Here is a 115,053-nt window from a genome sequence, read left to right as displayed (position 1 = left end):
CACCGCATCAAGAAGTCCGCCGACTCCGTCAAGGAAGTCGCGGCCGAAGCCAAAGAAGATGCGCCTGCCGTCGCCTGACCCCGTCCATGTCGGGCGCCTGCCCCACGGGCGTCCGACACTTTGACAAAACACAACAATTTTCAAGTACCATTGCCCACGCATAACCCACAATGAAGGAGAACATCATGAGCAAGCCCATGACCGCATTCACCACTGATTTCCAGCATTCCGGCATGGTCGCCAAGGATTTGGACGAGACCATCGCCTTCTACACCGAGAAGCTCGGCTTTGAGGTCGCTGGCATCTTCCACAACGGCGAGAACCGCTGCGCCTTCCTGCGTTACGGCCACCTGACCATCGAGACCTGGGAGGGCGAGCCGGCCCCGATGACCGCCGGTGCCATCAACCACTGGGCTTTCGACACCCCGGACATCGAAGCGGCCTTCGAAAACGCCAAGGAACTCGGCCTGAAGTTCAAGGACACCGAGATCCAGCACATCGACAGCTTCTGGGAGCACGGCATCCGCTTCTTCAACGTGTACGGTCCGAACGGCGAGACCATCGAGTTCTGCCAGATCGTCTGATTGTTCGGCTGATAAAGACGAGGGGCGTTCCCATCCACAGCAACGGGATGGGAACGCCCCTCGTCTTTGTGTATGTGTTTGCATACGCGTTTTTCGCGCGTATGCAAACACATATTGCGCGTGTGCCGTCACGCTTCCGTGTTGCAGACGTCCGTGACGTAGGACTGCACGAATCGCAGCGCGGCGCCGATGATGTTCTGGTCTTCCACGCACAGGCTCTTGCGCAGCGTGAAGCGGGTGTCGTGGAACGCGCTTTTCTCATCGATTAAGGACTTGAGCCTGTCCATATCGTCCGAATCGAGATACCGTGCCGCTTCGCCGCCGATGATGATGTCGCCGGCAAGCAGCGCGCGGATGTTGCTTACGGCCTGTGCCACGTTGGCAAGCCAATGGTCGAAGCGCTTGCGATGATCGTGCTCGCCCTGCCTCAGCACGCTGAAGAATCCCGACAGGCTTTCGCCGTCCTCCAGCAGGGTCTCCGGCGAGCAGTACGTGTCCATGCAGCCGTATTGGCCGCAGTAGCATTTGTTGCCGCCGGGCACAAGCGTCATATGTTCGATGACGCCGTTGCGCAGGTTCGGCCCCTGATAGAGCTGTCCGTCGATGATCACCGCGCCGCCGGGGCGCATTTCCAGATATACGCAGACCGCGTCGCTGAGTGCATGGTCGAGCCATAGCTCCGCCATGGCCGAGGCGTCGGAATCGTGGATCATGATGCTGGGATAATGCACGTTCTGCGCGATGGTGTCCAACTTGACGCCGGTATTGCCCATGATGCTGCCGAAGCTGATGGTCGTTCCGTCCGCGGAGACGATGCCCTGGATGGCGAAGGCGACTCCTAAGACGTCGGTGCCGCCACGTTCGATCTTCTCCGCGAAATCGTTGATGATGCCGCCGATCTTCTGATAGTAAGCATCGGTGTTGCGGTAGGGGAGCGCGGTATGGTGCCGTGCGATGACGCCGCCGTGCAGATCGATGGCGCATAGATTCAGGCTATTGGAGCGCATGGAGACGCCGATGGCTGCTTTGAACCGGGACTTGAACACGAAGGTCTGCGCCTTCCTGCCGCCCGTGGATCCCAGTTGCTCGCCTTTGCCTACAAGACCTTCCTGTTCTAGCGCGCGCAGATTCTGGGTGATGGTGGGCAGACTCAGTCCGAGTTCCCGTTCCAGAACCTGTTTGGTCGCGGGGCCGTTCGCGTACAGATATCTGGTCAGGGCTCGCTTGTTGAGCTCCTTCACTGCCATGGTCGGCGCGGCTTTCATGTCTGCTCCTTTGCGGATGATGTATTACTTCGTCCGATTATACCTTTACAAAAGTATTTTTAGGAAGTTCGCGCCGTTTTGCAACAAAAATAAAAGACTTTAAAAAAAGTCGTTTAGAAAATAGCGAAATTGACGTTTGCGAAGTTGACTTTAAATGAACAAAACGTATCAAAACGGTGTTGAAAATAGGTTAAATGTTCGGAAAATAAGGCAAAAGAACAAAAAAAGATAGTAACTGAACATAAAACACACGACACGACGAAGAATATACAACGCGATTTTTCTCAGGTATATTGTGACTCAGGTCACAACATGATCAGCAACGCAGCTTCCGCCGCGAGGTTGAAGCGAATAACTGAAAACACCTTTGCTATTCCCCAAAGAATCGAGGAGGACTTCAAGTGGCAGACGCAAAGAAGAAGGAAGAGCCGACCAAGCCGACTCCGGAAGAGAAGCTCGCCGCAGCCGAGGCTGAGGTCGACGCTCTGGTCAAGAAGGGCCTGAAGGCTCTTGACGAATTCGAAAAGCTCGATCAGAAGCAGGTCGACCACATCGTGGCCAAGGCATCCGTCGCAGCCCTGAACAAGCACTTGGTGCTCGCCAAGATGGCCGTCGATGAGACCCACCGTGGTCTGGTCGAAGACAAGGCCACCAAGAACATCTTCGCCTGCGAGCATGTCACCAACTACCTGGCCGGTCAGAAGACCGTCGGCATCATCCGCGAGGACGACGTGCTGGGCATCGACGAGATCGCCGAACCTGTCGGCGTCGTCGCTGGCGTGACCCCGGTCACCAACCCGACCTCCACCGCCATCTTCAAGTCGCTGATCGCACTGAAGACCCGCTGCCCGATCATCTTCGGCTTCCACCCGGGCGCACAGAACTGCTCCGTCGCGGCCGCCAAGATCGTTCGCGATGCCGCTATCGCAGCAGGCGCTCCTGAGAACTGTATTCAGTGGATCGAGCATCCGTCCATCGAGGCCACTGGCGCCCTGATGAAACATGATGGTGTCGCCACCATCCTTGCCACCGGTGGTCCGGGCATGGTCAAGGCCGCATACTCCTCCGGCAAGCCGGCCCTGGGCGTCGGCGCGGGCAACGCTCCGGCATACGTTGACAAGAACGTCGACGTCGTGCGTGCAGCCAACGATCTGATTCTTTCCAAGCACTTCGATTACGGCATGATCTGCGCTACCGAGCAGGCCATCATCGCCGACAAGGACATCTACGATCCGCTGGTCAAGGAACTCAAGCGTCGCAAGGCCTATTTCGTGAACGCCGAGGAGAAGGCCAAGCTCGAGCAGTACATGTTCGGCTGCACCGCATACTCCGGCCAGACCCCGAAGCTCAACTCCGTGGTGCCGGGCAAGTCCCCGCAGTACATCGCCAAGGCCGCCGGCTTCGAGATTCCGGAAGACGCCACCATCCTCGCCGCTGAGTGCAAGGAAGTCGGCGAGAACGAGCCGCTGACCATGGAGAAGCTTGCTCCGGTCCAGGCCGTGCTGAAGTCCGACAACAAGGAACAGGCCTTCGAGATGTGCGAAGCCATGCTGAAGCATGGCGCCGGCCACACCGCCGCCATCCACACCAACGACCGTGACCTGGTCCGCGAGTACGGCCAGCGCATGCACGCCTGCCGTATCATCTGGAACTCCCCGAGCTCCCTCGGCGGCGTGGGCGACATCTACAACGCCATCGCCCCGTCCCTGACCCTGGGCTGCGGCTCCTACGGCGGCAACTCCGTGTCCGGCAACGTCCAGGCAGTCAACCTCATCAACATCAAGCGCATCGCTCGGAGGAACAACAACATGCAGTGGTTCAAGATTCCGGCCAAGACCTACTTCGAGCCGAACGCCATCAAGTACCTGCGTGACATGTACGGCATCGAAAAGGCCGTCATCGTGTGCGATAAGGTCATGGAGCAGCTCGGCATCGTCGACAAGATCATCGATCAGCTGCGTGCACGTTCCAACCGCGTGACCTTCCGTATCATCGATTATGTCGAGCCGGAGCCGAGCGTCGAAACCGTCGAACGTGGCGCCGCCATGATGCGCGAGGAGTTCGAGCCGGATACCATCATCGCCGTCGGCGGTGGTTCCCCGATGGATGCGTCCAAGATCATGTGGCTGCTGTACGAGCACCCGGAAATCTCCTTCTCCGATGTGCGTGAGAAGTTCTTCGATATCCGTAAGCGCGCGTTCAAGATTCCGCCGCTGGGCAAGAAGGCCAAGCTGGTGTGCATCCCGACTTCTTCCGGCACCGGTTCCGAAGTCACGCCGTTCGCTGTGATCACCGACCACAAGACCGGCTACAAGTACCCGATCACCGATTACGCGCTGACCCCGTCCGTCGCCATCGTCGATCCGGTGCTGGCCCGCACCCAGCCGCGCAAGCTCGCTTCCGACGCCGGCTTCGACGCCCTGACCCACGCATTTGAGGCTTACGTCTCCGTCTACGCCAACGACTTCACCGATGGCATGGCTCTGCACGCGGCCAAGCTGGTGTGGGACAACCTCGCCGAGTCCGTCAATGGCGAGCCGGGTGAGGAAAAGACCCGCGCCCAGGAGAAGATGCACAACGCCGCCACCATGGCCGGCATGGCATTCGGCTCCGCCTTCCTCGGCATGTGTCACGGCATGGCCCACACCATCGGCGCTCTGTGCCACGTGGCCCACGGCCGCACCAACTCCATCCTCCTGCCGTACGTGATCCGTTACAACGGTTCCGTCCCGGAGGAGCCGACCAGCTGGCCGAAGTACAACAAGTACATCGCTCCGGAACGCTACCAGGAGATCGCCAAGAACCTTGGCGTGAACCCGGGCAAGACCCCGGAAGAGGGCGTCGAGAACCTGGCCAAGGCCGTTGAGGACTACCGTGACAACAAGCTCGGCATGAACAAGAGCTTCAAGGAGTGCGGTGTGGATGAGGACTACTACTGGTCCATCATCGACCAGATCGGTATGCGCGCCTACGAAGACCAGTGCGCACCGGCGAACCCGCGTATCCCGCAGATCGAGGATATGAAGGACATCGCCATCGCGGCCTACTACGGCGTCAGCCAGGAGGAAGGCCACAAGCTGCGCATCGAGCGTCAGGGCGAAGCCGCTACGGAGGAAGCTTCCGAGCGCGCCTGATCGCAATATCGCAACGTGACTCCTTATATAAAAGATGTGAAGTGAAGCGTATATAAGGAGTCGTGCAAAAGGAGCCTGATGGGAAACCATCAGGCTCTTTTTTTATAGTGAGGAGGAAGTGGACCGTCGCCGTTACCTTCCGCGTTCTTCATCGAAAGAAGACGCGTGATTGTGTTGGCGCGACACCGCGAAAAACGTTGGAAAAACCGCGACACGCGCGAATTCCATATGTTCACCCCTGATGCTTAGATAAAGAAGTTGCCTGATTTTAGGGCTCGCAAATTGTAATTCAAAAAGCGAGCGTGGCACAGCGGCTCACTCCGGTGAGAAGCTGCATGGCTGCGCACTGATGTGGTATGGCCACGGGACTTCCACGGTTCCGGGGGTCTTCTGCGCCGGTGCCCTTGGAAGCAGGCTGGTAAACAGTAAATAACGAATCGCTAGAAAGGGCGGAAGGCAATGGCGGGACAGAAAATCCGCATCAGGCTTAAGTCCTATGACCATGAGGTCATCGACCAATCGGCGAAGAAGATCGTCGAAACGGTGACGAACGCGGGCGCAACTGTGGTTGGCCCGGTTCCGCTCCCGACCGAGAAGAACGTGTTCGTCGTTATCCGTTCTCCTCACAAGTACAAGGATTCTCGCGAGCACTTCGAGATGCGCACTCATAAGCGTCTCATCGACATTGTGGACCCGACCCCGAAGGCCGTGGACTCCCTTATGCACATTGATCTGCCCGCAGATGTGAACATCGAGATCAAGCTGTAAGGGAGGAGGGAACCATTATGTCTAATCGCACTGCACTGCTGGGTAAGAAGCTCGGTATGTCTCAGGTCTGGGACGAGAACGGTTTCTTCGTTCCTGTGACCCTCGTTGACGTGTCCACCAACGTGGTGACCGCTGTCAAGTCCGAAGAGTCCGACGGCTACAAGGCTGTTCAGCTTGGCTACGGCCAGGTTGACCCGACCAAGGTGACCAAGCCGCTTGCCGGCCACTTCGCCAAGGCTGGCGTCACCCCGCGTCGTCACCTCGCTGAGGTCCGCACCGATAACGCCGAAGAGTTCGAGCCGGGTCAGGAGCTGACCGCTGAGCTGTTCCCGGAAGGCACCCTGGTCGACGTGACCGGTACCACCAAGGGCAAGGGCTTCGCAGGCACCATCAAGCGTTGGGGCTTCAAGTCCTATCGTCGTACCCACGGCTCTCACAAGAACGAGCGTCGTCCTGGCTCTGTTGGCGCATGCGCCACCCCGAGCCGCATCCTCAAGGGCAAGCGCATGGCTGGCCGCATGGGTCATGTGACCAACACCGCGCTGAACCTCACCATCGTTTCGTCGGATGTTGAGAACGGCGTGCTGGCTATCAAGGGCGCCATTCCGGGCCCGAAGGGCAGCATCGTTCTCGTCCGTTCGGCAGTGAAGGGAGCCTGATAAATCATGGCAAACGTTACTCTGAACGTCACCGATAACCAGGGCAAGGCCACCGGCACCGTCGATGCCCCGGCTGAGATCTTCGGCTTCTCCGCTGAAGAAGTTCAGTCCCGCATCCCGCTGATCCACCAGGTCGTCATCGCCCAGCTCGCCGCTGCTCGCCAGGGCACCCACGCCACCAAGACTCGTGGCATGGTTTCCGGCGGTGGCCGCAAGCCGTGGAAGCAGAAGGGCACCGGTCGTGCTCGTCAGGGCTCCATCCGTGCACCGCAGTGGTACCACGGCGGCACCGTGTTCGGTCCGCAGCCGCGTGACTACTCCCAGCGCACCCCGAAGAAGATGAAGGCCGCTGCTCTCAAGTACGTGCTTTCCGATCGTGCCAATGCCGGTCACGTGGCCGTTGTCGACTTCGGTGTTTCCGAAGCCCCGTCCACCAAGGCCGCCGTTGCCGCTCTTACCCCGGTGACCGAGAACAAGTTCACCACCGTGGTGCTCTCTCGCGAGAATGTGAACGAATGGCTTTCCGTTCGTAACATCCCGACCGTTCACCCGATCTTCGCCGATCAGCTCAACACGTACGATGTGGTCACCGCTCAGTACGTGGTCTTCTCCAAGGAAGGCTTTGATGCTTTCCTCGCTGCGAAGGCTGAGCCGGCTGCAAAGGAGGCCTGATTTTCATGGTCGCTATTCACAAGCCCGCACACGACATCATCCTCAAGCCTGTCGTTTCTGAGAAGAGCTACGCTCTGTCCGATCGCGGTCAGTACACCTTCGTGGTGGCCCCGAACGCGAACAAGGTTCAGATCAAGCAGGCAATCGAAGAGATCTTCAATGTCAAGGTGACGAACGTCAACACCCTCAACCGCGCCGGCAAGCGCCAGCGCACCCGCAACGGTTTCGGCCAGCGCGTCAATCAGAAGCGCGCCATCGTGACCGTCGCCGAGGGCCAGACGATCGACATCTTCGGTAACTGAAGGCTAGCCGAGAAAAGTTAAAGGAAGAACTAGATTATGGCTATCCGCGTTTATAAGCCGACGACTGCAGGCCGCCGTAACGCGTCCGTCTCGGACTTCTCCGAGCTTACGCGCTCCACGCCTGAGAAGTCGCTGGTTCGCAAGCTCAGCAAGACTGGCGGTCGTAACTCCTACGGCCGTATGACCTCCCGCCATCGCGGCGGCGGTCACAAGCGCCAGTACCGTCTCATCGACTTCAAGCGTTGGGACAAGGACGGCGTGCCGGCCAAGGTCGCTCACATCGAGTACGACCCGAACCGTTCCGCCCGCATCGCACTGCTGCACTACGCAGACGGTGAGAAGCGTTACATCATCGCTCCGGAAGGCATCAAGCAGGGCGACGTCATCGAGACCGGCGCTCAGGCTGATATCAAGCCGGGCAACAACCTGCCGCTGCGCAACATCCCGACCGGTACCGTGGTGCACGCGATTGAGCTCCGCCCGCTGGGTGGCGCCAAGATCGCCCGCTCCGCCGGTGCTGCCGTGCAGCTCGTCGCCAAGGATGGCGCCTACGCTCAGCTGCGTATGCCGTCCGGCGAAATCCGCAACGTGGACGCTCGCTGCCGCGCGACCGTTGGTGAGGTCGGTAATTCCGACCACGCCAACATCCAGCTTGGCAAGGCAGGCCGCGCTCGTTGGATGGGCAAGCGCCCGATCACCCGTGGTGAGTCCATGAACCCTGTCGATCACCCGCACGGCGGTCGTACCCGCGGTGGCAAGCCGCCGGTTTCTCCGTGGGGCAAGGGCGAGGTTCGTACCCGCCGTCCGAAGAAGGCTTCGAACAAGATGATTGTTCGTCGTCGCCCGAATGGTAAGAACCGTAAGTAAGGGAGTGTCGAGTAGATGACTCGTAGCATCAAGAAGGGCCCCTTCGTCGACGCCCACCTGCAGAAGAAAGTCGACGAGCAGAACGAGAAGGGTACGCACAACGTCATCAAGACGTGGTCCCGTCGTTCGATGATCACCCCTGATTTCATCGGACACACCTTCGCCGTTCATGATGGCCGCAAGCATGTTCCGGTGTTCGTCACCGAATCCATGGTTGGCCACAAGCTCGGTGAGTTCGCCCCGACCAAGACCTTCAAGGGTCATGTGAAGGACGACAAGAAGGCACGCCGCTAAAGGAGAGTAAGGACACATGGAAGCTAAAGCAATCGCTCGTCACGTCCGCGTGACGCCGCGCAAGGCTCGCCGTATGGTCGACCTCATCCGAGGCAAGAAGGCGACCGAAGCCATCACCATTCTGAAGTTCGCTCCGCAGGACGCATCCCTCCCGGTGCGTAAGGTCCTGGAGAGCGCCATCGCGAACGCTCGTGTGAAGGCCGACAAGGCCGGCGAGCCGTTCCGCGAGAACGACCTGGTCGTGAAGGAGACCTATGTGGACGAAGGCGTGACGCTCAAGCGTTTCCGCGCTCGTGCACAGGGCCGTGCCGCTCGTATCAACAAGCGCACCAGCCACATCACGGTCGTCGTCGCTAACAAGGAAGGAAACCGCTAAAGATGGGTCAGAAGATCAATCCGTTTGGCTACCGCCTGGGAATCACTGAGAACCATCGTTCCAAGTGGTTCTCCGATTCCAACAAGGTTGGCGAACGCTACCGCGACTTCGTTCTCGAAGATGACGCCATCCGCAAGGCCATGAGCAAGGATCTCGAGCGTGCGGGCGTGTCCCGTATCGTCATCGAGCGTACCCGCGACCGCGTGCGTGTGGACATCCACACCGCTCGTCCGGGCATCGTCATCGGCCGTCGTGGCGCTGAGGCTGAGCGCGTTCGCGCCAAGCTCGAGAAGCTCACCGGCAAGCAGGTCCAGCTCAACATCTTCGAAGTGAAGAACGCCGCACTGGACGCCCAGCTCGTCGCACAGGGCATCGCTGAGCAGCTCACCAACCGCGTGACCTTCCGTCGCGCGATGCGTAAGGCCCAGCAGGATGCCATGCGTGCAGGCGCCAAGGGTATCCGTATCAAGCTCTCCGGCCGCCTTGGTGGCGCCGAAATGAGCCGTTCCGAGTTCTATCGCGAGGGTCGCGTTCCGCTGCAGACCCTGCGTGCCCTCATCGATTACGGCTTCTTCGAGGCCAAGACCACTTACGGCCGCATCGGCGTGAAGGTCTGGATCTACAAGGGCGATATGACCGAGCGTGAGTTCGAAGAGCAGCAGGCACAGCAGAGCAACAACCGCCAGGGTCGTCGCGGCGATCGTCGTCCGCGTCGCGGCCAGCGCAACGCTGCTCCGCAGCAGAACGCAGCAGCAGAGGCTCCGGCCGCTGCTGAGGCACCTGCCGCAACGGAAACGAAGGAGTGAGCTGAGAATGCTTATCCCAAAGAGAACCAAGTATCGTAAGCAACACCGTCCGGTCCGCCGTGGCATGTCCAAGGGCGGCAACGAGATCGCTTTCGGCGATTTCGGTATCCAGGCTCTGGCTCCGGCTTATGTGACCAACCGCCAGATCGAGGCTGCTCGTATCGCCATGACCCGCTACATCAAGCGTGGTGGCCGCGTGTGGATCACGATCTTCCCGGATCGTCCGCTGACCAAGAAGCCGCTCGGCACCCGAATGGGTTCCGGTAAGGGTACTCCGGAATTCTGGATCGCCAACGTCCACCCGGGTCGCGTTATGTTCGAGATCGGTGGCGTGTCCGAGGATGTCGCTCGTGAGGCTCTGCGCCGCGCAATCGACAAACTCCCCATGAAGTGCCGTGTTATTGCTCGTGAAGGCGGTGACATCTGATGGCAGTCGGAACTGCAGACTACACCATGAAGAATCTCAACGAGAAGACCAACGAGGAGATCGAGGGCTTCCTCAAGAAGTCCAAGGAAGAGCTGTTCAACCTGCGCTTCCAGTCCGCGACCGGTCAGCTCGAAAACACCGCCCGCCTCAAGGCGGTCAAGCACGACATCGCCAGGATGTACACCGTCCTGCGCGAGCGTGAGCTCGGCATCAGCCAGGCCCCCGAGGCGACCGAAACGAAAGCTGAGGAGAAGTAATGGCTGAAGAGCGTAACTTCCGCAAGGTTCGTCGCGGTTACGTCGTGTCCGATAAGATGGACAAGACGATTTCCGTCGAGCTCGAGCAGCGTTCGACCCACCCGCTTTACGGCAAGGTTGTGCGCTCCACTCGTACGGTCAAGGTCCATGATGAACACAACGAGGCTCACATTGGCGACCTCGTGAGTATTATGGAGACTCGGCCCCTGAGCAAGACCAAGCGTTGGCGTCTCGATAGCATTATCGAGCGCGCTAAGTAAATAAGTTCGGCAAGGCTCCGTGAGTCACCCCGCCTGCTTCAAGCAGGCAGGCGGGGTGCTTGGGGAGAACCAGCTCGGCTAAGGAGAATCAATGATTCAGCAGGAAACGCGGCTTCATGTCGCCGACAACACGGGTGCGAAGGAACTCCTCGCCATCCGAGTGCTCGGCGGATCGAAGCGACGCTATGCCGGCATCGGCGACGTGATCGTCGCCTCCGTCAAGGACGCCATCCCTGGCGGGTCGGTCAAGAAGGGCGACGTCGTCAAGGCTGTCGTCGTCCGCACTGTCAAGGAGCACCGTCGTGTGGACGGCTCCTACATCAAGTTCGACGAGAACGCCGCCGTCATTCTCGGCTCCGGCCGTGAACCGAAGGGCACTCGTATCTTCGGACCGGTCGGTCGTGAACTGCGCGACAAGCGCTTCATGAAGATCGTGTCCCTCGCCCCGGAGGTGATCTGACATGGCAGCCAAGATTAAGAGCGGCGACCTGGTCAAGGTCATCCGCGGCAAGGACCGCGGCAAGGAAGGCACCGTCAAGCAGGTGCTCAAGGACGATCGTCTGATCGTCGAGGGCGTGCAGATCGTCAAGAAGCACGTCCGCGCCACGCAGCAGGGCCAGCAGGCCGGCATCGTGGCTGTCGAGGCTCCGATTCATCGCTCCAACGTGATGGTCATCGATCCGGAGACCAAGCAGCCCACCCGCGTGCGCATCGTCGAAAAGGAAGAGGCTCGTGACGGCAAGGTGAAGACCGTGCGCGTGCGTGTCGCCAAGAAGTCCGGAAAGGAGCTGGCATGACCGATACCACTGTCGAAGCGCCGGCAACTCCGCGCTTGAAGCAGAAGTACAACGAGCAGATCGTGCCGGAGCTGGAGAAGGAATTCCACTACTCCAACCCGATGCAGGTCGCTCGCGTCCAGAAGGTCGTCGTCTCCATGGGCGTTGGCGCCGCAGCTCGCGACTCCAAGCTCATCGAAGGCGCTGTCAAGGACCTCACTCTGATCACCGGCCAGAAGCCGAAGATCACCAAGGCCAAGAAGTCTGTCGCGCAGTTCCATCTGCGTGAGGGCCAGGCCATCGGCGCCTACGTCACCCTGCGTGGCGAGCGCATGTGGGAGTTCCTGGATCGCCTTCTGACCATGGCTCTGCCGCGTATCCGTGATTTCCGCGGCATCAACGGCGACCAGTTCGATGGTCAGGGCAACTACAACTTTGGCCTTACCGAGCAGTCCATGTTCCACGAGATCGATCCGGATTCGATCGATCACCAGCGTGGTATGGACATCACCGTGGTGACCAGCACCAAGGACGACAAGGAAGCTCGCGTGCTCCTGAAGCACCTCGGCTTCCCCTTCAAGGAGAACTGATATGGCAAAAACCGCTCTTAAGAACAAGGCGGCCGGCAAGCCGAAGTTCAAGGTGCGCGCTTACACGCGCTGCCAGGTCTGCGGTCGTCCCCACTCCGTCTACCGCAAGTTCGGCCTGTGCCGCATCTGCCTTCGTGAGAAGGCCCACCGCGGCGAGCTGCCCGGCGTTACGAAGTCCAGTTGGTAAATAACGACGCTGAAGGTCCGCGGCCCAATCGCTCAATGGAGCGTGCGGGCGGCGGAAACCACGGCGAGAAAGGGCAATAAGCCCAAATGACAATGACAGATCCGATCGCAGACATGCTTACGCGTCTGCGTAATGCGAGCGCGGCAAAGCACGAGACCGTGGATATGCCGTACTCCAAGTTCAAGGCGAACATCGCCGAGATCCTGAAGCGTGAAGGCTACATCAAGGACTTCACCGCCAAGGAAGCCAAGGTCGGCCAGACTCTCGAGGTCACCCTCAAGTACGGTCCGAACGGCGAGCGTTCCATCCAGGGCATCAAGCGCATCTCCAAGCCGGGCCTGCGTCGTTACGCAAAGTCCGATGCTCTGCCGATGCCGCTCGGTGGCCTTGGCATCGCAATCATCTCGACTAGCTCGGGACTGCTGACCCAGAAGGAATGCCTCGACCGAGGCATCGGCGGCGAGATCGTCGCTTTCGTTTGGTGAGAAAGGAGAGCTGAAACATGGCATCGCATATTGGTAAGCTCCCCGTCACCATTCCGGCTGGCGTGGAAGTCAAGATCGACGGTCAGTCCTTTACCGCCAAGGGCGCTAAGGGCACTGACTCCTACGAGATTCCTGAAGGCATCACCGCAGTGGTCGAAGGCAACGAAGTTGTCCTCACCCCGGCTGATGACCTGCGTCCGACCCGTGCAAAGCACGGCCTGGCTCGCTCCATCGTGGCGGGCATGGTCAAGGGCGTGCACGAGGGTTATGCCAAGACTCTGGAGATCGTCGGTACCGGTTACCGCGCCCAGATGAAGGGCAAGGGCATTGAGTTCTCCCTCGGCTATTCCCACACCATCACCGTCGAGCCGCCGGCAGGTATCGAATTCGAACTGCCGAACCCGAACCAGGTGATCGTCAAGGGCATCGACAAGCAGGCTGTTGGCCAGTGCGCCGCTAACATTCGTAAGCTTCGTGCTCCGGAACCCTACAAGGGCAAGGGCATCAAGTACGCGGATGAGCACATTCTGCGCAAGGCTGGAAAGGCTGGTAAGTAATGAGCGTCCAGATTCTCGGTAAGGGCAAGAAGGTCGCGCTTAAGCGCCGTCACGCTCGTCTGCGCAAGCACATCAGCGGTACCCCGGAGCTTCCGCGTCTGGTGGTTACCCGTTCCAACCGTCACATGGTTGCCCAGATCATCGATGACACCAAGGGTGTCACCCTGGTGAGCGAATCCACTCTGACCAGCGATTTCGCCGGTTTCGAGGGCACCAAGACCGAAGCCGCCAAGAAGGTCGGCGAACTGATCGCCAAGAAGGCTCAGGACGCTGGCATTACCGCGGTCGTGTTCGATCGTGGCGGCAACAAGTATCATGGCCGCGTCGCAGCTGTCGCTGAAGGCGCCCGCGAGGGAGGTCTGGCACTGTGAGCGACAACGAAAAGGAAACCCAAGTGGCTGAAGAAACTCAGAACACTCAGGCTACCGCTGAGTCCAACAACGAGGACCGCAAGTCCCGTCGTGGCCAGCGCGGTGAGGGTCGTCGTGGCGAGCGTCGCAACCGTCGTGAGGAATCTCACGAGAACGAGATGCTCGATCGCGTGGTGACCATCAACCGTGTGTCCAAGACCCACAAGGGTGGTCGTACGTTCAGCTTCGCCGCCCTCGTGGTGGTTGGCGACGGCAAGGGCACCGTCGGTGTTGGCTACGGCAAGTCCCGTGAGGTCCCGGCTGCAATCGCCAAGGGCCAGCTGGATGCCAAGAAGCACATGTTCACCGTGCCGCGCATCAAGGGCACCGTCACCCACCCGGTGATCGGCCACGATGCCGCTGGCACCGTGCTGCTGCGCCCGGCTGCTCCGGGTACCGGCGTTATCGCCGGCGGTGCAGTCCGCGCCGTCATGGAATGCGCTGGCATCACCGACGTCCTGACCAAGTCGATGGGCTCCGCCACCGCCGTCAACGTGGTGCGCGCAACCGTCGACGCCCTCAAGAAGCTCGAAGAGCCGGAAGAGATTGCCGCACGTCGTGGCATGTCTCTCGAAGAGGTGGCTCCGGACGCGCTGCTGCGTGCTCGCGCCGAAGGCATCGCCGAGGCCCGCAAGGCTCGTGAAGAGGCTCAGGCCAAGGCTGCTCAGAAGGACGGTGAGTGATGACTAACCTGAACATCAAGCTGCACCACGGTCTGGTGAATTCCACTCCGAAGCAGCGTGCTGCGGCTCAGACTCTGGGCCTGAACAAGATCGGCAAGACCGTGACTCGTGAGGACACTCCGGCCCTTCGTGGCCAGCTGCAGGTCCTCCGTCACCTGATCACCGTCGAGGAGGCTGACTGATTATGGCAGACATTCTGCAGATGCATGACCTGAAGCCGGCTCCGGGTGCCAACAAGGATCGTATCCGCGTTGGCCGTGGTGAAGGCTCCAAGGGTAAGACCTCGGGCCGTGGCGACAAGGGCACCAAGAAGCGCTATCAGGTTCGTCCGGGCTTCGAAGGTGGCCAGCTGCCGCTGTACATGCGCCTTCCGAAGCTGCGTGGCTTCAAGAACCCGTTCAAGAAGGAATACCAGGTCGTCAACGTGGCTGTTCTTGCGGAACTGTTCCCGCAGGGCGGCGAGATCACCGTGGCTGATCTGGTTGCCAAGGGTGCCGTCCGCAACGGCTTCCCGGTCAAGGTCCTGGGCGACGGCGAGGTTTCGGCTGCCTACACTCTCAAGGGTGTCAAGGCTTCCGCTTCCGCCAAGTCCAAGATCGAGGCTGCTGGCGGCTCCATTTCCGAGGACTGATTCCAACGGAATGTAGCTGACTGAAGCTCAGACATGAGGCTTCCCTCGCTTTAGGGCGGGGGAAGCCTCATTCGTTTGCAGTCAAAATGCAATCATGCATGGAAAAACAAAAAACAGACGAATAATGACGAAAACGCCATATCGGTAGACGCCGTACGCTAGACTCGAGCGTTAGAGTCTGTTTTTGCACGTGTGCGCAGGTGCGCACGACGATGGAAGGAACCCCAGGTGAGGACGTTAATCCAGGCCTTGAAGACCAAGGAATTGAGGAATAAAATCCTCTTCACCCTTGGTATCATCATCATTTATCGTATCGGTTCATTCATCCCGACCCCTGGCGTCGATTTCACCGTCGTCCAGCAGTGCGTCGGCAAGATGAACAACGCTTCTGAGAACTTTATCGGTCTGGTGAACCTCTTCTCCGGCGGCGCCATGCTGCAGCTGTCGATTTTCGCATTGGGCGTCATGCCGTACATCACCGCATCGATCGTCATCCAGCTGCTGCGTGTGGTCATCCCTCGTTTCGAGGCACTGCACAAGGAAGGCCAGTCCGGCGAAGCCAAGCTGACCCAGTACACCCGTTACCTGACCATCGGCCTTGCCGTGCTGCAGTCCACCACCATCCTGGTGACCGCACGTTCCGGCGCGCTGTTCAACTACCAGTGCTCTCAGGTTGTTCCGGACGGTTCCGTGTGGAACCTTGTGGTCATGGTGCTCATCATGACCGGCGGCACCGGCCTCATCATGTGGATGGCCGAATTGGTCACCGATAAGGGCCTCGGCCAGGGTATGTCCATCCTTATCTTCATGTCCATCTGCTCCGGCTTCCTGCCGCAACTGTGGGAGATCGGCTGGGGCACCAACGGCACCGATGGCAATTGGGGCAAGTTCGCCGCGGTCGTCGGCACCCTGCTGGTCATCATGATTCTTGTCATCTACGTCGAGCTTGCCCAGCGTCGTATTCCGGTGCAGTACACCCGCCGTATGATCGGCCGCAAGATGTACGGTGGCTCCTCCACCTACCTGCCGCTGAAGATCAACATGAGCGGCGTCATCCCGCCGATTTTCGCATCCTCCATCCTGGCCGTGCCGACGCTGATCGCGCAGTTCGGCAATTCCGACCAGTCCTGGGTCAAGTGGATCAACTCCAACCTGGCCAACACCACATCCGTGTGGTACATCGCACTGTACACGCTGATGATCGTGTTCTTCTGCTTCTTCTACACGGAGATCACCTTCAACCCGGACGAGACCGCCGACAACATGAAGCAGTACGGCGGCTTCATTCCGGGCATCCGCGCGGGAAGCGCCACCAGCAACTACCTGAGCTACGTGATGAACCGTCTGAACACGGTCGGCGCCGTCTACCTGCTGTTCGTGGCGCTTATCCCGACGGTGCTCATCATGGCGCTGAACCTGAACACCAAGCTGCCGTTCGGCGGCACCACCATCCTGATCATCGCAGGCGTCGGCCTCGACACCCTGCGCCAGGCCAAGGCCCAGACCGAACAGTTCCAGTACGCTGGCTTCCTGTTCGAGGACACCGATCACAAGGAAGGTAAGTAACCACTTGAATCGTGATGTCGTTTCCGTTGATCGGGAGCGGTATCACGATTTTTATGTTAAGTAATCCATCATCCGAAAATCCCCGTTGAGGGGAATGAACGAAACGGAGAACAACACATGCGACTGCTGATCATGGGCCCGCAGGGCGTAGGCAAGGGCACCCAGGCCGCTCTGCTGAGCGAGCACTACGGAATCCCGGCGATCTCCACCGGCGATATCTTCCGCTACAACATCAAGAACAAGACCGAGCTCGGCGTCGAAGCGCTCAAGTACATCGACAAGGGCGAGCTTGTGCCGGACGAGCTGACCAACAAGATCGTCAAGGACCGTCTGGCCATGGACGACGCCAAGAACGGCTGGATTCTCGATGGCTATCCGCGCAACGCCTCCCAGGTCGAGGCTCTCGACGCCATCCTGGGCGAACTGGACACCCCGCTTGACGCGGTCGTCGCACTGGATGCAGATCACGACGTGCTCATGGAGCGTATGAAGAAGCGCGCCGAAATCGAAGGCCGCTCCGACGACACCCCTGAAGCCATCGCCAAGCGTCTTGACGTGTACGCCAAGGAGACCGCGCCGCTGCTGGACATCTACCAGAAGCGCGGCCTGCTCAAGACGTTCAATGGCGTCGGCGCCGTCGACGAGATCCAGGCCACCATCGTGGCGGAGCTTGGCTGAAGGAAAAACCAAGCAGAATAACATATTTCCAACGAAAGCGGGAATCGCGACACGCCGAACGTGTCTTGATTCCCGCTTTCGTGTATTCTTGCAAGTTGGTGTGTCTTCGGGCACGCATAGTAATCGCCAAGGAACGGAACGAGGCTCATGGCTAAAGACGGTGTGATTGAAGTCGAAGGACAGGTAGTGGAAGCACTGCCGAACGCGATGTTTCGTGTTGAACTCGAAAACAAGCATATCGTGCTCGCAACCATTTCGGGCAAGATGAGGAAGAACTACATCCGCATCCTGCCGCAGGATCGTGTTGTGCTGGAGATGAGCCCCTACGATCTGAACCGCGGCCGTATTACGTACCGTTACAAGTAAAGGTACACAAGCAAAGGAAAACCATGAAGGTCAGCCCTAGTGTGAAGAGGATCTGCGAGAACTGCCGCGTGATCCGTCGTCACGGCCGCGTCATGGTGATCTGCGTCAACCCGCGCCACAAGCAGCGTCAGGGCTGAGAGCAGATCCAGCGGCATAATAAGTACAGGCGCTGAGTCACAGATCGCGCAAGCGGTATGAACCCCGGGTACGCAGGCCCGGGCCGGGAAACCGGACGACTCGGTGCAAGACCTGCGGAAAACAGAAGGAATCGCAATGGCACGTCTTGCCGGAGTCGACATCCCCAATGAGAAGCGCATCGAGATCGCCCTCACCTACATCTTTGGTGTGGGTCGCACTCGTGCCAAGGAAACGCTTGCCGCGACCGGTATCAACCCGGACATTCGCGTCAAGGATCTGACGGATGAGCAGCTGATTACGCTGCGTGACTACCTCGAGGGTAACTACAAGATCGAGGGCGATCTGCGTCGTGAAATCGATGCGGATATCCGTCGTAAGATTCAGATCAACTGCTACCAAGGCCAGCGTCACCGTAAGGGACTTCCTGTGCGCGGTCAGCGCACCAAGACCAATGCTCGTACCCGCAAGGGCCCGAAGCGCACGGTCGCCGGAAAGAAGAAGGCCACCAAGTAATAGGTGGCTGTCAGTTCAGACCACGAGACGTAAGTTTCATCGCCTGAACAACAAAGCAAATTCGTTATTAGGAAACGAGGGTCAATGGCAGCTCAAAAGCAAGCCGCGCGCAAGCCGCGTCGCCGCGACCGCAAGTCGGTCCCGGTTGGGCAGGCGCACATCAAGTCCACTTTCAACAACACCATCATTTCGATCACCGACCCGTCCGGCGCAGTTGTGTCCTGGGCGTCCGGTGGCGATGTCGGCTTCAAGGGCTCCCGTAAGTCCACGCCGTACGCCGCTGGCATGGCCGCCGAATCCGCAGCCCGCAAGGCTATGGAGCACGGCCTCAAGAAGGTCGACGTGTTCGTGAAGGGCCCGGGTTCCGGTCGTGAAACCGCCATCCGTTCCCTGCAGTCCGCCGGACTCGAAGTCGGTTCCATCACCGACGTCACCCCGCAGGCACACAACGGCGTTCGTCCTCCGAAGCGCCGTCGCGTCTGAGCACTAGAAGAAATCATCAATCCAACGCCGCTTATGGCCGGTGAGTGCACCACCGGCCTGAAGCTGAAAGGATAACCACAGTGCTTATCGCACAGCGTCCGACACTTACCGAGGAATCTCTCAACCCTCAGCGTTCCCGCTTCACCATCGAGCCTCTTGAGCCTGGTTTCGGCTACACGCTTGGCAACTCGCTGCGCCGTACCCTCCTGAGCTCCATTCCTGGAGCGGCTGTGACTTCGGTGCGTATCTCCGGCGTCCCGCATGAGTTCACCACTCTGCCGGGTGTTGAAGAGGACGTTACCGAGATCCTGCTGAACATCAAGGGCATCGTGCTCACCAGCGAATACGATGAGCCGGTTGTCATGTATCTGCGCAAGAGCGGCAAGGGCGAGGCCACCGCGGGCGACATCACCCCGCCGGCCGGCGTCACCATCGCCAACCCGGACATGCATATCGCTACCCTCGCCGAGGATGGCGAACTCGAGATCGAGTTCACCGTCGAGCGTGGCCGCGGCTATGTGCCCGCCCAGATGAACAAGCAGGATAACGCCGAGATCGGCCGCATTCCGGTCGACTCGATCTACTCCCCGGTGCTCAAGGTGAGCTATCGTGTGGAAGCCACCCGCGTTGAACAGCGCACTGACTTCGACAAGCTCATCCTGGACGTGGAGACCAAGCCGGCAATCTCCCCGCGTGATGCTGTCGCATCCGCAGGCTCCACCTTGGTGGAACTCTTCGGCCTGTGCCGCGAGCTCAACACCCAGGCTGAGGGCGTCGAGGTTGGACCTGCCCCGGTGGCAGAGGAAACCAACCCGGAGATGGCCGTTCCGATCGAGGATCTCAACCTCACCCAGCGCAGCTACAACTGCCTGAAGCGCGAGGGCATCCACACGATCGGCGAGCTGGTCGCCCACACCGAGCAGGATCTGCTCGATATCCGCAATTTCGGTATGAAGTCCATCGATGAAGTCAAGGAGAAGCTCCAGTCTCTGGGACTCGCCCTCAAGGCTTCCCCGCTGGGTAACTTCGATACCAATAATCTCGAAGGTGGCACCTTCTTCTCGCCGGAAGACGAGTGATCCGCCACTTTTGACCTAACCGCTTCGTTGGATTCGGACGTTCGGGCAACTGCCCACCTGAATCCAACGGGGCTTTCAAGGAGAAACAATGCCTACACCAAAGAAGGGTCCGCGTCTGGCCTCCAGCCCGGCTCATGAGCGTCTTATGCTCGCGAACATGGCCACCAGCCTGTTCCAGAACGGCCGCATCACCACCACCCTGCCGAAGGCCAAGCGTCTTCGTCCGCTGGCCGAGCGTCTGATCACGCTCGCCAAGCGTGGTGATCTGCACAACCGTCGTCGCGTGATGCGCGTCATCCGCAACAAGTCCGTCGTGCACAAGCTGTTCACCGAGATCGCCGAGCAGATGGAGCAGCGCGAAGGCGGCTACACCCGCATCGTCAAGATCGCTCCGCGTCGCGGCGATGCCGCTCCGGCAGCCATCATCGAGCTCGTCACCGAGCCGGTGAGCCCGAAGCAGGCCGTGGTGAAGGAAGCCGAAGCCGCAACCAAGGTTGCCGCTGCCGAGGCTCCGGAAGCCGCCGCTGAAGAGGCTACCGCTGAGAACGCCGAGTGAATCGCTCTTAGCTGATTGAAGGCCGGGAATCGCAAGGTTCCCGGCCTTTGTCATATCTGCTGCCAAGACTGTCGTGCCACATGCCTCACTATGCCAGCCATTTGCTATGCTCGATGCCGTGAGACTACGCATCGATTTGGCATATGACGGTACCGGCTTCTACGGATGGGCGAAACAGCCCGAAATACGTACGGTACAGGGCGAAATCGAACGCGTGCTGCATACCATTCTTCGCGTACCGGAAGGAGACCCGACCGAACCGCTGCGCCTTACCGTGGCCGGACGAACCGACACCGGCGTGCACGCCTCGCATCAGGTATGCCATCTGGACGTCAACGAGGACGTGCTCAAACGCTGCGTCGGCCACATGGACGTGCCGCCCGTCATCGCGCTTACCCGCAGACTTCAGCGCATGCTGCCGGCCGATATCGCAATCCGCGGCATCGCACCCGCTCCGAACGGTTTCGACGCGCGTTTCTCCGCGTTGGAACGTACCTACGTGTACCGAATCGCCGATAGGTCAAGCGAGGTGGACCCCCGTACCAGAAACTTCGTATTGCATATCGACGATGAACTTGACCTCAAATCCATGAACGAAGCCGCTGCGATGACGATCGGCCTGCACGATTTCGGCTCGTTCGCCACCCCAAATCCGGGCGGCACCACCATACGCGAGGTGAAGACCGCGTATTGGCGTCGCGTGCCGCAGCGGACGCTTATCGACGACGGCATGACGATGGGGGAGCGGTACCGTACGCCGACCGTGGAATCGGGCCTCGTCTGCTTCGTGATCGTCGCCGACGCGTTTGCACGCAATATGGTGCGCTCCCTCGTCAACGGCTGCGTGCAGGTCGGTATCGGCAAACGTTCCCTCGACTGGTTTGCAGGAAAAATGGCGGCTCCGCTGCGCGAAGGCTCCACAGGACCGATCGCGCCGCAAGGACTGACGCTGGAGCATATCGAATATCCGGCCGACGACCAGCTGGCGGTCCGCGCCGAAGCCATTCGCGCCAAGCGCACACTGTAGCTTTATTGCGATTGTCACAGCCAGGTTACGGGCGCTTGTCATGTCCATTGCCGAGACATTGTCGTAACAGACCGTTTCGTTTCCCGGAAACGCTGGTTCGTTAGGTTTTTCTTCCATCAAGGCGCGATGCCTCAGATTGGCATGCGTTCGCATGGGGTGGAAGGGAGCGTGGAACGATGATTGAATCCGCCGCACGAAGGTTGGCTTCGGAACTGGTCGATCGTCGGGAGTCGATCAACCGGGAGCTGAGCCGTAATGGCGTACGGTTCGGCATCTACAAGAACGGCGAGTACCATGACCGGCTGTTTCCGTACGATCCGATTCCGCGCATCATCGAATCGGACGAATTCGACAGAATGGAAGCCGGACTGAAACAGCGCGTCAACGCGTTGAACGCCTACCTGCGCGACATCTACTCCGACAAGCAGGCCATCAAGGACGGCATCGTGCCGGAAGAATACGTGTACACGTCCGCGGGATACTTTCCGCAAGTCAACGGCGTGACACCTCCGGGCGGCGTGTTCGCGCACATCGCCGGCGAGGACCTGGTGCAGGGGCAGGACGGGCAATGGTGGGTGCTGGAAGACAATCTGCGCATTCCATCCGGTGCCAGCTATCCGCTGTTCGCCCGCGATATCGAACGCAGAATCACGCCCAGCCTGTTCCGCAACGTACGTGTGCGCGACAATCGCGATTATCCACGACTGCTGCGCCAATCCATGGATTTCGTCTCCACCGACGGCATAGCAGTGGTGCTCACCCCCGGCAGGTACAATTCCGCGTTCTTCGAACATGCATACCTGGCCGAGAAAACCGGCGCGGCGCTCGCGTTCCCCGAAGACCTCGAAGTCGTGGACAACAAAGTGTACTTCCTCGACTATGCCGGCAGGAAACACCGCGTCGGCGTGGTCTACCGCCGTCTGTCCGACGAATATCTCGACCCGTTCGCATTCAACCCGGATTCCGTGATCGGCGTGCCGGGAATCCTATCCGCCTACAGGTCGGGCAATGTGGCGATCGTCAACGCTCCGGGCAACGGCGCGGCCGACGACAAGGCCATCTACTATTTCGTGCCGAACATGATCCGCTATTATCTCGGCGAAGAGCCGATTCTGCACAATGCGCCGACCTACATGCCGATGTTCGACAAGGACCGCAAGGAAGTACTCGACCGGCTCGGCGAACTGGTCATCAAGGATGTGGCGGAAGCGGGCGGCTACGGCGTCGTGTTCGGCTCGTCGCTCGACCGGTCGCGGCGAGAGGAACTGGCCGAACGCATCAAGGCCGAACCGCGCCGGTTCATCGCGCAGGAGGTCATCCAATTCAAGGACATCGACGTGGTGGACCCCGAAACCGGACAGATGAGCCCACGTAAATGCGACCTGCGCGCCTTCGTGGTGACCGGCAAGAACACGCACGTATGGTATTCGGGACTGACACGCTACTCGTCCATACCGGGCCAGATGATCGTCAACTCATCACAGGGCGGCGGTTTCAAGGACACCTGGGTACTGGCCAAAGAGACCGGCGTGGAGCATGATTACGCACCCGGCTCGGAGGTCGTGCGCGTGCTGGAACAGTCCCGCAAGCACTCGCTGGCACTCGTCACCGCGTCGAAGGCCGACAACCTGTTCTGGCTCGGCCGCTACACGGAACGCGTATTCACCACGCTGAGCCAATTCTTCCCCTTCTACGACCGTGTGATGGACACGGATGTGGACGCGTTCCGACCGTTCGCCCGCGCGCTCGACCTGCCGGAGGATTTCGAGGATTTCGACGCGTTCATCCACAGCTTCCTGTACGACGAGAAGAATCCGGATTCCGTACGCAGCGCCATCGTCTACGCGTTCAACAACGCGGTGATTCTGCGCCCCGAACTTGGTTCTCGCTCGTTGCAGCAGGTGGAGTTGGCCATGAGCTCCATAGTGGAGGCATCCGAATACGGCGGCACGGACGCGGACATCTTCAAACACCGCGACATCGCGGACAACATGCTCGCTTTCTGGGGAGGTGTGGAGAATTCCCCCGTCGAACCGACTCTGAAATCGTTCATTTTCGTGGGCAAATATCTGGAACGTCTGGATCTGTACACACGATTCGGATATTCCGTGGAAGAGCTCAAGGCGCCGCTCGCCAAACTGGGCAGCTACATCCTGCCGTTGAACGGTCTGCCGGTACCGCAATGCTTCGCCGAAGGATTGCGCTGGCTGGTCGGCCAGCTGCCGCAGCGGGGATATGCGGAGCTTGCGGAAAAACTGGGGATGCTGCTGAAAGATTTCGATGGGCGCATCTCCACGAAGGATCTGAAGGATCTGGGCATGCTCAACACGATGGACATGGACGCCGCGCGACTGTGAAGAATACGTGCCACAGCCATCGCACGGTGCGTGTATAACGGCTAGAACAAGGCCCACGGCGTGGAAAACGCCGAAGGAACGACAATAATCGCTGAGGAGACGATGTGAAGAAACTGGTGTTTGACTATGAGATGAAGCTCTCATTCAGCTCGCCCGTGACCGACCATCGCTTCCAACTGCGCTGCATTCCAGCCACCGGCCCACGCCAGCAGGTGATCGACGTGGCAGTCAAAATCGAACCGGATGTGGAACTCGAAACCACCATCGATTCCTTCGATTCCGTGGTGATGACCGGATTCATTCCCGAACCGCACACCATGTTCAACTACTCGGTGACCGGCATCGCCTTCGTGGACAACGCGCATATCAAATCCGAAATCTACAAGCCGCTGTACCGCTTCAATTCGGCGTTGACAGTGCCGGGGCCGGCCATCGAAGCGTTGATCGGCATCTGCCGTGAACGCATCGCGTCCCTGCCTGCCGACTGCACGCCGATCGACCAAGCCCGTGAGGTGATGGACGAGGTGTTCAAAACGTTCGTCTACACGCCGGCCTCCACCACCATCCGCACCACCGCCGAGGAAGCGTTCGCTCAACGCAAGGGCGTATGCCAGGATTACGCGCACGTCATGCTGTCCGTGTGCCGGCACGTCGGACTCACTGCCCGATACATCGCGGGATTGCTCGGCGGCGAGGGCGCCACGCACGCATGGGTCGAAATCTACCATGATGGACGTTGGGTCGGTTTGGACCCCACACACAACCGTATGGTCGACGACAACTACATCACCATCGCCCATGGCCGCGATTACCGCGACTGCATGCTCGACATCGGCATCTTCTCCGGCTGCGACGTCAAGCAGGACCAGTGGGTCAACGCTTCCGTGCACGAGCAGGGATACTGATTCCCCGACGTTTTCTCGATGCCGGATTCCGTATTTCGGCAGATGCAAAGCAGATAAACAAAAAAGGCCGAAACGCCATTGTTTCAACCTTCATTGCATGCGGATAAGGCGAGATTCGAACTCGCGGAGGGGTTCGCCCTCACACGCTTTCGAGGCGTGCTCCTTAGACCGCTCGGACACTTATCCATTCGTCACCTGAAAACAAGCAACTTGATAATTGTGCCACAGTGGTGGCGATTGTCAAATCGGACTGGCTGCAACGGTGTGATTTCCGGCGTGTCTTGCTTTGCGCCCGACTGTGCGTCCTTAGGCGAACAGCGCTTCGTCGAAGGAAGGATAGCCCCAATCAAGCGCCAATTCGACACGGTCCGCAATCAGACCGGCAAGCACGCCCAGGGATTGCGCTCGCGAATCCGTCGACTGTTTTGCATTGGTGACGCGTGACTGGGAATGATCGTTCGCGGCATTGGAGCTTCCGGCGATTGCCGTTATCTCGCTTCGCGCGCAGTTCATTTCGATGGTGGCGTCGGTCGGTGCCGTAAGGCCGGTGGCGGAATCGAGCATCGTGTCGGGGTGGGCGAGCAAGGCGGTGGCCTCGTACGTTTTCCTACGATCGTCAATGGCGCCCGAGAAGGATGCGAACCGTTGCGATGTGGTCTTATGACGATCGCTGATATCCAGCGTCGCATGGCCGCTGTTGCGGGCCGCCAGCACTTCCATGGCGAATCCGGCACGGTCTTCGTCCTGCGCGGCGGTGGCAAGGGACTTGGAATCGACGTCAAGCGATTCGACATCGTCAAAACGCGACAGCGTGATCGGCGCGACGGCCACCGACAGTTGATCGCCCAGTGCGCGAGCCATATGACGTGCCTGCGCGCTGCGCAACGTGCCTTCGGCAAAACGCGCCGGACATTGCGCCGCGGTGTTCGTCCATGCGGAGACCGCCTGCTGCGCCGAGAAATAGCGGCGGATGATGTGCTGATGCTGGTCGTGTGCGATCTTGTTATCGGCGGTGGCATCGAAATAGGCCTTCTCGCACGGGCTTTGCCGTTGTTCGGCTTCAGCCCTGCCTGCGATCCTGGGCATGGAGCATGCCGTCAGCGCCGGCATGAGGATAGCGGTGCAAAGCAATGCGCAGACGCGTTTCGCGATAAAAGAAACCGAGCGGAAAGAAGGGGTACGTGTCTGCATGAATCATTAGACTAATATCTGACTGTGACCATTGGGCCATGCGCTCGGAATAACTTCATATAGGAGGTCTTGGAAATATGGAACTGGACCTGGCAGGAATGCACCAGCTCGCCGCTGGGCAGGGAATTGATCCCGAGACGCTGGATGCCGCACTCTCGGAAGCATTGCGACTGGCATATCTGAAAACCCCTCACGCTGCGAAGCACGCTCGCGTCGAGCTTGATCCGCGTGCGGGAAGCTTCACCGTATGGGCCCAGGACGAGATTCCTGGCGAGCCGACTGAAGACGATCCCCATCCCGCGCCGACTCTGGGCGAGGAATACGACGACACTCCGCACGATTTCGGCCGACTGGCCGCTGCGACCGCTCGTCAGGTGATCAGCCAGCTGTTCCGCAAGGCCGAGGATGACAAGGTGTTCGGCGCGTTCTCCGGTCAGAAGGGCAAGCTCATCACCGGCATCGTGCAGCAGGACGTCAAGGACACATCCAACGTGCACGTGGCCGTCGGCGACGTCGAAGCCCTGCTGCCGCGCCGCGAGCAGGTGCCCGGCGAACGCTACCGTCACGGCGAACGTATCCGCGTGTACGTGGTGAACGTGGCCCGTGGTCTGAAGGGCCCGGAAATCGTGGTGTCCCGTTCCCATCCGGAGCTGGTCCGCCGTCTGTTCGAACGTGAGGTTCCGGAACTGGTTTCGGGAGCCGTGTCGATTATGGCCATCGCCCGCGAGGCGGGCGCCCGCACCAAGATCGCCGTCCGTGCCAACACCGAAGGCGTCAACCCGAAGGGCGCGCTGATCGGCCCCGGCGGAGCCCGAGTGCGCGCCGTCATGGAGAACCTCGGTCCTGAGAAAATCGATATCGTCGACTGGTCCGCGGATCCGGCGAAATTCGTCGCCGCGGCGCTGTCTCCGGCCGTCGCCACCGGTGTGCAGGTGATCAGCGAGAAGAACAAGACGGCCATCGCCTTCATCCACGATGACCAGCTGTCCCTGGCTATCGGCAAGGAAGGCCAGAACGCACGTCTTGCGGCCAAGCTGACCGGCTGGAAGATCGGCATCGAATCCGCTGAGGCGCATGCCAAGAAGATGGCCGAATCGGCGGACCATTCCGATGGGGAAACCGAGGAATAAACAACACTTCCGGTAGACAACAAGCCCGTGGACGTACAATCCACGGGCTTGAGTATGCTGGACTCGACAATCCAAAGCGTGACGGCCATGCCGTCATGCCCAGGGAAAAGACGAGGTATCACGAACATGGTTGCACGATGAGAAGGAACAAGCTCGCCGTGAATCAGTAGCGGTCGCGCTCGTATGCGCGCGGCCCAAGATAGGAGAAATTGAGTGCCGAAAGCACGCGTATATGAACTTGCCAAGGAACTTGGCGTTGACAGCAAAACCGTTTTAAGCAAACTTGAGGCGATGGGCGAATTCGTGAAGTCCGCATCGTCTACCGTTGAACCTCCCGTTGCACGCAAGCTGAGGAACGCATTCGCGTCCAGCGGACAGGGCAACGCATCTGATTCCAAGAAGCCGGGCCATACGGCCAAGAAGCCTGCCGAACCGGCATCTCATTCCATGCCAAAGCCGGCCGCTCCGTCAGCACCGAAGCCGGCTGCCCCCGCAGCGCCGAAGCCGCGTCATGCCGCTTCCAAGTCCGATGCCCCGAAGCCGGGCCATCGCGCGCCGCGTCCAGGCGAATCCCGCCAGCATGGCAATCGTCCTAACGGCAACGCCCCGCGTCCGCAGGGTGGAGACCGCCGCCAGTCCGGTCGCCCGACGGCCGTTCCGGGAGCTCGCCCCCAGCATGGCAACGCCCCGCAGGGCGGCAACAACGCCAACGGCGCGAAGCCGCACACCCCGGGACCGCGCCCGGGCAACAATCCGTTCAGCCGCAAGCAGGGCATGCACACCCCGACTCCGGGTGATATTCCGCGTCCGCATCCGATGAACCGTCCGAGCGTCAACAATGGCGAAGGACGTCGTGGCGGCCGTCCGGGTCAGGGCGGCGGCCAGCGTGGCGGCTTCCGTGGTCGTCCGGGTCAGGGCGGCGCGAAGCCGGGCCAGTGGGGCCAGCATCGTCCGGGTCAGGGCGGCGGCCAGCGTCCCGCCGGCGGCGGCAATCGTTTCGGCGGCAATGGCGGCGGTTTCCAGGGCGGCAACAGCGCTCCGAGCAATGGTCCGGCACGTGGTGGCCGCGGCCGCGGCGGCGCTGCAGGCGCGTTCGGACGTCAGGGAGGCAAGTCCTCGAAGGCGCGTAAGAACCGTCTGGCGAAGCGTCAGGAATTCCAGGAGATGAAGGCTCCGGTCATCGGCGGCGTGCGCATTCCGACCGGCAACGGACAGGAAGTCCGTCTGCGTCAGGGCGCGTCCCTCGCCGATCTGGCCGAGAAGATCAACGTCAATCCGGCGGCGCTGGTCACCGTGCTGTTCCACCTTGGTGAAATGGCCACGGCCACCCAGTCCCTGGATGAGGCCACGTTCCAGATCCTCGGCGAGGAAATCGGCTGGAACATCAAGATCGTGTCCGCCGAAGAGGAAGACAAGGAGCTGCTGCAGCAGTTCGACATCAACCTGGACGAAGAGGAACTGCAGGAGGACAGGGATCTGAAGCCGCGTCCGCCGGTCGTCACCGTCATGGGCCATGTCGACCACGGTAAGACCCGACTGCTCGACACCATCCGCCGCACCAACGTCATCGAAGGCGAAGCCGGCGGCATCACCCAGCGCATCGGCGCATACCAGGTGACCGTCAACCTTGAGGGCGAGCCGCGCAAGATCACGTTCCTTGATACCCCGGGCCACGAAGCCTTCACCGCAATGCGTGCCCGTGGCGCCGAACTCACCGACGTCGCGATCCTCGTGGTCGCCGCCGACGACGGCGTCATGCCGCAGACCGTGGAAGCCATCAACCACGCCCAGGCCGCGCATGTGCCGATCGTGGTGGCCGTCAACAAGATCGATAAGCCGGGCGCCAACCCGGACAAGGTCCGCGGCCAGCTTACCGAATACGGTCTGGTTCCGGAAGAATACGGCGGCAACACCATGTTCGTCGACATCTCCGCGAAGCAGGGCACCAACGTCGACAAGCTGCTCGAAGCGGTGCTGCTCACTGCCGACGCCGAGCTCGACCTGCGCGCCAACCCGGATATGGACGCCCGTGGCGCCACCGTCGAAGCCCGACTTGACAAGGGCCGTGGCGCCGTGGCTACCGTGCTGGTGCAGTCCGGTACCCTCCACATCGGCGATGCCATCGTTGCCGGCACCTCCTACGGTCGTGTCCGCGCCATGCTCGACGAAAACGGCAACCACATGCAGGAAGCCGGTCCGTCCACCCCGGTGCAGGTGCTGGGTCTGACCTCCGTGCCGACCGCAGGCGACCTGTTCCTGGTGGCCTCCGACGACCGTACCGCACGTCAGATCGCCGAGAAGCGTCAGGCCACCGAGCGTGCGGCCCAGCTGGCCAAGCGCCGCAAGGTCGTTTCCCTCGAAAGCCTCAAGGAGCAGTTCGCCAAGTCCGAGGTGGATATGCTCAACATCGTCATCAAGGGCGATTCCTCCGGTTCCGTCGAGGCTCTGGAAGATTCCTTGATGAAGATCGAGGTGTCCGACGAGGTCGGCATCCAGGTGATCCACCGCGGCGTCGGCGCCATCACCCAGAACGACGTCAACCTGGCCACCGTCGACAAGGCCGTCATCATCGGCTTCAACGTCCGTCCGAACCGCCAGGTGGCGGATCTGGCCGAACGCGAAGGTGTGGAGATCAAGTACTACTCGATCATCTACAAGGCCATCGAGGACATCGAAGCATCCCTCAAGGGCATGCTCAAGCCGGAATACGAAGAGGTCGTCACCTCCCACTCCGAGATCCGCGAGATCTTCCGCTCCTCCAAGTTCGGCAACATCGCCGGCGTCATGGTTCAGGACGGCGAAGTCAAGCGTGGTACGAAGTGCCGTATCCTGCGCAACGGCATCGCCACCGTCAACGACCTCGAGATCTCCTCGCTGCGTCGTTTCAAGGACGACGTCAACTCCGTCAAGGAAGGCTACGAGGCTGGCATCAACCTCGGCACCTTCAACGACATCGAGATCGGCGATATCATCGAGACCTTCGAAATGCAGGAAATCGAGCGTAAGTAGCTGAGTGCTTCGAGCTTCGTATCGATAACCAGGTAAGGAACGCCCACAGCCGGTTCACGACTGCGGGCGTTCCGTGATACAACAAGAACTTTTCACCAAAAGGACAGCAATGGCAGGAACCAATCCCCGCGCCGCGCGCATCGCGGCGTTGATTCAGCGTGTGATCGCATCGTCCATGGAGGCGCAGCTGCACGACAAGCGACTGGCCAACGTGACCATCACCGAAGTGCGCGTCACCAACGATCTGCAGATCGCGAAAGTCTACTGGACCCAGCTCGGCCATGAAGGACACGAGCAGGGCGAACGCCGCCGCGCGCAGCAGGCCCTGAACCAGGCCAAAGGACGCCTGCGTTCCCTGGTAGGCACCAAGGCCGGACTGCGACTCACCCCGCAACTGGAATTCATCTTCGACGAAGTGCCGGGCGAGGCCCATGAGATCGAGGACATCCTCGCGCTCGCACACAAGCGCGACGAAGAACTCGCCAAGTCCCGCGCCAACGCGCAATACGCCGGCGACGCCGATCCGTACAAGCACGACGAGCCCGATGATGACGACTTCGACGATGATGACGATGTCGAGGTCGAGGATTGGGACGATGACGACGAAGCCTGACAACTCCGGTCTGCTGGTCATCGACAAGCCGCAGGGCGTCACCAGCCACGATGTGGTCGCGGCGGTGCGTGGCGCCCTGCACATGAAACGCGTCGGCCATGCCGGCACGCTCGACCCGATGGCCACCGGCGTGCTGGTGGTCGGCTTCGGCAACGCCACACGTCTGCTCAACTACATCGTCGACCACGACAAAACCTACCTGGCCACCATCAGACTCGGCCAGCGCACCACCACGGACGACGCCGACGGCGAACTGCTGCCGGGGGAGGGAACTATCGCCGAATTCCCCTCACGACAGACCGTTGAAGACGCCATCGCTCATCATTTCACCGGGCGCATCGAGCAGGTGCCGAACTCCTATTCAGCCATCAAAATCAACGGCCAGCGCGCCTATGATCTGGCCCGAGAAGGCAAGGATGTGGACCTCAAGGCCCGTCCGGTGACCATCTCGGAATTCAGCGTTTCGGCAGTGCGATACGGCTATGCTTCGACCACATGCGCGGGATCACCGCTTGCCGATGCCATCGAAATCGCCCCGGAGGAATCCTGGCATGCCGAAACCGACGGGCAAAACGAACCAAACATGCAGCCAGTCATGGAACTCGACGTGACCGTGACCTGCTCGGCCGGCACCTACATCCGCGCACTCGGCCGCGATCTGGGCTCCGAACTCGGCCTCGGCGGCCATCTGACCATGCTGCGCCGCATCCGCGTCGGGCGTTTCTCGGTGGACATGCCGAACGTCATGACCGCCCATACGGAAGCCAAAACCTTCACCAACCGCGAAGGCATCGAAGTGACACGCAACCGTGCGGTGCTTGACGATGCCGAGCATGCCATTGACCACGCACTCGACCTGGTCGCCAGCGCGGCCGCTTCCATGGACATGCTTCCCGTCACCGAACATGAGGCGACGGACCTGCGGTTCGGCCGTAGAATCGCCCATGACATCCATACGACCATGGCCGCGTACGTTCCCGAAACCAACGATCTGGTGGCGATCGTGGAACGCGCCAAACGTGGCGAGACCAAGCCGGTCGCGGTCTTCAACTGAAACAATCAAGACCGGCCGGCACGCAATACGAACACGACAAACACACGGACAATACGCAAAGAAGGACACATGAAGACGATCACGCTTACCCCCGATGCCAGCGGCATGGTGGATTGGCCGACCCTGAGCAACGACAAGAAGTCCGTGGTGACCATCGGCTCATTCGACGGCATGCATCAGGGACATCAGGCGGTCATCCGCCGTGTGGCCGAACTCGCCGAACAGGAGCAGGCGTTCTCCGTGGTGGTGCTGTTCGACCCGCGTCCCGCGCTGGTGCACGCTTACGCCGCCAAACATGACGGTCAGGAACCGCCCGCAGGCACGCCTGACACGCAGGCGCTGACCAGTGTGGACGAACGGCTGCGCGCCATCGACGCCATCGGCGTGGACTACACGCTCATCGTGCGCTACACCATGGCATTCGCCGCGAAATCATATCGCTTCTTCCTTGGCCAGATGGTCGGCAAACTCGGCATGCGCACGCTGGTGCTCGGCTCCGACGCCGCCATGGGCGCGAACCGCGCCGGAAACGTGAAGGCCATTGAGAATCTGGCGCTCGCCACCGGCGTGTTCCAGCTGGAGGTCGTGGACGATTTCGGTCCGGGGCTGACCCGAGTGCCGGTCAATGCGAAGCCGGTGATGCCGTCCGAACCCGGCGAGCCTTCCGACCCTCTGGAGGGGGCTTCCAAGGCCGAACGACGCGCATGGAGCAAGAAGCATCAGGCCAAGGAAGTGCGCACGTGGAGCTCCACCAATGTGCGCTATCTGCTGAGCCAAGGCCGTATCAAGGACGCAGACGCGATACTCGGCCACGCGCATGCCGTGGAAGGCACCGTGGTGCATGGCGAGGAACGCGGCCGCACCATCGGATTCCCGACCGCTAATCTGAGTGAGAACGTCGCCGGATACCTGCCGGTGGACGGCGTGTACGCCGGCTGGCTGGTCGATTTGGGGGAGAAGTCCGCCGACGGTGGCGAAGAAGCCGGGGAGAAGCCGGCCGACGGCGTATCGCAGCAGTATGATGCTTCGTCCGTCAACGCGCGCGTGGCCATGCAGTCGCCACACCGCTGGCCGGCGGCCATCTCCATCGGCACCAAGCCGACGTTCAACGAGGACGGTGACGCCGAACGCGTGGTGGAAGCCTACGCCATCACCGATGACTGGTTGGACCTGTACGGCCATCAGGCGCGCGTGGAATTCGCTGGATTCCTGCGCCCGCAGATCAAATTCGATTCGGCCGACGATCTGGTGGTCGAGCTGAAACGCAACGTCGAGGAGACGAAGCGCCTCACCGCTTGAGACGGATCGGTTCGATTGATTTGATTGGTTCGATTGACGCGAATCATTGACGCCATCTGTGTTTTGTTACCCAAACGGGCTTTCCTGGGTTGCAAAATGCGGATGGCGATGCCGTTGGGGCATCGGCGACCTATCGCAGGATCGCGGCCAACGCGTCCTGCAACGTATCCGCCTGCACCACGCCCATTCCCGGCACGGCGACGTTCTTGCGCAGCGTCGGCACAACGGCGGTGGTGAAACCAAGACGCGCCGCCTCACGAAGCCGATATTCCAGTCTCGGCACCGGACGCACCTGTCCGGTCAACGAAATCTCGCCGATCGCGCACGTCGTGCGGGGAATCGGTTTCGATTTCGCAGCGCTCGCCAACGCGGCCACAATCGCCAGATCGCAACCCGGCTCACGCGCCTGACCGCCGGCGATTGTGGAAATGTACAGGTCGTTGGCCAGCAGATTGATGCCACCGTGACGATATAACACCGCCACCAGCATGGCGATACGGTTGGAGTCCACACCGTTCGCCGCACGACGTGGCGTCGGCAGCACCGACCTGGTGACCAGCGCCTGCACTTCAATCGGCAGACTGCGATGCCCATCCAACGTGAACGTCACGCACGTGCCATCCACCTGCGTCGCCGCAGAACCATTGCCGGTTGATAGGAACAGACCGGACGGATCGGTCACCTCCTCAATGCCCTCGCCGCTCATATCGAAACAGCCGACCTCATCGGTCGGTCCGAAACGGTTCTTCACTGCACGCAGCATACGCAACGCGGTTTCGGCATCGCCTTCGAACTGACAGACCACATCCACCAGATGCTCCAACGTACGCGGACCTGCGATCGAACCATCCTTGGTGACATGACCCACCAAAAGCACTGGGATATCAAGGGTTTTGGCGGTGTCAATCAGCGCGCTCGCCACTTCGCGCACCTGCGTGGATCCGCCGGAGATGCCATCGACGTCCTGCGAGACGATGGTCTGCGCCGAATCGACGATGGCCAACGCCGGCTTGAACTGTTCGATAAGCCCCAACACCGTGGACAGATCCGTGGTGGAGGCGAGTAGTAGATTCGGCTCCATGGCGCCGATGCGCGACGCGCGCATGCGGACCTGCGCCTGCGATTCCTCGCCGGAAATATACAGTACGGTATTGCGCTCGGTGGCGAACGCCGTCAGCCTCGCCACATTGCCGGCGGTTTCCAGCAGCAATGTCGATTTGCCGATGCCCGGCTCTCCTGCGATCAGCGTGACCGATCCCGGCACGATGCCACCGCCGAGCACGCGGTCGAATTCCGAAAATCCTGTGGCGATTCTGGAGATGTTCTCCGTGCCTATGTCGGTGATCGGCCTCGCCGCGGACGATGCGACCGGATGCGATTGCGTGCGCGAGGTCCGTCCCGGAGCCGCGGTACGCGAGCCTGCCGCGGGACGGGCTTCATGGAATTCCTCAATGGTGCCCCATTGACCGCATTCGGGGCAGCGGCCGAGCCACTTCGGGCCGCTCCAGCCGCATTCGGAACAGAGGAATTGCGAGGACGTCTTTGCCATATCGCCGACAATACGGAGGTTTTGGGACAAGACGTTCGCGGGTGGCGTACTCGTTGCACAGACATTGCGCTGAAAACCGTTTCGGGAACTGGATTCCATGACTTTGAGGGGATGGTTGCGCGTCTTATGGCTGTGAAAGAATGACAAGCATGTCTGATACGCAGAATTCCTCTTCGCATGGCAAATTGATTGCCGCCGTCGTAGCAGCCGCGCTTGTGGTTGTGCTTGCTCTGATTTCCGCATTTGTGTGGCCTGGTTGGGCCTTGAACAAGAACGGACAGGCCGGACAGGCCGGTCAGACGAGCCAGCAGGCTTCCACTTCGAACGGTACGGACGGCGACAAGACGGAGCCCACCAAACCGTCGATCGATGCCGTGGCATTGCCCGACGGGGCCAGCGAGCTGCTCAAGGCCATGCCGGATTCCGTATTGAATTACGCGCGTACCAAGGCTGACGCCAGCACGACGTGGTCCAGCACCTCTCCCGTCGAGGAATACGCGTTGACGTATTCCACCGGCAAGAAAGGACAGGACGTCACGCTGGAAGTGGGCCAGTGGAACGACGGCGACAAGGCGAAATCCCAGTACGACACGCTGGCTGAAGCCATGACCGGCAAGGAGCTGGGAAGCGGCAACGTGAAGGTCTCCGGCAAGACGACCGGCGCCTACAGCGCCAAAGCCGATCCGGACGACGATACCAAGGCCGTTGCCGTGTGGCGCAACGATACGGTGGTTTTCTATGCCACCGGCGCGAAGAACGACATCCAGCGTTTCTACCAGCAGTTCCCCCTGTAACGTCGACGGAATCGTCTCGATGGCGAATCGCGGCCGGCTGATGGAATATCACGCGGAAAACGAAACGTGATTTTCCACCATATGAATGCCTGCGCGCGTATTCGTCCCCGAAGCAGTGTAGTATTGGGCAAGTTGCAAACTTTTACCCTTTGAGTTTAAGGAACGGAGGCTGAGATGGGCTCGGTCATCAAGAAGCGCCGCAAGCGCATGAGCAAGAAGAAGCATCGTAAACTGCTTCGTAAGACTCGCCACCAGCGCAAGTAGTCTTCAGGCGCGTGTGAAGCGTCCGCTCAAACAAAATCCCGCGATTCCTTTCGGAGTCGCGGGATTTTTGCTATCTGCGCGGCGGTGTCGGCCGGTATATTCCACACCAGCCGACACGCCTGCCTGTCAAGATCTCACTTGTTGGGGTTGTCCATCACGCGCGGGCCGTTCGGATCGCCGACGATGACCTGGTCCACCATGTTCAGGAACAGGCCGTGCTCGACCACGCCGACCGTGGTGATGAGGTCCTGCGCGAGTTCCTGCGGGTGGTCGATGCGCTCGAGGTGCAGATCCACCACATAGTTGTTCTCATCGGTGCGCACCGGCTCGCCGTTCGCGTCGAGACGCAGCACCGGCTTGTAGCCCTTGGCCTCAAACTTCTTGACGACCTGGCCTGCGCCGAACGGAATCACCTCGACCGGCAGCGGGAACTTGCCGATGGTGTCCACGACCTTGGACTCGTCCACGATCCACACGATCTTGTTGGAGTTGGTGGCCACGATCTTCTCCCACAGGAGAGCCGCACCGCCGCCCTTGATGCCGTTGAAGTTCTTGTCCACCTCGTCGGCGCCGTCGATGGTCACGTCGATATGGTCGACGTCATCGATGTTGACGATCTTGATGCCGTAGCCTTCGGCCTGCTCCTGGGTGCGGCGGGAGGTGGTGACGCCCGTGAACTCGAGGCCTTCCTCCTTGACGCGACGACCGAGCTCGTCGACCAGGAAACGCACGGTCGAGCCGGTGCCCAGACCTGCGATCATGCCGTTCTGAATCAGCTTTGCAGCCTCGATGCCGGCCGCCTTCTTCAGCGCGTCCTGCTGTGCCTTGTCCATGATCCTCCTTCGATATGGGGTTAAGACCGTCTCCATACTATCGGATGCGTTGATTTTCAAGGCGCGAATGGTCGGTTGCGGGAGCAGGTGTCTGTTTTGGACTGCGGAAAAGTTTTCACGGAATGTTTCACGGTCCTGCGTGAGGTGGCGTGCAAAAAAGCCGCGCATGAAATGACATGTGGGGAGCGGCTTGCGTAAAGCGGCTCCCCACATGTCTCGCTCAGCTATGTTTGACCGCGAACGGCGCCTCGTCCAATACCAGCGTGCCGTCACCCATCACATAGCCTTCCACGGCGATATACCCACGGATGAGACGTGGATTGCCGTCGAAGGTCGGGCTGGATTCCGGTGGGGGAGTGAACCGCACCGTACCCGACACCGACAGGCCCGATGGGCTTGGACGATGCGGCAGTTTCGGCAGATCCTGCGATTGCGATGAAGCTGCCTGTTCCGGTGCCGATTCTTCGTCGTCTTGCGATTCGCTGCGCGATTCGTTCGCATTCTGCGGTACGGCCGTGCTGTCCGTGTCCGTGCCGTCCGCGTTGCCCGTCACCGGCTTGTCGTTCTCGTCGCCTTCACGGGGAAAATAGTCGGGTTTGACCAGCATCTGCGCATAGGATTGATGCGGTTCACCGGATTCGTCCGTTTTCCCGGATTCGTCCGGTTCGGCTGGACCGCCCGCGTCCGGGAAGCTGGATTCGGGTATGACCTTCGTCGCTTCGGTCTCAAGCATTGTGGTGGTTTCCGCCGGTTCGGTCTCGAGCACGGTCGTTTCCACCGCATCATCTGCGTCGTCATCGGTTGTCTGTCCGAAATCCGCAAGGTCGTGGGAAACGCCTTCCGGCTCCGCCAGCATGCTGGCGATCGAACGCGGCTTCGTGCTGTTGCTGGAATTGGCGGTATCGGCACCGGAATCGCCGGTGCCGGTCGTGGCGGAATCGCCTTGTCCGCGTCCCATGTGGTATTCGGCGGCGCTGATCGCACCATCCATCAGCATCCTCGCATCCTCGGGAACATCGGTGCCACGCGAATACTCGGAAGCCAGTAGCGACTGCCATCCTTCCAACGGCAGATAGCCTTCGCGCACATGCGAACGGCAATCGCCCGCATACGTGCGTGCCAGCTCGTCCACTTTCTCGTTGCCCGCGTTGCCGGCATGACCCTTGACCCACACGAATCGCACCGACCCCGCCCTATGTGCGATCTCATTGTCGATGGCGCGGATCAAATCGGCGTTCTTCACCGGTTTCTTCTGCGAATTCTTCCAGCCGTTGCGCTTCCAACCCTGCACCCACTTGGTGGAGCAGTTGATCGCATACTGCGAGTCGGTCTCGATCACCAGGTCTTCGGAACCGGGATGCGCTCGCAACGCCTCCAGCACGGCGCATAATTCGCCGATCTGGTTGGTGCCGTTCGTCGCGCCGCCGGCATCGCAATCGCCGGCATGCTCGTGCCCCGGCTTGCCGCCTGCCGCGGGCTCGTGCCCCGGCTTGCCGCCTGCCGCGGGCTCGTGGTCGGCCCAGGCCCAACCCATCGGACCATTCGGATTGCCAAGCGCGGAACCGTCTGTTGAAACCGTAATCGTCATGCTTCTACCCTACGAAAGCCGCGCGACTCGCCGCTTGCCCGTCATACCGCATGGCAACGGCATATGCGATTAGTCGCCGAGACACAGCATGACGGAGGCACGGAACATGCCGTCGCTGTGCTCGAAGGAGGCCGTGCCATGGTGCCGTTCGGCCGTCTCTCGTACGGTGGCGGTGCCCAGCCCCGTGCCACCATGTTTGGTCGAGACGAGATCGCCGTCGATCTGTTCGATGCTGGTATCGGCTTCGCCGTACGTGTTGTCCACCGTGATGAACAGGGCCGCCGGAGGGCCGGAACGATACCGGATGCGCACTTTGAGCCGCCTCTCGCCCTGCGTTTGCTGGGTGATGGCCTCCGTGGCGTTCTCCAGCAGATTGCCGACCATGGAGCATAATTCCGCGTTGTTGATGTTGATGTATTGCGGCACCGCCGCTTTGACGTCCACATCCGCACCCAAATGCCGGACCCAATCGCAATAGTAGACAAGCACCGCGTTCAGCGACGCATGCTCGCAATACTGCATTGGTGCCGTTTGCAGCAGCCGGTGTTTGGACATCTCATCCAGATATGAGCGGATGCCATCCATGTCTTCAGCCGCGGCCAACGCCTGCAGTGAGTGGATGTGGTGACGCACGTTGTGCTTGATCTGACGCGCCTCACGGATCCGCTCGTTCATGTGTTGCAGCTGCAACGTCTGCAAAGCCTCATAATGCTGTCGCCTGCGGGCCGCGAGCAGACGGTCCGACTGCTGAATCATGTACCAGATGAGGAAATACACCAACACCATGAAACAGGAATAGACCACCGCCACGGTGAACGCGATTTCCAGCATATGCGAGTCCAGCAGCGTGGAATTGTCCGCCGGCATGCACCACACCACAATCGCGGACGAAACGAACGGAAACAGCCAGATAAGCTGCCAGAAGCCTTTGCTGATGGATGGGGAATCGAATGTGGCTGGAATCGAATCATGCAGCGGATGCCAAAGCGAGACCAGTGCGACGACGTCAAGCAGCAGCAGATTGACCAGTCCCGGCCAGCCGACGCGGAGATTGGTTGAATCCGCGCCAAGAACGGCCACATCGATGACGAGCGACAGATAGTAGACGATCGCCACCATGTAGGAAGCCGTGGCCACAATCAGCAACAGTTGCCGCCATGGCAGTTCGGTCAGCCATCGCAGGACCAGCAGCACAAGCGGCGCGGTCGGAATGACCGTCCACAGTGATGGGATGCCCAGAGTGCCGCACAGCACGCCGCATAGCAGGAACCAGACCAGTCCGATGGACATGAACAGTGTGCCGTTACGGCGTGGATTGTCCATGTGACTCCATGCCATGATGAGGCACAATGCCAGGCCGGACAACGCGTTGAGCTGCTCTCCGATGGCGAAGAACAGACCTGACGGGGTGGTTTGGGCGATGCCGTTCCGGATGATTTCGCCGAGTGGTGCGAACATGTCAGTCCTCCGTACGCATGCGGGTGAACGTGTATTCCGCGTATGCGCGGCAGGTGGTGGTCACCGCCGTTTTCGTGATGGGAATGCGTTTGCCGCCTTTCATGACGAACTGCGCGTTGGTGATGCCGGACACGTAGTCGAAGTTGACGAGCACGCCTCGCGCGGTGCGGTAGAAGTTGTCGAACACGGTGAGCCGTTGGTCCACATCGGAGAAATTGGTGCGGATTTTGGTCTGGGTGCCGTCCGCGAACGTGAATTCCACGTAGTGCGCGTTGGACAGGGCGTATGCGATGAGCCGCCGGTCCATGGTCACGGCCGGATTGCCGAACGCCACATGCCAGCTGGAATCCACCGTGCCGGGCGACTGCGCCTTTGCCAGATGGGTGACCGGCGGTTTTGCCTTCAGCTGCTCCTCGACGCGTTCCATGGTGGCTTCGAAGGTTTTGCGATTGACGGGCTTGAGCAGATAACCGCTCGCCTGCACCTCGTAGCCGAGCGCCGCGAAATCGGTGCTGGACGTGATGAAGACGATCGCGCAGTCGTCGTTCTGATTGCGCAGCAGCCGCGCTATGTCCAATCCGGTGGTGGCATGCGGCAGATTCTCGTCGCTGAGATAACAGTCGAGCAGCAGCAGGTCGTAACGGCTGTTCTTCCAGCTTTCGATGAACGATTTCGCGTCGGGGAAAACGTCACAGACCGTTTGCATGGCATTCCTGCCGGCGGTTGCGCCGACGTTCCGGCCGTTGAAGTATTCCGCGCACATGGTGGCGATCAGTTCGCGTTCGGCAGGGTGATCCTCGACGATGGCGATGCGCACGTTCCCTCCTTGCTGTGCCGTGATTGCGCGGATGACGTTCCGGCTCTGCTTCCAAGCGTACCGGGAGAGGGAAATACGGGGTGCCGCGGAGCTTGCGTTTCATGCCAGAAAAGCACGTTTCGTGCCATACGGCGGATATCGACAACGAAAAAGACCCGCTCCATACGGAACGGGTCTTTTCGCGCTACGCCTTGATTACTTGGCGGAACGCCGTATCACTCGGCCAGAGCCTTGTCCACGACCTCGGTGGCCTCGGCGAGCACCTTGTCCAGAGCCTCAGGGGATTCGAAGCTCTCGGCGTACACCTTGTAGATGTTCTCGGTGCCGGACGGACGGGCGGCGAACCAGTTGTCCTTGGTGGTGACCTTCAGACCGCCGATCTTGGCGTGGTTGCCCGGAGCCTCGGTGAGCTTGGCGGTGATGTCCTCGCCGGCCAGCTGGGTGGCCTCGACGTCGTCGCCGGTGAGCTTGGCGAACTTCTGCTTCTGCTCGAGGGTGGTCGGGGTATCGACGCGCTTGTACCAGCTTTCGCCGAAACGCTCCACCTGCTCCTGGTGCAGCTGGGCCGGGTTCTTGCCGGTCTTCGCGGTGATCTCAGCGGCCAGCAGGTCCGGAATCAGGCCGTCCTTGTCGGTGGTCCACACGCGGCCGTCCTTACGCAGGAAGGACATGCCGGAGCTTTCCTCGCCGCCGAACGCGACCTCGCCCTTGAACAGCGGGTCCACGAACCACTTGAAGCCGACCGGAACCTCGACGAGCTTGGCGTTGATGGAGGCGGCCACGCGGTCGATCAGGGAGGAAGACACGAGGGTCTTGCCGATACCGGCGTTCTCCGGCCAATCCGGACGGTTGCCGCCGAACAGGTATTCCACGCACACTGCGATGTAGTGGTTCGGGTTCATGACGCCCCAGTTCGGGCAGACGATGCCATGGCGGTCGGCATCCGGATCGGTGCCGCCGACCAGATCGTACTTGTCCCAAGCGCCGTTGTTGAGGGAATCGACCAGACCCTTCATCGCGTACGGGGAGCTCGGATCCATGCGGATCTTGCCATCATGGTCGATGGTCATGAAGCTCCAGGTCGGGTCGACCTGCGGACGCACCACGTCGATGGTCAGGTTGTACTTCTCGTTCATGAGCGGCCAGTAGTTGACCGAAGCGCCGCCGAGCGGGTCGATGCCCAGGCGTACGCCGGAGGAGCGGATCACGTCGAAGTCGATGACGTTCTCCAGATCGGCCACATAGTGCTCACGGAAGTCGAAACGCTCAACCAGATCGGACTTGACGGCCTGCTCGAACGGCACGCGCTTGACGTTCCTGAAATCGCCGAGCAGCTCGTTGGCGCGGTCGGCGATGGCGTTGGTGACGTCGGCCGGAGCCGGGCCGCCGGTGACCGGATCGTACTTGAAGCCGCCATCGGTCGGCGGGTTGTGGGACGGGGTCACGACGATGCCGTCGGCCAGGCCTTCGCCGGTGAAACGCTGGGTGCCGTCGGCGGCGCGGTTGTGGGTCAGGATGGCCTGGGACACGACCGGGGTCGGGGTGAAGTCGTCACGGGAGTCGATGCGCACGGTCACGCCGTTGGCGACGAGCACTTCGATGGCGGTCTTCCAAGCCGGCTCGGACAGGGCGTGGGTGTCGCGGCCGATGTACAGCGGGCCGGTGACGCCGGCCTTCTTGCGGTATTCGGCGATGGCCTGCGTGATGGCCACGATGTGGGCCTCGTTGAACGAGGTCTTCAGGGACGAACCACGGTGTCCGGAAGTGCCGAAGGAGACGCGCTGCTCCGGAACGTTCGGGTCGGGGACGACGTCATAGTACTTTCCAATGACCTCGTCGACATTGATCAGATCTGCTGGGGTGGCGGGCATTCCCGCATTTTTTGCAACCATACCTTCATTGTGCCACGAGTTTGCGCGGAACGCGGAAAGCCATCCCACAATGTGCGATGAATACGTTTTCTTTTTGACGTCTCGGCGTGTCTCCAGTATAGAATTGGGGTTTCAGTGTCCCGATGCCCGACGATTTGCGCATCGCACGCCGGTAGTGTATTGTTTCTAACGAATTCGACTCATGCAGGGTTGCAAGTCAACATTTTTAGACGCAAGACCTGGAATGTGGCATTGGTTTGCCATGTTCCGGGTCTTTTTTGTTGCAAAAAAGCCGCGCTGCGTCATCGAATCCCATCGGAAGGAAATAGAAAGGAATCAGGATGGCTGACTCTCTCGCATCGCAGATCATCACTGCGATCGGCGGACCTGAAAACGTTCGCAGTCTGACGCATTGCGCCACCCGACTGCGCTTCGAGCTGGCGGACGCGTCCAAGGTGGACCAGAACGCCCTCGAACATATGAAGGGCGTGCTTGGCGCGGTCCCGCAAAGCGGTGACCGTTTCCAGGTCGTCATCGGCGGCGGCGTGGCCACCGTATACGAAAACATCATGCATCTGCCCGAAATGGCGAACGCCGGTGCCGCCTCCGCATCCGGCGAAGGCCAGAAGAGCAACGCCGACGTCAAGGCCGAGGCCCGTTCCAAGGCACGCGGCAAGGTGGCATGGCTGGACTCCTTCTTCGAGTATCTCGCCGACTCCTTCCGCCCGATCCTGGGCGTGCTGCTCGGCGCCTCCATCATCATCGCCCTGGTCAACCTGCTCATCTCACTGAACGTCATTCCGAATGACGAGGCCTCCGCCGGCTGGGTGTTCATCAAGGCCATCTGGAAGGGCGTGTTCTACTTCCTGCCGATCATGGTCGCCTACAACGCCGCCAAGAAGCTCAAGGTCGATCCGTGGCTGGGCGGCGCCATCATGGCCATCCTCATGACCCCGCAGTTCACCAGCCTGATGGACGCCAAGACCACCACGTGCGTGGAGAACGCGGCTCTGGGCACCAAGTCCTGCACCGCCAACATCTTCGGCATTCCGATGGCGTTGAGCGACTACAGCGGCAACGTGTTCGTGCCGCTGCTCATGGCCGCCGTGCTCGCCCTCGTCTACCACGGATTGAAGAAGATCATTCCCGAAAGCGTCCAGCTGGTGTTCGTGCCGTTCTTCTGCATGATCATCGTCGGCGCACTGACCGCCTTCATCATCGGCCCGATCGGCGTGTGGGTCGGCAACGGCCTCGGCGTCGGCCTGGCTTGGATGAACACCCATGCACCGTTCATCTTCGCCATCATCATCCCGCTGCTGTACCCGTTCCTCGTGCCGCTCGGCCTGCACTGGCCGCTCAACGCCCTGATGCTCATGAACATCCAGACGCTCGGCTACGACTTCATCCAGGGCCCGATGGGCGTGTGGAACTTCGCCTGCTTCGGCGCCACCGCCGGCGTGCTCTTCATCGCCGTGCGTGACAAGGACAAGGACATGCGCCAGACCGCTCTCGGCGCGCTCGCAGCCGGCCTGCTTGGTGGTGTTTCCGAACCGTCCCTGTACGGCATCCACCTGCGTTACAAGCTGGTCTACAAGCGCATGCTCGTGGGCTGCGGCCTTGGTGGCGTCGTCATTGCCGTCCTCGGCTGGCTCTTCCCGTCCGTCACCGCCGCCGGCCAGACCGTGCATGGTGTGACCACCACCGCCTTCGCCTTCACCTCGCTGCTGACCATTCCGGTCTTCGACCAGATGTGGGTGTACGCGGTGTCCATCGCGGTCTCCTTCCTGACCTCCTTCTTCCTGATCATCACCTTCGACTACCGCACCCCGGAACAGAAGGCTGAAGTGCTGGCCCGCGCCGCCGCCGATCAGAAGGCCGCCGCTCCGGCGGTCGAAGCCAAGGAAGCCGCTCCGGCTGCCACCACCGCCACCGCGACTGCTACCGCCACCAAGACCGAAGTTCCGGCCGCTGCCGCCGCCGCGACCACCGTGGTGAACGCTCCGGTCGCCGGCCACGTGATCGCCCTGGACGAAACCGGCGATCCGGTGTTCGCCTCCCGCGCGCTCGGCGAAGGCGTCGGCATCCAGCCGACCGACAGCGAGGTCGTGGCCCCGGTCTCCGGCGTGCTGCAGACCGTCGCCGAAACCGGCCACGCCTTCGGCATCAAAACCGATGACGGTGTGGAAGTGCTCGTGCACGTCGGCATCGACACCGTGAAGATGAACGGCGAGGGCTTTGCCGTCAAGGTCAAGGCCGATGAGCGCGTGAATGCCGGCGATCCGCTGGTTTCCGTCGACTTTGCTAAAGTGAAGGACGCTGGATACAGCACCACCACGCTGATGACGGTGCTCAACACCGCCGCCCTCACCTCCGTCACGCCGAAGACCGGCATCGACGTCAAGGCAGGGGACGAGGTGATCGACATCCAGCGCTAACCTGTCACACAGAGGCGAAAAAGGGGTCGACGTGGACGTTCTTCGCGTATTCAACAACAATGTCGTATTGGCTAGAGACGGTGATCGTGAGGTGATTCTCACAGGCCGTGGAATAGGCTTCCAAGCCAAGCCGGGACAACATGTGGATGACGCGAAGATCGTCCGTCGGTTCATCCCCGTCGATGGCAAGGATCCCGACCACATGGCGCAACAAGTGGCCGGGATCCCGCCAGAAATCATCAGACTCGTCACGGATGCCATGAACCGTACGGGGCTGAAAGAACAGGCAGACAAGCAGCCAACCCTGGTCATGGCGCTCGCCGACCACATCTGCGGCGCGATACAACGCGCGCAAAGAAAACAGAACATCGAATATCCGCTCGAAGCGGAAGTACGTTCCCTATACGCCGACGAATACGCCAAAGGCGTGGCGATGGTCGACGCGATGAACACGTATTTGGGTGGCGCGTTGCCCCGCAGTGAGGCGGTGGCGCTCGCCTTGCATTTGGTGAATGCCGGATTCTCCGGCGGCGACCTGTCCGCCACCTACACCATGACCGGCATCATCCAGCAGATGATCGCCGTCATCGAAGGCGCGTACGGCATCACGCTTGCGCAGGACAGCGTCAATGTGGCGCGATTCATCACGCATTTGCGTTACCTGTTCGTACGCATCCACCAGCATGAGCAGCTCGACGATGAGCCGCAACCAATCATCGAATCAATCAAAACCTCATATCCGAAGGCTTGCCAGTGCGCAAGGCAGCTTGCCGTGGTGGTGAAGATGCGTCTTGGTTCCGACCTTACGGAAGCCGAAATCGCCTATCTTGCCCTGCATGTGGCGCGCGTGACCAACGGAGTGAATCGGCAGGACGACTGAGTTTCCGGTATCTTCCGATATTCAGCAGCCCGTTCCGCGCATTCCTGACGGTTCCTAATCGTTCGACTGTTCGGCCGGCTGCCCGCTTGCCTGTTCGGTCGGCTGCGGTTTCGTTGGCGTAGCCGACATATTCGCGTTCAACGCCAGTATGCCGGTATCTTCGGAAGCGGCCTCCGGCACGCGCACGCATAGGGCCTGACGTTCCACACTGAAACGGATGTGCTTCGTTTCAGGCAGCATATCGCCATCCACCTGCGCCAAAACAGGCCTCTCCAAAGTGATTTCCGCGCTGACGCCCTGCACCTGGTCGACGGTGGAGTTCGTGGACAGCGGACTCTGCTGAGCTTTGCCGGTGATGGTCTGGTGCAGCACGTCGCCGAACAGATTCGCCCAACCGATCAGGCCGCCGGACGTGTCGATGATCTCGTAGTCGAGGATGCCATCGTCATAGGAAGCTTCGGGCATCAGCGAAAACATGGGGATCTGGCCGCAATTGCCCGCCATGAACGTGCGGAACGTGAGACCACGCGTGGAATGCGTGCTGCCGTCGGCGCTGGTGATGGTCACATTGCCCTTGTACTTCGGGGCGAACAGATTCTTCACGCCCGACACGAAATACGCCAGCCAGCTGATGTTCTTCTTCAATTCCGGATCGGTGTCGTCGATCATCAGTGCGTCGAAACCGATGCCGGCGATGATGAGGAACGCATGCCCGTGGTCGGTGGTCTCATCATCCAGAAGGGTCAGACGGCCCACATCCACCAGATGGGAGCCGTGCGACGTGGCCACGGTGAGCGCCGCATCGATATCGTCCACGGGAATGCCCATATTGCGGGCGAACAGATTGCCGGTGCCGATCGGCACGATGCCCAGCGCATGCCCGGTACCCGACAGCGCGCTCGCGACGGTACGCACCGTGCCATCGCCGCCGACAGCCACCACCACATCGGCACCATGGTCCAACGCTTCGAACGCGCAGGCGCGACCGTCCTTGTCGAGCTGCGTTTCGATGAATTCGATCTGGGTGAGATGCTTCGCCTCGCAGAACTCCTTGATATGCTGCTTGCGCTGTTCCGCCTGGGGCTTTGAAGGATTGACTATGAACGCGTAATGCACTTGGTCATCGTCACGCTTGTCAAGCTTCTCCGCGAGCGTACGGTGCTTGTACGCGCGGTATCCGAAGAAGGCGGCCGCGCATACGGCGACCACGGCGATGATGACGAGCAGGACGATAACTGGCATAGGCATGCCTCTATTGTCTATGCGATTGCGCAAAAAGACGAATTCGACATGAAAAATTCGGCGTTCCCTCACGTTATATCCAAAAATGAGAACGATGGCGTCAGTGTCTGCTTTCGGCACTAGGCTGGGAAGCATGCTTGATATTCAATTCATTCGTGAACATGCTGACGTTGTCAAGGAATCCCAGCGTAAGCGTGGCGAATCGGTCGAACTGGTCGACGAGGTGCTGCGCTCCGACGAGGTTCGCCGTTCCTCTCTGAAGGAATTCGAAGCTGCCCGCGCGCAGCAGAAGGAGATCGGCAAGAAGGTCGCCGCCGCCCCCGCCGACGAAAAGGCCAAGCTGATCGCCGCAACCAAGGAACTCTCCCAGAAGGTCTCCGAATACAAGGCCGCAGCCGACGCCGCAGCCGAGGAATACACCACCGCCATGTGGAAGCTGTCCAACATCGTCGAGCCGGAAGCTCCGGAAGGTGGCGAGGACGACTACGTCGTGGTCAAGAAGGTCGGCCAGATCCGTGATTTCGCAGCCGAAGGCTTCGAGCCGAAGGACCACCTGACGCTCGGCCGCGGCGTGGCCGGTATCGATATGGAGCGCGGCGTGAAGGTCGGCGGCTCCCGCTTCTACTTCCTGCGCGGCCAGGTGGCCCGCATGCAGATCGCCATGCTCACCATGGCCGTCGACCAGGCCGAGGAACACGGCTTCACCCTGGCCATCACCCCGACGCTGGTGCGTCCGGAAGTAATGCGCGGCACCGGCTTCCTCAACTCCCACGCCGACGAAATCTACCGCCTGCGCGAGCCGGACGACCAGTATTTGGTCGGCACCTCCGAAGTGGCGCTCGCCGGCATGCACGAGAACGAGATCCTGAACCTTGAGAACGGCCCGCTGCGCTACTGCGGCTGGAGCTCCTGCTACCGCCGTGAAGCCGGCGCAGCAGGCAAGGACACCTCCGGCATCATCCGCGTGCACCAGTTCGACAAGGTGGAGATGTTCGTCTACGCCAAGCAGGAGGACTCCTACAAGGAGCATGAGCACCTGTTGGCCATGGAGCAGGAAATGCTCGGCAAGGTCGAGGTGCCGTACCGCATCATCGATACCGCCGCCGGCGATCTGGGCTCCTCCGCGGCACGTAAGTTCGACTGCGAGGCTTGGGTGCCGACCCAGGGCCGTTACCGTGAGCTGACCTCCACCTCCAACTGCACCGAGTATCAGGCCCGTCGTCTGAACATCCGCGAACGTATGGAGGATGGCAACACCCGCGCCGTCTCCACGCTGAACGGCACGCTGGCCACCACCCGTTGGCTGGTCGCCATTCTCGAGAACCACCAGCAGAAGGACGGCTCCATCGAAATTCCGAAGGCCATGCGTCCGTACATGGGCGGCAAGGAAGTCATCGAGCCGACCAAGTGGGAAGCCTGATTTTCCAAGACGTTCGCGTCTGATATGAATCCGTGAAAGCGGCGTTGGCATTTGTGCCGGCGCCGCTTTTCGTATGTTGGACGGTCCCAGTGCCGTTTGTGTCGTTCTGGGCAGATGCGTGTGCGGTTTTCTGTTGGAAGCGACGGGGATGGAGGCTGTGCCAGGTGTCGCACTTCCGCGCACTGTGGTATATTGGCGTTTCGTGCGTAGCAGCGATGTTAGGCGCAAAGGGTAGATGTCTGAGCGGTCTAAAGAGACGGTCTTGAAAACCGTTGAGGTGCAAGCCTCCGCGAGTTCGAATCTCGCTCTGCCCGCATCAATCAAGGGCTTACCGAAGGATTTTTCGGTAAGCCCTTTTCCATGCCGTTTATGGCGATTGTCGTTGTCGTGGCGGCAACGTCACACAATCCGTCGATCCGCGGCCCAACGGGTGAGCTCGGAACGGTTCGACAGCTGCAGTTTGCGCAGCACCGAGCTCATATGGGTCTCCACGGTCTTGATGGAGATGAACAGTTCCGAAGCCACCTCCTTGTACGTGTAGCCGCGCGCGATCAGCCGCATGACCTCCTGCTCGCGATTGGACAGCCGGTCCAGCTCGTCATCGTGGATCGGTCCGCCGAACGCGCCGTTCGCGCTCGGGCCGTTCTGGAAGGCGGACAGCACGAATCCCGCCAATTTCGGCGAGAACACGGCGTAGCCCTCATGCACCTGCTTGATGGAGGACACCAGGTCGTCGCCGGAAATAGTCTTCGTCACATATCCCTGTGCACCGGCGCGGATCACGGAACCGACATCCTGCGGAGAATCCGACACGGACAGCGCGAGGAAGACGGTATCGGGGGAGTATGCGCGCGATTTCGTGAGGATTTCGGCGCCACCGCCGTTCTCGCCGCCCGGCACATGCACGTCCAGCAGCACCACGTCCGGTTTGGTCTGCGCGATCATCGCCACTGACCCCTCCACGTCGGCCGCCTGTCCGACCACGTCGAAATACGGCTGCAACGTGGCGATCACGCCCGCGCGGAACATCTCATGGTCGTCCACGACGGCGATTCTGATGCGCTGTTCCCGCTCGCTCATTCCTGCTCCTTGGTTCGATTGATTCATTGCCGCACCTGCTGCATGTGCCGTGTTCATTGCGCCGATTGCACGCCCGTATCGCCGTCCGCTGTGGTGGTCGTAGCGCTGTCCGCATCCTCCGCCGCTCCTGAAATCGGCATGTGCATGCGCACCTCCGTGCCCCAGCCGGGCCTCGACACAATCTCCACTGTACCGCCGCGGCGCTTGATACGTCCGATGATGGACTCGCGGATGCCCAGGCGATTCGCTGGAATGGCGTCGACGTCGAAGCCGTCGCCATGGTCGCGTACGAACACCTCCACCAGCTTGTCGCCGGCCTCGCAGTAGACGGACACCGGTTCGCCGCCGTGCGTCACGGCGTTGATGAGCGCCTGCTGCGTGGCGTCGAGCAGCGCGTCGGTCTGCGCGCTCGGCCGCGCGTCGCCCACCGTCACCACCTCGATCGGCTTGCCGTGCGTGTCCTCCACATGCGCTGCGATCTGCTTCAAACCGGCGTTGACGGAACGGTCCGACGTGGTGCGCTCCTGATATAGCCATTCGCGCAACTCGCGTTCCTGCTGCCTTGCCAGTGAAAACACGGTCTGCTGGTCATCGGCGTGCAACTGGATCAGCGCCAGCGTCTGCAGCACGCCGTCGTGCAGGTGGGCGGTCATATCGGCGCGCTCCTCCTCGCGTTCCTTCAGCGCGCGTTCCGTGCCCAAATCACGCACCAGCGTCATAATCCACGGCACAATCGCCAGCAGCACGCCGACAAGCAGCGCCAAACCGGCGACGAGCATGGTGAACGTGGCGTGCCGTGCGGACTGCATAATGCGCACGTGGGTGGCGATGTAGATCGCGTACGCGACGAAAATGACCGCGATGCCGCCGAGCATCGTCCATAATTGGCCGTCCTTCGCGTTGAACCGCAGCCAGGAGACGCCGACGCCGACCACGCCGAGCAGCAACGGCACAATCAGCGTGCCTTCAATGCCTTTCGCCGCCATCGCCACGCATAGGCCCAGCATAAGCAGTCCCGCCATGGCCAGCAGCGCGGGTCTCGGCGCGTTGGCGAACATCTGTTCCAGGCTTTCGGACGATTGTGCTCCGCTGCCGGATTGCATGCCGTCCGCGTTGCCGTCGCTGTCTTGCGATTGCGCGCCGCCGTTTCCGACGTTCCTTAGGTTTCTTACGTTCCTCACGTTGCCGTGGGACAGCGGCGCGTTCTCGACGGGCTGGCTGCCGGCGATGACGTACGCCTGCTGGACCGGGTCTCCGACGGGTACGGTGATCCACAGAAAAATATAGGCGATCGCGCCCGCACCGAAGAAAAACGTGGTGACCACGAAAATGAAACGGATGAGATGAACGGACACGCCCAGATGCATGCTGACGGCCTTGGCCACGCCAGCGACCTCGCGGCCGTACGTCGGGCGCAGCAACGGCAGTCGCGCCGGCTTGGACGGCACGGGACGGCCTTCGCGCAGGGCCTGCACGTAGCACCAGCGCATGTAGACCGCGCTGGCTTGGTCGTACTGTTCCTGCGTGTATCGCGGTTTGGCTAAGGACTTCATGCTTCCATTGTGCCCTGTCGGGGATGCCGATTCAGGGCTTTCAGCTGGTGTTCAGGGCAGATTCAGGGTGTTCCCCGATACGTATGACGGCTGCGGATTGCTGTAATGGAGATATGAGCAACGCAAACAACAATCCGCAAGGCGGCAGTGCCGCTGGTTCTGCCGAACCGCAATCGCAGCCACGGCCGCCGATGTATCAGCCGCAGCCGAATCGCGGCAATCGATTCTTCGCATGGATCCGCTCCAGCCGGATCACGCGCGGCCGCAACCGGTGGATCGCAGGCGTGTGCGACGGCGTGGCGCGCCGCTTGGGATGGAACGCCACCCTGGTCCGCGCGCTGGTGATTCTCACCTCGCTACTGTTCGGCGCCGGAGCGGCGTTCTACGCATTGGCCTGGTTCCTGCTACCGGACGAGACGGATGGCCGGATCCTGTGCGAGGAGCTGGTCAACGGCCATTGGGATTGGAACTGCGCGGGCGCGCTGGTATGCGCCGCGGTGGCGCTGTGCCTGCCCGGCGCCGGATGGCTGGCGTTCGGCGTGGCCGTGTTGGTGTTCTGGCTGCTGGTGAACCGCCAGTCGTATGCGGCGAGCTGGCAGACGCCGCAGCAGGGCGGATCGTGGCCTGGGCAGCCTGCTCAGCCCGTTCAGCCGGGACAGCCGGTGCGGCCTGCGCAATCGCTATATATGCCGCAGCCGATGTCCACGAACACGGCCACCACTGCAAACATGCCCGGCACGCCAGGCCAGCCGATGCCGCGGCCGACGTGTCCCGCGCCTTCCGGCTACCAGCAGTACGCGCGTCCCGTCCAATCGCCATACCAGACGTTTCAGCAGCCGGTGAACCCGCCTGCAGCGTTTGCCGCGGCCAATGTGCCGCCGACCTTCACCGCTCCGCCGACGGTGGCGGCGCCGCAGTCGAAACGCGCCCGCCGCAAGCCGGCCGGACCGCTGCTGGTACTGGTGACGCTTGGCTTGGCATTGCTGGCGATCGCCGGATCTGGCTGGTACGCCATTACGATGCCGGTTGATTGGGATTACGCCTTGCGCGTGCTGCGTCTCGCCACACTGTGCTGCGGCGGCATCTGCCTGGGAATCGGCGTGGTGATCGTCGTGCTTGGTTGCATGGGCCGTCGCACCGGCGGCCTGCATCCGCTGGCATGGTGCGCGGCGTTCATGGCCGTGGTGATGACGTTCTGCACGAGTGCGGTGGCATGGGAAAGCCGCGATTGGATGATGTCGAATGACTACCACCGCACGACGGTCTCCGGCATCGTGACATGGAGCGACACCAGCGACGCCCAGATGAAACGATACGAACAGGGACTGGTGGTGGTCGGCAAGAACTACGCCAACGATGTGCTCGACATCGATTTGAGCGGATATCCGGCAGCGCATGGCAAGCACAAGGTCAAGCTCAACGACGGCACGTACGGCGAAAGCTCATGTCCGACAGGGAAGCTGAATCTGGTGGTGGTGAACGCCCAGGTGGTGGTCACGCTGCCGGACGGATGCCAGTGGTCGGTCAGCGATCCGGACGACGGCTACACCAACGTCACGGATTACATAGGAGGGCCGGACGGGATTACGTTCTTCAACGGCACGGGCTTCATGGGCCTGTCCCTCGACGAGAACGATGATTCGGGACTCGGCCATCATGGCGTGAACAAGGGCGTTCCGGCGCTCAACGGCACCACCGATTTCGACGATTCCGGCGATGATGATGCGGGCGATGCCGGTTCGGATACGGAGAACGATTCGCAGGATTCGGTATACGCCGGCACGGATCTCGACAAGGCATTCAAAACGATCTACGAGAACAAGTGGTATTGGCCGTCGATCGATTCGGACAAGGCTCCGGAGGAACCGGATCTGTATGTCAACGTCGATGGAACGGTCGGCGGCAGTGTCACCATGCAGTACACGTCCGACAGCAAGCTGCCAGTGGGAACGACGGGCGGCCAATCGCATGGCAGCGTCGATGGAAAGAACGTCGGGAAAAGCGCCAGCGGAAAGGAAACGAAATGAGTGACGAGAAAACCCGTGAAGTGCCGTTGACCGACGTCATGGGAATCGCGGAGGTCTCGGACGAGCCCACGGAAACCCTGCCGGCCGTCGACGATCCGGGCGAGGCGAAGACCGAATCGTTCCAGAAGCCGTTCGACGGCGGTCCGGAAGCGCAGAGAAAGTTCGAATCGCAGGACGAGGCCGAATCGCTGGAAACCTCCGGACAAGACATGCGCGGAAGCTTTGCGGGCCGTTCGGCACGTCCGACCGGTTCCGTCAAATCGGCTGATCCAGCCAAATCAGCCGAGCCGGTCGACCCCTCCAAGCAAGTGCGCATCGGCAAAACGGACGGCGAGCTGGTAATCCGCCCGTCCGGACCAAGCACCGGAACCATCGTGCTGGGCGTGTTCTTCTGCCTGATCGGCCTGATGTCCATGCTGTGCCTGCTGCCCATCGGCGCATGGCGGTGGATGCCGAATCCCTCGACGCTGTTCTTCTACGTGGTCGGCGGTCTCGGCGCGCTGCTGCTCATCATTTCCGTGGTCTGGGCCGTCGTCGCCGCGGTGCGTCTGCGCCGACGGGAACGCCAGTCAGCAGAACAGTCCCCAGAAAGCCAGCAGCGCCAACGATAGCGCCGCCGACACCACCACACACGTGGCCACGATGACATGGCCGGATCCGATGCATGCTTTTCCATCTTTTCCTATATCGCATCGGCTTCCGGCTGCGGCATCGTGGCCATTATTCATATCCGCATCGTCATCTATGCTTGCAATCGCGCGATTCCTAGCATGACGACGGCACGCGTCCACGATGATTTCCGCCAACAGCCAGGCGAACGCGACAAGGCTCAGCCATGTGAGCATGACGATGGCATGCCAGTTCTTGGCAAGCACCGTCGAATTGTCGGTCAACGAGATCGCATCAATGATGACGGTGACCAGATACGCCAGGAACACGCCGGTCGTGCCGACGGCAAGGAGGGTGTTGAGCGCCAGTGCGACGCGCATGCCGACCGGGAATCGATGGTCGGTTATTGCGATTGGACGTGCCGCATTCGGTTGTGTGGATGGACCTGTCGGTGTGGTCGCATCCGTTGAAAACATTGAAGTCGAATCCGTTGGCTCCGCCGGTTCCGTCGAAGCCGAATCGTGCGATACCCGCCGTGACGCACGGCGCTCGCGCACCCAGCCGGCGATGAGCAGAATTGGCGCGCCGCACATCGCCAGCAGCGCGCAGAGCAGGCAAACCGCGATTGCGCCGACAATCACACCCATCGACTTCACCAGCGCGGGCGGGGTCTTCAGCGGTGCCGTGACCGTCTGATTCGGCTGCGTTCCGGCGATCATCGGCGTTGCCCAGCCGTTCGCACCCGTGCCGCTCGTCACCGCGTTGATCCAATCCTCCAGATCGTGCGTGTAATGCGGTTCCAACGGCAGTCCCGGAACCGTCTGATTCGAACCGGTTCGAAGCTGATGGTTCGCGTCATAATACCGCAGCGTCACATTCGTGTTGCCAGCATGGTTCGCGGCTTTTGTCAGCAGTTGCGCGCCCTGCTCGACCGGCATGGCCGTATCTTGCATGCCATAGTTGATAAGCAGCGGCATGGTAAGCGATGTGCGGTATTTCGCGGCGTCGAAATCCGCATAGGCGAGTCCCATGCGTTGTGTGCCAAGGCTGGTGATGCGCGGAATAAGCTGCTTGACGGCATCGGGTGCGCCCGCGGTGGTCAGATAATTGGTGGCTGCGAGCGTCATCTGCTGACGGCCCGAAACGACCGGGGGAGAGGTGAGGATGGCGAAGGCAAGATCCGGATGCTGTTGCGTCAGCACGGTGGCGATCCATGTGCCTTCCGATTCGGCGTAGATGCCGGTTTCCGATCTGCTCACGCCCGGCCATTTTCTCAGGATTTCCAGCGATTTCGCATAGTCGTGCGCGCTGGACACGTAGTCGCGGTGCAGCATGGTGTAGTTGTCGAGCCGCTTGTCCGGCACGAGAGTGGTGATGCCGGCCGACGCCATCGCGTTCGCCACGTCGCCGAACGCCTCCGACGATTTGCCGGTGCCCGAACCGTGCAGGAACAGGCATGCGGGACGATCTGCCGGCGCGTCGAGCGGCTCGCGAACGATGGCATTCACGGTTTTGCCGCCGTCCAACGCGACCGTGATATGCGTTTCCTTGGTGCGGTACGCGCCCTCCTGCGGGGTTTTGAGCACGGCACCTGTGGCCGGGTCAACGGCTTGGATAGCGGTATTGGTCGTGGTGAGCGTGATATGGTCCGTGAACGGCTCGACCTGCCATTTCGGCGCCATCGCATTGCCGAGCGCGCATAGGACCATGGTCAGAAGAAGCGCCAGCGCGGTAGTCGCCGCGCAGGTGACGAGAATTCGTTTCACAATGCTTCGCACGGTACGCCACTCTAGTCGTATTCGGCGTACGTGGCGCGGAAAACACGGAATCATGGGGAATCCGCGGAACGATTGCAATTCCTGCGCCGCGAGTCAATGCTCCCGTGCCGTAAAACAATACGAAATCAGGGGAAAATCGCAATAATCCCCTCCACAATCCACCTGTGGATATGTGGAAACCCGTCGGTTTCGCCGCACCTTTCCGCCAAACCGACGCTGAGCGTCCTCCAGCCGTCGGTTTGATATTGCGATTTCCGCCAAACCGACGCTTAGGCCCTCCTCAGCGTCGGTTTGGCGGATTGGGGGCGATGGGATCGACGCTGAGATGGGATTTGGGGGAGAAGGATGGGAAGGTTGGGATGGGGCTAGGCGCGGGCTTCGTAGCGACGGGTGTAGAGCACCAGCAGGATGACGGCGAGCAGGCTGATCGGCGCGCCTGCGATGCCGGTGAAATGGTAATTCATCGCCGTCGCGGTCAGTGCCGCTCCGCCGACGATGGAACCGATCGCATTGCCGAAATTGAAGGCGATTTGTACGGCGGCACCGGCAATCAGCTCGCCGCCGCCTTCGCCCGCCTGCACCATCAGCAGTTGCTGTGGCGATGAATTGAAGAACAGCGCGAAACCGATGATGAACGTCAGCAACGCGGTGGTCGCATGATTGCCGGGCAACAGGAAGACCAGCAACAGTCCGCACAAGGCGATGCCGTGCGATAGCGCCGCGGTCGCGCCCGCCTTCCACAGGTCGGTCAGCCTGCCGCCCACGATGCCGCCGACCACCATGCCGAGGCCGGCGAGCACCATCAGCATCGGCACCATCGTCGCCGACCATCCGCCGGTTTTCTGCAACCACGGCGACACGTAGCTCCACCAGCAGAAGATGCCCGAATTGCCGAAGAACACGGCCAGCAGAATCAGCCACGGGCCGGGATGGATGAGGAAGCGGAACTGCCCCTTGATGCCGGCGTCCTTGATCGGATCGATGGACGGCACCCACGAAATCACCACGACGATCGTCATAAGCGCCCAGGCGGCCAGAATCGCAAACGCCAGCCGCCAGGACATCGCCTCGGCGAGCAACGTTCCCGCGGGCACGCCCAGCATGTTGGCCACCGTCTGGCCCATCACCATCATGGACACGGATTGCGCCTCCTTGCCCTTGTCGGCAAGCGTTTTGGCGATCAGCGTGGCCGTGCCGAAGAACGCGCCATGCGGCAGGCCGGAAATGAAACGCGCCACCAGCAGCATCGGCGAGCAGAAGGAGACGGCGCTGAGCGTGTTGCCGACCAACGCGATGGCCGTGAACAGGATGATGAGATGCTTCGGCGGCACCTTGCGGCCGAACACCAGGATCAGTGTGCCGACACACACGCCGATGGCGTATGCGGAGATGTAATGGCCGGCCGCGGGAATGCTGACATGCATGGCGGTGGCCGTCTGGGGCAGGATGCCCATCATCACGAATTCGGCGGCGCCGAGGATGAAGGCGCCGGAGGCCAGCGCCAGAATGCTTCTCTTCATGGGGATTCCTTATTTTGGATTGTCCGCCGAACCAGCACTTGGATGGTGCCAAGCGTCGGTTCGATATTGCGATTCCCGCGAAACCGACGGTGAGACGGTGCCAAGCGTCGGTTTGATGGAAAGGCAAAGAAAAAGGCGGAACCGAAGTTCCGCCTTAGTTGTCGGGCTGGCGGGATTTGAACCCGCGGCCTCTTCGTCCCGAACGAAGCGCGCTACCAAGCTGCGCTACAGCCCGTTTGGCAACAGTTGGATATATTACACGATTGGGCGCTGTATGCAAGGTCGGCGTGTCGCGTGTTGTGTAGTGGCTTCTCGGTACACTTGGGGCTTATGACTGAGACCAACGAATCCCAAGAGAATCAGAACGAAGAAGAGGCCGCAGTTCCCACCATGACCACGGTGGAACGCGCCGAAATGCTGCTGCAGCAGGATGCTGCGATTCGCGCCAAGATCAACGGCGGCGCCGCGCTGGACGAGGCCGTGGACCCGTCCAATAAGGAATTCGGCCCGCTGGCCCACCCGGAGCAGGTGCAGATGCGTGTGGCCAAGCGCGCCATGATGCTTAAGGAAGGTATCCAGCCGTACCCGGTGACCCTTGACGTCACCGCCACCATCGAAGAGGTCCGCGCCAAATATGACGGCAAGCTCGAAGCGGGCGACGAGACCGAGGACGTGGTCGGCATCGCCGGCCGTGTGCTGTTCCTGCGCAACGCGGGCGGCCTATGCTTCGTGCAGCTGTCCGCCGGCGATGGCACCAAGATCCAGGGCATGATCTCCAAGAAGGAGATCGGCGCCGACTCCCTGAAGCAGTTCAAGCAGCTGGTCGACTTGGGCGACCACCTGTTCATCAAGGGCCGAGTGATCGCCTCCAAAACCGGCGAACTGTCCGTGTTCGCCACCGAATGGGCAATCGCCGCCAAGGCGCTGCAGCCGCTGCCGGCGCTGCACAAGGACCTGAACGAGGACACCCGTACCCGCAAGCCGTACATCGGCATGATCGCGGACGAGAAGATCCGCAACATGGTGCGCAACCGTTCCAAGGCCGTCGCCTCCCTGCGCAAGACCTTCGCCGACCATGACTTCCTCGAGGTCGAGACCCCGATGCTGCAGACCGTGCACGGCGGCGCCGCGGCCCGTCCGTTCACCACGCATATGAACGCCTTCGACTTGGACCTGTACCTGCGCATCGCGCCGGAACTGTTCCTCAAGCGTTGCCTCGTCGGCGGCATCGACCGCGTGTTCGAAATCAACCGCGACTTCCGCAACGAGGGCGTCGACGCCACCCACGCCCCGGAATTCACCATGGTCGAGGCCTACCAGGCCTACGGCAACTACGACACCATCGGCGCGCTCGTCAAGCAGCTCGTGCAGGACACCGCCATGGACGTGTTCGGCAGCCACAAGGTGACGCTGCTGGACGGCACCGAATACGACTTCGGCGGCGAATGGAAGACCATCAGCATGTACGACTCCCTTTCCGAGGCCCTGGGCGAGGAAATCGTGCCGAACGGCGGTCCGGACAACCCCGGCACCTCCGTGGAGCACCTGGGCGAGATCGCCGACAAGCTCGGCGTGGAACGCGACGACGTGGAGAACCACGGCAAGCTCGTCGAACACCTGTGGGAGCACTTCTACGAGGACAAGCTGTACGAGCCGACCTTCGTGCGCGACTTCCCGGTCGAGACCTCCCCGCTGGTCAAGGGCCACCGTTCCAAGGCCGGCGTGGTCGAGAAGTGGGATCTGTACGTGCGCGGCTTCGAACTGGCCACCGGCTACTCCGAGCTCAACGATCCGGTCGTGCAGCGCGAACGCTTCGTGGCCCAGGCCAAGGACGCGCTCGCCGGCGACGAGGAGGCCTGCGACATCGATGAGGACTTCCTGGAGGCCCTCGGCGTCGGCATGCCTCCGGCAGGCGGCATGGGCATGGGCATCGACCGACTGCTCATCGCGCTGACCGGTGCCACCATCCGCGAAACCATCACCTTCCCACTGGTGAAGCCGCTGAATTAACGCGAAGCGTTAATTCATATCGGCTTCACGTGAAGGCGGATCAAGAGAACAGCCCGGTGGGCTGTTCTCCCGCCGTAACCTTCCTTTTCGGTTGAAGCCACTGAATTAAGGCGAAGCACAGTTCGCAATAAATTTGATACGGACTAAAGGGACTGACGACCTACTCGGCCGTCAGTCCCTTCTGTTTTTGGCTGGCGGCGGGTCCGCGTGCGCATCAAAAATCATGATGAGCGGCCTCCGCAGTCTGAGCAGCCGCCGATTAAGAATGACGATGGTAAATTTGAATCCATATGGCTCGCTCAACAATGGGGATGTCAGGAAAACTGGGCCGCATATAGAATGGTGTCCATGCAAATATCGACTTGGATTCGTGGCGCTCGCCCTCAAACGCTGCCGCTGGGTCTTGCCCCGGTTCTGGTCGGCGTTGCCGCCAGTTGGCGGTGGGATGCTTTGGGTGGCCTGCGGTCGTGCCCGGCTTTTCCGGGAGGATTGCTGGAAGAGCGTGATGCCGGTGATGTGCTGGGGCATTGTGCGTTTTCTCGGCCGTGGTTTGCGGTCGTTGCGATGTTGTGCGCCGTGGTGGCGGTCGGTCTGCAGATTGCTGTGAATTATCTCAACGATTATGCCGATGGCGTACGCGGCACGGACGCCCGACGAGGCAGTGACGCCGCGGGACCTCGGCGGTTGGTCGCTTCCGGAATTGACCCCAGTCGCGTGTTGCTGGCTGCCGCGGTCGCCGCTTTAGCCGCCTGTTCCGCCGGACTGGTCGCTGTCGTCATAACTGGTCGCTGGTGGCTGATCGCGCTTGGCGCAACCTGTCTGTTGGCGGGCTGGGGATATACCAACGGTCGGCATCCTTACGGATATCGGGGTCTGGGCGAACTTGCGGCATTCGTATTCTTCGGGTTGGTTCCAGCCCTCGGCACACAGTATGCGCTAAGCGGGTCGATCACCGTGACAGGAGTGGCCGGTTCGGTGATTTGCGGCCTGCTGTCCGTCAGCGTCATGATGGTGAATAACCTGCGCGATCTCGAAGATGACGCCGCGCACGGCAAGCGTACGCTGATGGTGCGCATTGGCAGTGGGAAGGGCAAATGCTGGTGCATGCGTGCGCTGGGATGGGCTGCTGGGCTGACGGTGGTTTTTGCCATGCCATTATCGGTGTATGCCGGACTGCTGGATCTGCTCATAGTTCTGCCCGCGGAGGTGGATCGCGAACGTTCATGCACGGAATATGGCATATGCGATGACTGGTCGTGGGGAAACGCCGATTGGATGAGCCTTGCGGCGTTCGTATTCATCGCAGGGTGTGTGGCGATTGCTACTCGTGCCGTCGCAGCCGTCCGGCATGACCAGTGGCGTCGGGCGTTGCCATTGTGCTCGGTGACCTCGTTGGTCGCAGCCGGCGCGTTTGTGCTCAATGCCTGTCAGGTCGGTTTCATGGTGTAGCTGCATCATGCATTTACGATTTCGTCATTGAGCGTTGGCGATTGCTTGGTGATGCAAACGGCATACAACAGAATGAAAATTGTTGCATGAACGTAACCAAATAATCGTCATCGACGGTTGTGTTGGGCGTGCTAGGCGGTAGACTGGCAGGTATGACTTACAAACTAGTACTGCTCCGTCACGGACAGAGCGCATGGAATAAAACCAATCAGTTCACCGGCTGGGTCGACGTCCCGCTGACCGAGCAGGGTGTCGAGGAAGCCAAGAACGGCGGCCGCCTGCTCAAGGAGAAGAACGTCCTGCCTGACATCGTCTTCACCTCGATGCTGCGTCGCGCCATCAACACCGCCAACGTCGCGCTGGACGAGGCCGATCGCCTGTGGATTCCGGTCAAGCGCAGCTGGCGTCTGAACGAGCGTCACTACGGCGCCCTGCAGGGCAAGAACAAGACCGAGATCCGTCAGGAGTACGGTGACGAGAAGTTCATGCTGTGGCGCCGTTCCTACGCCACTCCGCCGCCGGAGATCGATCCGAACGACGAGTACGCGCAGAACAACGATCCGCGCTACACCGGCGATCCGGTTCCGGAAGCCGAATGCCTGGCCGACGTGGTCAAGCGCGTTGAGCCGTACTTCAAGTCCGACATCGAGCCGGAGCTGAAGGCTGGCAAGACCGTTCTGATCGCCGCTCACGGCAACTCCCTGCGCGCCATCGTGAAGATGCTCGACAACCTCTCCGAAGAGGAGATCGCCAAGGTCAACATCCCGACCGCAATGCCGCTGCTGTACGAGCTGGACGAGAACTTCAAGCCGATCAAGCCGCGTGGCGAGTACCTGGATCCGGAAGCCGCCGCTGCCGGCGCTGCCGCCGTCGCCGCTCAGGGCCAGAAGTGAGTTTGTTGCGATTGGGTGCGTGAATAGTCGCGGCTGATCGCACGAAACACATACGAAAAGGTGGGAACCTGCATACCGTAGGTTCCCACCTTTCGTTATTGCCGGCGCCTTTGTCGGTAAGTCTTTTTCACGTTGTATCTGCGTTTTGCTGATGTCGCCTTGCCTGCGCGGCTCGGCGGGTGCCGTGCGGTGCAGGCAAGGCGGACAAAACGGAATCGCAAGAACGTCAGATCACGCCGTATTCCTTGAGTAATGTCGGAATATCAGTGGAATCCAGCTTCTTCACGATCTGTTTCAACACGCCCCTTTCGATGGGGTTGAGCTTCATATCGGTGATCGGTTTGCCGTCTCGCAGCATCACCGTGGCGTTGAGCAGGTTGCGCACGTCGTAGACCGAACCCCACACCTCCGGCACGCCGCGGTCCACGTCGCACAGCGTGTACACGGCCTCCATGCCGGTGCGCATCGAATATTCGGTGGTGAAAATCGTGTCGCGCGGCGTCTCCGCGAATTGGCCGAGGAACGCGAAATTCACCGCGCCATCCGGCACCACATCGGGGCGGTCGCCGGCGGAACGCGGCATGAAGAACGCATCGATGTACGGCATCATCACCGGAACCGTGTTGGCGTGGTTCTTCGCCAAGTCGGCGATCTTGTCGGTCGGCACGCCCATGTGGTACAGCCATTCCTCGCAGATCTCCTCGCCGGTGCAATCCTGCATCGGCTTCTTCACATAGTTGCCGGGCTTGTCGGGGAACAGACCATACACCCATACGCACAGCTGGTCCTTCGGCTGGTCTCGGAACTGCTGCTGGCGATTCAGCGTCCAGCTCATCAGCCAATTGGAATCCTCAACGGTGACGATGCCGCCGGTCACCACACGTCCGGAGAACGGGTCGCGCTTGCAGATCTTCTGGATGTACGGCGGAATCTCGTCGTCCAACGTGGTGACGGTGGCGCTCATCCACTTCGAATGCTCCGGGTCGGAGCAGAACACGTCCGGATGTCCGAAGCTCGGATCCTGCGCCGCGATGCGACGCCACATATCCCAACCGCCGCCGGGCTTGATCTCCGGATCCCACGCGGCCGGCTCGGTCTGCGAACCCATCGAGGAGTTCTCCACGCAGCCGCCATTGGTGATGAACACCAGATCGTTCTCGCCCAAATCGATGCTGCGGGTCGTGCCATCCGCCTTGGTCAGATCGATGCGCGTGGCCAACTTCTTGGTCGGCGAGCTGAACGGATTGCGCGGATACGCGCCGTATTCGGCCTGCTTCCTCAAAATCGTATCCTGCCCGGTGCCGGTGCGCTGGCGTACGGGACCCATGCCGCCGCCAATCGCGAAATCGACGTTCTCCACCTTCACGTTGTAGTGGAACTGCACGCCGAAGCCTTCCAGATACTTGATCATCGGCAGAATCATCGACTCGTACTGGTTGTAGCGGGTGAACCGCAACGCGCTGAAGTCCGGCAGTCCGCCGATATGGTGGATGTAGCGGCGGATGTACAGCTTCATCTCCAACGCGCTATGCCAGTTCTCGAAGGCGAACATGGTGCGCCAGTACATCCAGAAGTTCGTATCGAACACCTCATCGTCGAAGAAGTCGGAGATCTTCTTGCCGTATAGTTCCTCGTTCGGTGTGAAGAACAGCTTCATGATCTCCATCGACGCCTTGTCGGACAGCGCGAACTTGCCGTTCGTGCCGCCGTCCACGCCACGCGCCTTAGTGGAGCGGCATAGCGAATAGTTCGGATCCTCCTTGTTAAGCCAGTAGTATTCGTCCAATACGGACACTCCATCCGTCTCGATGGACGGAATGGAACGGAACAGATCCCACATCACCTCGAAATGGTTGTCCATCTCGCGTCCGCCACGCATCACATAGCCGACGCCAGGAATGTTCGCGCCATCGCAGGCACCGCCCGGAACCGGGTCCTTCTCGAATACGTGGATGTGGTCGCCGGGCATCTGCGCGTCACGCACCAGATAGCAGGCGGCGGACAGCGCTGCAAGACCCGTGCCGATGATGTAGGCGTTCTTGCTATCGATCCCCTCGGGCTTCTTTGGCCGGGCGAATGCTTCGTAATTGCCGTTGGAATAGTACATGACTTCCTCCTTTGGATGCCGCTGGGCACTATTGTGCCGCGTCGTGGGACACAAGTATACGGGCATGAACTGGACGCGATGTCTAGTTTTTACGACTATCGGAGGAATTTCGCTTATAGGTGGCGGATTGCGCCTGCATGCGAAAGTGATTTTGCCTATATGTGGCAGATTTCTTTTGGAAAAGGATGTTCGGGGGCGGGATTTTTACCCCCTTATGATGTTTTTGGCCGAGGTCATCTGCCACATATAAGCGAGATGGGTGGCTTCCAAACGGAAACCACCCATCTCGTCAAGGAAAATGCAAGAAGAGGTGAGGAACCCTCAGTCGATGTCGGTGCCTTCGTCGCGGGTCGGCTCCTTGGACGGGTCGAAACCGGAGACGATGAACATCACGCGGCGGGCCGCGGAAACGGCGTGATCGCCGAGACGCTCCATGAAGCGGCCGATCAGGACCACGTCGATGAGCTGCTGGTTGGTGCCCTTCCAATCCTCGGACTGGGCCAGTTCGAAGGTCTTCTTGTGCAGAGCGTCGAGCTTGTCGTCGTTGAGAATGATCTGCTCGGCGGTCTTGGTGTCGCGGTCGGTAAGCATGGAAACCACCTGGTCGGCCACATTATCAAGGAACGCCTGCATTTCGGCGAACAGCGGCTGGGCATCGGCCGGCAGCGGGGAAGCAGGATAGGTGCGGCGGGCCGCTTCGGCGATGTGACGGGCCAGATCGCCCATGCGCTCGAACGTCGCGGCCAGACGCAGGGTGGAGACGACCACGCGCAGATCGGTGGCCACCGGGTTCTGCTTGGCCAGCAGCTTCACGCACTGGTCGATGACGCTGGATTCGAGGGCATCGATTTCGATGTCGCCGTCGATGACGGCCTGGGCGGCTTCAAGATTCTGGTTCAGCAACGCGTCGCCGGCACCATTGATTGCCTTGCGAACGTCTTGCGCCATGCGGTCGAGGTCATCGGCGACTGCCTTGAGCTCTTCATTGAAGATAACGCGCATATGCTTGCCTTTCAAATGCTTCACGTATGTCAATATCGGGTTCGGATATAACCTCTCCCAAGTGTATTAGGGAAGTGGCGGATTCGCACGTGACGGACGTGTTGTTCCGCCAATGTTCACCGGCACGTTCACCCTGCGTTCACGAAAATCGCGCCACGACCATTCATCGGGGAACGTCAGGGTGTGCGAGAATGAAGACATGTTTGAATCCGTAGGCACGTGGTGGCGCAATCTGACACATCGCCATGGTGACGATCGCAACAATGATGATACTTTGGACGACGCGACGAACACGTTGCTGTCCATACTGCCGCTGGCCTCCATCGTGGTCGACGAGCATGACGAGGTGATACGCGCGCATCCGGACGCCTACGCCCTTGGCGTGGTGCGGGACGACGCCATCGCCGATGACACCGTGGCAAGCGCGGTGCACGAGGTCCGTGCCCACGGCGGCAAGAAGCAGTTCAGCCTGACCACGACCACGTTGCATGAGCCGAAGAAGGCTCCGAAAGCAGGGAAGCCAACCATGCGGGAGGTTGCCAAACAGGCGTTGATCGGCCAATCGCCGGACAAGCCGGTGACCACGGTGTCCCGCCCGAACTGGCTGAAGGTGATCGTAGGCAGGCTCAACGAACGCTTTGTGGTGGTGCTGGTTTCCGACGTGAGCGAAACCGTCCGTTTCTCCCAGATCCGTGATTCCTTCATCACCAACGTTTCGGAGCAGCTCCTCAAGCCGACGCAGTCGCTGGAGGAGCTTGCGGACGCGTTGGAACATGACTCGGACAATAAGGCCGCGATTGAGGGGAACACCGTAAAACTGCGCCAATCCTGCGCTCGCATGGAACATATGGTGTCCGGCCTGCTGCTGCTTATCAAGGCGCAGGAACCGATTCTGCCGACGGCGAGCAACCGTATCAACGTCATGGAACAGGTGAAAACCGTCGTCGGCGCGCATCGCGACATGGCGCAACGGCGCGGCATCGACATTGAAATCGATGGCGACGAATCGCTGGACATCAACGGGGAAGGCGAGCAGATTCAGGCCGCGGTCGCAAAGCTGCTCGAAAACGCCATCGCCTATTCACCGGACGGCAAGGGCATAACCGTATCCGTCAAGCCGAACGAGGATGGCACCAAAGTGCTGCTCAGCGTGCTTGACCGTGGTTGCGGCATTGCACAGAAGGAGCAAAGCCGTATTTTCGAACGGTTCTACCGTGGCGGCAACCAGAATGGGCATTCCGAGGAAGGCATCGGTTTGGGCCTTGCCATCGTCAAGCATGTGGCGTTGACCCACCATGGCTCCGCTTCGGTGTGGAGCGCTCCGGGACAGGGCAGCACGTTTACGTTGGAGCTGCCGGTCGCCAGAAATTAGCGGCGATTACAGAGCGTTGGGACACGCCATATACGGCAAGGGCCGCTTCCGCAGGTTGGTGCGGAAGCGGCCCAATGTTGTTACCGGTTATTTCGCGATTGGCTGAACCGCCGGTCGGGTTATTCGCCAAGACGGCGGTAGTCCCACCGGTCGAAATGCTCCCAAACCAGCATGAGCACGCCGATCACCGTGCCGGCGGCGCACATGGTCTGCAATCGTTCGACATTGATGCCGAAGGCCAGCAGAATCATGCAGATCACCAAGGCGATGGCCCATAATGCGGTGCCGAACGTGAACACCTTCCGCAGGTCGACGCGCACCGGTTTGGGGGAGGGTTTGCGCACGCTTGGGTCGATAATCGGAGCAAATTTCATACCGTTACCTTACCTCGGTGCGCGCGTCACAGGTGCTCGACCACGTAATCGACGCACTTCGTAAGCGCCTCGACGTCGCTCGGCTCCACGGACGGAAACACGCCGATGCGCAGCTGGTTGCGGCCGAGCTTGCGGTAGCCGTTGGTGTCCACAATGCCGTTCTCGCGCAACGTGGCGACCACTTGGGAAGCGTTGATGCTCTCGTCAAGGTCGATGGTGACCACGGCGTTGGAACGTGCGTTTTCGTCGGAAACGAACGGCTGCGCGTAATCGGACCTCTCCGCCCACTGGTACAGCAGTGACGCGGAACGTGCGCAACGCGCCGTGGCCCAGGCGAGGCCGCCATTGTCGTTAAGCCAGCGCACCTGGTTCTCCAACATGACCAGCGTGGCCACGGCGGGCGTGTTCAGCGTCTGGTCCTTACGGGAGTTCTCGATGGCGGAGGTCAGGGACAGGAACGGAGGAATCCAGCGTCGCGCGCCCGGCAGGCTGACGCTTTTAGCGATGCCGTAGGCGCGGTCGATCGCAGCCGGGGAAAGCACGGCGATCCACAGGCCGCCGTCGGAGCCGAACGCCTTCTGCGGGGAGAAGTAGTAGGCGTCGGTCTGGCTGATATCCACGTTCAGCGCGCCGGCGCCGCTCGTGGCATCGATCAGAGTCAGCGCGCCCTGCTCCTTGGAACCTTCGACACGCTTGACCGGGGCCGCCACGCCAGTGGACGTTTCGTTGTGCGCCCAGCAGTAAGCGTCCACATATTCGGTGAGCTCCGGCAGGCGATACGTGCCCGGTTTGCCCGCGAAGATCTCCGGATCCTCAAGGAACGGCGCGGATTGCGCGGACTTGGCGAATTTCGCGCTGAAGGAGCCGTACGTGCCGAACGCCGCCTTGCGGGTGATAAGCGACGCGCAGGCGATGTCCCAGAACGCGCTGGCGCCGCCGTTGCCCAGCACGACCTCATAGCCGTCGGGAATCTGGAAGAAATTCGACAGGCCTTCGCGGATGGAGCCGACCACCTGCTTGACCGGGGTCTGGCGGTGCGAGGTGCCCAGAAGATTGCGCGCGCCCGCGTCGAGCGCCTGGACCTGCTCCGGACGGATTTTGCTCGGCCCCGAGCCGAAACGTCCATCCTCCGGAAGCATGTTGGTAGGAATGTTCACAGTGTTCGTCATGTCATCCAAGGGTAGTCAGAAGGTCGGATTGCGCGTTGATATGGCCGTTTTCCGGACGTTCCTCCACCCGTGGCGAATTATTTGCGCAAGGACGGGGTCTTGATGATAATCCCTATGTCGGTGTACCCTTACCCTTGTGACGGTTCTGTAACCGTGCGCGGTCATAAGCTGCGACGGTTTCGCAATCCGCAAGGAGTGATTGATATATGAGGCATGCGGCGCATAAAGCTGCCAAGGTTTCGCACGCGCAATTCAGCCTATCCAAGGCGTTGTTCACGGCGAACCGGGGCTCCCATACCGCTAAGGCCGTGCGAATGGCACAGCTGGCGGAAGGCGGCGCCGTAGTCGGACTCGCTCCGGAAGTCGTGGATAAACTGAATGAAGTGGCTCCAATGAGCCGCCGTGCCATGCGTGAGGCCGCCAAAGCCGCTTCCCGCAAATCCGCGTTGGTGACCTCCGCTTCGTTGGCGGCGCTTGTCGGCACCGCGGCGACCGCGTTGGCGTTCAGCCAGCAGAACGCATCCCGACTGGTGCTTGCGGACGACGGTACCGAAACGTCCCAGATCAAACGTGTGTCCGATGGAGCGGCATCCCGTTCCGAAGGGCGTACCGCCCTTAAGGAACTGGCTTCCACCAGCAACAACGGCGGTTGGCAGCTGGGAGACACCAGCGCCTCCATGGACGCCAGCCTGATGTCCAAGTCCATCGCCGACAATCCGAACGTCGCCGTCCTGATGGACCAAGACAGCAGCGCCTTACCGGCTAACTTCAATCCGAACCATGCCACCGGAGACGTCGGCAACGCCTACGAGTTCAGCCAGTGCACGTGGTGGGTGTATGTGCGCCGCCATCAGCTCGGTCTGCCTGCAGGCTCCCACATGGGCAACGGCTGCCAGTGGGCCGATTCGGCCCGCGCCTTGGGCTATTGGGTTGATAACACGCCGCGCCATGTCGGCGACATCATCGTGTTCGCCGCAGGCCAGGAAGGTTCCGACTCGTATTACGGCCACGTCGCCATCGTTGAGAAAATCAACGACGACGGCTCGATCGTGACCTCTGAATCCGGCGCCTCCCTCAATGGCGGCACGTATTCCCGCACGCTCACGAACGTGGGCGATTTCCAGTATATTCACTACTGAGTTTCCCTACCGACGACCGTGCCCCTTTTCTTGTAAGAGGGATGCTGTAAGCTAAGGATTCGATGAAGCATATTAAGCATTGTTCCGTGATTGCTGCGCTCGCCGCGGCCGCTCTTACTTTCGCCGGGGTGGCACCTGCCGCGCTGGCAGCCAATGATGGCGCCACGCAAGATGCTGTCGTTGCTACCCGTTCGTTCCCGAAGACCAACGCCGTGAAGAAGAACATCCTCGCGGAGGCATCGTCCACCCAGGTCGAATCCGATTCCGACTGGGGCGGTGTGGAAAGCCTGAACGTTCCCCAAACCAAATCTCAAGCCGAAAAAGACGTCGAAGCCGCCGCAGCGGCAGCGGAACAGCAGCGTCAGCAGCAGGCCCAGGCTCAAGCACAGGCCCAAGCCGCTTCTCGTTCCGCCGCTCGAAGCGACCTCAGCAGCAGCGGTTCCTTCACCGTGACGCCACCTGATGGGGCCAGCGTGTCCAGCCTGCTGACGTTCGCGAACCAGTTCGTCGGCAAGGTTCCGTATGTGTCCGGCGGCAATACCCCGTCCGGTTGGGATTGCTCCGGTTTCGTGCAGTATGTCTACGGCCAGATGGGCGTTTCCCTGCCGCATTACTCCGGTGCTCAGGCGACTGTGGGTCGCGCGGTTGGCAGCCTCGCCGACGCGCAGCCGGGAGACATCATCGCCAATGCGCAGCATGCCGCGATCTATGTCGGCAACGGCATGGTCATCAACTCCCAGCTGAACGGCACCCGCTACGATCCCATCGCATGGGTGTTCCCCAGCAGCTACAGCATTCGTCGAATCTTCTGAAGCTTTGACATTGAGCTAAGGGCGTATTTCCGTGAGGAATACGCCCTTTTGCTTTGTTATTTTCCGCGTCGTTACTTGAAAACCGCATGTCGCGCGGTATGGTGGAAGTCAGGTGCAACGCATAGTCGCGTTGCCGCAACCTGATTCAAGGGAGGTCGCTCATGATCAATGACAAGGCAATCCTCGTAGGTGTCGATGGATCCCACGCCAGCTACAAGGCGACATGGTGGGCAGCAAATTACGCGAAGCATGCGGGACTGACCCTGCAGATCGTCTGCGCATATTCGCTGCCAAGCTATGCGGCAGTGTCGTTCGATGCCACGTATACGGCCATGGGCGATGACAATGCCGCGCACAACGATGCGCAGGAGATTCTGTCGAAGGCCAAGGCCATCGCCGACGAGCAGGGCGTCGAGGCATCGACGTTGATCGTCACCGGAGATCCCGCATCCGTGTTCGTCGAACTGTCGCGCAACTACAACCTCATCGTCATTGGCAACCGTGGCAAGGGTGGTCTGGCCGAACGACTGCTCGGCACCACCAGCTCCAGCCTGCCGGCATACGCGTACTGCCCGATCGTCGTGGTGCCGTACACCGACGACGAAGGCAACCTGATGCACTTGAACAACACCATCACCAAGGTGGCAGTCGGCTCCGACGAATCCAAGTGGGGTCTGAAGGCGTTGGAGATCGCGGCCGCGTTCGCCGATTCGTGGGGTGCCGAGCTGGACGTCATCTCCGCCGTGCCGAACATGAAGGGCTCCGAGGATGAAGGCGTCATGGCGTCCTTCCAGGAGGATCTGGATGTGCGCATCAAGCCGCTTGAAGAGGCGTACCCGAACCTCAAGATCAACAAGCAGATCGTGCCCGGCCCCGCAGCCGGCGCACTGACCAAGGCCAGCTACGATCATGACGTCGTCGTGGTCGGCTCCCGTGGTCGTGGCGGCTTCACCGGTCTGCTGCTTGGCTCCACCAGCCAGGGTCTGCTGCAGCATGCGGTCGGACCGGTCTACGTGGTGCCGCGCAAGTATGTGGAAGCCGCGGAGACCCGTCTCGACACCGTGCCGAGCTCGCCTGCCGACGTCACGCCGAAGGCGATCGACGACATCAAGGGCGTCGAGGAAGTGCCGGTCGACAAGGCCAAGCCGGAAGTGGTCGAAGCCATCGAAACGAAGATCGATCCGGACCGTCAGTGACGGTACGGCAAATCGACTGAAATCGATATAAAAACCGCATAGAAGAGGGTGGCTGCGATTCCAACGAATCGCAGCCACCCTCTAACTATGTGCGGTACGTGCGCTCAGTGCTTGACGGTGACGTTCATACGCACTGGCGTCGGCTCGACGTACGTATGCTTGACCGTGCAGCCCTTCTCGATATGACGGCTGACGCGATCGGCGAGCTTTTCGGCGTCCTCGTCGCTCAAACCGGCGTCGGTGGCGTCGATGACCACCTGCTCGTCGAAACCGATGTAGGCGTCGGTATCGGCATCATACGTGCCGTCCACCACGATCTTCGCGCCCTTGCCCTCGCCCAGCGTGTGCTCGACGGCGAACTGGCTGGACAGCGCGGCGCAACCGGCCAGCGCGACCTTCATCAGATCGCCCGGCGTGAACTGGCCACGGCCTTTGCCGAATTTGATGTGCGCGCCATCCTCGCTGAACGCGTCCCAGGAACCGTCCTTGTTGCGCTCTACCCACAGCCTCTTGCCCATGGAAACTCCTCATGTCCTGTGGCGCGCCGTTCGCGCCAATCCGTGATACCAATCTAGCGCATCGAAACGGACGTGGGGGAGTGCGTTCCGCAAGATGAAGCGATACGGTTTTGTGATTCGTTACGATTGCGCTGGAGGCCGGCGGACGGCCGGGATGCGCGTTGGCGGCATACTCAAGGCCGTTCGGCCAAGCTTACGGCCTTACAACGCGCATCCCGGCCGTCCGCCTCCACGCCACCGGCTAAACTTGCCTATTATGGCTTTGACTTCCGAACAACTCGCAGACATCCGTACTCGTATTCCCGCACGTCCGGAAACGGACATTCCCATGCCTTACGAGGATCTGGTACGCAAAATCCTTACGGAAGGCACACTGAAATCCGACCGCACGGGCACGGGCACTATTTCCCTGTTCGGCCAGCAGATGCGTTTCAATCTCAAAGACAGCTTCCCACTGCTCACCACGAAGACGGTGTTCTTCAAAGGACTCGCCTACGAGCTGCTGTGGTTCCTCAAAGGCTCCACGAACGTACGTTGGCTGCAGGAGCACAACGTGCACATTTGGGACGAATGGGCCGACGAGAACGGCGATTTGGGGCCGGTCTACGGCGCGCAGTGGCGTAGCTGGCCGGCACCGACGCCGGACGATCCGAACCGCACCATCGACCAGATCTCCAACGTGCTCGACCTGATCCGTAACCACCCCGATTCGCGCCGCATGGTGGTTTCCGCATGGAATCCGGCGGAAGTGGAGAATATGGCATTGCCGCCATGCCACGCCCTATTCCAGTTCTACGTGGCCGACGGCCGCCTGAGCTGCCAGCTGTACCAGCGTTCCTGCGACATGTTCCTCGGCGTGCCGTTCAACATCGCCTCCTATTCGCTGCTCACCCTCATGATGGCCCAGCAGACGGGACTCGAGCCCGGCGAATTCGTTTGGACCGGCGGCGACTGCCACGTCTACGACAACCACATCGACCAGGTGTTGGAACAGCTGAGCCGTACGCCGTACCCGTATCCGCAGATCCGCATCAGGAAGGCCGATTCGCTGTTCGACTACGATTACAGCGATTTCGAAATCGTGAATTACCAGCATCATCCGACCATCAAGGCACCGGTGGCGGTCTGAGGTTGTTGCCGCCGTCTGGCGCGTCTGCGCCAGACGGTAGACTACTGACCCTAGTTCCGACTTCAAGGAGTGAGTGAAATGGAGCACGATAGTAGCCGCAGTGGCTATCACGAACCCGAGCCCGGACTTGCCGGGCGTGAAGACGAGGAGGATTGGGGCGACGATTTCCCCAAAACCTTCTCTGTGAATCTGATTTGGGCGCAGGCCTGTGACAAGGAAGGTCACGACGGTGCCATTGGATTCGAAGGCGGCATGCCATGGCATCTGCCTGAGGAGATGAGGCATTTCACGGAGCTGACCGTCTCCCATCCGGTTATCATGGGCCGCAAGACGTGGGAGTCGCTAAGCCCGAAGTTCCGTCCGCTGCCCAACCGCGACAACATCGTCATCTCGCATGACCCGTCCTATTTCGCGCCGGGCGCCACCGTGGTGGATTCGCTGGATGACGCGTTGGATCTGGCCCGTCAGGAGGCCATTCCGGATGACGGCTTGGACCGCAGTGAAATCTGGGTCATCGGCGGAGCCAAAGTATTCGAGGAAGCGATGCCATTCGCCGACAAGGCGTATGTGACGCAGATCAGCATGCACGTGAACGCCGACACCTATGCGCCCGATATCCACGCATTGGTGGAATCCGGAGCATGGCGCGTGGCCGAGGAAGGCACGTGGCAGAAGGCGCGGAAAGGAAACGACCAAGTCGAAGGCTTCCGTTTCGTGACGTACGAAAGAAACCACGAGGAGTAACTTTTCATGTATACCGTGATGACCGTGTGCACGGGCAACATCTGCCGTTCACCCATGGCTGAAATCATTCTGCGCGCCGAATTCGAGCGCCGCGGCTTGGCTGACAAGGTCAACGTCGAATCCAGCGGCGTCAGCGACGAGGAATACGGCAATCCGATCGACCGCCGTGCCGTCAAGGTACTTAAGGAACGCGGCTACGAGCTGCCGGCGCACCATTTCGCGCACCGCATCACGCGCGACGAAATCGAACGCACCGACCTGTTCCTGCCGATGACCGCCTCGCACATGCGCGCGCTGCTCCGTCAGCTGCCGCAAGCCAAGCGCAGCGAAGTGCACATGTACCGCAGCTTCGATCCGAATCTGCCGAAGCCGGCCGCGGGACGTGAGGACAGCATCGACCTGGTGGACCCGTGGTACGGTGGTCCACGCGAATTCGAAGTGGCGATCGACCAAATCGAAGAGGTGGCGCCATATATCGTCGATTGGGTCGAACAGCAGTTGCAGAACTGATTTTTTATTGCGATTGCGGCATGCTTGATGGTTTCAAGCGTGCCGCTTTTGTTTTTTGCGATTTATTGCGATTTTTTTTTGGGGGGGGCTGGCTGTGTTGTGAAGTTGCGATTTTTCTGATGTTGCGGTGTTTGGTGGGATTGAATATACGGCGTTTTTGCGATGTTGCGATTGCGGGGTGTCCGGTGGAGGCCGGCATATGCGTTGCAAGGCACACTCAAGGCCGTTCGGCCGAGCTTGCGGCCTTGCAACGCATATGCCGGCCTCCACCTCGTTTTTATTGGCAAGTTGCGATGTTGCTTCGTTCTGTGGGTAAGTTGCGTTTTTTGATTTTTGTGGGGCGCCTCGTTTTTGTGGGCAAGTTATGTCTTGACGGTTGGGAAGCGTGAATTGGCGTGGGAGGGGAGGGTGAGGGTAAAAGAAAACCCCAGCGGATTGGGCTGGGGTTTGGTGGCGACCACGGCCGGACTTGAACCGGTGACCTCCGCCGTGACAGGGCGGCGCTCTAACCAACTGAGCTACGCGGCCGTTGTTTCAGCCTTGCGACTGACAACAGATAGAAATACTACGGCAAAAACGCAATTATGCAAAACTGCGGCGTGTCACGGTGTGTTGGGCGTGGCGCGCCGCAGTTTCGCGGGAAAGGAGACGAATCTCAGTCGGTCTGCTTCCAGGTGTCGACGTCGATGTGGTGCTCCGGGTTGGCCTGCCATGCGTCCCAAGCGGACTTCACAATGTCCTCGACATTGTACTTGGCGTGCCAGCCCATCTCCTCGTTGATGCGCTTCGGGGAGCCGATCAGGTGCGGCGGATCACCGGCGCGGCGGCCCATGACGGTCTCCTTGAACGGCAGACCGGTGACCTTCTTGACCTCATCGACGATCTGGCGCACGGAGGTGCCCTCGCCGGTGCCGACGTTGAACGCGTCATACTTGCGCTCGTCGCGGTCCAGATACTTCAGCGCGGCGATATGCGCGTCGGCCAGATCGGACACGTGGATGTAGTCGCGCACGCAGGTGCCGTCCGGAGTCGGGTAGTCGTCGCCGAAGATCGCCGGGGCCTTGCCCTTCTTCAGACGGTCGAACAGCATCGGGATGAGGTTCAGGATAGCCGGATCCTCAAGTTCCACCGGGCCGCAGCCGGCCACGTTGAAGTAACGCAGGCCGCAGAAGCGGATGCCATACGGTTCCTCGCAGGCGCGGGCCATCCACTCGCCGAACAGCTTGGTCTGGCCGTACGGGTTGATCGGCAGCATCGGCACGACGTCTTCCGGCACCACATCGACCGGCGGCACGCCGTAGGTGGCGGCGGAGGAGGAGAAGACGAGCTTCTTGGCGCCGGAATCGCGCATGCCGATCAGCACGTTGAGCATGCCGTTGAGGTTCTGCTGGTAGTACCACAGCGGCTTCTCGACGGATTCGCCGACCTGCTTGCGGGCCGCGAAATGGATCACGGAATCGACATCCTCGGCCTTCATGATTTCCGCGAGACGCTCACCGGCGCCTGGGGCTGCGATGTCCATGCCGTACAGGCGGGAGCCTTCGATGCGGGTGGGCTTGCCGTAGCTCAGATCGTCGACGACGACAACCTTTTCGCCGGCCTGATGAAGTGCGTGAACGACGTGGGCGCCGATGTATCCGCACCCACCAGTGACGAGAACTGTCATGTTCTGGCCTTTCCTTCAAATGAGCGGTGAACTTTGATGATTTGAAAAAATGTCAACCATTGTTCACTTTTTGCTCAGATTTGTTACCTTTTGAACAATTTGAGTATAGCACGTGAACACGAACGCACATAACTCGTTCGTTCCTGCGTTTCCTCTATAAATTAGGGTATGCAACAAGACGAAAACACGCCGAATAATGGCCGTGAAATAGAAGAAAACGTGCCAGACGTACAACCGACAGTCGATGGCAGGCCTGCTCTTTACGGCCGCAAAGTACTGTCCTTCGTGCGGCGGTCCGCCCGGCTCGACGCACGACTGCAGCGGGCCTGGGACGCCTACGCCGATACGTATCTGCTGAACATCAACGCGGGCGAAGGGTCCCTCGACGTGCGTGAGGGTTTCGTGTTCGACCAGGCCTATATCCGCGAAACGTGGGGCAATGCCAATCCTCTGATCGTGGAAATCGGCTCCGGGCAAGGCGAGAACGTCGTTGCCGCCGCAGCTTCCCAGCCGGACGTCAACTTCCTTGCGCTGGAGGTCTACGATCCGGGCGTGGCGCACACGCTGCTGCTCGCCGGCAAGCAGAACCTGAAGAACCTGCGGATCGCCCAGATCAACGCGCCAGAACTGTTCAAGGCGGCCGTCGACGGCTCGATCGCCGAAGTGTGGACGTTCTTCCCCGACCCGTGGCCGAAGATGCGCCATCACAAGCGCCGCATCGTACAGCCCGAGCTCGCCGCGGACATCCACCGCGCGTTGACGGACGAAGGCGTGTGGCGCATCGCCACCGACATCGAGGATTACGCGCTGCACGTCCATGAGGTGATGGACGGGCTGGACGGCTTCCATAACGACGGCGCATTGACCGTGAGCCTGCCCGTCGAGCACGTCGGCAAAGGCAACGCGGATGAGGCGGCCGCATTGCGACACGCCGATTTCGCTGAATCCGAGCGATTCGATGGCCGTGTTTTGACCAATTTCGAGAAGAAGGGACTTGCCGCCGGGCGCGTGATTCACGATTTCACCTATCGTCGCGTGTAATGCGATAAGGCTTGGAATTTCAGTGTTTTACGAGGATTCCTGTCTTATTGTGGCGGTGTGTGACACCGGCGCGACACGCCGAGGTTTGCATGTCGGCCAGATTCGCGTATAGTGGGGCAAGTTGTCAAGCGGAAACGCTGAAAGCGCCCCCTTCGTCTAACGGTTAGGACACCAGACTTTCAATCTGACAACGAGAGTTCGACTCTCTCAGGGGGTACGTACCTTGGAAACAAGGTGGCAATGGCCGCGTAGCTCAGTTGGTTAGAGCGCCGCCCTGTCACGGCGGAGGTCACCGGTTCAAGTCCGGCCGTGGTCGCTGGAACAGCGCAAGTTGTTCATGGCTCTGTAGCTCAGTTGGTAGAGCGAACGACTGAAAATCGTTAGGTCAGCGGATCGATGCCGCTCGGAGCCACCAGATACACCCCGGAGCAATCTGGGGTTTTGTTTTTCTCGCATATCTTTTCCGATTTACCTGCGTGATTTCCGCTCGTTTTCCAGCACAAGCGCCATCCGAACCATATCGGCGAAAGACATACGCCCATTACCCCCAACGAAGAGGGGTGTTCTGTCCCCTCTGTTGCTAAACTATGGTGCAGGTAGACAAGGGGTTGACGGCTGTACTGTTCCATGATGTTGACCTCTAAACGGGTGTATCCCTGGGGTGAGGCGAGTGGAGATACTGTTAATCGGCAACACCGACTTCGTGACGAAGCAGTGGATCGAGCACGCGTTCCCCCACGACAAGGTGGTGGTGGCCCTCCGCAAAGGGACCGAATCCAGCGGCGAGGATCTCAAAATCATCGACATGCCCGACCGTGACGCCGTGTCGGAAGTGTTCTCCAACTACGAATTCGATCGAATCGTCTACTTCTCCGAAGATCTGACGCCCCGCAGCGAACGTGACGGCGACCTGGGCTACCTGCGCCGACTGCTGCACACCGTCCGCAATCGCAAGGTCCAGATGCTGATGGTGAGCGGGCCGGAATCGGAATTCGCCTATCCGCAGGAAACGGACGTGCACGAGACCAGCAAAAGCCTGATGTCGCGTGCCGGCGAAGAGCTCGGCCTGTACTATGCGCGCACCTACGATCTGGAAGTGAAGATCGTGCGCTGCCCCTATCTGTACGCGCCGCAACGCAATGGCGTCACCGCATATTTCAACGGCTTGTTCGAACAGGCACAAGCGGGAGAACTGCGCTTCCATGAACGCGCCGAACAACGCACCTGCTTCCTATGCGCCGACGATCTGGCCGAACTTATCTACCGCATATTCGACGACTGGACCGCCGACAGCGAGCTGTTCCACGTTCCGAACGTGTTCGACTTCACTTACGGCGATTTGGGAACGCTGATCGCGGGATATTTTCCGGGAACGAAGGTCGTATACGGCGAGGACCGTCCGCAGGCATACCCCGCCGACGACCACGAATTGCGATTGCGGTACGGCTTTTCGCCACGATACTCGCTTCGCGAGGATTTTCCGCACGTCATCGAAGGCTGGTTGAAGCTCCGCGAGAACAAAACCGACAAGTATCCGGTATGGGATTTCCTACGCAGCCACAACAAATGGTGGACCGTGCTGGAAATCATCGGCGCGTTCCTGCTGACGGAATGGCTCCGCACTTTTACACAAGGCAACAGCCAGCTGGAAACCGTGGACCTGCGATTGCTGTTCGTGGTGATCGTCGGCACCATCTACGGGCTGCATGCCGGCGTGTTCGCAGCCGTACTGGCCTGCGCCGGCGTGGCCATGTCCTACGCGTCGCAGGGCGCGTCCTTCGCCCCGTTGTTCTACGACACATCGAACTGGCTTGCCTTCGTCATTTATTTCGTGGCCGGATCGGTATGCGGCTATGTGCAGTCGCGCAACCAGGAGAGCGTGAGGTTCGTGCGCGACGAGAACGGGTTGTTGCGCAATCGTCTGGACTTCCTGCGCGGGCTGTATCAGGATGTGCTCGACGACCGCAGACAGTTGCGCGACCAGATCATCGGCAGACGCGACAGTTTCGGCAAACTGTACGCCGTGACCCGAGAATTGGACGAAGTGCAACCGCAGAAGCTGTACCATACGGCGATCCGCATCATGCAGGAAAGCCTCGATAGCGACAGCCTCGCCATCTTCCGAGTGGACAACGGCGGACAGTTCGCCCGTCTTGTGGCGGCGAGCCCACGGTTCGACGTCGGCAGCTTCCGCTCCGTACGCGTCTCGGATTACGGTGAAATCATCACCGCGCTGGAACACAACGGCATATGGGTGAACCGAACGTTAAAGGACAAATTCCCGATGTACGCCGTCGGCGTGCGTGACCGTGGCGAACTGGCCGTGATCATCACCATGGGAGAGACCAAACCGGACCAGATGAACCTGTACTTCCAGAATCTGTTCAGCATCATGTGCGGTCTGGTCGAATCGGCCATGATCAGGGCCTTCGAATACGAGGACGTGGCGCGCCGGTCCATGCTGGTGCCGGGAACGAACCTGCTGAAGCCAGAAGCGTTCCTGCCGAAGGCGCTGGCTGCCAACGACCTCAAACACGACCATATGGGCGACCATCTGCTGCTCAAAGTCGAATGCGAGGGAAACCTTGAGGAGGTGGACTCCCTGCTGATGCAAAGCATCCGCCAGACCGATGAGGCCGGCATGCTGACGGATGACGGCGTGTATCTGCTGATGAACCAGGCGGGGGAGAAGGAACTGCCGATCATCCTCAAACGTCTGACCCGTTCCGGCTTGCACTGCTCCTACGTTCCGCAGACCCAAGAGGATGCCCTGCTTTCCGAAGCCCAATCGCATATCGCGCAAGCCGACGATGGGGGTGAAAGCTGATGGGGTCGACGACTATCGCCGCGTTGATCATCATCGCCGTGCATCTGCTGGTCTGCATGACGCTGTGTCTGCTGCACCACGTCGGAATGCTGAAAGTCGATGGACTGCTGCTCCCGTTCATGGCGTTGATTCCCCTATGGGGGCCGCTGAGCGTGGCGCTCATGCATTCGCGTGCCGTGCTTCGTGGGGGACGACGGATTCCCGCCGGTCTGCAGGAACTGAAGGTCGAGGATCAGGAACAACGCAACATTCTTGTGGACGACCGTACGGATTACGCCAACACCGTGCCGTTGGAAGAGGCGCTGATCGTGGACAATCCACGGCAGCGTCGTAATCTGATGCTGTCCATTCTTAACGAGAATCCCGGCCAATACGCCAATCTGCTCTCCCAAGCCCGTCTGAACGAGGACGTGGAAGTCGTGCATTACGCGGCCACGGCCATGGCGCAGATCAGCGCGAAGGAAGACATCGCGTTGCAGCAACGCATGGAGGAATACGAGCGGAACCGCGATTCGGACGAGGCGCTCGACCGGTACCGTGAGGCGCTCGAACACTACTTGAAATCCTCCATGGAACAGGGGTATGCCAGAACGTTGCAGATGCGCCGATACGCCGACCTGCTCGCCGAACAGCTCAAACGGCATAACGACTACCGCACCGTATGCTCGTTGGCGAAGACGCAGATGGATCTCGGTTCGTTCGATGCCGCGTCTCGCACCATCGAAGCGGCGCTGTCCGCATGGCCGCGTCAAGGTGACGTCTGGCTGATGAAACTGCGATTGGAAGCCGCACGTCACGATGGCGAGGCGGTGCAACGCACCGTCCGGCACATCAAGGACGACCACATCTACCTTGGCGGCCGAGGCCACGACATCCTGCGATTCTGGCTCGGCGACAAGGAGGCTGGGCGCGCATGATACGTTCCGCATGGCGCATATGGAAGCGCTTCCGTTGGAAAAACCTGGTCCGCGTGTGGGCCGTATTCATGGCCATCGCCTTGGTGCTGTTGGCGCAAACCTTGGGCATCCACTACGGCGCGACGAAATTCACTTTGAAATACATGGCTCGTAACGAGGCCATTCCGGCCCAGAACGCCATCATGGGGCAGCGCGCCACGAACCTGATGCTCGTGGATAGTTCCCAGGATGGTGTGGACGAGGCCGAAGCCATGATGAAACAGGTGCTGCTCGACATGAAAGTGCCGACCGTCACCGTGGATCTGGCCAAAACCGATCCCGACGACATCCCCTCATTGAATCGGTACCGCACCGTGCTGATCGTCATGCCGGAACTTGATTCGCTGGGGGATGAGCTGGTGTCCATCATGAGATGGGTTGAAGGCGGCGGCAACATGATGCTTGCCATGACGCCTGAAAAAACAGGCTATCTGGACGCGATCGGGCCTCAAATCGGCATCGAATCCTCCGCATACGACTACGTGATGACCAAAGGCATCAAGCCTGCCAGGGACTTTATGCTGGGTGGCGGGCACACCTACATGTTCAGTGGCCCGTTCAAATCGTCGTTGAGTCTGAACCTCAATGAGAAGGCCACCGTCGAAGCGGTCAGTGCCAACGGCCATACGCCACTGATCTGGAGTGCCGATGTGCGTTCCGGACGAACCGTGACCTGCAATATCGGCATCTATGGCAAGGTGGTGCGCGGCTTCTATGCCTCCGCGTTCAGCCTGCTGGGTTCCGCCACGGCATACCCGGTCATCAACAGCGCCGCGTTCTATCTGGACGATTTTCCATCCCCGGTCCCCAGCGGAGACGCCACCTACATCAAACGCGACTACGGCATGAGCATCGCCGACTTCTATTCGAAGGTCTGGTGGCCGGACCTGACCAAACTTGCGGAACGCTACGGTATTCGGTTCACCGGCGTGATGATCGAGAATTACGGGGACGATACGAAAGACGCTCCCGTACGGCAGAAGGACGAATCGCATTTCAGCTATTTCGGCGGACTGCTGCTCAAACAGAACGGCGAAATCGGCTACCATGGCTACAACCATCAGCCGCTCGTACTGCCGAACACCGATTATGGCGACGAATACGCGTACCATCAGTGGCCGAATCGCAAAGCTGTCGTCGCCTCGCTGCGCGAGCTGATCGCATTCCAAAAGTCCGTGCTGCCGGCGGCCACAGCGTCGGTATATGTGCCGCCGTCCAACATCCTGTCCAAGGAAGGACGGCAGACAATCGGACGAGACGTGCCCGAAATCCGCACCATCGCCAGCACCTACCTGCCAAGCGACAGCAAACTGCCTTACGTGCAGGAATTCGGTGTGGCCGATGACGGCATCGTCGAGGCGCCGCGCATCGTCTCCGGCGGCATGGTGGGAGATTACATGCGGCTCGCCGCAGAATCCGAACTGAACATGCATTTCGTCAGCACCCACTTCATGCATCCGGACGACATGCTCGACCCCGACCGCGGTGCGAAGGAGGGTTGGGTCGTCTACAGGAAGGGCCTTGAGAACTATCTCGACTGGCTTGAGGCGTCCGCGCCGTCCATCCGCATGCAGACAGGCACGGAATGCGCGTCCGCGGTGCAACGCTTTTCTGGACTGACTGTCAAGATGAGGGAATCCGCCAATGAGTGGGAATTCGACTTGGGCAATTTCAAGGACCAGGCTTGGCTGCTGCTCCGCGCGAACCATGGCACGCCCGGCAGAATCCAAGGCGGAAGCATGATCCGGATGACGGGGAATCTGTACCTCATCAAGGCCACGGACTCCACAGTGCACGTCGAACGCAAGGCTGGAGGCGCGGCATGAGAATCTGCCTGGTATTGGAAGGTTGCTACCCGTACGTGCATGGAGGCGTGTCCACATGGATGCACAGCTACATCACCGCCATGAAGGAACACGAGTTCGTGCTGTGGGTGATCGGCGCGAAAGCCAAGGACCGTGGCAAATTCGTGTACGACCTTCCATCCAACGTGGTGGAAGTGCATGAGGTGTTCCTCGACGACGCGTTGCGTCTGAGCGGTGAACATGCGAAAGTGATCTTCACCGACGAGGAAGTCAAGGCACTGCGTGAGCTGGTGAATCTGAGCGATCCCGACTGGGACGTACTGTTCAACCTGTTCCACAACAAAGGCGTGCATCCGCTGTCGTTCCTGCAAAGCAACGAATTCATCGACCTGTTTACGAAGATCTGCATGGAGGAATACCCGTACGTCGCCTACGCGGATGCGTTCCACACCGTGCGATCCATGCTGCTGCCGGTGCTGTACCTGATGACGGGAGAAGTGCCGAAAGCGCAGATCTACCATGCCATCTCCACCGGTTACGGCGGCCTGCTGGCATGCTTGGGCGGCAGTATCAACCACGCACCCGTATTACTAACCGAACATGGCATCTACACGCGCGAACGCGAGGAGGAGATTCTTTCCGCCGAATGGGTTGCGCCCGCGTTCCGGCAACGGTGGATCCGTTTCTTCGCCATGCTGTCACAGGAGATCTACCGTAGGGCATGGCGTGTGACCAGCCTGTTCGGCCGCGCTCGCCAGACCCAGATCGACATGGGCGCTCCGGCAAGCAAATGCCTGGTCATTCCCAACGGCATCCAATACGAACGGTTCTGCGACATTCCACTCAAGCCTGAGGACGGTTGGGTGGATATCGGCGCCGTGGTACGTCTGGCTCCCATCAAGGACGTGAAAACCCTCATCCACGCGTTCAGCGAACTGTCGAACCGCGTGGACAATGTCAGGCTGCACATCCTCGGTGGTGTGGACGACCAGGACTATGCCGACGAATGCTATGAGCTGGTGAAACAGCTTGAAGTGAAGAACCTTGAATTCACCGGACGCGTGAATGTGGTCGAATACATGCGCAAACTGGATTTCACGGTGCTGACCAGCATCTCCGAAGGCCAGCCTCTGTCGGTGTTGGAATCGTTCGCGGCGGCCCGCCCTTGCGTGACCACCGACGTGGGCTGCTGCCGTGAACTGCTGGAAGGCGAGGAAGGCGACGACCTCGGCGTGGCCGGCTTCTATGTGCCTCCGATGTACCGCGAGGGCCTTGCCCGCGCCATGGAACGCATGTGCGCGAGCCGCAAGCTGCGCGAAGCCATGGGCCAAGTGGGACGCGAACGCGTGAAAACCTACTATCGGCATGAGCGCATGCTTGACGAATACCGTGCGCTGTATCTCGATACCGCCGACCATTACGGGTTGGAGCACTGATATGGCGGGAATCGGATTCGAACTCAAGAAACTGTTCCACCGCAAGGGCCTGGTCGCCATGGTGCGCGCCTACGGTTATGCCGGTGTGATTTGCACCGGACCGATGCTGCTTGGCATTCTGCTGCAGTTCGGCGTGCTGGCGGTCAGCGGTTGGTGGCACGTGCCCCGCGCGGACCAGAATCTGCTGGTCTGCATGATCACGTACACGCTGCTCGCCTCATTGGTGTTGACCAGCTTCCTGTCCATGCCGGTGACGCGTTTCCTTGCGGACATGCTGTTCGAACATCATGAGGAGACCATTCTTCCATCGTTCTGGGGATCCACGACCCTCATGCTGGCGGTGGGTGCGGTGCTGTACGCGGTGTTCCTGCTGTTTTCCGGCGCGACCCTCATGCAGGGGTTACTCTGCCTATGGCTGTTCCTGGAAATGATCGTCAATTGGAATGCGATGAGCTATCTGACGGCCATCAAGGATTACCAAGGCATCATGTGGTCGTTCGTCGCGGCGGTGGTCGTGGCGTTCCTGTCCGCATGCGCGATGATGGCGCTGGGCCTGCCGCAGGTGGAAAGCCTGCTGGCCGCAGTGGCGTTCGGCTACGGCGTGATGATGGTCTGGGACGTGGTGCTGCTGCACCGGTATTTCCCGCAAAGCTCGGAAAGCCCGTGGACGTTCCTCGCATGGCTGGACCGGTTCCTGCCGCTCGCCCTGACGGGACTGCTGACCACCCTCGGCTTGTTCTCCCACTTGGTGATCACCTGGTGTGGTCCGCTTGGCGTGCATGTGAAGGGACTGTTCTACGGTGCCCTCTACTATGATGTGCCCGCGTTACTGGCGTTCCTGACGATTCTGATCACCACCGTGAATTTCGTGGTGTCGGTGGAAGTCGATTTCTATCCGAAATACCGTGCCTACTACGCGCTGCTCAACGACGGCGGCACCGTGAAGGACATCGTGGTGGCCGAACGCGAGATGCTCGCCGTGCTCAACCGTGAGCTGTACTACACCGCGTTGAAGCAGCTGTTCGTCACCGCGGCGGTCATCTCGTTGGAAAAGATGGTGTTGGGCGTGCTGCCGCTCGGTTTCAACGATGGCATGCATGGTTATTTCCGTGTGCTGTGCGTCGGATACGCCCTGTACGCGGTCGGCAACACCGTGCTGATGATTCTGCTGTATTTCACTGATTACTTCGGCGCGGTGTGCTGCGCCGCGATATTCGCCGGGTCGGCCACGGTCTTGACTGTCATTTCGCAGTTCGTTCCGGTCGCGCTGATGGGATTCGGCTTCCTGCTGGGCGCGTCGGCGTTCCTGCTGGCCGCGGTCGTGCGATTGGCGGTGTTCACCGACAATCTGCCGTATCGTGTGCTCGGCGCGCAGCCGATTGTGGAGACCGAAAAGCGCGGATGGTTTACGAAACTGGGCGAAGCGTTGGACGAATTCGGCGAACGGCTGCATGGAACTTTCGGACGGAAGGAATCATGAGGGAAAGCGTGGAAAGCATGGAAAGGAACGGACGAATGACGATGGGTAATCGGCCGTGCGGCCGCAATGCCATATTCAAATGCGTGGCGATCATCGCCACGGTCGTGACGACGTTCTCCTGCGTCGCCTGCGGAAACGCTGCGGACAGTGGTTCCACGGCAGACAAATCGGCGGCGCAATCGCAAGGAAAGCATGAAAAAGTCAAGAAAAGCGCCACGCAGGGGCTTGACGGCGCGCATCTGCGTGACAACGACTCGCTGTACAAGGTGTATGACGACAGCGGTGTGGAAACCATGTATCTGACGGTCTCGCGCGGCAACAAGTCGGAAGGCACCGACCACAGTTGGAGCGAAATCAACCAGTATTCCGTGGATGATTACGCGGCCATGCGCACCAACCGGTACCAAGTCAACGGTCTGCTGCAGGTCGGCGACGAACAGGGGCCTGTATCCGGCGAACTCGGCTACGGTGAAAAAGCGCCGAACGCCACCGTGCAGGTGCGCGGCCAGTCGTCCAGTCTCAATAAGCAGAAGAACTACAAAATCGAGCTGAAAAGCGGCAAAGGCAAATGGCGCGGGCAGCGCACCATCGCATTGAACAAGCATATGGGCGAAGGGCTGCGATTCCGCAACAAGATGGCATACGACCTGATCCGCGGCATCGACCAGATGATGGGACTGCGCACGCAATTCGTGCACCTGTACGTCAAGGACGAAACCTCCGGTTCCAACTCCTTCGACGACTATGGCCTGTACACGCAGGTGGAGCAGCTCAACAAAAGCGCGCTCCAAGCGCACGGCCTCGACAAGAACGGCCAGCTGTACAAGGTCAACTACTTCGAATTCCAACGCGACGCGGACGTGATCAGACTCGCCGACGATCCCAAATACAATCTGTCGAAATTCGAGGAGAAGCTGGAGGTCAAAGGCAACAGCGACCATACCAAACTCATCGCCATGCTCAACCAGCTCAACGATTATTCGGTGCCGATGAGCAGCATCCTCGGCAAATATTTCGATACGGAAAATCTCGCATACTGGATGGCGTTCCAGCTGCTGACCGGCAACACCGACACGCAGAGCCGCAACATGTACCTGTACAGCCCTACGAATTCCGACACCTTCTATGTGCTGGACTGGGACAATGACGGCATGCTCATGCGCAAGGAGAACCAGATCCGCAATATCTCCACCGGTTCCAGCTGGGAGCAGGGAGTCAGCAACTATTGGGGCAACGTGCTGTTCAAACGCTGCCTGCAGACCAAATCGTTCCGCGACGAACTCGACAAGGCCGTGAAGCGGGAATACCGCTATATGAGCGCAAAACGCATCAATACGATGGTGGACCACTACGAGTCCATCACCAGGCAGTATTTGTGGAGGACGCCCGATTCCATGTACGAGCCGCTGACGCGCGCCCAGTATGACGAAGTGGCGGGGCAGCTGCACGACGAGGTCGCGCAGAACTACAGGATCTACAAAGAAAGCTTCGACAAGCCCATGCCGTTTTTCATCGACGCTCCACAGGCCGCAGACGGCAAACTCAAATTCAGCTGGGACACCTCGTACGATTTCCGTGGCGAGGATCTGAGCTACGACGTCACCGTCGCCAAGGACTATCTGTGTGAGGACGTCATCTTCTCCAAAACCGATCTGGCATTGCCGGAGACGGTGACGGACCTGCCAGGCGACGGACAGTATTTCATACGAGTGCGGGCGCGCAACGCCTCCGGCAAGACGCAGGACGCCTTCGACTACTACATGACCGACACCGGCAAGACGTACGGCACGAGATGCTTCTACATCAAATCCGGGAAGATAGTGGAGGATGTCAATGCGCGGTGATGGCAGGGCGTCGAAACTGCTGGAACGGGTCCGCCGTCGTGTCGGCGAGGAGCTTTCCATGCCTCCGCGCCGCTGTGAGGAACATTACCGGCATGAGCTCAAGTATCTGATTTCGTACGGGCAGAAAGCCGATCTGAACTTGCGTTTGGCTCCGTTGCTTGAACAGGACAGCCATGCGCGTGGCGGCTGCTATATGATTCGCAGCCTGTATTTCGACGATTATTGGAACACCGCCTACCAGGAGAAGGTGGACGGCGTGCTGATGCGCAAGAAATACCGTATCCGTATTTACGATTACAGCGACCGGGTGATCAAGCTGGAACGCAAGCGCAAAAGCGACAGTTGGATCTACAAGGAGGACGCGCCGCTCACGCACGAGCAGTTCGACCGGATACTGGCCGGCGACGTCGGATTCATGGAACACAGCGAAGAGCCGTTGTGCCGGGAATTCTATGTGGAATACATGAGCAATGTGCTGCGGCCGCGGGTGATCGTCGATTACGAGCGTGAGCCGTGGATCCTCGACGCGGGCACGGTGCGCATCACCTTCGATATGAACGTGCGCGCGGCGGTGGATGGATTCGACGTTTTCGACCGTGGTCTGCCCACTCTGCCGGTACTTGAGCCGGGCAAGCTGGTGATGGAGGTCAAATTCACCGAATTCCTGCCGCAGATCGTGCGTGACATTCTGCCAGGCAAGGCGCAGGAGATAACGGCCGCCTCGAAATACGTGCTGTGCTATGACAAAGCCTCGTATCTGCGGGGTTTCGACTACTGGCAGGAAGGCTGGAACGTGCCGAGCGTGTGACTTGAGCGCACCGGTCGGACGTATCGCGGAAGACCGAAAACAGACGGACGAAAACGCGCAGCCGAAAACATCGGCAATCGTAGAAAACGTAATAACCGAACAATCGCAAAAGAGAAAGCGAAACCATGAGCGTAAACGACATGATCAAGAAATCGGTGCTGAACTCCTTCAGCCAATACAACGTGCCCAAAATGGCGCTGGCCCTGCTGGTGGCGCTGCTGGTGGGCATCGTCATCTACTGCGTATACCGGCGGTTCTACACGGGCGTCGTGTATTCGCGCAGCTTCGCGGTGACGCTGGTGGGCATGTGCGTGCTCACCTGCATGGTCACATTGGCCATCAGCACGAACATCGTGATCTCGCTTGGTATGGTGGGCGCGCTGTCCATCGTGCGTTACCGTACCGCCGTGAAGGATCCGATGGACCTGTTGTACCTGTTCTGGGCCATCACGTCCGGCATCGCGGCCGGCGCGGGCATGTATCTGCTGGTGGTGGTCGCCGGCGCGGTGATGATCGGCATGCTCGCCCTGTTCTATTCGCATCAGGACAAGGGCCGCGTGTACATCGCGGTGATCCATTACGCTTCCGACGCGGTCGGGGACGACATCACGCGCGCGTTCGGCCGCACGAAGTTCTTCGTCAAATCCAAAACCATGCGTGGCGACCATGTGGAGATGGCCGTGGAAGTGTTCTGCGACGACAAGGACATGACGTTCGCCGAGCGGATTCGTGCCATCGAGGGTGTTGAGGACGTCACCCTGATACAGTACAACGGTGAATATCACGGATAGGACGTGGTGACAGGAAGGAATCTGTTTGGCTGACACACCGGAAATGGGCAGGACGCCGTCCACCGACGAGCTTGTGCCGGAGCTGACGTTCGACGAGATCGACCGTGCGTTCGACAACAACGAGTTCTGCTTCTACCTGCAGCCCAAATGCAATGTGGCTACGGGTGCCATCGTCGGTGCCGAGGCGCTGGTGCGTTGGAACCACCCCAAATATGGTGTGGTATCTCCGGGCAGGTTCGTTCCCATGCTGGAACAGGCCGGACAAATCTCCCGACTGGACGTGTTCGTATGGCGTTCCGTGGTCCGGATGCTGGCACGTTGGGAACGTGAGGGCCGCAATCTGGTGCCGATTTCCGTGAACGTCTCCATGGTGGACATCGACCAGATGGATGTGGCGGACACGCTCACCGGACTGCTGAACGAATACGATGTCGACGCTCGGCTGCTCCAAGCGGAAATCACCGAAAGCGCCGTGGCCAGGAACCTGTCCAAAGTGGAAAGCACCATCCGCAAGCTGCATGCGGACAACATCGCGGTGCTGATGGATGATTTCGGATCGGCGTATTCGTCGCTGAACATGCTCAAGGACATCAACGTCGATGTGATCAAACTTGACATGAAATTCATCGACCTCAATGAGGACAATGCCAGCAAAGGGCTGAAAATCGTCGAATCGGTGGTCAACATGGCCAGAAAGCTGCGACTGCTGGTCATCGCCGAAGGCGCACAGACCAAACAGCAGGTCGACCAGCTGCTGTCCGTGGGATGCCGGTACATCCAAGGGTATTACTTCCACGAACCGCTTCCGGTGGGACGGATGGAGAAGCTGTTGGCCGAACGTCCCGACGACCGGCATTTCTGGGATATGTCAAACGATTTCATGCATGGCAGCTATGTGCCCGTCAACGGCCGTACCATGCTTGAGACGTCCACGCTCGCCGCCAGCACCTTCGAGATTCTGGCCAATGGCATGGCGGAACTCTCCCGACTGAATGTGAAGACGGGCGAGTACCGCGCGGTCAAACGCGATGGCATACTGCCGACGCCGGAAACCGATGATTTCGAAACCTACGTGCAGACGCTGATCGCCGAACGCGTGGTGCATCCGGACGATGCCGACAGGTTCCGTGCTGATATGGATCTGGCTTCGCTCCGTTCGCTGCTGTTCTCGCAGAAATCCGCGTTCGGAGTGTACCGCAGTGAGGTGCTGGCCAGAACCGGCATGATCTCCTTCGCGGTGATTCCCTCACGTGAATGCTCCGAAAGCGATCCATGGGCCGTGGTGATGGTTGGCCGGAACCTGCCGATAGAGTCCTTTGTCCGGTTGAACGGCGAGGAGTACCGACGGGATTCATTGACGGGGCTGCTCAACCGCAACGCTTTCGACGATGATGTGGAATTCATCCAAGCCACCCATGACAAGCCGTTGACGGTGATGTACATAGATCTGATTGGCCTGCATGAGATCAATAATCATTTGGGTCATGCCAGAGGCGACGTGGTGCTGTGCGAGCTTGCGGACGCGGCGCGCGCCTATTTCGGCGACGATAATATCTACCGCATCGGCGGCGACGAGTTCGTGATCATCAGTTTCGCCCATTCGATGGCGCAGAGCGCCCGACAGATGGGATATATGCGTCAGGAGCTGCTTGATCACGGTTGCGAGCTGTCCGTGGGCATGGCCGAATCCGATGACGGCGAGGATATTCCGGATCTGGTCAACCAGGCGGAAAACGAGATGCGCAAGGACAAGAAGCGCTACTACGCCAGCGGCAGCGGCAAAAGGCAGTTGCGCACGTTGAACAAGCAGCTTGAGGACATCCTGGTACGCAACAAAGACATGGAATCGTTGCTGCAGCATTTGAATACACGGTATTCGATCGCTTATGTGGTCAATCTGCGTGCCGATACGCAACGGCCGGTCGTGGTTCCCGGCTATGTGCAAAAAATGCTTGACAAACATGGCGGTTCCTTCCACGAGATGCTGCTCGACTATTGCGACAAATTGGTGGCGCCGGCCTACCGGGACGGCTTCCGCATGCTGTTCGACTACGATTACGTCCGCGACCGGATATGCAGGGAAGGCGCTATACGGTACGCCTACGTCAGAAACGACGGCGAACGGTTCCTGATTACGATTTTCCCCGACACCCATTCCGTGGACGAGGTCATGTGGGTGTTCGCCAAAGAAGACACGTCGTCCGAAGAATAGGATTTCGGGCATCGGACGGTATGCTGTCCGGTTTTGCCGGTGTTGTGGGATATTGACGAAAAAATTGTGTGTCGTGGGTGCTTCCTCGCATGGAAAAGGGCTTATGATGAAACCGTTGGCCGCGGCAATGGATGCCGTGGTCTTCGCTTGAACACACAGTCGCTTAAAGGAGAGCACTATGGTCTATCGCATGATTTTCAACCAGACCGCGTATTTCGGCCGCGGAGCCATCAAGGAGATTCCGGGCGTCGCCAGGTCCCACGGCTTCACCAAGGCGTTCATCGTCACCGATCCGGTGCTGCTGGAGACCGGCACCGTCAAGAAGGTCACCGACGTTCTTGACGAGGCGGGCATGCCGTATGAGGTGTTCGACAACGTCAAGCCGAATCCGCCGGTCGAGTGCATCCAGGATGGCGTCGCCAAGTTCGCAGCCTCCGGAGCCGACTTCCTGATCGGTCTGGGCGGTGGTTCCCCGCAGGACACCTGCAAGGGCATCGGCATCGTGACTGCCAATCCGGAATTCGCCGACGTGCTGTCCCTTGAAGGCGTGGCCGACACCAAGAACCCGTCCGTGCCGATTTTCGGTGTGCCGACCACCGCTGGCACCGCGTCCGAAACGACCATCAACTATGTGATCACCGACACGGCCAACAAGCGCAAGTTCGTGGCCGTCGACCCGCATGACATCCCAATCGTCGCCTTCGTGGATCCGGACCTGACCGACTCCATGCCGCGCGGCCTCAAGGTGGCCACCGGACTCGACGCCCTGACCCACGCCATCGAAGGCTATATCACACCGGGCGCGTGGAGCCTGTCCGACTGCCTGTCCATGCAGACCATCCGCATGATCGCCAAGAACCTCGCCAAGAGCGCCGATGGAGACATTCCGGCCGGCGAACAGATGGCCTACGCCTCCTACATCACCGGCATGGCCTACTCCAACGTCGGCCTCGGTCTGGTGCACGGCATGGCCCACCCGCTGGGCGGCCGCCTCGGCGTGGCGCACGGTGTGGCCAACGGCATCCTGCTGGCCCCGGTCATGGAATACAACAAGGACTACACCGGCGAGAAGTACCGTGACATCGCCGACGCCTTCGGTATCGCCGATGCCTACACCGGCGACATCGAAACCGTGCGTGAAGAGGCCGTCCAGGCGGTGCACAAGCTCACCGTGGATCTGAAGAACCCGACCAAGATCTCCGAAGTTGGCGCCACCGAAGCCGACCTGGAGCCGCTGGCCCATGACGCCTTCCACGACGTGTGCACGCCGGGCAACCCGCGCCAGGCCACCCAGGAAGACATCCTCGCCATCTACAAGAGCCTGATGTAGGTCCGACTGCGGTAGGCGCAATCGCAAAACCGCAATCGTAAAAACAAAACGGACGGCATCGATCGCATGGTCGGTGCCGTCCGTTCGCTATCCGCGGAAAATACGCCGCGAATAATCGCTATACCTAATCGCTATTCCTCGTGCTTCTCGCTCCACTCCTCATCAGTGGGAGTGTCGTCATACAGCTCGTGGCCTTCCTGTTCGGCCAATTCCATCTGCTCGTTGATCCACGCGGCCTCGGCCGGATTGATATCAGCGGTGTTCAACACCTTCTGCCACACCGGATACAGCAGATGCATCACAGGATATAACGCGGTGATGAGGATTTCCGGCTTGTGCTTGCGGTAATGCTGCGGATGCGCGTTGAACGTGTTCTTGAAACGGCGCATATAGTTGAGGAACGATGCCGGAGACGTGTCCATACGACGTGCGCTGATGCCCGCGATCATCCGCGGACAATACACGGTCTTGAGATCCTTGCCCAACAGATGCAGCGAGATGTCGATGTCCTCATGCATCACATCCGCCTTGTCTTGGCAGACCTCGTCGGCGATTTCGCGCCAGGCGGTGGCGCGCAGGGCCATGTTGGAACCGAACAGCAGAGGTTGCCCATCATCGGCCCTATAAATACGTTTGCGGGTGGAATTGTCCCCGCGAAGCCCGAAATGACGGCTCGGCAAATCGTAATACATCACCGGACCGGTGGCGCCCATCGCATCCGGATCCTCGGTGAAAATGCCGGACACCACCTCCACCCAGTCCGGGCGGATCATGCAGTCGGCATCGAAACGGCCAAGAATATCGCCGGTGGCATGATTCAAACCATAATCACGCGTTGGAATCAGACCCTGCTCATCATCCTGATGCAGCAGCTTCACCGGCGCTTCCGGATGGTCCTTCATGAACTGCTCCACCACGGCAACGGTCGAATCAGTGGAACGGTTATCGACGACAATCACCTCATGAGGCATCACGGTCTGCCGGGTGGCGTTGAGCAGGCAATCGTTGATACGCTCCTGTTCATTCCAGGCGGGGATGACAATTGAAACGTTCAGCATGGTTTCAAGAATAGGTTCCAGCCCGTACACGGTGCCTGTCTACAATAAGGAGCCATGAGCGAACGCGAACAGCATATGGATACGGACAAGAGGACGGGAACGTCCGGACAGTGCGGCAATACCGACGAAATGCGTTGGGATCTCGGCACGCTGTTCCCTGCGAAAGGCGATCCACGCAGACCTCCGGAATGGCTGGGTCGCGCGCTGCTGTACATCGCCATCGCCATCGTGCTGCTCTCCTTCTGCTGGCGCAGTTGGGGCAAAATCGAATACCTCATCATCGACGTCGTTATCTCGCTGTTCCTGGCGCTCGCCGTGGAGCCGGTGGTGATTCCGCTGGTCAAGCATGGCTGGAAGCGTTCGTTCGCTTCGATTTTCGCGTTGCTGATGTTGGGTGTCCTGCTTTGCGTGATGTTCGGTCTGTTCGGCAATCTGTTCGTGCAGCAGGTCATCGCTTTGTGCAACGGTCTGCCGGCCCTCTACCAGCAGATCTGCGATTTCGTGGCGCAATACACGGATTTCAAGCTTCCTGAGATCAACAGTCTCGGCGGTGAGATTCTGAAGAACATCCAGACCTCGTGGGTCACGGATTTCGCGGGCACCGCCATCAGCACGGTGTCCGGATTCTTCAGCTTCCTGCTGAACCTCATGACGGTGATCATGACCACGTTCTACATTTCGGCGGCCGGCCCGAAGCTGCGCCGCGCGGCCTGCCAGTGGATGGCTCCCTCCGCGCAGCGCCGGTTCCTGTTCGTCTGGACCGTCAGCCAGACGCAGATCTCATCGTTCCTGTTCTCACGTGCCATCCTCGCCGTGCTCAACGCGTTCTTCACCTCGATCTGCCTGATGGCGTTGCACGTGCCGTATTGGATGCCGTTGGCGTTGTTCTGCGGCGTCGTATCGCAGTTCATCCCGATGCTCGGCACGTACATCGGCGGCGCGTTGCCGGTGCTGTTCGCCTGGGGCAGCTGTGGTTTGTGGCAGGCGATCGCCGTGGTGGCGTTCATCTGCGTCTACCAGCAGATCGAAAACCTGATCTTCGCGCCGAAGATCTCCCGCCGCACCATGGACGTCAACGATGCGGTCGCCTTCCTTGCCGTCCTGGCCTTCGGCTCGCTGTTCGGCGCGATCGGCGCGTTCCTGGCGCTGCCTATCGTCGCCTCGATCCAGACGATCGCCCGCACCTACACCAAGCGGTACGATCTGGTCGATTCGCCGCTGATGGACGATCCGGTTCCGGACAAGAAGTCGAAGCTGGTGGAAGGCGCCGAAATCATCAGCGAGCACCTGCACGCCGTGCCGCGCGCCGTGCAGGGGTCGAGCGCGCATGTGCCGATTCCCGACGACGTGCGCTTCCTGCAGGAGCAGGCGTACAATATCACTCGGTCCGACGAGACCGGGGATGCCGACGAATCGCAGACCGTCGCCATTCCGAAGCACGTGTTGGACGGGGTCGATCGCAAGCCGCTGCGGGGAACCGCGGAAGCGGACGGAGCGCAGACGGAAGCCGGACCGCAGGTAGCGGACGGGTCGCAATCGCAGGGAACGGATGACAATCCGAGAAGTAGGTGGCGTTAATGGTATTGCTGAGCGTACTTGATGTCGTGCTGGTGGTTTTGGGCGGCGCCGGCATGCTCTACCAAGCGGTCTGCATCGTCATCTCGCTGTTCGCCAAGCCGATCAAGTTCCCCGAAGCGCCGATGAACAAACGGTACGCGGTGCTGATTTCCGCGCGAAACGAAGCGAACGTCATCGGCAACCTCATCGACTGCCTGCATTCGCAAACCTATCCGAGCGAGCTCATCGACATCTGGCTGGTGGCCGACAACTGCACCGACAACACCGCCGAAGTGGCCCGAAACATGGGATGCCACGTCATCGAACGATTCAACAAGGAGCAGGTCGGTAAAGGCTACGCGCTGACCTATCTGCTCGACCAGATGAACGAGTCGGGCGCATCCGACCCGTATGACGCCTTTTTCGTGTTCGATGCCGACAACAAACTCGACAAGCACTACATCGAGGAAATGAACAAGGGCTTCCAAGCCGGTTTCAAAATCCTCACCAGCTACCGCAATTCCGTGAACCTGTCCGACAATTGGGTGTCGTCCGGTTCCGCGTTGTGGTTCATCCGCGAATCGCGCTTCGTTTCCGCCTCCCGCATGTGGCTCGGCAACAGCTGCCACGTGGGCGGCACCGGCTTCATGTTCTCCCAGGAGATCATGCGTCGCAACAACGGCTGGAAATTCCACCTACTCACCGAGGATCTGGAATTCACCATGGACAGCGTGCTGCACGGCGACCGCATCGGCTACTGCGGCACCGCCATCCTGTACGACGAGCAGCCGGTCACCTTCGCGCAAAGCTGGCGTCAACGCCTGCGTTGGAGCAAGGGCTTCCTGCAGGTGTTCCGCTATTACGGACCGGCGTTGATCAAGCGCGCGGTCAGGGAACGTGATTTCTCCGCCGTCGATTTCACGCTGCTGCTGTGCCCGTTCACCGTGCTCGGCATCGCACGCGTGCTGTTGGGCATGCTGTTCGCCGCCTGCGGTTTCGTGACATGGCAAAGCCAGCTGAATTCGCTGACCGGCTGGACATCCGGCATTGTGATATCGGTGATCGGCATGATGGGACTCGCCGCATTGACCATCGTGGCGGAACGCGATCACGTGGGCGCCACCAACAAGGAGCTGCTCGCCTACGTGCTGGCCTTCCCGATCTACATGCTGAGCTATGTGCCGATTTCGTTCCAGGCGGTGTTCGCCAAGTCCGAATGGAAGCCGATCGAGCATAAGGGCTGAGGCTTGCCCGCGGCGGTGTGAACGGTCATGAGATGTTTCGTGGCGATCCATACGGTGCGGATGGTGAAAAGATGACGAAGAGAGGGTGTGGTTTGGCTATGGATGACGCTGTCGATTACCGCTATACGCGACGACGCCGAGCGATCACGGTGGCGGTTTCCGTCGTGGCCACCGTCGCACTGTGCGTCGGCTATGCAGTGGCCGACATGTGCGATGTCGCACCGGGCGTCCTCACATTGCGCCATGTCGAACATTCGACGGCCGCCGCTGCCGGCCGTTCGATCGAGGCGGCCGACGTGATCGCCGACATCGACGCTTCCAAGACCATCGATCCGGCCGCTGCGCGCGCGCTGACCGACGCGTTCCGAGCCTCAGCCGCCGGCTTCGGCGGCGAATTCTCCATCGCCATCGCCGACGCGTCGGGCAACGTGGTCGCGGAAAACAACATCGACGTGCCCCGCACGCCAGCATCCACCATGAAAACGTTGACGGCGTATGCGGCCGCCGTCGAACTCGACATGGGCAAGACCCTGGACACGCAGACCTATCTGGAACAGTCCCAGGACGGCACCGCGCGGCTGGTGCTCAAAGGCAACGGCGACATGCTGTTGGGAGCCGGAGCGTCCGACGCGAACCACATCAACGGACGTGCCGGATTGGGCACGCTTGCCGGGCGGACCGCACAGGCGTTGCGGCAGCGTGGCATCACCTCCGTGACATTGGCTTATGACGACACACTGTTCGGCAACGACCGCTGGCCGCAAGGCATCGCCGAACTCGACACGGACCACCTGTACTACGCCCCGACAGCTTCCATGGCCGTGGACGGCGGCAGGAATTGGAACGGGACAGGTCCGGCCAATCCTGATGTGTTCTCGGCGTATCCGGCATTGAGCATGCAGCCGGCGCGTGACGCGGCGCTGGTGTTCCAGCAGCGGCTGGCCGAACAGGGCATCACGGTTCAGGGATTTGTATCGCAAGGCACGGTTGCGGGGGCATCCCATCCGCTTGCCTCCGTGCGTTCGGCGTCGTTGAACGAGATTATGGCGTTCACCATGCGGCATTCCGACAATTCGCTCGCCGAGGAATTCGGCAGGCTGCTGGCGTTGCAGGTCGGCGCGGACAATTCGCCGGCTGGCGCGGTGCAGGCTGTGAAAAGCGTGCTGGAGCGCAAAGGCATCACTACGACCGGGCTCGACATGCGCAATTGTTCGGGACTTACGGAGGATTCGAAACTGACGGCGCGCACCCTGCTCGAAGTGCAACTGCGCAATCTGGCTGCGGGATCGGGGGCGGCCGCAGCCGAAGGAATGTCCGTCATGGGCTTCGTCGGCACCGCTGAGAGCCGTCTGAACGATGCTGACGAAGCGGGGCTGATCCGTGTGAAAACCGGCAGTCTGGGCGACGTGACCTCCATGACCGGCAATGTGTCGCGGTTGAACGGCGGAGCGTTGACCTTCGCGGTGATCGTCAACAATCCCACCGATTTCGCGGCGGCGAAGGCGGCCATCGACACATTCGTGGCCGGTCTGCCGAAGCTGTGAACGGCCACGTGTGAATCTTCCCAGCGGATATTCAGCATATAGCCAGAAACACGTCATTCGCATGTGCCAAGATGGTGGGCATGCGAATCGCTGACGTACAAGAAGACATTGATCACGAGCTGATCAGCAAAGAAGAGATCTCCGACATCATCAACCGTGCCGCGGCACAAGCCAGTGAAGACTATCGTGGCAAGAACCCGCTGCTGGTCTGCGTGCTCAAGGGGGCCGTGAACACGCTTGCGGCGTTTTCCCAGGCCATGAGCATTCCGGTCCAAATGGATTTCATGAGCCTGTCGAGCTACGGTTCCGGCACGGAGTCGAGCGGCAAGATCACGGTTCGTCAGGATCTGTCCACGGATGTGCGAGGACGCCATGTGCTGATCGTCGAGGACATCATCGATTCGGGCATCACCCTGGCTTGGCTGGTCGACGAGCTCAAGCGCCGTGGAGCGGCTTCCGTGGAAATTTTTGCGCTTCTGGAGAAGCCGGCACGTCGCAAGGTCAATGTTGATGTGAAATACAAGGGACGTGAGATTCCCGATGAATTCGTGGTCGGTTTCGGCTTGGATTACGACGAGTACTACCGCAACCTCGATTCGATCGCGGTGCTGAAACCGTCAGTCTATGAAGGAGGTCAGGCATGAGTTTCCCTGGTCCGAACCAGCCGCCAAGCAATGGCGGCGGCAACAAACCCAACGGGGGCAATAACCCGTTCACCAATCCGTTTAGCCGCAACAATGACGGCAAGAACGGTGGCAGCGGGGCGAACGGCAACAAGTCCAACGGCCCCCGTCCGTTCTGGCAGTCGCCGTGGCTGTGGGTTGTGGTCGTGGCATTGCTTGCCGTGACCATGTTCCAGCTTTTCGCCGGTGCGGGCTCGCAAACCATCGACACCAAGGATGGCATGCAAATCCTCAACGGCAACACCGTCGAGTACGCGACGATCGTGGACAACACCCAGCAGGTCAAGCTCAAGCTGTCGAGCGATTACTCCGCCACCGACCCGGACACCGGACGTACGAAGAACTACGGCAAGAACGTGCAGTTCTACTACACGTATGCGCAGTCCGCGGCCGTGGTCAAGGCCGTGCAGAAGGCCGATCCGGCCAAGGGCTGGACCGCGTCCATGCAGCAGACCAGCATTTGGACCTACCTGCTCACCTCACTGTTGCCGTTCCTGATCATCTTCGGCCTGTTCTGGTTCCTGATGAGCCGCATGGGCGGTGCCGCCGGCGGCATGTTCGGCATGGGCGGCAAGAAGAACAGCGGCAAACTGCTCGACGGCCAGACCCCGACCACCAAGTTCTCCGACGTGGCCGGCGAAGACGCTGCCGTGCAGGAGGTCGAGGAAATCAAGGACTTCCTCAAGGACCCGTCCCGTTACAAGGCTTTGGGCGCCCGCATTCCGCGCGGCGTGCTGCTGTACGGCCCTCCAGGCACCGGTAAGACGCTGCTGGCGCGCGCCATCGCAGGCGAGGCCGGCGTGCCGTTCTACTCCATGGCCGGCTCCGACTTCGTGGAGATGTTCGTGGGCCTTGGCGCCTCCCGTGTGCGTGACCTGTTCGATGAGGCCAAGAAGAACGCTCCGGCCATCATCTTCATCGATGAGATTGACGCTGTCGGCCGCAAGCGTGGCGGTTCCGGCATGAGCGGTGGCCACGACGAACGCGAGCAGACGCTGAACCAGCTGCTCGTCGAGATGGACGGCTTCGACAACGATACGAACCTCATCATCATCGCTGCGACCAACCGTCCGGATGTGCTCGATCCGGCATTGCTGCGCCCGGGTCGTTTCGACCGTCAGGTGGCCGTCGAAGCACCTGATTTGGAAGGCCGCGAGGCGATTCTGAAGGTACACGCCAAGGGCAAGCCGTTCGTGCCGGACGTCGACCTGCATATGATCGCCGTGCGCACGCCGGGCTTCACCGGCGCCGACCTTGCCAACGTGTTGAACGAAGCCGCGTTGCTGTGCGCCCGTGCCGGCGCCCAGCTCATCGACAACCGCGCCATCGACGAGGCCATCGACCGCGTCCAGGCCGGTCCGAAGCGTCGTTCCAAGGGCATGGCTCTCGACGAGCTGCGCAACACCGCATATCACGAGGGTGGCCATGCGCTGGTCGCGGCCGCCATGAACGACACCGATCCGGTGACCAAGGTGACGATTCTGCCGCGCGGCCGTGCACTGGGCTACACCGCGGTCATGCCAACCGAGGACCGTTACTCCATGTCCCGCAACCAGCTGCTCGATCAGATGGCGTACGCCATGGGCGGCCGTACCGCCGAAGAGGTCGTGTTCCACGACCCGACCACCGGCGCTTCCAACGATATCGAAAAGGCCACGAACATCGCGCGTCAGATGGTGCTCGACTACGGCTTCTCCGAGAAGCTGGGCGCCATCAAGTGGTCCGACGACGAGCAAAGCGATCTCGGCGCGCTCACCCACAAGTACTCCGCGCACACCGCCGAAATCATCGACGAGGAAGTGCTCAAGCTTGTGGAGACCGCGCATACCGAAGCATGGAACGTCATCAACGAGAACCGCGACATCCTCGACGAGCTGGTACGTCAGCTGCTCGTCAAGGAAACGCTCAACGAGAAGGAGCTTGCCGCCATCTTCGCCAACATCAAGAAGGCGCCGAAGCGCGAGGTCTGGTTGAGCGACGACAAGCGTCCCGATTCCGACATTCCGCCGGTCCCGATTCCCGACAAGCTGAAGAAAAGCGCAGGATTGACCAACTGATGAGCGATACCGATTTCGATACCCTCTTCGACGACAAGGCCCGTGCCGCTCATGCGGCCGGGCCTGTCGGCTATGACGAGGAAGGCGTGCGCCAGGCCGTGCGCCTGTTCTTGAAGTCCATCGGCGAGGATCCGGACCGTGAAGGTCTGCTGGACACGCCGGACCGTATCGGGCGCGCGTGCAAGGAACTGTTCGCCGGTCTCGGACACGGGCCGGAGGAAGTGCTGAAAACCCGTTTCAAGGTGGACACCGACGAAATGGTGCTGGTGCGCGACATTGAGCTGTTCTCCGTATGCGAGCATCATCTGCTGCCGTTCCATGGCGTGGCCCACGTCGGCTACATCCCGCAGAACGGCCAAGTGGCGGGCTTAAGCAAACTGGCACGGTTGGTGGAACTGTACGCACGCCGTCCGCAGGTGCAGGAACGGCTCACCCAGCAGGTGGCCGACGCGTTGATGGAAGGCATCGACGCGCGTGGCGTGATCGTGGTCACCGAATGCGACCACATGTGCATGGCCATGCGTGGCGTCAAGAAGGCGCAGTCCCGTACCGTCACCTCGGCGGTGCGAGGATGCATGCGCGACGCGGCCACGCGGACCGAGGCGATGAGCCTGATTCTGTCGAACCATTCGTAAGTGCGCTTTACCGGGCGGAATCGGACAGAACCGAACGGAAGAACGGAATGAATGAAGGAAGAAAACCGATGGCGATTGATATGAAGGCGATTCATGATAGCCAGAGCACGTTGGTGATGGGCGTGCTCAACATCACGGAGGATTCCTTCTCCGACGGCGGCCTCTGGCTTGCTCCGGAGGCGGCCAAAGCCCATGGCGAGGCGATGATGAAAGCCGGTGCCGACATCATCGACATCGGAGCGGAATCCACCCGTCCGGGAGCCAAACGCGTCAGCGAAGCCGACGAGAAGGCCCGTGTGCTGGGCGCTGTGGACGCGCTGATTCCCGAAGGGGCGGTGCTGTCCATCGACACCACGCGCGCTTCGGTGGCGTTGGCCGCGCTCGAACATGGCGCGCAGATCATCAACGACGTGTCCGGCGGCCAGTTGGACCGCGAACTGCCGCATGTGGTGGCCGACCATTCCGACTGCCTGTACATCGTGCAGCATTGGCGTGGCTGGCTTGCCGGCGCCGCGGGCAATGTGCCGGACGCCGACACCTCCCGCTACGAGCATGGCGTGGTGAATGACGTGTATGACGAGCTGATGCGTCAGGTGGATGCGGTGCTTGAAGCCGGGGTGCAGGCCGAACAGGTCATCATCGACCCGGGCCTGGGCTTCTCCAAGCCGGGCGTGGAGCATAACCTGCCGATTCTGGCGGCGCTTGACCGGTTCAACGCGGCTGGCTATCCGGTGCTGATCGGCGCGTCCCGCAAACGTTTCGTCGGCTCGCTGCTTGCCGGCGCCGGTGTGACCGAGCCGGACATGGCCTCAAAAGACAACGCCACCGCGGCCATCAGCGCCCTGTGCGCGGAACATGGCGTGTGGGCCGTGCGCGTGCATGACGTGGCGAAAAGCCGCGACGCGGTCGCCGTCGGCAACGCATGGCGCGAGTATGCGAACGCGTGACCGTGCGAATCGCAGATAGTCACAACATCGCAATCGCGGAAATAATAGGAATACGGAACGTAGGAACGGCAAAGGAAGGCTGGTATGGATCAGATTCGACTGACGGGAATCCGCGCGACGGGCAAACATGGCGTGCTCGACTTCGAGCATGAGCGGGCCCAGACCTTCGTGGTGGACGCCACGCTGTTCCTCGACCTCGCTGCCGCCGGCCGTTCCGACGATCTGAACGACACCGTCGACTATGGTGCGGTCGCCAAAGGCATCGTGGCCATCATCGAAGGCGAACACGTCGATTTGATTGAAAAGCTGGCCAATCGTATCGTCGGCATGATTCTCGGCTTTCCCGCCGTGTGCCGCACGCAGGTCACCGTGCATAAGCCGAATGCGCCGATCACCGTGCCGTTCGACGATGTCAGCGTGACCGTGGAACGTTCCCGTGAAACAGTTGACAGTCCATCGCGTGAGCGGTCGTCGGAACATGGGCAGGTGCATCATGCCATCATCGCCATGGGAGGCAATCAGGGCGATGTGACCGCCACCTTGCGTGACGCCGTTCGGTGCATTGATGGGCTTCCCTCCACGCAGGTGACGGGGGTGTCGCCGCTCTATCGGACCGACGCATGGGGCATGCCGGAAGGTACTGCGGAATTCCGCAATGCGGTCGTGTCCGTGGATACCAGGCTTTCGGCCGCCGAACTGCTGGCCGGTTTGCAGCGCATCGAAGCCTCGCATGGTCGCGTGCGCACCGACCATTGGACGTCGCGCACGCTCGATTTGGACATCATCGACTTTGACGGGCAGGAAAGCGCCGACCCCGACCTGACGTTGCCGCATCCGCGCGCATGGCAGCGGGCTTTCGTATTGGGGCCGTGGCTTGCGCTTGAACCGGACGCAGAACTCGGGGGAGCGCACGCCGGTTCCGTGGCGCAACTGCTGCACGAAACGTCCGACCGCGACCATATCGATGAGATCGCGGACGATTGGATGGTTGCCGGAGCTCAGGATCCCATAGTTCGCGATTCCGACATTGGGACGTCTGCAGATGACGTTGATGCGATTGACGATGCCGATTCTGTTGAATCCATTGATTCCATTGAATTTCCGGAAGGTACGGCGGCCTCCAAAGCAGCCGCTGCGGCCGCGGCGAAACCGGGACCGGCATCCCGTCGAGCGGTCATTTCCCTGGATAGCGTTTCAACTGATGCGGAACACCAGTTCCGTCAGGCGATCGTGGCCATCGACGCGCTTCCAGGCAACCAGGTGGAAGGTATTTCGCCGCTGTACCATGTCAGCCAGGTCGACGACTATCCGGACAAAATGGCCGCCGTCATGCAGATTTCCACGCGCATGGACGCGCGTGAGCTTATCGGTGCGTTGGAATCGGTGTCATCCTCCATTTCGGATGACCTCGACCTCGACCTTGTGGACATGGAAGGCGTGGTCCGCAACGAACCTGATTGCATGGTGCCGTGGCCGTCCGCACGTGAGCATGCGGCCGTGCTCGCCCCATGGTTCGACATGGATCCGGACGCGAAACTCGGCAGGGATCCGGTCGCGTTCCTGCTGGCGATGGCTCCGGACGCCGCACAAGTGGGCATGCTGACCGACAATTGGATTATCGGAGACACGCTATGAGAGCACGCAGAACCCCTTGGTGGTCATTCGTCCTTGCGGCCGCGCTTGGCGTGCTGGCCGGCATGGGATTGGCGAAATACGGCGAGATTTCAGGCCTGCCGTTGGTTGGCGCACCCTGGATCGTGCCGGTGGTGCTGGCCGTGTTGGGCGGTGTGGTGCTGTACATGGCTCTGCAGATTCATAAATACACGACCAAAGATCCCGTCAAACGCGCGCAGCTCAAGCCATTGGACCCGCAGAAGGCGTTCGGCACGCTGGTGGCCTGCAAAGCGCTCGGACTTGCGGGCGCGGCGTTGGCCGGCTGGTACGGTGGACAGATCATCATGAGTCTGCCGCATGGTGAGGCGGAATTCTATAGCCAAGCCATCATCGAATGCGTGGTGGCCTGCGTGGTATGCGTCGCCGACATGATCGTCGGCATCGTGGGGGAGTGGCTGTGCCGCATCCCGCCTATCGACGGGCCGGAAAGTCCGGCCGTGAAAAAGGCCGCACAGCGCAATCGCTATGCGACCGCCGCCACGAAGGCGTCTACAAAATCGGCTACGAATCCTGCCACGAAATCGAAAGTCTGAACGTCAGACCTTCTTTAACTCCGTCTCAGTCCTTCTTCGGCACGCGGAACATCGCTTCCTGCGCCATGCAGGCCACCAGCTCGCCATCCTGTGTGTAGACCTTCGCTTGGCCCAAGCCGCGTCCGTGCGCCGCGGTCGGCGTGTCTTGCACGTACAGATGCCACTGGTTGATGTCGATGTCGCGGTACCACCACATCGAATGGTCGATGGACGCATACGAAATGCCCGGCGTGGCGATGCTTAAGCCAGCACGGCGCAGAATCGGCTCCAGCATGATCTGGTCGCAGCCCATCGCCAGCATCGCACGATGCATGACCTGCGGCACGTCCACCTTGCCGTCGGCCTTCATCCACACCATCTGCTTGCCGGAATCCTCGCTGGCGCTCTTCTTGTCGGCGCCAAGCATGATGGTGCGCGTCACATGGCGAATATCGAACGGCGACTTCTCCGCATAATACTTGGCGAACGGCGACTGTTCCGCATACGGCTCCATCAGTTGCTTCGCACTGGTCAGGCTGTCGGGATCGGGAATGTTCTCAGGCATCGGGTCGGCGAATTCGATGCCTTCCTGGTCATGTTCCTGGAAGCTGGCGATTGCCGTCAAAATCGAGCCCTGCGCCTGCGTGACATTCACGCGACGGGCGGAGAAGGAACGTCCGTCACGCAGATTTTCCACGTCGAACAGCAGATCCTGACGGATATCGCCGGCCGAAATGAAATAGCCGTGGATGGAATTCGGCAGACGGGACGGAGCGACGGTTCTCGACGCGGCCATCAGCGACTGCGCGATGACCTGTCCGCCGTAGACTCGGCCAGTGGGGAAGTACAGGCTTTCGCCGTTGATATACGTATGGTTGCGATAGTTTGAGGGCGTGCCCAGCTGGAGCACCTTTGCCAGTCGTTGCAGCGGCGTCATGTCTGTCTGCGTCATGATGGCCTCGATTCCTTCCGCGTGTGGATAGCTCTTTATGCTGGCATCGAGTCTATCCATACGTAGTAAATTTCGTCGGATTGTTTTGTAACGAGTACGTGAGAAGAATGAACGGTTGGTTAGCGGCAACGGTTGACGTATGGCAAAGCGCCACCGCTCGTAATGAAGGGTGGCGCTTTGCTGAAATCTGCGCTTAACGCGACTCGATTGGATCTGTCTGCCTTTAGCGGGTCAGCTTGCGGTGCAGGCGGTGCGGGCGGGCCGCATCCTCGCCGAGACGGGCGATGCGGTTCTCCTGATAGGCCTGGAAGTTGCCTTCGAACCAGTACCAGTTGGCCGGATTCTCGTCGGTGCCCTCCCATGCGAGGATGTGCGTGGCCACACGGTCGAGGAACCAACGGTCGTGGGAGATCACCACGGCGCAGCCCGGGAAGGCGAGCAGCGCGTTTTCGAGGGATTCCAGGGTTTCGACGTCAAGGTCGTTGGTCGGTTCGTCGAGCAGCAGCAGGTTGCCGCCCTGCTTCAGGGTCAGCGCCAGGTTCAGACGGTTGCGTTCGCCGCCGGACAGCACGCCCACCAGCTTCTGCTGGTCGGAACCCTTGAAGCCGAAGGACGCCACGTAGGCGCGGGTCGGCACTTCCACTCCGGCCACCTCGATGAAGTCGAGTCCGTCGGACACGGCCTCCCACAGGTTCTTGTTCGGGTCAAGGCCGGCACGGTTCTGGTCGACGTAGCTGATCTTCACGGTGTCGCCGATCTTGAGCGAACCGGAGGTCAACGGCTCCAAGCCGACGATGGTCTTGAACAGGGTGGACTTGCCTACGCCGTTCGGGCCGATCACGCCGACGATGCCGTTACGCGGCAGGGTGAAGCTCAAGTCGTCGATGAGCACGCGGTCGCCGAACGCCTTGTGGATATGCTCGGCTTCCAGAACGGTGGAACCCAGACGCGGGCCGGCCGGAATCTGGATTTCGGAGAAGTCGAGCTTCTTGTTGTTGCGTGCCTCCTGCTCCATCTGGTCGTAACGTTCCAGACGGGCCTTGTTCTTGGCCTGACGGGCCTTCGGCGAGGAACGCACCCAGTCGAGCTCGCTCTTCAGGCGCTTGGCGAGCTTGGCGTCCTTGGCGCCCTGGATCTCCATACGCTTGGCCTTGGTCTCCAGGTAGGTGGAGTAGTTGCCCTTGTATGGATACAGGTGGCCGCGATCCACTTCGCAGATCCATTCGGCCACATTGTCCATGAAGTAACGATCGTGGGTGACGGCGATGACGGCGCCCTTGTACTGGTGCAGGAACTGCTCCAGCCACAGAATCGATTCGGCATCCAAATGGTTGGTGGGCTCGTCGAGCAGCAGCAGATCCGGAGCCTCAAGCAACAGCTTGCACAGTGCCACACGACGGCGCTCGCCACCGGAGCACACGCTCACCGGCGTATCCGGATCCGGGCACTGCAGAGCGTCCATGGCCTGCTCGAGCTGGGAGTCGAGATCCCAACCGTTGGCCGCGTCGATATCGTTCTGCAGCTTGCCCATTTCTTCCATCAGCGCGTCGAAATCGGCGTCCGGATTGGCCATTTCCTCGCCAATCTGGTTGAAACGCGCCACCTTTTCGGCGATCGGGCCGAATGCCATCTTGATGTTCTCGCCGACGGTCTTGGTGTCATCCAGCGGCGGTTCCTGCTGCAGAATGCCGACGGTGAAACCAGGGGTCAGGTAGGCTTCGCCGTTGGAAACGGTGTCGAGGCCGGCCATAATCTTCAGCAGCGTGGACTTACCCATGCCGTTCGGGCCGACGACGCCGATCTTCGCGCCCGGCAGGAAGCTCAGGGTCACATCGTCAAGAATCACTCGGTCGCCGTAAGCCTTGCGGGCCTTGATCATCTGGTAAATAAACTCAGCCAATGTTGTGTTCCATCCTTAAGAAACGTTGGAATTCCAGCGTTTTGCGTATGTCGGTCGACGGAAAATCGCACTTGTTCGCCGTGCTGTGGCGCGTTGCCGGCGCGACTGGTTGCGGACGAATCGCAAGTCTGCTGCGAACTCATCGAAGCCAAGTGTTTTCGGACCGTGTCCATACGCAAAGTACCATCGCCGATTATCCCATATCCCGTCTACACAGAGTGGCGGTTACTCGTAGGAGGCATGGGCGCCATTCGACGAAGGGCGATCCGGCATGTTCGATAATCCGACTTTGGCGAAAATCAGCGAAACCCATGGCAAGTCGGTCGCCTAGGTGATTCTGCGCTGGCTGGTGCAGCGGAACATCGTGGCGTTGCCCAAGTCCACGCATCGGGAACGAATGGAACAGAACATCGATGTATTCGACTTCACGCTGAGTGATGAGGAGATGGCGGCCGTCACCGCGCTGGATACCAAGACCAGCCTGTTCTTCCGCCATGATACCCCGGAGGCCGTCGATATGTTCGTTGGTTTCATCAAGGAACGCGCGGGACGGGAATGACGCTGACATACTGAGAAAAAGGAAGTCCCGATGTTGCCCCCCGTAGGTGCTGCGGCGGCGATTTTCCTTGGTTTTTCCGCGCTTTTCGAGTGCGAGGGTGGTGGGTTGGCTGTTTTCGGCGGGCGGCTATTGATTGGTGGGCGGCAGGCCGACGATCAAATGATCACGCCATCGCAGTGGTCGATCTCGTGTTGGATGATCTGCGCGGTGAAACCGGTGAACGCTGCGTGGCGCTCGCGGAATTTCCGATCCATATAATCCACTTCGATGCGCTGGTATCGGACGGTGCGGCGCTCGCCCTGGAGCGAGAGGCAACCTTCCGCCGTATCGAACGCGCCGTCTTCGGCGGTGATGTGTGGATTGAACATCACGAAAATGCGGCCGCCGAAATCCTCATCCACAAAAGCGATGATGCGCTTGGGAACGCCGATCATATTGGCCGCCATGCCCACGCAACCATTGCGATGCGCGTCCAACGTGTCTTTCAGGTCCTGCGCCACGGCCAGATCCTCTTCGGTGTTCTCGGCTGAGGTGGACGGCTGGCTCAAAAATGGGATGGACGTCATGATCTCACGCTGCATATGATTCCTCTCGTTGGATGTTGCCGGTCTGCCAATATTGTAGCGTCGCATGGCTGCGAGACGGACGGCTGGGCGAACCTGTCCATTCCCTGACCGTTCGCGTCGGCTTCGGGATGTGAGGTGCAACGTGTGCGGCTTGGACTGGTGCAATATGCTTGGGGTCATGGAAGACATGTTGCAATACCGCGAATATATGGCGCAGGCTCTTGAACTGGCCCGCAAGGGTGCGGGATGGGTGGACCCGAATCCGCTGGTAGGCGCGGTGGTGGTACGTGATGGCGAGGTTCTCACCACCGGATACCACGACCGATATCGCGGGCCCCACGCGGAACGTATGGCGTTCGACTATGCCGACGCGCACGGCATCGATCTGACTGGCGCCACGGTCATCGACACGCTTGAACCCTGCTGCCATGTCGGATCGCAGCCGGCGTGCACTGCCTTGATTCTGGCGCACGGCATCGCACGCGTGGTGGTCGGATCGGTTGACCCGAACCCGATTGTGGCGGGCAAAGGCCTTCGCATCCTTGAGGAAGCGGGCGTCGAAGTGGTTCGCGACGTGATGCGGGAGGAATGCGACGCCATCAATCGTCATTTCTTCCACTGCATCACCACGGGAAAGCCGTACATTGTGGACGGCAGAAGGCGTGCGGGTGAATCGGACTCTGAGTATGCGGTCCGTCGGCGCGAACTATATGCCACATATGCGGCGGTGCTTGCCGGAACTGAATCGGACGTTCCTGACGAGTCTTTCGCGCATTTCAACGGACCGGTCCAAGCCGTCGGCGCAGACGAAGTGGTGATTGGCGGCCACAGGCCGTTACTCCTGGAGGCCGGCGCGCTCGCCTGCACGGATCCAGACGAATGGCTGCGTGAGCTGGGCAAGCGCAAAATCGACAGCCTCATCGTGGAAAGCGACGAAGCATTCGAGCGGTTGTCCATGGCTTGCCAAAAAGACTGAAGCGCCATTCGTGCGTTGTTGGCCGTGTATCTCGCTTATAGATGGCGGATTCGTCTGCTTGTCCAGTGCTATCTCGCTTATAGGTGGCGGATGAATTTTGCGAAGAGGTCTTAGAGGGTGTAAATCATACCCTCTAAGACCTTAATGACGTAGAGGCGCCGCCATCTATAAGCGAAATAGCATCGGGCGGCTTTCCGATTCCGCCATCTATAAGCGAGATACGTGAGACTGATATGTCCAGCACCCAGCAAGCATAGTGGCGAGCACATGGTCGGGCATGGCGCGCATGGCCTCAGGGGACTCAAGCGCACTCGGATCGCAATCCAGCAGCACTAGGTCTGCCGCATCTCCAGCTTGCAACGTCGTACGCCCCAGGGCGGTGGACGAAGCGAGCGCGGTTTCGAAATCCAGACATTGCTCAGACTGGAAAGGCTCCCGGTCGGAACTCTCCGTGCCGAACACCGCTGCGGAAATGGCCAGCCACGGATCCAACGGCGCGACCGGCGCGTCCGATCCCATAAGCAGTTTGATTCCAGCCCGATGCAGACTGTTGAACGCGTAGGGAATTCCGGCGGGATTGCCCCAGAATCGTGTGATGACGTCACGGTCGTCCATGGCGTGCTGCGGCTGGATGCTCGCGGCAAGTCCCAATTGCGCAAGACGTGGAATGTCACGTTCCTTGAGCATTTGGGCATGCTCGATGGAGCCGTGCGCGTGGGTACGTTCCGCGCAGTCGAGCACGATGGTGTTCGCTTCGTCGCCGATGGCATGGCAGGCGATGTCGAAGCCATGTTCGGTGGCGAGCCGCATATACGATTCGATTTGCTCGGGGGTGTAGCTCAGCGTGCCGTAGGTTTCCGGCGTAATGCCCGAATACGGTGTGGAGCAGTAGGCGGATCGGGTGTTGAGCGAGCCGTCGGAAATCATCTTCATCGCACCGACATGGCCCAAGCCATGGCTTCCGGGAAGTTCGTCGCCGGTATGCCAGCCGTCGTCGATGGCTTGCTGAAGTCGTTCGGGGTAAACGCCGGCTTCGATGCGCAATCCGTCAAGCCCCTGCTTGAAGCGGTCAATCCACGTGTCGATGTTCTCGGCCATCTCATAGTCGCGCACGCCGACCACGCCTTTGCCGGCGGCGTCCTGTTCCGCGTTGCGCAGCAATCGCATCAGCTCGTCAGCCGCACCGGGGCCTTTGTCCAGCTTGCAGTAAGCGTCGAACCATTCAAGCTCGCCGACGAGTCCCGACTCGCCTACATGCACGCCGAGCTTACGAGCCGCGGCTGAATTCACCCAGCCGCAATGCATGTCTGCGCTTGACAGCGCCACGGGCTGGTCGCCCGACACCGCGTCGATCGCAGCCAATGTCGGTTGGGCATCATCGGCCCACAGGGAGTGTCTGAACCGCATGCCGACCACGTACTGGTCCGGGTCGAGCGTGCCGGATTCGCGGCGTTCCTCCAAGTGCTCGCGTAGCAGGCTCATTGCCTCATCGGCGCTGCGGGCATCAATCAGATCAAGCCGCCCCAGCGTGTACGACCACTGCGTGAAGTGCGTGTGACAATCCCACAAGCCGGGAATGATCCACGTTTTTGAAGCCTTGGCTACCGACTTTTCCGAAGACCGTACATCTGCGATCCGCCCTTGCTCAATCGTGATGTCGACAGACTCATCGGACCCCACGAAACACACATTCTCAATCACATACGGTTCGCCCATACATCCTCGATTCAACAAAATGACCTCATTGCCAGCCATAGTATCCTTGCAATGCTTGCGATTGCCGCGCTCGTCTCAATCGGCTATGCGCACTTTGGATTCCTCCGCTGGGATACGGTTATCCGCATCAGAAAAAGAAGGGCGCAGTTATCCACTTATCCACTGTTTGCCGGAAGCCGGTAGGCAGCGCGGCGACATTTCCTCTACTTTGGCGCTATGGACAATGGAGCACAATATTCGGAAAGCCTCGCACGGCTGAGGACAAGAACCATCGAACAATGTCTCGAAGCGCAGAGGCGCACCGGAAGGCGGCTGGTGTTCGCGCTTGATACCGCACTGAGTTTACAAGGCATCGAACTGCCTCGCTACCGGCGCGGAGGGCTTTTGGCTGATACGCTGCACGCGGTGATTGAAAGTAACGGCGTGCGAACGATACTGCAGGGGATTTGTTTTGTGCTTTGGTCTGGACCTCAGACGCATATGCCGATTCATCATGGTCGATTGCGATGCGCGGATTCCGTGACCACATGGGCCATGCATGCCAATCGGCTTGAAGATGAAGAATTGGTGGTTTTGGGTGATTCGATGATGCGGCGTGATGGACATATGAAAAAGGCCACACTGGAGGAGTTTCGGATATATGTCGATAGCTTGTCCGATTTGTCCAACTATTCAGGCTCCGACAGATTACGTGCGGTGAGAGGAGTGTCGAAAATGCGTAGGGCTCTCAGGCTGATGCGGGAGAATACAGATTCTTCCCAGGAAACGAGAAGTCGAATTGTTCTGTTGCGTTATGGTTTGCCTTGTCCGGAAGTGAACTATGCCATTCGGCTCAAAGGCTATTCTCATGTATTTTTCGCGGACATGGCTTATCCGGATTTGAAAATCATCATTGAATACGACGGCAGGTATCATGCCTCGCGATGGTTGGCTGACAGTAAACGTCGGGAAGCGTTGGAGGATGAAGGATGGCTGTATATCCAGGTGACGGCGGAAAATCTCAGGGATGAGGATTCTCGAAGGGAATTGGCGGAACGTGTGGCGCAGAGGATGTCATTGCGTTTGGGGGAGCCTGTGCGGCTATGTGGGCGAATGACGATTGCTCAGATAGCCGATGGTCGGAGGAAGGGCAACCGTCTGTGAGGCTTGGGCAAGCCCATATCTCGCTTATGAATGGCGGAATCGGGCTGCGGCATGATGCTATTTCGCTTATAGATGGCGGATGAAATCCACAAAAAGGCCTTAAGAGGTATGAATATTACCCCCTAGGGCCTTAGCGATTCAAGAAGACTGCCATCTATAAGCGAGATAGCATCGGTCGGGTGAAGAAATCCGCCATCCATAAGCGAGATGGCGGATTTCTGCGGCTCACTGCACGGCGGCGAGGGCTTGGTCGAGGTCGGCGATGATGTCGGCCGTGTTTTCGATGCCGCAGCTCAGGCGCACCAGGTCGATGCCGACGCCGGCTTCCTCAAGCTGCTCCTCGGTGAGCTGGCGATGCGTGGTGCCGGCCGGATACAGCGTGCAGCTGCGCGCATCGGCCACATGCGTGGCGATGGACACCATCTTCAGATGGTCAAGGAACGCGGAAACCGTCTCGCGCCCGCCCGGCACGCCGAAGGAGATCACGCCGCAGGTGCCGTTCGGCATGTACTTCTGCGCCAGCGCATGGTACTTGTCCGTTTCGAGGCCCGGGAAGCTCACCCAGCTGACGCGCGGATCGGCGTCGAGCCACTTGGCCACGGCCAGTGCGTTGGCGCAATGGCGCTCCATGCGTACGCCCAGCGATTCCAGGTGCATGCCCATGATCCACGAATTGATTGGCGCCGGAGTGGAGCCGAAGTCGCGCATGAGCTGCGCGGTGGCCTTGGTGATGTATGCGGCCTTGCCGAATTCCTTCGCGTAGGTGACGCCATGGTAGGAGTCGTCCGGAGTGGTGAGGCCCGGGAATTTCTCCGCATGGGCCATCCAGTCGAAATTGCCGGAATCGACGATCGCGCCGCCCACGCAGGATCCGTGGCCGTCCATGTACTTGGTGGTGGCGTGCGTGACGATGTCCACGCCGTACTGGAACGGACGGCAGTTGATCGGCGTCGGGAAGGTGTTGTCGACGATCAGTGGCACGCCGTGACGATGCGCTGCGTTCGCGAACTTCTCGAAGTCGAGCACGATAAGCGCCGGATTGGAGATGGACTCGCCGAACACGGCCTTGGTGTTCGGCTGGAATGCGGCCTCAAGTTCCTCTTCGGTGCAGTCCGGGCTGACGAAGGTGCATTCGACGCCCATCTTGCGCATGGTCACGTTGATGAGGTTGAACGTGCCGCCGTAGATGGCGGAGGAGGCGACGATGTGGTCGCCGTTGTTGCAGATGTTGAACAGCGCGAAGAAGTTCGCCGCCTGGCCGGACGAGGTGAGCATCGCGGCCGCGCCGCCTTCCAGCTCGCAGATCTTCGCGGCGACGGTGTCGTTGGTCGGATTCTGCAGGCGGGTGTAGAAGTAGCCGGATTCGGACAGGTCGAACAGTCGGCTCATCTGTTCGCTCGACTGGTATTTGAAGGTCGTGGCCTGGATGATTGGGGGAGTGCGGGATTCTCCATTGCCCGGCTGATAGCCTCCCTGCACGCAGATGGTGTCGACGTTTTCGCTCATATGTTCCTTCTTTCGATTCCGCGCTTCCGTGCGCCGCGCAGGTGTTGCGCCGCGATGCGAACAAACAAACACACTGTATCACTGCATTGATAAATGGCTTGATTCCAATGGAAACGCCGTATAGTTTAACGAATTGACAAACTTAGGTAATTCAATTTATTATGTAGACCAAGACGGGCGGAAAGCCCGCTGCGAAATAAAGCTTTACGTAAGTAAACCAAGCAAAGGAGCATTCCATGGGTCTGTGGGATATCGATAAGATTCCGTACGTCGGTCGCGAAAAGGGGCCGCAGGAGGGTCTTGCTTTCCATTACTACGACGCCGACAAGGTCGTTGCCGGCAAGAAGATGAAGGACTGGCTGCGTTTCGGCGTCGCATGGTGGCACACCTTCGACCAGCAGCTCGTCGATCCGTTCGGCACCGGCACCGCCCAGCGTCCGTGGTACGGCAAGTATTCCGATCCGGAGGACGAGGCCCTGGCCAAGGTCGACTACGCCTTCGAGTTCTTCCAGAAGCTCGGCGTCGAGTACTTCTGCTTCCATGATCGCGACATCGCTCCGGAAGGCGACACCCTGCGCGAGACCGACAAGAACCTGGACAAGGTCGTCGACAAGATCGAAGAGAACATGAAGTCCACCGGCATCAAGCTGCTGTGGAACACCTCCTCCCTGTTCACCAACCCGCGCTTCGTCTCCGGCGCCTCCACCTCCCCGTTCGCCGACATCTACGCGTACGCCGGCGGCCAGCTGAAGCACTCCCTGGAGATCGCCAAGCGCCTTGGTGCCGAGAACTACGTGTTCTGGGGCGGCCGTGAAGGCTACGAGAACCTGTGGAACACCCAGATGAAGCGCGAGCAGGAGCACATGGCCAAGTTCTTCCATATGTGCCATGACTACGCGAAGGAAATCGGCCTGGACGCCCAGTTCCTGATCGAGCCGAAAGCCAAGGAACCGACGATGTTCCAGTACGACTTCGATGCCGCCACCGCCATCAACTTCCTGCGCACCTATGATCTGATGGACGTCTTCAAGCTGAACCTGGAAGGCAACCACGCCAACCTGGCCGGCCACACCTACCAGCACGAGATCCGCACCGCCCGCGAGGCCGGCGTGCTCGGCTCCTTGGACGCCAACCAGGGCGACAAGCTCATCGGCTGGGATATGGATGAGTTCCCGACCGACCTGTACGAGACCTCCACCGTTATGTGGGAAGTCCTCGCCGAAGGCCAGATCGGCCCTCACGGTGGTCTGAACTTCGACGCCAAGCCGCGTCGTACCTCCTTCACCGCCGAGGATCTGTTCCGTTCCCACATCGCAGGCATGGATTCCTTCGCAGCAGGCCTCCTGGTCGCCGCCAAGATGCACGAGGACAAGGTCATCGAGAACCTGCAGGCCGAGCGCTACAGCTCCTTCGATTCCGGCATCGGCGCAACCGTCGAGAACGGCACCGCCTCCCTGGCTTCCCTCGAGGAGTACGCTCTGGATATCCCGCAGTCCAAGCTCATCGAAGCCACCAAGTCCGATCACCTCGAGTCCGTCAAGGCCACGATCAACAACTACATGATCGACGCCCTGGCCGAGGCGTGAGCCGAAAACTCACTAGGGTTTTAGGTAGCCTCGGGCGAAGTCCGAGACGGTAGTCGAGGGCGAGCAATGACTGGGCGCGCGTAGCGTTCCGGAATTGCAGGACCGAGGCATGGGCGCAGTAAGGAGTTTCCGTTAGGACTCCTGATTCATCGCTGGATCAAACAGTGGGGCTCGACTGTGACAGAGCCGGATGTGGTGTGCCGAAGCGTCGGTGTTCCGGCACACCACTCACTTTTCTTTCCTTCCTCCTTCCTCAAATTTCCTTCGCACGCAAGTCGTTTGCCGGCTAGATCGTCGGTGAGCGGCTTGTTTGCGTTGCTAGACCAAGCGAAAATTTCGATTATTCGCAATGATGTGATGTATCCAAACGTTCCCGAATGAGGCGTACTTATGACCACAACGATTACCATCGCCAATCCCATTCTTCACGGAATGCATCCTGATCCGAGTTGGATTTGGGATGATGATCTTCGGCAAATCGTGCTTGTGACCTCCACCTTCGAACTGGTTCCAGGCTTGCCTATCTACGTTTCCAGGGATATGGCCCACTGGAAACACGTGTCGGATGCCATAGATGAGGAGTTGGCAAGACGTTTGCTCATTCCTTTCGTGGATGACTCGGGTGGCGTCTATGCGCCGACGCTGCGTAGGATTCGTGGCAAATACGTGATTGCCTGCACCATCGCTCGCATCAATGGACGCAAAGCCATCGCGGAAGGATGCTCCCAGGCCGAATTGGATGCGGCTCAGGCGGCGGAAGGCAACTTCGTTCTTGAGTCGGACTCGATCGACGGACCTTGGCGTGGGCCGTTCTGGATCGAGGGCGCCGAAGGCATCGATCCAGACATATTCGAGGATGAGGACGGCAATGTGTACTGGACCCAGACCCGCCCTGCGGTCAATCCGCAATGGGAAGGCCAGACCGAGGTCTGGACCCAACGCATTA

At 60.3% G+C, this 115,053-nt stretch carries 107 protein-coding genes, 7 tRNA genes and 1 pseudogene (1 of these 115 only partly in view); 87 read left to right on the top strand and 28 right to left on the bottom strand.

Annotated elements, in window-relative coordinates; genetic code table 11:
* Both Q5H31_RS02535 and Q5H31_RS02530 read left to right on the top strand, forming a co-directional pair.
* On the top strand, positions 1–78 hold the 3' portion of the coding sequence (locus tag Q5H31_RS02535; RefSeq protein ID WP_302457447.1) for an MFS transporter. Its footprint begins 1,257 nt before the window's first position; only the last 78 of its 1,335 coding nucleotides appear in the window; its start codon lies off the left edge, out of view; the stop codon is at positions 76–78.
* A gap of 107 nt (positions 79–185) precedes the next feature.
* A complete protein-coding gene (locus Q5H31_RS02530) occupies positions 186–584 on the top strand; it encodes a VOC family protein (RefSeq protein WP_085379317.1) in 399 nt (132 codons plus the stop codon).
* Positions 585–712: 128 nt separating this feature from the next.
* Here the strand turns inward: Q5H31_RS02530 and Q5H31_RS02525 are convergent, their stop codons facing one another.
* On the bottom strand, positions 713–1,849 hold the full coding sequence (locus tag Q5H31_RS02525; protein ID WP_055309027.1) for an ROK family transcriptional regulator: 1,137 nt from the start codon (positions 1,847–1,849) through the stop codon (positions 713–715).
* 401 nt (positions 1,850–2,250) lie between these two features.
* Here Q5H31_RS02525 and adhE point away from each other — a divergent pair, with 401 nt between their 5' ends.
* The 33 genes from adhE to Q5H31_RS02360 all read left to right on the top strand — a co-directional run bounded on the left by adhE (position 2,251) and on the right by Q5H31_RS02360 (position 24,658).
* Complete coding sequence (gene adhE / locus Q5H31_RS02520) at positions 2,251–4,983, top strand: bifunctional acetaldehyde-CoA/alcohol dehydrogenase (protein WP_085382381.1); 2,733 nt, start codon at positions 2,251–2,253, stop codon at positions 4,981–4,983.
* A gap of 459 nt (positions 4,984–5,442) precedes the next feature.
* Positions 5,443–5,751 (top strand): 30S ribosomal protein S10, encoded by a 309-nt coding sequence (gene rpsJ, locus Q5H31_RS02515; protein ID WP_003808013.1) that lies wholly within the window; start codon positions 5,443–5,445, stop codon positions 5,749–5,751.
* Between the two features lie 17 nt (positions 5,752–5,768).
* Positions 5,769–6,410 carry a 50S ribosomal protein L3 gene (gene rplC / locus Q5H31_RS02510; RefSeq protein WP_003808016.1) on the top strand — a complete coding sequence of 214 codons (642 nt, stop codon included), beginning with the start codon at positions 5,769–5,771 and terminating at the stop codon, positions 6,408–6,410.
* Between the two features lie 6 nt (positions 6,411–6,416).
* Positions 6,417–7,082 carry a 50S ribosomal protein L4 gene (rplD, locus tag Q5H31_RS02505; RefSeq protein ID WP_003808018.1) on the top strand — a complete coding sequence of 222 codons (666 nt, stop codon included), beginning with the start codon at positions 6,417–6,419 and terminating at the stop codon, positions 7,080–7,082.
* A gap of 5 nt (positions 7,083–7,087) precedes the next feature.
* Positions 7,088–7,384, top strand: coding sequence for a 50S ribosomal protein L23 (gene rplW / locus Q5H31_RS02500; protein WP_003808021.1), 297 nt, complete (start codon positions 7,088–7,090; stop codon positions 7,382–7,384).
* A 36-nt stretch (positions 7,385–7,420) separates the two neighbouring features.
* Positions 7,421–8,251: a 50S ribosomal protein L2 gene (gene rplB, locus Q5H31_RS02495; protein ID WP_003808023.1), complete on the top strand. Its 831-nt coding sequence runs from the start codon at positions 7,421–7,423 to the stop codon at positions 8,249–8,251.
* Between the two features lie 15 nt (positions 8,252–8,266).
* Positions 8,267–8,545, top strand: a complete 279-nt coding sequence (gene rpsS / locus Q5H31_RS02490; RefSeq protein ID WP_003808025.1) for a 30S ribosomal protein S19 — start codon at positions 8,267–8,269, stop codon at positions 8,543–8,545.
* A gap of 16 nt (positions 8,546–8,561) precedes the next feature.
* Positions 8,562–8,921, top strand: coding sequence for a 50S ribosomal protein L22 (gene rplV / locus Q5H31_RS02485; protein WP_003808026.1), 360 nt, complete (start codon positions 8,562–8,564; stop codon positions 8,919–8,921).
* 2 nt (positions 8,922–8,923) lie between these two features.
* Positions 8,924–9,727, top strand: a complete 804-nt coding sequence (gene rpsC / locus Q5H31_RS02480) for a 30S ribosomal protein S3 (protein WP_026646506.1) — start codon at positions 8,924–8,926, stop codon at positions 9,725–9,727.
* 7 nt (positions 9,728–9,734) lie between these two features.
* Entirely contained in the window at positions 9,735–10,154 is a 420-nt protein-coding gene (gene rplP, locus Q5H31_RS02475; protein WP_003835996.1) for a 50S ribosomal protein L16, read from the top strand.
* Complete coding sequence (rpmC, locus tag Q5H31_RS02470) at positions 10,154–10,411, top strand: 50S ribosomal protein L29 (protein WP_003835994.1); 258 nt, start codon at positions 10,154–10,156, stop codon at positions 10,409–10,411. Before rplP ends, rpmC begins: the two co-directional genes overlap by 1 nt.
* A complete protein-coding gene (gene rpsQ / locus Q5H31_RS02465; RefSeq protein ID WP_003808036.1) occupies positions 10,411–10,671 on the top strand; it encodes a 30S ribosomal protein S17 in 261 nt (86 codons plus the stop codon). Before rpmC ends, rpsQ begins: the two co-directional genes overlap by 1 nt.
* Before the next feature lie 91 nt (positions 10,672–10,762).
* A complete protein-coding gene (rplN, locus tag Q5H31_RS02460; RefSeq protein ID WP_003808038.1) occupies positions 10,763–11,131 on the top strand; it encodes a 50S ribosomal protein L14 in 369 nt (122 codons plus the stop codon).
* A 1-nt stretch (position 11,132) separates the two neighbouring features.
* Positions 11,133–11,468 (top strand): 50S ribosomal protein L24, encoded by a 336-nt coding sequence (rplX, locus tag Q5H31_RS02455; protein ID WP_003808040.1) that lies wholly within the window; start codon positions 11,133–11,135, stop codon positions 11,466–11,468.
* On the top strand, positions 11,465–12,037 hold the full coding sequence (gene rplE, locus Q5H31_RS02450) for a 50S ribosomal protein L5 (RefSeq protein WP_003808042.1): 573 nt from the start codon (positions 11,465–11,467) through the stop codon (positions 12,035–12,037). The genes rplX and rplE overlap by 4 nt, the downstream gene beginning before the upstream one ends.
* Position 12,038: 1 nt before the next feature.
* Positions 12,039–12,224, top strand: a complete 186-nt coding sequence (locus Q5H31_RS02445) for a type Z 30S ribosomal protein S14 (protein ID WP_003814530.1) — start codon at positions 12,039–12,041, stop codon at positions 12,222–12,224.
* Positions 12,225–12,310: 86 nt separating this feature from the next.
* On the top strand, positions 12,311–12,709 hold the full coding sequence (gene rpsH, locus Q5H31_RS02440; protein ID WP_003808048.1) for a 30S ribosomal protein S8: 399 nt from the start codon (positions 12,311–12,313) through the stop codon (positions 12,707–12,709).
* 17 nt (positions 12,710–12,726) lie between these two features.
* On the top strand, positions 12,727–13,266 hold the full coding sequence (gene rplF, locus Q5H31_RS02435; protein WP_003808049.1) for a 50S ribosomal protein L6: 540 nt from the start codon (positions 12,727–12,729) through the stop codon (positions 13,264–13,266).
* On the top strand, positions 13,266–13,637 hold the full coding sequence (gene rplR / locus Q5H31_RS02430) for a 50S ribosomal protein L18 (RefSeq protein WP_003808051.1): 372 nt from the start codon (positions 13,266–13,268) through the stop codon (positions 13,635–13,637). The genes rplF and rplR overlap by 1 nt, the downstream gene beginning before the upstream one ends.
* Positions 13,634–14,359 carry a 30S ribosomal protein S5 gene (rpsE, locus tag Q5H31_RS02425; RefSeq protein WP_187781489.1) on the top strand — a complete coding sequence of 242 codons (726 nt, stop codon included), beginning with the start codon at positions 13,634–13,636 and terminating at the stop codon, positions 14,357–14,359. The genes rplR and rpsE overlap by 4 nt, the downstream gene beginning before the upstream one ends.
* The gene (gene rpmD / locus Q5H31_RS02420; protein ID WP_011742827.1) at positions 14,356–14,541 is read left to right on the top strand and encodes a 50S ribosomal protein L30; all 186 of its coding nucleotides are present in this window, start codon (positions 14,356–14,358) and stop codon (positions 14,539–14,541) included. The genes rpsE and rpmD overlap by 4 nt, the downstream gene beginning before the upstream one ends.
* A gap of 2 nt (positions 14,542–14,543) precedes the next feature.
* Positions 14,544–14,990 carry a 50S ribosomal protein L15 gene (gene rplO / locus Q5H31_RS02415; protein WP_003808057.1) on the top strand — a complete coding sequence of 149 codons (447 nt, stop codon included), beginning with the start codon at positions 14,544–14,546 and terminating at the stop codon, positions 14,988–14,990.
* Positions 14,991–15,218: 228 nt separating this feature from the next.
* Positions 15,219–16,556 (top strand): preprotein translocase subunit SecY, encoded by a 1,338-nt coding sequence (secY, locus tag Q5H31_RS02410; RefSeq protein WP_187781490.1) that lies wholly within the window; start codon positions 15,219–15,221, stop codon positions 16,554–16,556.
* A gap of 117 nt (positions 16,557–16,673) precedes the next feature.
* Positions 16,674–17,234, top strand: coding sequence for an adenylate kinase (locus Q5H31_RS02405; RefSeq protein ID WP_003808063.1), 561 nt, complete (start codon positions 16,674–16,676; stop codon positions 17,232–17,234).
* Between the two features lie 147 nt (positions 17,235–17,381).
* Positions 17,382–17,600, top strand: a complete 219-nt coding sequence (gene infA / locus Q5H31_RS02400) for a translation initiation factor IF-1 (RefSeq protein ID WP_003808114.1) — start codon at positions 17,382–17,384, stop codon at positions 17,598–17,600.
* 23 nt (positions 17,601–17,623) lie between these two features.
* On the top strand, positions 17,624–17,737 hold the full coding sequence (rpmJ, locus tag Q5H31_RS02395; protein WP_003808136.1) for a 50S ribosomal protein L36: 114 nt from the start codon (positions 17,624–17,626) through the stop codon (positions 17,735–17,737).
* Between the two features lie 136 nt (positions 17,738–17,873).
* Positions 17,874–18,251, top strand: coding sequence for a 30S ribosomal protein S13 (gene rpsM, locus Q5H31_RS02390; RefSeq protein WP_003808138.1), 378 nt, complete (start codon positions 17,874–17,876; stop codon positions 18,249–18,251).
* Between the two features lie 84 nt (positions 18,252–18,335).
* Positions 18,336–18,734 (top strand): 30S ribosomal protein S11, encoded by a 399-nt coding sequence (gene rpsK / locus Q5H31_RS02385; protein WP_003808141.1) that lies wholly within the window; start codon positions 18,336–18,338, stop codon positions 18,732–18,734.
* A gap of 80 nt (positions 18,735–18,814) precedes the next feature.
* On the top strand, positions 18,815–19,813 hold the full coding sequence (locus Q5H31_RS02380) for a DNA-directed RNA polymerase subunit alpha (RefSeq protein ID WP_003835980.1): 999 nt from the start codon (positions 18,815–18,817) through the stop codon (positions 19,811–19,813).
* A gap of 88 nt (positions 19,814–19,901) precedes the next feature.
* Complete coding sequence (gene rplQ, locus Q5H31_RS02375) at positions 19,902–20,369, top strand: 50S ribosomal protein L17 (RefSeq protein WP_011742830.1); 468 nt, start codon at positions 19,902–19,904, stop codon at positions 20,367–20,369.
* Between the two features lie 106 nt (positions 20,370–20,475).
* The gene (gene truA / locus Q5H31_RS02370) at positions 20,476–21,396 is read left to right on the top strand and encodes a tRNA pseudouridine(38-40) synthase TruA (RefSeq protein WP_302457446.1); all 921 of its coding nucleotides are present in this window, start codon (positions 20,476–20,478) and stop codon (positions 21,394–21,396) included.
* Positions 21,397–21,572: 176 nt separating this feature from the next.
* Positions 21,573–23,753, top strand: a complete 2,181-nt coding sequence (locus Q5H31_RS02365; protein ID WP_117642761.1) for a circularly permuted type 2 ATP-grasp protein — start codon at positions 21,573–21,575, stop codon at positions 23,751–23,753.
* Between the two features lie 104 nt (positions 23,754–23,857).
* Entirely contained in the window at positions 23,858–24,658 is an 801-nt protein-coding gene (locus Q5H31_RS02360; protein ID WP_003808151.1) for a transglutaminase family protein, read from the top strand.
* 100 nt (positions 24,659–24,758) lie between these two features.
* Here the strand turns inward: Q5H31_RS02360 and Q5H31_RS02355 are convergent.
* Positions 24,759–24,844 (bottom strand) — tRNA-Ser (locus Q5H31_RS02355).
* 120 nt (positions 24,845–24,964) lie between these two features.
* The gene (locus tag Q5H31_RS02350) at positions 24,965–25,744 is read right to left on the bottom strand and encodes a hypothetical protein (RefSeq protein WP_113736370.1); all 780 of its coding nucleotides are present in this window, start codon (positions 25,742–25,744) and stop codon (positions 24,965–24,967) included.
* Positions 25,745–25,926: 182 nt separating this feature from the next.
* Here Q5H31_RS02350 and nusA point away from each other — a divergent pair, with 182 nt between their 5' ends.
* From nusA to Q5H31_RS02325, 5 genes are all read left to right on the top strand, one after another.
* Complete coding sequence (gene nusA / locus Q5H31_RS02345; protein WP_003808157.1) at positions 25,927–26,979, top strand: transcription termination factor NusA; 1,053 nt, start codon at positions 25,927–25,929, stop codon at positions 26,977–26,979.
* Positions 26,980–27,192: 213 nt separating this feature from the next.
* On the top strand, positions 27,193–29,988 hold the full coding sequence (gene infB / locus Q5H31_RS02340) for a translation initiation factor IF-2 (protein ID WP_302457445.1): 2,796 nt from the start codon (positions 27,193–27,195) through the stop codon (positions 29,986–29,988).
* Positions 29,989–30,097: 109 nt separating this feature from the next.
* Entirely contained in the window at positions 30,098–30,601 is a 504-nt protein-coding gene (rbfA, locus tag Q5H31_RS02335) for a 30S ribosome-binding factor RbfA (protein WP_003808161.1), read from the top strand.
* Positions 30,585–31,655 (top strand): tRNA pseudouridine(55) synthase TruB, encoded by a 1,071-nt coding sequence (gene truB / locus Q5H31_RS02330; protein ID WP_302457444.1) that lies wholly within the window; start codon positions 30,585–30,587, stop codon positions 31,653–31,655. The genes rbfA and truB overlap by 17 nt, the downstream gene beginning before the upstream one ends.
* A gap of 69 nt (positions 31,656–31,724) precedes the next feature.
* Positions 31,725–32,954 (top strand): riboflavin kinase, encoded by a 1,230-nt coding sequence (locus Q5H31_RS02325; RefSeq protein WP_039774807.1) that lies wholly within the window; start codon positions 31,725–31,727, stop codon positions 32,952–32,954.
* Between the two features lie 130 nt (positions 32,955–33,084).
* On the opposite strand, the gene radA is transcribed toward Q5H31_RS02325, so the two are convergent.
* Positions 33,085–34,503 carry a DNA repair protein RadA gene (radA, locus tag Q5H31_RS02320; protein WP_033499401.1) on the bottom strand — a complete coding sequence of 473 codons (1,419 nt, stop codon included), beginning with the start codon at positions 34,501–34,503 and terminating at the stop codon, positions 33,085–33,087.
* 140 nt (positions 34,504–34,643) lie between these two features.
* On the opposite strand from radA, the gene Q5H31_RS02315 reads away from it, so the two are divergent.
* Both Q5H31_RS02315 and Q5H31_RS02310 read left to right on the top strand, forming a co-directional pair.
* Positions 34,644–35,297 carry a hypothetical protein gene (locus Q5H31_RS02315; protein WP_080703700.1) on the top strand — a complete coding sequence of 218 codons (654 nt, stop codon included), beginning with the start codon at positions 34,644–34,646 and terminating at the stop codon, positions 35,295–35,297.
* Positions 35,298–35,471: 174 nt separating this feature from the next.
* A complete protein-coding gene (locus Q5H31_RS02310) occupies positions 35,472–35,561 on the top strand; it encodes a 30S ribosomal protein bS22 (RefSeq protein WP_004268639.1) in 90 nt (29 codons plus the stop codon).
* Between the two features lie 134 nt (positions 35,562–35,695).
* Here Q5H31_RS02310 and rpiA read toward each other — a convergent pair whose 3' ends face one another.
* The 5 genes from rpiA to pgm all read right to left on the bottom strand — a co-directional run bounded on the left by rpiA (position 35,696) and on the right by pgm (position 42,149).
* Entirely contained in the window at positions 35,696–36,394 is a 699-nt protein-coding gene (gene rpiA, locus Q5H31_RS02305; protein ID WP_011742841.1) for a ribose-5-phosphate isomerase RpiA, read from the bottom strand.
* A gap of 220 nt (positions 36,395–36,614) precedes the next feature.
* On the bottom strand, positions 36,615–37,982 hold the full coding sequence (locus tag Q5H31_RS02300) for a ribonuclease H (protein ID WP_302457443.1): 1,368 nt from the start codon (positions 37,980–37,982) through the stop codon (positions 36,615–36,617).
* A 69-nt stretch (positions 37,983–38,051) separates the two neighbouring features.
* Positions 38,052–39,440 (bottom strand): sensor histidine kinase, encoded by a 1,389-nt coding sequence (locus tag Q5H31_RS02295; RefSeq protein ID WP_195347397.1) that lies wholly within the window; start codon positions 39,438–39,440, stop codon positions 38,052–38,054.
* 1 nt (position 39,441) lies between these two features.
* A complete protein-coding gene (locus Q5H31_RS02290; RefSeq protein WP_302457442.1) occupies positions 39,442–40,257 on the bottom strand; it encodes a LytTR family DNA-binding domain-containing protein in 816 nt (271 codons plus the stop codon).
* 215 nt (positions 40,258–40,472) lie between these two features.
* Positions 40,473–42,149, bottom strand: coding sequence for a phosphoglucomutase (alpha-D-glucose-1,6-bisphosphate-dependent) (pgm, locus tag Q5H31_RS02285; protein WP_033499400.1), 1,677 nt, complete (start codon positions 42,147–42,149; stop codon positions 40,473–40,475).
* Between the two features lie 320 nt (positions 42,150–42,469).
* On the opposite strand from pgm, the gene Q5H31_RS02280 reads away from it, so the two are divergent.
* Positions 42,470–44,563: a glucose PTS transporter subunit IIA gene (locus tag Q5H31_RS02280; RefSeq protein WP_117319860.1), complete on the top strand. Its 2,094-nt coding sequence runs from the start codon at positions 42,470–42,472 to the stop codon at positions 44,561–44,563.
* Positions 44,564–44,594: 31 nt separating this feature from the next.
* Positions 44,595–45,443, top strand: a complete 849-nt coding sequence (locus Q5H31_RS02275; protein WP_033499286.1) for a PRD domain-containing protein — start codon at positions 44,595–44,597, stop codon at positions 45,441–45,443.
* Positions 45,444–45,497: 54 nt separating this feature from the next.
* On the opposite strand, the gene Q5H31_RS02270 is transcribed toward Q5H31_RS02275, so the two are convergent.
* Complete coding sequence (locus tag Q5H31_RS02270; protein ID WP_055054614.1) at positions 45,498–46,691, bottom strand: diacylglycerol kinase family protein; 1,194 nt, start codon at positions 46,689–46,691, stop codon at positions 45,498–45,500.
* Positions 46,692–46,818: 127 nt separating this feature from the next.
* On the opposite strand from Q5H31_RS02270, the gene serS reads away from it, so the two are divergent.
* Positions 46,819–48,105, top strand: a complete 1,287-nt coding sequence (gene serS, locus Q5H31_RS02265; RefSeq protein WP_011742849.1) for a serine--tRNA ligase — start codon at positions 46,819–46,821, stop codon at positions 48,103–48,105.
* 229 nt (positions 48,106–48,334) lie between these two features.
* Positions 48,335–48,419 (top strand) — tRNA-Ser (locus tag Q5H31_RS02260).
* 85 nt (positions 48,420–48,504) lie between these two features.
* On the opposite strand, the gene Q5H31_RS02255 is transcribed toward Q5H31_RS02260, so the two are convergent.
* A complete protein-coding gene (locus Q5H31_RS02255; protein ID WP_026646471.1) occupies positions 48,505–49,185 on the bottom strand; it encodes a response regulator transcription factor in 681 nt (226 codons plus the stop codon).
* 53 nt (positions 49,186–49,238) lie between these two features.
* Positions 49,239–50,738 (bottom strand): ATP-binding protein, encoded by a 1,500-nt coding sequence (locus Q5H31_RS02250; RefSeq protein WP_270442834.1) that lies wholly within the window; start codon positions 50,736–50,738, stop codon positions 49,239–49,241.
* A gap of 113 nt (positions 50,739–50,851) precedes the next feature.
* Between Q5H31_RS02250 and Q5H31_RS02245 the strand changes: the two genes are divergently transcribed.
* Together Q5H31_RS02245 and Q5H31_RS02240 are read left to right on the top strand one after the other, a co-directional pair.
* Complete coding sequence (locus Q5H31_RS02245; RefSeq protein WP_229026968.1) at positions 50,852–52,765, top strand: PspC domain-containing protein; 1,914 nt, start codon at positions 50,852–50,854, stop codon at positions 52,763–52,765.
* Entirely contained in the window at positions 52,762–53,376 is a 615-nt protein-coding gene (locus Q5H31_RS02240) for a hypothetical protein (RefSeq protein WP_003808200.1), read from the top strand. Before Q5H31_RS02245 ends, Q5H31_RS02240 begins: the two co-directional genes overlap by 4 nt.
* Here the strand turns inward: Q5H31_RS02240 and Q5H31_RS02235 are convergent.
* The 3 genes from Q5H31_RS02235 to Q5H31_RS02225 all read right to left on the bottom strand — a co-directional run bounded on the left by Q5H31_RS02235 (position 53,335) and on the right by Q5H31_RS02225 (position 56,907).
* The gene (locus tag Q5H31_RS02235; protein ID WP_302457441.1) at positions 53,335–55,140 is read right to left on the bottom strand and encodes a S9 family peptidase; all 1,806 of its coding nucleotides are present in this window, start codon (positions 55,138–55,140) and stop codon (positions 53,335–53,337) included. The two genes, Q5H31_RS02240 and Q5H31_RS02235, sit on opposite strands and share 42 nt — an antisense overlap.
* Before the next feature lie 377 nt (positions 55,141–55,517).
* A complete protein-coding gene (locus Q5H31_RS02230; protein ID WP_302457440.1) occupies positions 55,518–56,672 on the bottom strand; it encodes an MFS transporter in 1,155 nt (384 codons plus the stop codon).
* A gap of 161 nt (positions 56,673–56,833) precedes the next feature.
* Positions 56,834–56,907: transfer RNA gene (locus Q5H31_RS02225), tRNA-Pro, on the bottom strand.
* 95 nt (positions 56,908–57,002) lie between these two features.
* Between Q5H31_RS02225 and lysS the strand changes: the two genes are divergently transcribed.
* The 3 genes from lysS to Q5H31_RS02210 all read left to right on the top strand — a co-directional run bounded on the left by lysS (position 57,003) and on the right by Q5H31_RS02210 (position 61,024).
* Complete coding sequence (gene lysS / locus Q5H31_RS02220) at positions 57,003–58,682, top strand: lysine--tRNA ligase (RefSeq protein WP_055309015.1); 1,680 nt, start codon at positions 57,003–57,005, stop codon at positions 58,680–58,682.
* A gap of 207 nt (positions 58,683–58,889) precedes the next feature.
* The gene (gene menA / locus Q5H31_RS02215) at positions 58,890–60,131 is read left to right on the top strand and encodes a 1,4-dihydroxy-2-naphthoate octaprenyltransferase (protein WP_227561780.1); all 1,242 of its coding nucleotides are present in this window, start codon (positions 58,890–58,892) and stop codon (positions 60,129–60,131) included.
* A gap of 152 nt (positions 60,132–60,283) precedes the next feature.
* The gene (locus tag Q5H31_RS02210) at positions 60,284–61,024 is read left to right on the top strand and encodes a phosphoglyceromutase (protein WP_003808215.1); all 741 of its coding nucleotides are present in this window, start codon (positions 60,284–60,286) and stop codon (positions 61,022–61,024) included.
* Between the two features lie 226 nt (positions 61,025–61,250).
* Here the strand turns inward: Q5H31_RS02210 and Q5H31_RS02205 are convergent, their stop codons facing one another.
* Both Q5H31_RS02205 and phoU read right to left on the bottom strand, forming a co-directional pair.
* Complete coding sequence (locus tag Q5H31_RS02205; protein ID WP_302457439.1) at positions 61,251–63,131, bottom strand: oleate hydratase; 1,881 nt, start codon at positions 63,129–63,131, stop codon at positions 61,251–61,253.
* 321 nt (positions 63,132–63,452) lie between these two features.
* Entirely contained in the window at positions 63,453–64,133 is a 681-nt protein-coding gene (gene phoU / locus Q5H31_RS02200; RefSeq protein ID WP_041777250.1) for a phosphate signaling complex protein PhoU, read from the bottom strand.
* 112 nt (positions 64,134–64,245) lie between these two features.
* Here phoU and Q5H31_RS02195 point away from each other — a divergent pair, with 112 nt between their 5' ends.
* Positions 64,246–65,505, top strand: a complete 1,260-nt coding sequence (locus tag Q5H31_RS02195; protein WP_117779560.1) for a cell wall metabolism sensor histidine kinase WalK — start codon at positions 64,246–64,248, stop codon at positions 65,503–65,505.
* A 119-nt stretch (positions 65,506–65,624) separates the two neighbouring features.
* On the opposite strand, the gene Q5H31_RS02190 is transcribed toward Q5H31_RS02195, so the two are convergent.
* Both Q5H31_RS02190 and serC read right to left on the bottom strand, forming a co-directional pair.
* Positions 65,625–65,879 (bottom strand): DUF2530 domain-containing protein, encoded by a 255-nt coding sequence (locus Q5H31_RS02190; RefSeq protein WP_003808222.1) that lies wholly within the window; start codon positions 65,877–65,879, stop codon positions 65,625–65,627.
* Between the two features lie 26 nt (positions 65,880–65,905).
* Positions 65,906–67,048 (bottom strand): phosphoserine transaminase, encoded by a 1,143-nt coding sequence (gene serC, locus Q5H31_RS02185; protein ID WP_085407555.1) that lies wholly within the window; start codon positions 67,046–67,048, stop codon positions 65,906–65,908.
* A 206-nt stretch (positions 67,049–67,254) separates the two neighbouring features.
* Between serC and Q5H31_RS02180 the strand changes: the two genes are divergently transcribed.
* The 3 genes from Q5H31_RS02180 to Q5H31_RS02170 all read left to right on the top strand — a co-directional run bounded on the left by Q5H31_RS02180 (position 67,255) and on the right by Q5H31_RS02170 (position 70,195).
* Positions 67,255–68,187, top strand: coding sequence for a CHAP domain-containing protein (locus Q5H31_RS02180; protein WP_003808226.1), 933 nt, complete (start codon positions 67,255–67,257; stop codon positions 68,185–68,187).
* 62 nt (positions 68,188–68,249) lie between these two features.
* Positions 68,250–68,999 carry a C40 family peptidase gene (locus Q5H31_RS02175; RefSeq protein ID WP_021913668.1) on the top strand — a complete coding sequence of 250 codons (750 nt, stop codon included), beginning with the start codon at positions 68,250–68,252 and terminating at the stop codon, positions 68,997–68,999.
* Positions 69,000–69,160: 161 nt separating this feature from the next.
* Positions 69,161–70,195 (top strand): universal stress protein, encoded by a 1,035-nt coding sequence (locus tag Q5H31_RS02170; RefSeq protein ID WP_003808231.1) that lies wholly within the window; start codon positions 69,161–69,163, stop codon positions 70,193–70,195.
* 104 nt (positions 70,196–70,299) lie between these two features.
* On the opposite strand, the gene Q5H31_RS02165 is transcribed toward Q5H31_RS02170, so the two are convergent.
* On the bottom strand, positions 70,300–70,713 hold the full coding sequence (locus tag Q5H31_RS02165; RefSeq protein ID WP_117319865.1) for an OsmC family protein: 414 nt from the start codon (positions 70,711–70,713) through the stop codon (positions 70,300–70,302).
* Positions 70,714–70,969: 256 nt separating this feature from the next.
* Here Q5H31_RS02165 and Q5H31_RS02160 point away from each other — a divergent pair, with 256 nt between their 5' ends.
* From Q5H31_RS02160 to Q5H31_RS02145, 4 genes are all read left to right on the top strand, one after another.
* On the top strand, positions 70,970–71,842 hold the full coding sequence (locus Q5H31_RS02160; RefSeq protein ID WP_035010030.1) for a thymidylate synthase: 873 nt from the start codon (positions 70,970–70,972) through the stop codon (positions 71,840–71,842).
* Between the two features lie 78 nt (positions 71,843–71,920).
* Positions 71,921–72,586, top strand: coding sequence for a dihydrofolate reductase (locus Q5H31_RS02155; protein WP_085380214.1), 666 nt, complete (start codon positions 71,921–71,923; stop codon positions 72,584–72,586).
* 6 nt (positions 72,587–72,592) lie between these two features.
* The gene (locus Q5H31_RS02150; protein ID WP_033499273.1) at positions 72,593–73,096 is read left to right on the top strand and encodes a low molecular weight protein-tyrosine-phosphatase; all 504 of its coding nucleotides are present in this window, start codon (positions 72,593–72,595) and stop codon (positions 73,094–73,096) included.
* Between the two features lie 20 nt (positions 73,097–73,116).
* Positions 73,117–73,485, top strand: coding sequence for a hypothetical protein (locus Q5H31_RS02145; protein WP_143239074.1), 369 nt, complete (start codon positions 73,117–73,119; stop codon positions 73,483–73,485).
* A gap of 62 nt (positions 73,486–73,547) precedes the next feature.
* Here Q5H31_RS02145 and Q5H31_RS02140 read toward each other — a convergent pair.
* A tRNA-Asp gene (locus tag Q5H31_RS02140) sits at positions 73,548–73,624 on the bottom strand.
* A 127-nt stretch (positions 73,625–73,751) separates the two neighbouring features.
* Entirely contained in the window at positions 73,752–74,762 is a 1,011-nt protein-coding gene (galE, locus tag Q5H31_RS02135) for a UDP-glucose 4-epimerase GalE (RefSeq protein ID WP_055309011.1), read from the bottom strand.
* A gap of 168 nt (positions 74,763–74,930) precedes the next feature.
* Here galE and trmB point away from each other — a divergent pair, with 168 nt between their 5' ends.
* The 14 genes from trmB to fucO all read left to right on the top strand — a co-directional run bounded on the left by trmB (position 74,931) and on the right by fucO (position 91,292).
* Positions 74,931–75,803 carry a tRNA (guanosine(46)-N7)-methyltransferase TrmB gene (gene trmB, locus Q5H31_RS02130; RefSeq protein WP_055309010.1) on the top strand — a complete coding sequence of 291 codons (873 nt, stop codon included), beginning with the start codon at positions 74,931–74,933 and terminating at the stop codon, positions 75,801–75,803.
* 145 nt (positions 75,804–75,948) lie between these two features.
* A tRNA-Glu gene (locus tag Q5H31_RS02125) sits at positions 75,949–76,020 on the top strand.
* 25 nt (positions 76,021–76,045) lie between these two features.
* Positions 76,046–76,119: transfer RNA gene (locus Q5H31_RS02120), tRNA-Asp, on the top strand.
* A gap of 23 nt (positions 76,120–76,142) precedes the next feature.
* Positions 76,143–76,218 (top strand) — tRNA-Phe (locus Q5H31_RS02115).
* Positions 76,219–76,473: 255 nt separating this feature from the next.
* On the top strand, positions 76,474–78,630 hold the full coding sequence (locus Q5H31_RS02110) for an NAD-dependent epimerase/dehydratase family protein (RefSeq protein ID WP_302457438.1): 2,157 nt from the start codon (positions 76,474–76,476) through the stop codon (positions 78,628–78,630).
* Positions 78,630–79,547, top strand: coding sequence for a hypothetical protein (locus Q5H31_RS02105; protein ID WP_117319867.1), 918 nt, complete (start codon positions 78,630–78,632; stop codon positions 79,545–79,547). Before Q5H31_RS02110 ends, Q5H31_RS02105 begins: the two co-directional genes overlap by 1 nt.
* On the top strand, positions 79,544–81,412 hold the full coding sequence (locus Q5H31_RS02100; protein ID WP_302457437.1) for a DUF2194 domain-containing protein: 1,869 nt from the start codon (positions 79,544–79,546) through the stop codon (positions 81,410–81,412). The genes Q5H31_RS02105 and Q5H31_RS02100 overlap by 4 nt, the downstream gene beginning before the upstream one ends.
* Positions 81,409–82,827, top strand: a complete 1,419-nt coding sequence (pelF, locus tag Q5H31_RS02095) for a GT4 family glycosyltransferase PelF (RefSeq protein ID WP_011742866.1) — start codon at positions 81,409–81,411, stop codon at positions 82,825–82,827. The genes Q5H31_RS02100 and pelF overlap by 4 nt, the downstream gene beginning before the upstream one ends.
* A 1-nt stretch (position 82,828) precedes the next feature.
* The gene (gene pelG, locus Q5H31_RS02090; protein ID WP_302457436.1) at positions 82,829–84,307 is read left to right on the top strand and encodes an exopolysaccharide Pel transporter PelG; all 1,479 of its coding nucleotides are present in this window, start codon (positions 82,829–82,831) and stop codon (positions 84,305–84,307) included.
* 35 nt (positions 84,308–84,342) lie between these two features.
* A complete protein-coding gene (locus Q5H31_RS02085) occupies positions 84,343–86,151 on the top strand; it encodes a CotH kinase family protein (RefSeq protein WP_033499396.1) in 1,809 nt (602 codons plus the stop codon).
* Complete coding sequence (locus Q5H31_RS02080) at positions 86,141–86,959, top strand: polyphosphate polymerase domain-containing protein (protein WP_162882237.1); 819 nt, start codon at positions 86,141–86,143, stop codon at positions 86,957–86,959. The genes Q5H31_RS02085 and Q5H31_RS02080 overlap by 11 nt, the downstream gene beginning before the upstream one ends.
* Positions 86,960–87,084: 125 nt before the next feature.
* The gene (locus tag Q5H31_RS02075) at positions 87,085–87,750 is read left to right on the top strand and encodes a DUF4956 domain-containing protein (protein WP_034524510.1); all 666 of its coding nucleotides are present in this window, start codon (positions 87,085–87,087) and stop codon (positions 87,748–87,750) included.
* A 25-nt stretch (positions 87,751–87,775) separates the two neighbouring features.
* Positions 87,776–89,962: a diguanylate cyclase gene (locus tag Q5H31_RS02070; protein WP_302457435.1), complete on the top strand. Its 2,187-nt coding sequence runs from the start codon at positions 87,776–87,778 to the stop codon at positions 89,960–89,962.
* A 178-nt stretch (positions 89,963–90,140) separates the two neighbouring features.
* Positions 90,141–91,292: a lactaldehyde reductase gene (gene fucO / locus Q5H31_RS02065; protein WP_003808254.1), complete on the top strand. Its 1,152-nt coding sequence runs from the start codon at positions 90,141–90,143 to the stop codon at positions 91,290–91,292.
* Between the two features lie 131 nt (positions 91,293–91,423).
* On the opposite strand, the gene Q5H31_RS02060 is transcribed toward fucO, so the two are convergent.
* Positions 91,424–92,350 (bottom strand): glycosyltransferase family 2 protein, encoded by a 927-nt coding sequence (locus tag Q5H31_RS02060; protein WP_003808256.1) that lies wholly within the window; start codon positions 92,348–92,350, stop codon positions 91,424–91,426.
* Between the two features lie 54 nt (positions 92,351–92,404).
* Here Q5H31_RS02060 and Q5H31_RS02055 point away from each other — a divergent pair, with 54 nt between their 5' ends.
* The 9 genes from Q5H31_RS02055 to Q5H31_RS02015 all read left to right on the top strand — a co-directional run bounded on the left by Q5H31_RS02055 (position 92,405) and on the right by Q5H31_RS02015 (position 103,224).
* A complete protein-coding gene (locus Q5H31_RS02055) occupies positions 92,405–93,928 on the top strand; it encodes an AI-2E family transporter (protein WP_287057922.1) in 1,524 nt (507 codons plus the stop codon).
* Positions 93,928–95,151, top strand: a complete 1,224-nt coding sequence (locus Q5H31_RS02050) for a glycosyltransferase family 2 protein (RefSeq protein WP_003808260.1) — start codon at positions 93,928–93,930, stop codon at positions 95,149–95,151. The genes Q5H31_RS02055 and Q5H31_RS02050 overlap by 1 nt, the downstream gene beginning before the upstream one ends.
* Positions 95,152–95,249: 98 nt before the next feature.
* Positions 95,250–96,695 carry a D-alanyl-D-alanine carboxypeptidase/D-alanyl-D-alanine-endopeptidase gene (locus tag Q5H31_RS02045; protein WP_302457434.1) on the top strand — a complete coding sequence of 482 codons (1,446 nt, stop codon included), beginning with the start codon at positions 95,250–95,252 and terminating at the stop codon, positions 96,693–96,695.
* 80 nt (positions 96,696–96,775) lie between these two features.
* Positions 96,776–97,339 (top strand): hypoxanthine phosphoribosyltransferase, encoded by a 564-nt coding sequence (gene hpt / locus Q5H31_RS02040; RefSeq protein ID WP_171024957.1) that lies wholly within the window; start codon positions 96,776–96,778, stop codon positions 97,337–97,339.
* The gene (gene ftsH, locus Q5H31_RS02035; protein WP_302457433.1) at positions 97,336–99,435 is read left to right on the top strand and encodes an ATP-dependent zinc metalloprotease FtsH; all 2,100 of its coding nucleotides are present in this window, start codon (positions 97,336–97,338) and stop codon (positions 99,433–99,435) included. The genes hpt and ftsH overlap by 4 nt, the downstream gene beginning before the upstream one ends.
* A complete protein-coding gene (gene folE, locus Q5H31_RS02030; protein ID WP_021912997.1) occupies positions 99,435–100,070 on the top strand; it encodes a GTP cyclohydrolase I FolE in 636 nt (211 codons plus the stop codon). The genes ftsH and folE overlap by 1 nt, the downstream gene beginning before the upstream one ends.
* A 68-nt stretch (positions 100,071–100,138) precedes the next feature.
* The gene (gene folP / locus Q5H31_RS02025) at positions 100,139–101,017 is read left to right on the top strand and encodes a dihydropteroate synthase (protein WP_107646045.1); all 879 of its coding nucleotides are present in this window, start codon (positions 100,139–100,141) and stop codon (positions 101,015–101,017) included.
* A gap of 84 nt (positions 101,018–101,101) precedes the next feature.
* A complete protein-coding gene (folK, locus tag Q5H31_RS02020; RefSeq protein ID WP_302457432.1) occupies positions 101,102–102,652 on the top strand; it encodes a 2-amino-4-hydroxy-6-hydroxymethyldihydropteridine diphosphokinase in 1,551 nt (516 codons plus the stop codon).
* The gene (locus Q5H31_RS02015; RefSeq protein WP_195422595.1) at positions 102,649–103,224 is read left to right on the top strand and encodes a DUF3180 domain-containing protein; all 576 of its coding nucleotides are present in this window, start codon (positions 102,649–102,651) and stop codon (positions 103,222–103,224) included. Before folK ends, Q5H31_RS02015 begins: the two co-directional genes overlap by 4 nt.
* 25 nt (positions 103,225–103,249) lie before the next feature.
* On the opposite strand, the gene Q5H31_RS02010 is transcribed toward Q5H31_RS02015, so the two are convergent.
* Entirely contained in the window at positions 103,250–104,155 is a 906-nt protein-coding gene (locus Q5H31_RS02010) for an acyl-CoA thioesterase II (protein WP_011742880.1), read from the bottom strand.
* A gap of 223 nt (positions 104,156–104,378) precedes the next feature.
* Positions 104,379–106,055, bottom strand: coding sequence for an energy-dependent translational throttle protein EttA (gene ettA, locus Q5H31_RS02005; protein ID WP_003808281.1), 1,677 nt, complete (start codon positions 106,053–106,055; stop codon positions 104,379–104,381).
* A 223-nt stretch (positions 106,056–106,278) separates the two neighbouring features.
* Here ettA and Q5H31_RS02000 point away from each other — a divergent pair.
* A pseudogene (locus tag Q5H31_RS02000) lies at positions 106,279–106,614 on the top strand (aldo/keto reductase); the annotation flags it as partial.
* A gap of 155 nt (positions 106,615–106,769) precedes the next feature.
* Here the strand turns inward: Q5H31_RS02000 and Q5H31_RS01995 are convergent.
* The gene (locus Q5H31_RS01995; RefSeq protein ID WP_151907320.1) at positions 106,770–107,195 is read right to left on the bottom strand and encodes a peptide deformylase; all 426 of its coding nucleotides are present in this window, start codon (positions 107,193–107,195) and stop codon (positions 106,770–106,772) included.
* 163 nt (positions 107,196–107,358) lie between these two features.
* On the opposite strand from Q5H31_RS01995, the gene Q5H31_RS01990 reads away from it, so the two are divergent.
* Positions 107,359–108,156 carry a bifunctional diaminohydroxyphosphoribosylaminopyrimidine deaminase/5-amino-6-(5-phosphoribosylamino)uracil reductase RibD gene (locus Q5H31_RS01990; RefSeq protein ID WP_302457431.1) on the top strand — a complete coding sequence of 266 codons (798 nt, stop codon included), beginning with the start codon at positions 107,359–107,361 and terminating at the stop codon, positions 108,154–108,156.
* 207 nt (positions 108,157–108,363) lie between these two features.
* Here Q5H31_RS01990 and Q5H31_RS01985 read toward each other — a convergent pair whose 3' ends face one another.
* The gene (locus Q5H31_RS01985; protein WP_124917448.1) at positions 108,364–109,872 is read right to left on the bottom strand and encodes an amidohydrolase; all 1,509 of its coding nucleotides are present in this window, start codon (positions 109,870–109,872) and stop codon (positions 108,364–108,366) included.
* 216 nt (positions 109,873–110,088) lie between these two features.
* Between Q5H31_RS01985 and Q5H31_RS01980 the strand changes: the two genes are divergently transcribed.
* Positions 110,089–111,015: a DUF559 domain-containing protein gene (locus Q5H31_RS01980; protein ID WP_302457430.1), complete on the top strand. Its 927-nt coding sequence runs from the start codon at positions 110,089–110,091 to the stop codon at positions 111,013–111,015.
* A 225-nt stretch (positions 111,016–111,240) separates the two neighbouring features.
* On the opposite strand, the gene Q5H31_RS01975 is transcribed toward Q5H31_RS01980, so the two are convergent.
* Positions 111,241–112,521, bottom strand: coding sequence for an O-acetylhomoserine aminocarboxypropyltransferase/cysteine synthase family protein (locus tag Q5H31_RS01975; RefSeq protein ID WP_085382399.1), 1,281 nt, complete (start codon positions 112,519–112,521; stop codon positions 111,241–111,243).
* Positions 112,522–112,757: 236 nt separating this feature from the next.
* On the opposite strand from Q5H31_RS01975, the gene xylA reads away from it, so the two are divergent.
* On the top strand, positions 112,758–114,107 hold the full coding sequence (gene xylA, locus Q5H31_RS01970; RefSeq protein WP_011742887.1) for a xylose isomerase: 1,350 nt from the start codon (positions 112,758–112,760) through the stop codon (positions 114,105–114,107).
* 390 nt (positions 114,108–114,497) lie between these two features.
* Positions 114,498–115,053: family 43 glycosylhydrolase (locus Q5H31_RS01965; protein WP_302457429.1), on the top strand; the 556-nt coding region annotated here is incomplete at its 3' end.

It is taken from the genome of uncultured Bifidobacterium sp. (assembly GCF_959020155.1).
In the GTDB taxonomy this organism is placed as follows: Bacteria; Actinomycetota; Actinomycetes; order Actinomycetales; family Bifidobacteriaceae; genus Bifidobacterium.
This window is presented reverse-complemented; position numbering and strand designations above follow the sequence as displayed.

What these genes read in the sequence shown, in the direction of transcription:
- rpiA (WP_011742841.1), bottom strand. Translation starts at nt 36,394, where the DNA reads ATGGACAAGGCACAGCAGGACGCGCTGAAGAAGGCGGCCGGCATCGAG.
- Q5H31_RS02150 (WP_033499273.1), top strand. Translation starts at nt 72,593, where the DNA reads ATGTATACCGTGATGACCGTGTGCACGGGCAACATCTGCCGTTCACCC.
- Q5H31_RS02175 (WP_021913668.1), top strand. Translation starts at nt 68,250, where the DNA reads ATGAAGCATATTAAGCATTGTTCCGTGATTGCTGCGCTCGCCGCGGCC.
- rplD (WP_003808018.1), top strand. Translation starts at nt 6,417, where the DNA reads ATGGCAAACGTTACTCTGAACGTCACCGATAACCAGGGCAAGGCCACC.
- Q5H31_RS01990 (WP_302457431.1), top strand. Translation starts at nt 107,359, where the DNA reads ATGGAAGACATGTTGCAATACCGCGAATATATGGCGCAGGCTCTTGAA.
- Q5H31_RS02295 (WP_195347397.1), bottom strand. Translation starts at nt 39,440, where the DNA reads ATGTTCGCACCACTCGGCGAAATCATCCGGAACGGCATCGCCCAAACC.
- serC (WP_085407555.1), bottom strand. Translation starts at nt 67,048, where the DNA reads ATGACGAACACTGTGAACATTCCTACCAACATGCTTCCGGAGGATGGA.
- Q5H31_RS02255 (WP_026646471.1), bottom strand. Translation starts at nt 49,185, where the DNA reads ATGAGCGAGCGGGAACAGCGCATCAGAATCGCCGTCGTGGACGACCAT.
- hpt (WP_171024957.1), top strand. Translation starts at nt 96,776, where the DNA reads ATGCGAATCGCTGACGTACAAGAAGACATTGATCACGAGCTGATCAGC.
- folK (WP_302457432.1), top strand. Translation starts at nt 101,102, where the DNA reads ATGGATCAGATTCGACTGACGGGAATCCGCGCGACGGGCAAACATGGC.
- Q5H31_RS02315 (WP_080703700.1), top strand. Translation starts at nt 34,644, where the DNA reads ATGACAAGCATGTCTGATACGCAGAATTCCTCTTCGCATGGCAAATTG.
- Q5H31_RS02045 (WP_302457434.1), top strand. Translation starts at nt 95,250, where the DNA reads ATGGATGACGCTGTCGATTACCGCTATACGCGACGACGCCGAGCGATC.
- rpsM (WP_003808138.1), top strand. Translation starts at nt 17,874, where the DNA reads ATGGCACGTCTTGCCGGAGTCGACATCCCCAATGAGAAGCGCATCGAG.
- rplR (WP_003808051.1), top strand. Translation starts at nt 13,266, where the DNA reads ATGAGCGTCCAGATTCTCGGTAAGGGCAAGAAGGTCGCGCTTAAGCGC.
- Q5H31_RS02190 (WP_003808222.1), bottom strand. Translation starts at nt 65,879, where the DNA reads ATGAAATTTGCTCCGATTATCGACCCAAGCGTGCGCAAACCCTCCCCC.
- rplX (WP_003808040.1), top strand. Translation starts at nt 11,133, where the DNA reads ATGGCAGCCAAGATTAAGAGCGGCGACCTGGTCAAGGTCATCCGCGGC.
- Q5H31_RS02050 (WP_003808260.1), top strand. Translation starts at nt 93,928, where the DNA reads ATGGTATTGCTGAGCGTACTTGATGTCGTGCTGGTGGTTTTGGGCGGC.
- folE (WP_021912997.1), top strand. Translation starts at nt 99,435, where the DNA reads ATGAGCGATACCGATTTCGATACCCTCTTCGACGACAAGGCCCGTGCC.
- truA (WP_302457446.1), top strand. Translation starts at nt 20,476, where the DNA reads ATGCTCGATGCCGTGAGACTACGCATCGATTTGGCATATGACGGTACC.
- Q5H31_RS02280 (WP_117319860.1), top strand. Translation starts at nt 42,470, where the DNA reads ATGGCTGACTCTCTCGCATCGCAGATCATCACTGCGATCGGCGGACCT.
- Q5H31_RS01985 (WP_124917448.1), bottom strand. Translation starts at nt 109,872, where the DNA reads ATGGGCGAACCGTATGTGATTGAGAATGTGTGTTTCGTGGGGTCCGAT.
- Q5H31_RS02270 (WP_055054614.1), bottom strand. Translation starts at nt 46,691, where the DNA reads ATGCCTATGCCAGTTATCGTCCTGCTCGTCATCATCGCCGTGGTCGCC.
- Q5H31_RS01980 (WP_302457430.1), top strand. Translation starts at nt 110,089, where the DNA reads ATGGACAATGGAGCACAATATTCGGAAAGCCTCGCACGGCTGAGGACA.
- serS (WP_011742849.1), top strand. Translation starts at nt 46,819, where the DNA reads ATGCTTGATATTCAATTCATTCGTGAACATGCTGACGTTGTCAAGGAA.
- rpsS (WP_003808025.1), top strand. Translation starts at nt 8,267, where the DNA reads ATGACTCGTAGCATCAAGAAGGGCCCCTTCGTCGACGCCCACCTGCAG.
- galE (WP_055309011.1), bottom strand. Translation starts at nt 74,762, where the DNA reads ATGACAGTTCTCGTCACTGGTGGGTGCGGATACATCGGCGCCCACGTC.
- rplN (WP_003808038.1), top strand. Translation starts at nt 10,763, where the DNA reads ATGATTCAGCAGGAAACGCGGCTTCATGTCGCCGACAACACGGGTGCG.
- rpmC (WP_003835994.1), top strand. Translation starts at nt 10,154, where the DNA reads ATGGCAGTCGGAACTGCAGACTACACCATGAAGAATCTCAACGAGAAG.
- Q5H31_RS02245 (WP_229026968.1), top strand. Translation starts at nt 50,852, where the DNA reads ATGAGCAACGCAAACAACAATCCGCAAGGCGGCAGTGCCGCTGGTTCT.
- Q5H31_RS02195 (WP_117779560.1), top strand. Translation starts at nt 64,246, where the DNA reads ATGTTCACCGGCACGTTCACCCTGCGTTCACGAAAATCGCGCCACGAC.
- rplF (WP_003808049.1), top strand. Translation starts at nt 12,727, where the DNA reads ATGGCATCGCATATTGGTAAGCTCCCCGTCACCATTCCGGCTGGCGTG.
- fucO (WP_003808254.1), top strand. Translation starts at nt 90,141, where the DNA reads ATGGTCTATCGCATGATTTTCAACCAGACCGCGTATTTCGGCCGCGGA.
- Q5H31_RS02240 (WP_003808200.1), top strand. Translation starts at nt 52,762, where the DNA reads ATGAGTGACGAGAAAACCCGTGAAGTGCCGTTGACCGACGTCATGGGA.
- radA (WP_033499401.1), bottom strand. Translation starts at nt 34,503, where the DNA reads ATGGCAAAGACGTCCTCGCAATTCCTCTGTTCCGAATGCGGCTGGAGC.
- Q5H31_RS02310 (WP_004268639.1), top strand. Translation starts at nt 35,472, where the DNA reads ATGGGCTCGGTCATCAAGAAGCGCCGCAAGCGCATGAGCAAGAAGAAG.
- pelF (WP_011742866.1), top strand. Translation starts at nt 81,409, where the DNA reads ATGAGAATCTGCCTGGTATTGGAAGGTTGCTACCCGTACGTGCATGGA.
- rplC (WP_003808016.1), top strand. Translation starts at nt 5,769, where the DNA reads ATGTCTAATCGCACTGCACTGCTGGGTAAGAAGCTCGGTATGTCTCAG.
- truB (WP_302457444.1), top strand. Translation starts at nt 30,585, where the DNA reads ATGACGACGAAGCCTGACAACTCCGGTCTGCTGGTCATCGACAAGCCG.
- Q5H31_RS02530 (WP_085379317.1), top strand. Translation starts at nt 186, where the DNA reads ATGAGCAAGCCCATGACCGCATTCACCACTGATTTCCAGCATTCCGGC.
- Q5H31_RS02165 (WP_117319865.1), bottom strand. Translation starts at nt 70,713, where the DNA reads ATGGGCAAGAGGCTGTGGGTAGAGCGCAACAAGGACGGTTCCTGGGAC.
- Q5H31_RS02210 (WP_003808215.1), top strand. Translation starts at nt 60,284, where the DNA reads ATGACTTACAAACTAGTACTGCTCCGTCACGGACAGAGCGCATGGAAT.
- rplB (WP_003808023.1), top strand. Translation starts at nt 7,421, where the DNA reads ATGGCTATCCGCGTTTATAAGCCGACGACTGCAGGCCGCCGTAACGCG.
- rplV (WP_003808026.1), top strand. Translation starts at nt 8,562, where the DNA reads ATGGAAGCTAAAGCAATCGCTCGTCACGTCCGCGTGACGCCGCGCAAG.
- rplE (WP_003808042.1), top strand. Translation starts at nt 11,465, where the DNA reads ATGACCGATACCACTGTCGAAGCGCCGGCAACTCCGCGCTTGAAGCAG.
- Q5H31_RS02180 (WP_003808226.1), top strand. Translation starts at nt 67,255, where the DNA reads ATGAGGCATGCGGCGCATAAAGCTGCCAAGGTTTCGCACGCGCAATTC.
- folP (WP_107646045.1), top strand. Translation starts at nt 100,139, where the DNA reads ATGGCGATTGATATGAAGGCGATTCATGATAGCCAGAGCACGTTGGTG.
- rpmJ (WP_003808136.1), top strand. Translation starts at nt 17,624, where the DNA reads ATGAAGGTCAGCCCTAGTGTGAAGAGGATCTGCGAGAACTGCCGCGTG.
- pelG (WP_302457436.1), top strand. Translation starts at nt 82,829, where the DNA reads ATGGCGGGAATCGGATTCGAACTCAAGAAACTGTTCCACCGCAAGGGC.
- Q5H31_RS02205 (WP_302457439.1), bottom strand. Translation starts at nt 63,131, where the DNA reads ATGTACTATTCCAACGGCAATTACGAAGCATTCGCCCGGCCAAAGAAG.
- Q5H31_RS02155 (WP_085380214.1), top strand. Translation starts at nt 71,921, where the DNA reads ATGGAGCACGATAGTAGCCGCAGTGGCTATCACGAACCCGAGCCCGGA.
- Q5H31_RS01995 (WP_151907320.1), bottom strand. Translation starts at nt 107,195, where the DNA reads ATGCAGCGTGAGATCATGACGTCCATCCCATTTTTGAGCCAGCCGTCC.
- ftsH (WP_302457433.1), top strand. Translation starts at nt 97,336, where the DNA reads ATGAGTTTCCCTGGTCCGAACCAGCCGCCAAGCAATGGCGGCGGCAAC.
- rplQ (WP_011742830.1), top strand. Translation starts at nt 19,902, where the DNA reads ATGCCTACACCAAAGAAGGGTCCGCGTCTGGCCTCCAGCCCGGCTCAT.
- Q5H31_RS02445 (WP_003814530.1), top strand. Translation starts at nt 12,039, where the DNA reads ATGGCAAAAACCGCTCTTAAGAACAAGGCGGCCGGCAAGCCGAAGTTC.
- Q5H31_RS02075 (WP_034524510.1), top strand. Translation starts at nt 87,085, where the DNA reads ATGAGCGTAAACGACATGATCAAGAAATCGGTGCTGAACTCCTTCAGC.
- Q5H31_RS01975 (WP_085382399.1), bottom strand. Translation starts at nt 112,521, where the DNA reads ATGAGCGAAAACGTCGACACCATCTGCGTGCAGGGAGGCTATCAGCCG.
- infA (WP_003808114.1), top strand. Translation starts at nt 17,382, where the DNA reads ATGGCTAAAGACGGTGTGATTGAAGTCGAAGGACAGGTAGTGGAAGCA.
- Q5H31_RS02160 (WP_035010030.1), top strand. Translation starts at nt 70,970, where the DNA reads ATGGCTTTGACTTCCGAACAACTCGCAGACATCCGTACTCGTATTCCC.
- rpsQ (WP_003808036.1), top strand. Translation starts at nt 10,411, where the DNA reads ATGGCTGAAGAGCGTAACTTCCGCAAGGTTCGTCGCGGTTACGTCGTG.
- Q5H31_RS02405 (WP_003808063.1), top strand. Translation starts at nt 16,674, where the DNA reads ATGCGACTGCTGATCATGGGCCCGCAGGGCGTAGGCAAGGGCACCCAG.
- rpsC (WP_026646506.1), top strand. Translation starts at nt 8,924, where the DNA reads ATGGGTCAGAAGATCAATCCGTTTGGCTACCGCCTGGGAATCACTGAG.
- Q5H31_RS02100 (WP_302457437.1), top strand. Translation starts at nt 79,544, where the DNA reads ATGATACGTTCCGCATGGCGCATATGGAAGCGCTTCCGTTGGAAAAAC.
- trmB (WP_055309010.1), top strand. Translation starts at nt 74,931, where the DNA reads ATGCAACAAGACGAAAACACGCCGAATAATGGCCGTGAAATAGAAGAA.
- Q5H31_RS02055 (WP_287057922.1), top strand. Translation starts at nt 92,405, where the DNA reads ATGAGCGAACGCGAACAGCATATGGATACGGACAAGAGGACGGGAACG.
- Q5H31_RS02060 (WP_003808256.1), bottom strand. Translation starts at nt 92,350, where the DNA reads ATGCTGAACGTTTCAATTGTCATCCCCGCCTGGAATGAACAGGAGCGT.
- Q5H31_RS02365 (WP_117642761.1), top strand. Translation starts at nt 21,573, where the DNA reads ATGATTGAATCCGCCGCACGAAGGTTGGCTTCGGAACTGGTCGATCGT.
- rpsJ (WP_003808013.1), top strand. Translation starts at nt 5,443, where the DNA reads ATGGCGGGACAGAAAATCCGCATCAGGCTTAAGTCCTATGACCATGAG.
- Q5H31_RS02325 (WP_039774807.1), top strand. Translation starts at nt 31,725, where the DNA reads ATGAAGACGATCACGCTTACCCCCGATGCCAGCGGCATGGTGGATTGG.
- Q5H31_RS02250 (WP_270442834.1), bottom strand. Translation starts at nt 50,738, where the DNA reads ATGAAGTCCTTAGCCAAACCGCGATACACGCAGGAACAGTACGACCAA.
- rpsH (WP_003808048.1), top strand. Translation starts at nt 12,311, where the DNA reads ATGACAATGACAGATCCGATCGCAGACATGCTTACGCGTCTGCGTAAT.
- Q5H31_RS02010 (WP_011742880.1), bottom strand. Translation starts at nt 104,155, where the DNA reads ATGACGCAGACAGACATGACGCCGCTGCAACGACTGGCAAAGGTGCTC.
- nusA (WP_003808157.1), top strand. Translation starts at nt 25,927, where the DNA reads ATGGAACTGGACCTGGCAGGAATGCACCAGCTCGCCGCTGGGCAGGGA.
- Q5H31_RS02105 (WP_117319867.1), top strand. Translation starts at nt 78,630, where the DNA reads ATGGGGTCGACGACTATCGCCGCGTTGATCATCATCGCCGTGCATCTG.
- Q5H31_RS02300 (WP_302457443.1), bottom strand. Translation starts at nt 37,982, where the DNA reads ATGACGATTACGGTTTCAACAGACGGTTCCGCGCTTGGCAATCCGAAT.
- phoU (WP_041777250.1), bottom strand. Translation starts at nt 64,133, where the DNA reads ATGCGCGTTATCTTCAATGAAGAGCTCAAGGCAGTCGCCGATGACCTC.
- Q5H31_RS02170 (WP_003808231.1), top strand. Translation starts at nt 69,161, where the DNA reads ATGATCAATGACAAGGCAATCCTCGTAGGTGTCGATGGATCCCACGCC.
- xylA (WP_011742887.1), top strand. Translation starts at nt 112,758, where the DNA reads ATGGGTCTGTGGGATATCGATAAGATTCCGTACGTCGGTCGCGAAAAG.
- Q5H31_RS02230 (WP_302457440.1), bottom strand. Translation starts at nt 56,672, where the DNA reads ATGAAGAGAAGCATTCTGGCGCTGGCCTCCGGCGCCTTCATCCTCGGC.
- Q5H31_RS02080 (WP_162882237.1), top strand. Translation starts at nt 86,141, where the DNA reads ATGCGCGGTGATGGCAGGGCGTCGAAACTGCTGGAACGGGTCCGCCGT.
- rplW (WP_003808021.1), top strand. Translation starts at nt 7,088, where the DNA reads ATGGTCGCTATTCACAAGCCCGCACACGACATCATCCTCAAGCCTGTC.
- Q5H31_RS02145 (WP_143239074.1), top strand. Translation starts at nt 73,117, where the DNA reads ATGCTTGATGGTTTCAAGCGTGCCGCTTTTGTTTTTTGCGATTTATTG.
- rpsK (WP_003808141.1), top strand. Translation starts at nt 18,336, where the DNA reads ATGGCAGCTCAAAAGCAAGCCGCGCGCAAGCCGCGTCGCCGCGACCGC.
- rplP (WP_003835996.1), top strand. Translation starts at nt 9,735, where the DNA reads ATGCTTATCCCAAAGAGAACCAAGTATCGTAAGCAACACCGTCCGGTC.
- rplO (WP_003808057.1), top strand. Translation starts at nt 14,544, where the DNA reads ATGGCAGACATTCTGCAGATGCATGACCTGAAGCCGGCTCCGGGTGCC.
- lysS (WP_055309015.1), top strand. Translation starts at nt 57,003, where the DNA reads ATGACTGAGACCAACGAATCCCAAGAGAATCAGAACGAAGAAGAGGCC.
- pgm (WP_033499400.1), bottom strand. Translation starts at nt 42,149, where the DNA reads ATGGTTGCAAAAAATGCGGGAATGCCCGCCACCCCAGCAGATCTGATC.
- Q5H31_RS02085 (WP_033499396.1), top strand. Translation starts at nt 84,343, where the DNA reads ATGACGATGGGTAATCGGCCGTGCGGCCGCAATGCCATATTCAAATGC.
- Q5H31_RS02015 (WP_195422595.1), top strand. Translation starts at nt 102,649, where the DNA reads ATGAGAGCACGCAGAACCCCTTGGTGGTCATTCGTCCTTGCGGCCGCG.
- Q5H31_RS02525 (WP_055309027.1), bottom strand. Translation starts at nt 1,849, where the DNA reads ATGAAAGCCGCGCCGACCATGGCAGTGAAGGAGCTCAACAAGCGAGCC.
- Q5H31_RS02350 (WP_113736370.1), bottom strand. Translation starts at nt 25,744, where the DNA reads ATGCCCAGGATCGCAGGCAGGGCTGAAGCCGAACAACGGCAAAGCCCG.
- rbfA (WP_003808161.1), top strand. Translation starts at nt 30,098, where the DNA reads ATGGCAGGAACCAATCCCCGCGCCGCGCGCATCGCGGCGTTGATTCAG.